The following is a 111,167-nucleotide window of genomic DNA, read 5'->3' as shown; positions in this document are numbered from 1 at the left end:
CATGCCGCGCAGCAAATGGACGAGCAGCCGCAGCTTGCGCCATGCGAGCCACATGATCAGCGGCTCTCGTAAGCGACGTGTCCGCCGACGATCGTCGCCCGCACGCGCGCCGGCAACTCGTAGCCGAGGAACGGCGTATTGCGGCCCTGGCTCTTGAGCTTCTGCGGATCGACGCGCCAGTCGCTCGCGGCATCGAACACGCAGAGATCGGCGAGCGCGCCCGTCGTGATGCGGCCCGCGGGCAGCTTGAGCACGTCGGCGGGCGCGGACGTGATGTGCGCCAGCGCCTTCACGAGCGGCACGTTCGCTTCACGCGCCCACTTCACCGTCAGCGAAAGCAGCAGTTCGAGGCCGGTTGCGCCCGGCGTCGCTTCGGCGAAGGGCAGGAGCTTTTCGTCGTCGTCGAGCGGCGTGTGATCCGAACAGATCGCGTCGATGGTGCCATCGGCGAGACCGGCGCGGATCGCGTCGCGGTCGCGTTGCTGACGCAGCGGCGGATCGAGACGGAACTGCGAATCGAAATAGCCGATGTCGATGTCCGTCAAATGCACATGGTTGACGGTCACGTCGCAGGTCACGGCGAGCCCCTCGGCCTTCGCCGCGCGCACGAGCTCGACGCCCGCCGCCGACGACAGATGCGACAGATGCACGCGCGCGCCCGTCACCCGCATCAGTTCGAAGATGGTATGCAGCGCGATGGTTTCCGCCGCGACCGGCACGCCCGACAGCCCGAGCCGCGACGCCACCGCGCCGCTCGCCGCCACGCCGCCCTTCGACATGTACGCGTCCTGCGGGCGCAGCCACACGGTATAGCCGTAAGTCGTCGCGTATTGCAGCGCGCGCTGCAGCGTGCGCGTATCGACGATCGGGTTATCGGCCTGCGAGAAGCCGACGCAGCCCGCCTCGGTCAGCTCGACCATCTCGGTGATGGCCTCGCCTTTGAGGCCCATCGTGAGCGCGCCCAGCGGATACACATGCGCCAGATGCAGCTTCTGCGCGCGGAACTTGAGCATTTCGACGAGACCGGGCTCGTCGAGCGTCGGATCGGTGTCGGGCGGGCACACGAGGCTCGTCACACCGCCTGCCATCGCCGCGGCCATTTCGGATTCGAGCGTCGCCTTGTGCTCGAAACCCGGCTCGCGCAGCCGCGCCGACAGATCGACGAAACCCGGCGCGATATGCAGCCCGCTCGCGTCGATTACCTTGGCCGCGTGGAAATCCGCCGGCGCCTCGCCGATCCCGACGATACGTCCCGCTGCGATGAACACGTCCTTGCGTGCTTCGGTGCCCGCGGCCGGGTCGATGAGCGTGCCGTTTTGAATTTGAATCTTCATGTTTAGTCGCTATTCCCCGCCACGATGCCCATCACCGCCATACGCACGGCGATGCCGAAAGTCACCTGATTCAAAATGACCGACTGCGGGCCGTCGGCCACTTGCGAGTCGATTTCGACGCCGCGGTTCATCGGTCCGGGGTGCATCACGATGGCGTCGGGCGCGGCGAGCGCGAGGCGCTCGGGCGTGAGACCCCAGCTCTTGAAATACTCCTGCGCGGACGGCAGCAGCGCACCGCTCATGCGCTCGTTCTGCAGGCGCAGCATGATGATCACGTCGACGCCCTTCAGGCCTTCGTCGAGGTTGTGATAGACGTGCACGCCCATCTGATCGAGATTGCCCGGCAAGAGCGTGCGCGGACCGATCGCGCGCACTTCGGGCACGCCGAGCGTGGTGAGCGCGTGAATGTCCGAGCGCGCCACCCGCGAATGCAGGATGTCGCCGACGATCGCCACGCGCAGCTTCGTGAAATCGCGCTTGTAATGGCGGATCGTGTACATGTCGAGAAGGCCCTGCGTCGGATGCGCATGACGGCCATCGCCCGCGTTGATCACGTGCACGTGCGGTGCGCAATGCTCGGCGATCAGATACGGCGCGCCGCTCGACGCGTGACGCACGACGAACATGTCGGCGTGCATCGCGGAGAGATTGTTGATCGTGTCGAGCAGCGATTCGCCCTTGCTCGTCGAGGACGCGTTGATGTTCAGGTTCAGCACGTCCGCCGAGAGGCGCTTCGCCGCGATCTCGAATGTGGTGCGCGTGCGTGTCGAGTTCTCGAAGAAGAGGTTGAACACCGACTTGCCGCGCAAAAGCGGCACCTTTTTCACTTCGCGGTCGGTCACGCTCACGAACTGCTCGGCGGTGTCGAGAATGAGCGTGACGATCGAGCGCGGCAATCCTTCGATGGTGAGCAAATGCTTCAGCTCGCCGTTCTTCGTGAGCTGCGGATTGCCTTTGAGAAAGCCGTACCGGAACTTGTCAGAGGCAGGCGCGCCCGATTCGGCTGCGCCCTGAATAGCAGTGTTCATGATGATCCCGGTGTTTCTGGAAACGCGAAGCGCGCGTCAGTTTGCGCGCGGCTCGGTCGTGAAAGTGAACGTGTTGTCGTCGCGGCGCGCGAGCACGAGATTCGCGCTCGCTGGCACATCGACCGTGCCGCCGGTGAAGCGCGCGAAGATCGGCATTTCGCGCCCGCCGCGATCGGCGAGCACCGCGAGATCGATCGACGCCGGACGGCCATAGTCGTACAGCTCGTTGATCGCCGCGCGCACGGTGCGGCCCGTGGACAGCACGTCGTCGATCAGGACGATGCGCCGGCCGTTCACATCGAAAGGCAGGTCGGTCGGGCGCGCCTGGCTGTGCAAGCCCTTTTTCGCGTAGTCGTCGCGATGCAGCGCGACGTTCACCACGCCGAAGCTCGGCGCGTTCAGGTCTTTTGCGAGCCGTTCGGCAAGCCACACGCCGCCGCTGTAGATGCCGGCGAGCACAGGGCCATCCGGCGCGGCAAGCGATTCACCGAACGCGGCGCGAATCTGGTCGACGAGCGCGCGGTAGAGCGCCTCGGCGTCAATGGAACTCATGATCGTCGGCAAGTCCGTCGAGATATTGTTGAAGGATGACGCGGGCGGCCTCGGCATCGATCTCGTCGAAGCGGCCGCGCGCGTTCGCGCGCACGCCGCGCTCGCGCAGATCGGCCTTGGCGTCGACGGACGAATAGCGCTCGTCCACCCATTGCACCGGCACGTTGAAACGGCCGTTCACCTGATTGCCGAAGCGCTTGGCGAGCGCGCTCATTTCGTGCGGCGTGCCATCGGGATGCATCGGCATGCCGACCACCACGGCGTCGGGCTTCCATTCGTCGAGCAGCTTGCCCACTTCGACGAAGCGATGTTCGCGGTTGAGATTGTGCAACGTGACGAGCGCACGTGCGTTTTTCGTGAGCGTGTTGCCGACGGCGACACCGATGCGTTTCTCGCCGTAATCGAATGCCAGCAGCGTGGCTTCCCGGCTCATGCGTGCCCTGCTTCGCCGGACAACATCGAGCGCGACACGCCGAGCAGCGAGAGCGCGGCTTCGAGACGGTCTTCGGCGGGCACATCGAAAATGATGCGCGGGTCGGCTTCCACGGTGAGCCAGCCGTTCTTCGAGATTTCCTCTTCGAGCTGGCCCGCGCCCCAGCCGGCGTGGCCGAGCGTGAGCAGGAAGCGTTCGGGGCCCTTGCCGCTCGCGACCGCTTCGAGCACGTCCTTCGACGTGGTCATGGCGAGGCCGCCGGGCACGCTCATCGACGAGCTATACGGTTCGCCCTCGCCCGCTTCGTGCAGCACGAAGCCGCGCTCGGTCTGAACGGGGCCGCCGAAATACACGGGCAAATGAACGAGCGGCTCGATCTCGAGCTTCAGATCGATGCGGTTGAAAAGCGACTGGAGATCGATGTCGGTCGGCCTGTTGATGACGAGGCCGAGCGCGCCTTTCTCGGTGTGATCGCAAAGATAGACCACCGTTCCCGAAAACGTCGGATCGACCATGGAAGGCATGGCGATCAGGAACTGATTCGTCAAATTGATGCGATCGGAAGTCTTGGACATAATTCAGAATTTTAACAAAGGCGCTACGAGATGGCGGACTTCGATGTGGGTCTGGTCTGGTTTCGGCGGGATCTGCGCGCAGCAGACAATGCTGCACTCTATCATGCGCTTACACGGTGCCGCCGCGTGCTGTGCGCCTTCGTTTTCGATCGCGAGATTCTCGCGCCGCTCGACAAAAACGATCGCCGCGTGCCGTTCTTTCATGCAAGCGCCGTCGAGCTGGACCGCACGCTGCGCGAGGCGGGCGGCGGGCTGATTGCGCTGCATGGGCATCCGCTTCACGACATTCCTGCGCTTGCGCGCGACTGCGGCGTGAACGCCGTTTTCGCCAACCGCGATTACGAGCCGGCCGCCAAGGAGCGCGACGAAGCGGTTGGGCAAAAGCTCGCGAGCCAGGACATCGCGTTCTTCACCTTCAAGGATCAGGCCGTCTTCGATCATGACGATGTGATGACAGGCACCGGCAAGCCCTACACCGTCTTCACGCCGTACAAGCGCAAATGGCTCCAGACGCTGACGCCGGACGCCCTCAAGCCCTATGCGTCGGAAGATCGTCTGAACGCGCTGGCGAGGCCGCCCGCGACCGCAAGGCATGCGATTCCGTCGCTGCCCGCGCTCGGCTTTTCGGACGCCCACGCGCCCGCGTTTCCCGCCGGCACGAGCGGTGCATTCGAGCTCTTCGACGACTTCCGCGAACGCATGTCCGACTACGGCCGCACGCGGGACTTTCCCGCGCTGAAAGGCCCGAGCTTTCTAGGCGTGCATCTGCGGCACGGCACGGTATCGATCCGCGCGCTCGCCCGCAGCGCGCACGACGCGCAACGCCACGGCGACAAGGGCGCCGAAACATGGCTCGGCGAGCTGATCTGGCGGGAGTTCTATTTCTCCGTGCTGCATCATTTTCCGCACGTCGGCCTGCCCGGCGATCATCGCGCGTTCCGGCCGGAATACGATCGCATCGGCTGGGAGACCGGCGACGCCGCCGATGCGAACTTCGCGGCGTGGTGCGCCGGGCAGACGGGTTATCCGATCGTCGATGCGGCGATGCGGCAAATCAATGCGTCAGGCTATATGCATAATCGCCTGCGCATGGTCGTCGCGAGTTTTCTGACGAAGGATCTCGGCATCGACTGGCGGCGCGGCGAAGCGTATTTCGAAGCGCTTCTGAACGACTTCGAGCTTTCGAACAACAACGGCGGATGGCAATGGGCCGCATCGAGCGGTTGCGACGCGCAACCGTACTTCCGCATTTTCAATCCGGTCACGCAGTCGAAGAAGTTCGACGTCGCGGGCAAGTTCATCCGCCATTACGTGCCGGAGATCGCCGGTTTGTCGGATCGCGACATCCACGCGCCGTGGCTCGCGAAACCCGATGCGATCAAAGCCGCGAAGATCGCACTCGGCGCGGATTATCCGCAGCCGCTCGTCGATCACGGCGCAGCAAGAAACCGCACGCTCGCACGCTACGACGTTGTGCGCGGGCCTGGCGCGAAACAAATCGCACCCGACGAACGGGATGACGATTAACGCGTGATGAGCGCGGGCCGCTCGATCATCGATGTCAGCGCGACGATCGATCCGCGGCCTTCGGACGGCGCGATGCCCGCGGCGGCCTGATGCAGCATCGAGCGCAGCATTTGCGCGGCGCGTTCGGGCACGGTGGCGTCGAGGCCGCGCGTTGCGCCTTCGGCGCCATCCGCATGCGTTTCGCCATGATGCGCGACGCGCCGCCATGCGAGGCCGAGGGTGTCCGCGAGCAGCGCGACGTGCCCAAGCCCGAGCGCGCAGGCCGCCGCGCCCAGCCGGTGCGAAGCGTCCGCCGCGGAAAGCGCCGCCGCTTCGTCCACCGTGCCGGTTTCGCTCGCCTGCGTGCCGCGCTCGACGAGCGCGTCGATCGAGGTTTCCGCGCTCTGCAGGAAGTCCTCGTAGGCGGCGGCGTTGACGCGCAGCACGCCGAGATCGCGCGTCGGGGCGTCGCGGGCGGCTTCCTCGCTCGCCCGCGCCGCGCCCTCTTCCCAGGCCGCTTCCGATGCCTGCGTCGCCGCTACGTGCCACGCCACCGTCAGGCCGTAGTCGCGCAGCACATCGACGTGTTCGGCGTCTTCGGGCGCCGCGCCGTATAGCGCGAAATCGCGCCACAGGAGCGCGAGCGTTGCGCGCACGAGCGAGCGCGGCGCGTACGAAAGCGCATGCGCCTGATCGGCCAGCACGAGGTTGAAGCGCGCGTACAGGCGCTTTGCATCGGCAATATGGTCGAGTTCCGCGCCGTTGCGCTCGGCGCGCTCGCGCAGCGCCCGCACCGTGGAAGACGCGAGCCGCCAGAAATCGTAGGGGTCGGAGCCTCGCAGTTCGTCGAGACAGGCATCGAGGCGCGCAAACGAGTCCGCGGAGGCTTCGGCCGGTCCGCGCAGCAGCTTGAGCAGCGTCTCCTCGTAATGCGCCCGCACGTGCGCGAGCCGCGCCGGCGCGAAGCCGCGCAGCGTCGCCGGGGCGATCGCACGGCCGGCGAGCGCGAGATCGTCGTACGAAACCGGGGCGACGCGCGTGTGCGCCGCGAGCAGCGCATGCAGCCCGCGATAGTGATCGAAAAGCGCCGTCGAACAGGCCAACTCGCGCAGATTGTGGCGCTCGACCGCCGCGCGGAACACCGCGAGCGCCTCGGCAATGCGCGCGCGGCTTCCCTCCGATTCCTCGCCGAGCGGCGCGACGAGCGCGAGCGCCTCGGCGAAGCGCTGCGCGGGCAGCCAGCCCGCCGAATGCAACGCGGCGATGGCGCGTTTCAGCGCGGCGCCGGTCTCGCCCTGACGCTGGAACGCATGCAGCGCGTCGGTGAGCGCCATTTCGGCGAGTCGCACCGATCCGCCGCGCGGATTGGGCAGGGCTTCGAATGCAACGGGCAGATCGGGACGAGAAGTCATAACAAGCGCTCACAAGCCGGTTCACCGGCGCGGCGGTGGATCGCCGTCGCACGCGGTTTGGATTGCACGATCGATAAACGGCGACGTGCGGCGGGCGATCCGCGCGCCGCTCACCGCGCCTGCTTCAAGCGTATGCGCTAACGGGCCGGTGCGGGAATCGAATGCGCTCCGCCGACGCTTTCGCGCCCTCTTTCGCCGCAACGAACTCGCGTTACGCTGCAAAACCAGAAAACCGCGCGAGCCGCACGCGCCTCGCGCCGCCGCAGCGGAACGCGGCCCGCAAAAAACGCGCGCCGCATGACGCGAGTCATGCGGCGCGGCAGAACGACAAGATCAGATCTGAACCATCTCGAAATCTTCCTTGCGGGCTCCGCATTCGGGACAGGTCCAGTTGATTGGAACGTCCTCCCAGCGCGTGCCCGGCGCGATGCCCTCTTCGGGCAATCCCGCCTCCTCGTCGTAGATCCAGCCGCAGATCAGGCACATCCAGCTTCTGTATTCCATACTTATGCCGCGTCGATTGGTCGGTTGAAATTAGGACATGATGGTACCGTGTTGCCGTGTCGATGCCTAGCAAGCTGCCCGCCCGCAATCGCGCGCGGCGTGACATCGGTCGAAACGGCCGTCATGCGGGGTGCCGTGCCAAGGCTAGCGCGCCGGAAAAAAGTGCGCAAAGAAAACAGCCGGGCGGCATTAGGACGCATAATCAGACATGACCGGGCGGGCATCCGCTCACGCGCTTAGGGCGCGGACGGGTCCGCTTTACGCCGATCGTCCAATCAAGCATCCAATACCATAATGTCCGCTTTTGCCATGACCGGCGATTCCCCACCGATCGTACTCACCTTCGGCCTCTCGGACCCCACGGGCGGCTCGGGCCTGCAAGCCGACCTGCTGACGCTCGCCAGCATGGGCTGCCACGGCGCGACCGTGCTCACCGGCTACGCGGTGCGCGACTCCGCGACCTGCGACGAAGTGACGGGCCTCGACCCGGATACCGTCGCGACCCAGGCGCGCATGTTGCTGGAGGACATGCCGATCGCCGCCTTCAAGATCGGCGCGGCGACGCGCGCGGAACTCGTGTCCGCCATCGCCGAAGTCGTTTCCGACTACGACGACGTGCCGCTGATCCTCGCGCCCGATTTCACGCTCGACGACGAACACGTGCTGTCCGCCGACGAGCTGCGCGAATCGCTCGCCGATCTGCTCGTGCCGCAAACCACCATGCTGATTGCCGATCACGCCACGTTACTGCAACTCGCGCAGCCGGACAGCGACGCCGAATCGCCCACGCTGGATTCCGCGATTTCGCACATTCTCGCGCAGGGCTGCGAGTACGTGCTCGCGATGGAAACCGGCACGCACCGGCACGTCAACACGCTCTATAGCGAGGAAGGCCAGGTGCGGCAGGACACGTGGGAGCGCAGCGTGCAACGCATCATGGGCCTGACCGATACGCTCGGCTCGGCGGTCGCCGCGCTGCTCGCCAATGGCCAGGAGCCGGCCGAGGCCGCGCGCGAGGCGCAGGAATACGTCTTCCAGGCAGCACGCGCCGCGTTCCGCCCCGGCATGGGCGCGTACCTGCCGGACCGCTTCTTCTGGGCGCGTTCGAACGACGCGGATGAAGACAGCGACGCGTCCTCGCTGCCCGACGATCCGCCGGGACTGCCCGGAGAAGCGCGCCACTGATTTCGCGTCAAAGATTTCCGTGTCGACGAATTCAATAAGGGAGGCCACGCGAGCGCATGCCATATCGACTGCCCCATCTGCACAAGCCCGGCCCGCAAGGCGCGATTCGCATTGGCTGCGCGGGCTGGGGCCTGTCGAGCGCCGTCTCGGCCAGTTTTCCGCACGAAGGCACGCATCTCGAACGCTACTCGCACGTGCTCACGTGCGTCGAGATCAACACCAGCTTCTACAAGCCGCATCGCGAACAGACCTACGCGCACTGGGCGGAGAGCGTGCCCGATTCGTTCCGCTTTTCCGTCAAGCTGCCGAAGGCGATCACGCACGATGCGCGGCTCGCGAACTCCGAAGCCCTGCTCGACGAATTTCTTCACGCGGCCGGGCAACTCGGCGACAAGCTCGGCTGCTGGCTCGTGCAACTCCCGCCGAGCCTGCCCTTCGATCATGAAATCGCCGAGACGTTTTTCAAGGCGCTGCGCGAGCGCACGAAGCTGCCGGTCGCGTGCGAAGCGCGCGAACAAAGCTGGTTCACCACGCACGCGGCGGCGCTCTTGAAGGCGCATCACATCGCCTACGTGGACGCCGACCCGATTCCCGACGATTGCGAGATCAAGCATCGCGCGGACACGTCGCTCGTGTACGTGCGGTTGCACGGCTCGCCCGAGCTCTACAAGTCTTCCTATAACTACACCTACCTCGACGATCTCGCCCACACGCTGCACGCGCGCGCGAAGAAGACGGCCGAGGTCTGGTGCGTCTTCGACAACACGGCGGAAGGCAACGCGCAGCCCAACGCGCTGCATCTGATGGAGCGCTTGCGGATTCACCACAAGGTCTGACTCTCTGGAGGATTGCCCGATGCGAAAGCCGGCAGAACGTCTTGCACGCCTGATCGGAGCCACGCTGCTCGCCTCACTGCTTGGTTTCAGCGCGCCGGGTCAAGCGCAGAACGCCACGCCCGCGGGCGACGGCACCTTCCTGCTGACGATCTTCCTCAAGCACGACGAATCGAAGACGCTGCCGCAGATCAATCAGCAGTTGAAGGAACAGGGCTACTTCAAGACGTTCCCGCCGCCGGGCATCGAAGTGGTGTCGTGGTACGTGATGATGGGCATCGGGCAAGTCGTGACGCTGCGCGTGCCCGCCGACCGCTTGCGCGAAGTGAACCGGGCGATCGAAACAACCGCGTGGGGCGGCTATCGCACGGAGTTTTATCCGACGTACGACTACAAGGCCGCGGCGCAGAAGTTGCGCGATGAGATGAACAAATGAACTGGGCGAAATGAACTAGGCGAAAAAAAACCCGCATCGCTGCGGGTTTTCTTTCGGCATGACGCGAGCCTCTTTCGAGACCCGCGCCGATGTAATCGGCTTCCGCCTGCTTACATGTCCATGCCCATGCCGCCCATGCCGCCGGGCATGCCGCCAGGCATCGGAGCGTCTTCCTTCGGCAGTTCGGCAACGGCTGCGTCGGTCGTCAGCAGCAGGCCTGCCACCGATGCCGCGTTTTGCAGCGCGGTACGCGTCACCTTCGTCGGATCGACGACGCCGGCTTCAACCAGGTCGCCGTACTCGCCGGTCGCCGCGTTGTAGCCGTAGTTGCCCGAACCCTGAGCAACCGCCGCAACGACCACCGAAGCTTCTTCGCCGCCGTTCGTGACGATCTGGCGCAGCGGCTCTTCCATTGCGCGCAGCACGATCTTGATGCCAGCGTCCTGGTCCGCATTCGCGCCCTTCACGCCTTCGATCGCCTTGCGAGCGCGGATCAGCGCAACGCCGCCGCCAGCCACGATGCCTTCTTCCACCGCTGCGCGCGTTGCGTGCAGTGCGTCTTCGACACGTGCCTTCTTTTCCTTCATTTCGACTTCGGTCGCAGCGCCGACCTTGATCACCGCAACGCCGCCGGCCAGCTTGGCCACGCGCTCTTGCAGCTTTTCACGGTCGTAATCCGACGTTGCTTCTTCGATCTGCGTACGCACTTGCTTCACGCGCGCTTCGATGTTCACGGCTTCGCCAGCGCCGTCGATGATCGTCGTGTTTTCCTTGCCCACTTCGATGCGCTTCGCCTGGCCCAGTTCAGCCAGCGTTGCCTTTTCGAGCGTGAGGCCGGTTTCTTCCGCAACCACTTGACCGCCGGTCAGGATCGCGATGTCTTCCAGCATGGCCTTGCGACGGTCGCCGAAGCCCGGAGCCTTCACGGCAACGGTCTTCAGGATGCCGCGGATGTTGTTGACGACCAGCGTAGCCAGTGCTTCGCCTTCGACGTCTTCAGCGATGATCAGCAGCGGACGGCCAGCCTTTGCGACTTGTTCCAGCACCGGCAGCAGATCGCGGATGTTCGAAACCTTCTTGTCGTGCAGCAGCACGAACGGGTTTTCGAGGACGGCGACTTGCTTGTCCGGGTTGTTGATGAAGTACGGCGACAGGTAGCCGCGGTCGAACTGCATGCCTTCCACGACGTCGAGTTCGTCTTGCAGCGACTTGCCGTCTTCGACGGTGATGACGCCTTCCTTGCCGACCTTGTCCATCGCTTCAGCGATGCGATCGCCGATCGACGTGTCGCTGTTCGCCGAGATCGCGCCGACTTGTGCGATTTCCTTGTTGGTCGTGCAGGGCTTGCTGATCTTGCGCAGTTCTTCGATTGCGGCTGCAACAGCCTTGTCGATGCCGCGCTTCAGGTCCATCGGGTTCATGCCCGATGCGACGTACTTCATGCCTTCGCGGACGATCGATTGCGCGAGCACGGTAGCGGTCGTGGTGCCGTCGCCCGCGTTGTCGCTGGTCTTGGAAGCGACTTCCTTGACCATTTGCGCGCCCATGTTCTGGAGCTTGTCCTTCAGTTCGATTTCCTTCGCGACCGAAACACCGTCCTTCGTGACCGTCGGGCCGCCGAAAGAGCGCTCGAGCACGACGTTGCGGCCCTTCGGACCCAGCGTGACCTTGACCGCGTTGGCCAGGATGTTCACGCCTTCGACCATCTTGGCGCGTGCGGAATCGCCAAAAGTGACTTCTTTAGCTGCCATATCCAAACTCCTTGAGTCTATTCAGTGTGCAGGCTTCGCTGCGGCGCTTGAGAAAGCGAGATCGCGCGAAGCCGAACGTGCAGGAAGGATCTTTACTTGACCAGAACGGCCATGATGTCTTCTTCGCGCATGACGAGCAGTTCCTGCCCGTCGACCTTGACGGTCTGACCGGCGTACTTGCCGAACAGCACGCGGTCGCCGACCTTCACGTCGAGGGCGATTTGCGCGCCCTTGTCATCGCGCTTGCCCGGGCCGATGGCCAGGACTTCGCCTTGATCCGGCTTCTCAGCCGCAGCTTCCGGAATCACGATGCCCGATGCGGTCTTGGTTTCCTGGTCCAGACGCTTGACGATAACGCGATCGTGCAAAGGACGAAGGTTCATACACACTCCTCTCTTGATTGAGACTGAAAACGCGGGAAAACCCGTCCTAGGAGAACATTCTCTTCGGACGGCAATCTTGTTAGCACTCTCGTGCAGTGAGTGCCAATTATATGGACCGAGTTTGACAATTTCAAGGAGGGAGCGAGCGGGGAATCCCGTAGGACAAGGCATCGCGCGCATCGACTTCGATAAAAACAATGAAGACGGCACACCCGATAGACGTGATTAATGCTGATTTGCGAAGGCTGATTTGTTCAGATCAGGGTTTTTACCTAGGACGCTGCGGCCTAGACTGATTCTCAACGACGAAGCAGTGGAGAGACACCTCACCACCCGCAACGTTCCCTAAATCAGCATTCGGAGGTCATCATGTTCAAGTCACTCGTTCCCGCGCTCGCCATCGCTGCCGTGCTCGCCGTGCCCAGTTTCGCCCAGGCGCGCGAAGACGGTCCCGTCACCCGCGCGCAAGTGCGCGCCGAGCTGGTTCAGCTCGAACGCGCCGGCTATAACCCGACTGGCGACCAGACTAACTACCCCGCCGACATCCAGGCCGCCGAGGCGCGCGTCAATGCGCAGCAAGGCGTCGCTGCATCGTCTTTCGGCGGTGCGGAAGAAGGCGCGTCGGCGTCGGGGCATGCGAGCCGACTGAGCTTTATCGATCGCATCGTGCGTCCGTCGGCGGCGAACCCGGTCGACTTCAGCCGTCCGTAATCCATACGATCGCACTCGAAGCGATGAATCGACGAAGTTAGCGCCTTTCATCACGCTGTAAGCGATAGATTCGACGATGTTTTTAGACTGCGCTTTTTCATCGGCCAGTCCGGCGGGTCTACAATTTGTGTCCGTCGTTGACACAAATTCTGGATCCGCCGCCTCTCATGCCCATGCCGTCCCCGCGTCTCGCCCTCGCCTCTCTCGGACTCGTCGCTCTCGCCGCGTGCGGAGGCCGCGGAGCGGTCACGCCGAGCTATCAGCAGGAACTGTTCACCACGGGCGCGAGCCCGTTCGCGCACAACTTCGACGCCACCGTCAACGAAACCTGCGAGGCCGCGCGCCGCGCACTGCTCTCGCAAGGCTTTCTCACGACGATGGGTCAGCCCGACAGCGTCGACGCCACCAAGAATTTCCAGCCGAACGCCGATACGCACGTCGCCGTCTCGTTCCACGTCGTGTGCACGCCCGGCGAGAACGCGACGAACCAGAGCATCGCCTACGTGAACGCCGTGCAGGACGGCTACGCGCTCAAGAAGAGCGATACCTCGGCGAGCGTCGGCCTCTCGGTGCTCGGTTCGCTTTCGCTGCCGATCCGTTCGAACAGCGATGCGATGGTCAAGATTTCGAGCGAGACCGTGCCCGCGGGCAAGTTCTACGACCGCTTCTTCAACCTGATGAGCCATTACCTCAACACGGTGCCGCGCAGTTCGCCCATCGCGTCCGATGAAGTGAAGAGCAAGCCGCTCGCGCCCTCGCTCATCGTCAGTTCGCCCGAACTCACGCCGACGCCGATCGTCGTGCAGACGCCCGAAGCCGCCACGGCCATCCAGGCATCGGATGCCGCGGCCGAAACGAAGCGCCAGGCGCAGGCGGCCGCGTCGGAGGCAGTGGCCGCATCGGCGCCGAACGCGGCGTCCGCACCGGCGCATTGAGCGCCGGTCCGGGACGCCGCGTTCAATTCGGCACGTTCACCGTTCCGCCGCCCACCGTGATCGCGTTCGCGCCCGGATCGCTCGCGATCGGCGGCAGGTTCGACGCCGCGAGCGCGGGCGCCGAACCGGGCGTGCCGCCGCGCGCCACTGCGCGCACCACTTGCGAAGGCGGCAGCGCGGCATTGTTCTTCAGGTGATTCCACATCAGGTTGAGCGCCTGAATATCGTAGTAATGCACCGGAATGAAGCGCGTGTCGAAGCCCGCCACGGACAGGAAAGCGTCGAAATGCTGGCCGTTCGCGATCTCGTAGAGCGAAAGCTGGCTCTTGTTGCCCTCCGCCACGCGATTCGCGCCGAGGTACGGACGCGACGCATGATTGATCGGCACGAGCGCGTCCGCGCGGCCCTGCACGATGATCGCGGGCTTGCCGCGCAGGTTCGCATTCACGCGGATGGCGTTCACGCTGTCGACGATCGTCGCATTGCCGTTCGCCCACAGGCCGCGCAGACACGCCGCGCCGAGATAGCTGGCATCGGGCGTGGCAAAGCGATGATCCGCCGCGCCCGCCGTGCCGGCGTTGTAGACGAGGTTGATGCCGTTGGTCGGCGGAATGCCGTTACCGTTGCCGAAGATCGTCGGCATCGGCGAGACGACCGGCGCCACGCCCGCCGCCCCCGTGACCGCGTTGGTCGTGCCGAAGCTGAAGTTGCACAGGTTGTCGAGCACGCTTGCCTTCATGTACGCATCGACGTAAGTGACGGCCACGGCCGGCACCGCCTGCGAGTCCCACATCGGCGCCTGGAGCGCATCTGAATCGGTCTGATAACCCGCCTGATGAAGCTGGTTCAGCGCGTCGGTGGCCTGCGCGACCGTATTGCCGCCCGAGACAAGCCCGTTCGCGGCGAGCGTCGCGCAGCGCGCCGTGCGGATCGCGTTGGTCGTCGCGACCGGAAGCGTCGTCAGATACGGCGCGCCGGCCGCCGCGGGCGCGAGCGCCGCGCACGGTTGCAGCAGATTGGCGAGCGTCGTGTAGTCCGCGAGCGGCCGCCCGAACGAGCCGACCGGCACGCCGCCCTGCCGCACCGACACCTGCGGTGGCAGATTCAGATTGATCTGCGGCTCGCCGACGACGACCGCCGTGATCCAGCCATCGGTGTCCTGCTCCGCGGCCGCCAGCGCCGCGCCGCCGCCATTGCTCACCGACGACGCGATCGTCGTGATGTCGCCCTTGTTGTAGCGCACCTGATGCGTCGAGCCGCTCACCGGCCCGAACATGTCGTTGAGCGCCCAGTACGCGAACTGAATCGCCTGCAAGGTGTTCTTGCCCCAGCTCGCTTCGGGATTCTGTTGCGAATGCGCGTGTTTGTACGCGTAGCGGTTCGGGAACGCCGAATTGAACGACGAAAGCGACGACGCGCTCACGTTCGCCTTGAAGATGGCCTTGGTCCCGGCGAGCGTGGTGCTGGCGAGCGTGCCGTCGATCATCGTGACGAGACTGGTCGCCAGCTCGTGCGCACCATTGCCGCCGCCCTTGTCGTTGTAGGCGACCGCGCAGCCGCGCTTGAGCCCCCACTCGCCCGCCGCGGAGATCGCGCCGTAGACGCCGCGCGATCCCGACGACGTCGCCGTGACGATGCAAGGCTGATCCGGATTGAAGCTCGCCGGAATCTGCACGAGCAGGCTGACGTTCTGCGTGCCGCTGCCGTCGTCCGCGTAGGCGATGTATTCCTTGCCCGCGATCTTGCCCTCGCCGAGCGTGTCGTTGCCGTTCAGATCGACGTTCGGCCCCCAGAAGCGGCCATAGCCGCCATTCGCCGACATGTCGACGAGCGCGCGATAGTTCGAGTAGATGGCGAGCCGCCGCAGTTCGGCCGCCGTGGGCGCCGCGTTGTTCGCGATCCCCGGCGCGGTCGCCGAAGCCAGGCCCGTCTTGCCCAGACCGGCCGTCAGCAGATCGTCGGAGACGCCGTCGTAAGTCTGTGTGTTGACCGAGCCCGCGACGAAATTCGGCAACGTGTTGGTCGGCGTGCCGCCGCCGTTGTTGTCGTCGCTGCCGCCGTGGCAGGCGGCGAGCGCTAACGCGGCGAGCATCGCGAACGCGCTGATCGACGCCCGGCGCGGCACAGTCTGCAACCTCTGGAAACGCGCGCATCTTTTCATTGTCTGCCTCCGCCTTTCGTTCCGTTCGAGTGGTGCAACCTCATGGGTGCAACGAGCCTGCGAGCATGCGGCCGTCGTTGAAAGTATCGCGTCTAATGAATGACGAGTCGCTGCTGAGTTTCCCTGTCCGCCACGCGCGCCGCCTTGAGCGCGCGCCACGCTGCAAACGACAACGGGCTCCGGCGGGAATGCCGGAGCCCGTTCCTGGACCCGCAAGAGAAGCGGAGAAAGCGGCATCACGCGATGCCGCCCGCCGCCTGCGACCCGGTTATTGCCCGCCGCCTTGCACGCCGAGCGTGATCTTGTTGGACACGGACTTCACGCCCGCCACGCCCTTCGCGATTTCTTCCGCCTGGGCGATCTGGCCGCCTTCCGGCACCGTGCCGGTCAGCGTGACCGCGCCGCTGCGCGCACGCACGTACACCTTCGACACGTCGAAGCCCTGCGCCTTCGACAGCGCGCGGCGCACCGCGTAGCCGAGCTTGCGGTCTTCCTTCTTGACCGTCGATTTCTGGGCCTTGGTCGCCGCCGCCGACTCGGTGCTCGTGGCCGCCGCGTCGCTCGACTGGGCATAGGCGCTCGAAGCCACCGCCACGCACACCACCACGCCCAGCGCCTTCAACAGATCGACTGCTTTCATGATTTCTCCTTTTGTTTCGCTTGTTGACTTCGCACAGATGCAACTCCGCTCGTTTTGCACTTCCAATCCGGGCCGCATTCCCAGCGGCAGGGCTTACGACTGGGTGACTCACCGGGGCCGCGCGCGCCCGTTGCCCGAAGGCGCACGGGCATAGCGGCGGCAAGCCGGCGAATGCGGCTCACGGTGCTGCGAGAGATGGCGAAACGAAACAAACTGCGGCCGTTTGGTCGGGCGGCAAAACCCGTCGGCTCGAATATGTCCTGCCGCATGGCGCATGCTTGGCGCGCCCTTCGCCGGTTCGCGGCGGGTAGCTCGCATGCCCACATAGCGGGCTGCGGCGCGAGAAAGGCCATGTCGTGCGGCGGCGAACGTCAATTTAGCCCAGCGCGGCCATTAGCGCAAAGCATTTAGCGACGCGGCCCTCCGCGCAGCCGCGCCCGCGCAACAGCGCCCGCCGGCCGGGCGCGGGGCTACACACGTCTGTCACACTCGGTGGCGCATGCGGCGGCATCGCCGGGCCGGTTTCCGCGGACGGGGACGCATCGCGATCAGGTAAGCTCAGGGGCACAAAGTTTCGCGATCACCGAGAAGATGACCCACCCTTCAGCACACGATCCGGGCGACGATCCGGACGTCCCGTCGAGACGCAGGCCGCAACCGAAGATCGTCGCGCGCTTCGTCGCCATCTCCTGGCGCGATCTGGCGCTCACCTTCGGCCCGATCCTGCTCGTCTGCGCCGCCGCGCTCTGGCTCGCCGTGCGGCTGATCCAGCCCGCGCCGCCGAGCACGCTGACCATCGCGGCCGGGCCGAAAGGCAGCTCGTTCTGGAACAGCGCGCAGAAATACAAGGCGATCCTCGCGCGCAACCGCGTCACGCTCGACGTGCTGGAAACGCAAGGCTCGCTCGACAACCTGACGCGCCTCGACGACCCGAAATCGAACGTCGATGTCGGATTCGTGCAAGGCGGCCTGACCAAACCCGGCACGACCAACGATCAGCACGGCAATCTGGAATCGCTCGGCAGCGTGTCCTACGTGCCGCTCGCGGTGTTCTACCGGGGCGCGGCGGTGGTCAGCCGCCTGTCGGAACTGAAGGGCAAGCGGCTCGCGATCGGCGCGGAAGGCAGCGGCACGCGCGTTCTGGCGCTCACGCTTCTGAAGGCGAACGGCATCGAGCCGGGCGGCGACACCGAGCTGCTGCCGCTCGCCGGGGACGAAGCCGCGAAGGCGCTGGAGGCCGGCCAGGTCGATGCCGTCTTCCTGACGGGCGACTCTGCCCAGCCGCCGACGATGGCCAAACTCCTGCGCACGACGGGCATCCGCTTCATGGATTTCTCTCAGGCCGATGCCTACGCACGCCGCTTTCCGTATCTCACCGAAATCGAGCTGCCGATGGGCGCGTTCGATTTCGCCCGCAATCTGCCCCCGCGCCCGGTCCACATGATCGCGCCGACCGCCGAGCTGGTCGCGCGCGACAGCCTGCACCCGGCGCTCTCCGACCTGCTGATCGAGGCCGCGCGCGAAGTGCACGGCCGCGCCAATCTGCTGCAGCGCGCGAACGAGTTTCCCGCGCCGCTCGTGCACGAATTCCGCATCAGCGACGACGCCGAGCGCTATTACAAGTCGGGCAAGAGTTTCATCTACCGCACGCTGCCGTTCTGGGTGGCGAGTCTTGCGGATCGCGTGCTCGTCGTGCTGGTGCCGCTGATCGTGGTGCTGATTCCGGGCCTGCGGCTCGTGCCGGGGCTGTACCGGTGGCGCGTGAAATCGCGCATCTACCGGTGGTATGGCGCGCTCATTGCGATCGAGCGGGAAGCGATCAGCGGCCCGGACACCGCGCAGCGCGACGCCCTGCTCGACCGCATCGACGCGATCGAAACGGCCGTGAATCGCATGAAGATGCCGCTCGCGTTCGCGGATCAGTTTTATGTGTTGCGCGAGCACATCGGCTTCGTGCGCACGCGTCTTGCGCACGCACCGGCGGCACAAGGCGCAGAGGACGCCGGGACGCACGCGCGCAACGTGGCGCAAACGAACGCGCCCGCTGTCGTTTCGCGGGCAGACACGGAACAAGGCAGCACGTAATATCTAAAGGAGCACACGGAAGAAGAGATGCGATGCCCGCGCGCGCCGCATCCGGCATGCAGGACACGACCGGAAAACGAACAATAGTTGAGGCTTCAGCCGCCGCCCGCGCCTGAAAGCCACGGAAACTCAGGGAGAAGTGACATGAGTGCCCCGCATTCGATCAGTGGTGGTCAGCCGTACTTTTTCTTCGACTTCATTTCGCCGTTTTCGTACTTGCTGCTGGAGCAGCACGAGAAATGGCCGGACATGCCGTTCGAACTCGTGCCCGTCCAGTTGATGAAGCTGCTCGACCGATGGGGCCAGCCGCACGCCGCGACCATTCCGTCCAAGCGTGTCTTCACCTACCGGCACGCGCTCTTTCGCGCGGAGCAACTGGGCATTCCCTTCAGGATGCCGCCCGCGCATCCGTTCGATCCGAGCAAGGCGCTGCGGCTCGCCGTGCTGGCGGACGGCGAGATCGCCCGCGTGCGCGAGATCTTCCGCTACATCTGGCGCGAGGGACGCGACCCGGCGACGCCCGAAGGTTTTCGCGCGCTGTGCCAGCACGTCGGCATGCCGGAAGCGGAAACGCGCATCGAGGACGAGGACGTCAAGGCGAAACTGCGCGCCAATAACGACCGCGCCGTGGCGATGGGCGTGTTCGGCGTACCGACTTTCCTCGTCAACGATCAGATTTTCTGGGGCGAGGACACGCTGCCGATGGTGCTCTACGTCGCGCGCTCGCCGAACTGGCTGGAGGGCGCGGAAGTGAAGCGCATCAGCGCGCTGCCGACCGCGCCGCGCGACGCCGATTTCGCCTGACTGCCGCGGTCGAGGGCGGCGCGCCTATGCCGTGCATAGCGCGCTCGCTATGGCGTCAAAAAAAGATAAGCGTTTAACTTCGGGTGAGGGGTCGCGAGTTCGCGCCCGCGCATCCTGATCAACCGCTTCGCAGGCCATGAACGACCCCGCCGACTCACTCGACATCTGGCTGATCCGCGTCTTGCGCACGCTTTTGCTGGAGCGCAGCGTGACGCAGACCGCGCAGCGTCTGAACCAGACACAGCCGGCGATCAGCACGGCGTTGCGCCGCTTGCGCGAGATCCTTAACGATCCGATTCTCGTGCGCGGCAAGCAGGGCATGGTGCCGACCGAGTACGGCGAATCGCTGCTCGCGCCCGCGCAGCGCGCCTTGCGCGAAGTCGAATTCGTCGCGACGCCGCATGGCGATTTCGATCCGGCCAGTTCGCGCCGCACGTTCCGCGTCGCCGCGCCCGATTACCTCAACGATTTCTTCATGCCGACGCTCGTCGCCGCCTTTCGCGACGCCGCGCCGCACGCGCGTCTCGAGATCGAGTCGCTCAATCCGATGCGCGATCACGAGCGCATGCTCGACGAAGGTGAAATCGACCTGATGGTCGCTAACTGGACGAAGCCCGAGCCGCGTTTTGCGCGCGAGGATCTGTTCACCGATGTTTTCGTCTGCCTGATGCGCGCAAATCATCCGCTCGCACGCGAGCCGCTGACGGCCGAACGCTACGCGCTCGCCGCGCATCTCGCGCCGACGCCGTACAGCGGCGGCAGGCGTCATCCGATCGATATCGGGCTTGCGCGCGCGGGCATCGAGCGGCGCATCGTGACGACGATTCCGTACTTCGGCCTGGTGCCGCAAGTGCTGCTGCAGTCCGATCTGATCTTCACCGCGCCGCGCCGCTTCGCCCAGCACTATGCGGCGCTGCTGCCGCTCGCGGTGCTCGACTCGCCGGTGCCGTTTCCGCGCATCAAGTGCTATCAATTGACGCTGCCGCAGCCGGATCAGCCGACCGATGTGGCCTGGCTGCGCACGCTGATGTCGAGCGTGTCGGATACGCTCACGCGCAAGAAAACCGTGCCCGCCCCTTCCGGCGACATCGCGGCGGAACTGGGCGAAGTCGCCAAGTAGCGCGTGCACGCGGCGCAGGGACGGGACTTTCGGTACTATCCGGAACGACCTCCTCGGCTGCCCGCTCACATGGACGCTCTCGACAAACTGATCCAGCTTGCGAACCTTTCCGGCGCGCTCGATTTGCGCTGCCTGCTGAGCGGCCCGCTGGAATTGGATCACGCGCCCGCGCCTGCCGGCGAAGCGGTGTATCACGTCGTGCTGGATGGCGAATGCACGGTGTTGCGACGTGGCCAGACGCCGCTCGAACTGAAGGCGGGCGATATCTTCTTCCTGCCGCGCGGCGATGCGCACGTGCTGAGCATCCGGGCATGCGAATCCGGCCCGGCCGCAGGCGCGATGCAGGCGCGCGATAACGGCGCGGTCACGGTGCGAAGCAATTGCGGCGAAGTCGCGCCGGGCGTCGATCTGTTGTGCGGGCGCTTTCTCTACGCGCCGCGCGCGCTATTGATCGACGTGTTGCCGGACGTCGTGTACGTGTCGTTCTCGAACGCCTCCGCGCCGTATCTCGCGCCGCTCGTGCAGACGATGCGCCGCGAGGCCGAGGATTCGCAGCTGGGCGCGCCGTCGATCGTGACGGCCTTGTCCACCGCGCTCTTCACGATGGTGCTGCGCGCGTGGCTCGCCGGCCAGCCGTCGCTTGCGGGCGTGCTCGGCTTGCTGGCGAACCGGCGGCTGGGCGCATCGATCATCGCGATGCTGGAGCGGCCCGCCGAGCCGTGGACCCTCGAAATGCTGGCGAAAGAAGCAGCGATGTCGCGCGCCACGTTCATGCGCGCGTTCTCCGCGCATTCGGACAGCTCGCCGCTGGCGTTGCTGAGCCACGTGCGCATGCAGCTCGCGAGCACGATGCTCACGCACACGAAGAAAAGCATCGCCGATGTCGCGGCGGAGGTCGGGTATCAGTCCGAGGCGGCGTTCAGCAAGCGGTTCAAGGAACTGTATGGCATCGCGCCGGGGAAGTTCCGGACGGAGAACGGCTTGATGTGAAGCGTGTCGTGAAGCGCGAGCGCGCTTACAGGGCGTTCTCCTTCGCCCATGCGGCGAGCGGCGTGCGCTCGATCGGCATGTCGGGCGGCGAGAAGCTGCGCGTGACGGTCTTGCCCGTCGCTTCATTGACGGTTGCGCGGTACATCACGCTGCCCTCTCCCGTCGATGCGCTGATCGCAAAGGCGGCGAGATCGCTGCTGCACGCGTGCTGCTTGCAGCCCGACGCGAAGTAATAGCCGTCCTTCAACTGAACGCCCGCGATATCCGATGCCCCGAACCGCTCGACGATCCGCTTCCACTCATTGGGACGAAGCTCGTTGAACGCCTTGCGGAACCGCTGGTCGCCGACGACCTCCGAGGGCAGCTTGCCGACCATCCACTCGAAGTCCCGCACGGTCGCCGGCGCGGCCGTGCCAGCCGGCGCATAAAGAACCGATGCCACCGCGCTCAGCAGGATCGCGGTCGAAACGATTGCGCTGACGCGCTTGCCAAATCCAGTACTCACTGCTCACCCCATCGTGTTCTCGATTGCGCCGGACACATCCACGGGAGATCGCGCCCGGCGCAACGATGATAGGGGTTCGCATCCACGGCCCGCTGCCGCTGTGACCAAATTTGGCGAAGCGGAGCGTGCGACCGTGCGAGCGTGCTTAACGCACGGCGGAAAGCGCACGCAAACGCTGCCCCGACGGCACGCCCAGCCGAGCCGCCATTTCTCTCACGCGCAGCAACTGCGCCGCGACCGCCAGTGCGATCGATCCCGGCGCTTTATCGACGATGCCTTCCACGCCGATCGGACACGTGATCTCCGGCAAGCGGTCGGCGGCCACGCCCCGCTCCACCAGCCGCCGCTCGAACTTCACGCGCTTGGTCGCCGAGCCGATCAGCCCGAAGTACGCGAAATCGTCACGCCGCATGATGCGTTGCGTCAGCGAGAAATCGAGCGAATGATCGTGCGTCATCACGATGAAATACGCGCCGGCGGGCGCTTCGTCGACGATCGCATCGGGCAGATCGGTGGCTTCGATCTGCACGTTCGCCGGAACTTCATCGGGGAAGAGTTCGTCGCGCGCATCGACCCACTGCACGACGCACGGCAGCGTGCCCAGCACCTTCACGAGCGCATGGCCGACGTGGCCCGCGCCGAACAGGACGACGTGCATCATGACCGTGCGCTCCGCACCGCGTTCACGGCCCTCAGGATTTCCTCCGCGGTGGCGGGCGCGTTCAGCGGCGGGTTGATCTTGTGATCGCCGACCGCGGAAACCGCGTCGCGGATCGCGAAGAACACCGAGAACGGCAACAGGAGCGGCGGCTCGCCGACCGCCTTCGAGCGATGGATGCTGTCCTCCACGTTGCGGTTCTTGAAGAGGTTCACGCGGAAATCGGCGGGCATGTCGTTGGTCGTCGGAATCTTGTAGGTGGACGGCGCGTGCGTCATCAGCTTGCCCTTGTCGTTCCACCACAGTTCTTCGGTCGTGAGCCAGCCCATGCCCTGCACGAACGCACCTTCGACCTGGCCTTTGTCGAGCGCCGGGTTCAGCGATGCGCCCACGTCGTGCAGTGCGTCCGCGCGCAGCACGCGCATTTCGCCGGTGAGCGTGTCGATGACGACTTCGGACACCGCCGCGCCGTACGAGTAGTAGTAGAACGGGCGGCCCTGCATCGTCGCCTGGTCCCAGTAGAGCTTGGGCGTCGCGTAGAAGCCGTCGGACCACAACTGCACGCGCGCGAGATACGCCTTCTGCACCACTTCGCCGAACGGAATCGCATCGCCGCCGACGATCACGTGGTCGTTCGCGAAACGCACCTCGGACGCCGCGACCGTGCCGCCGCCGAACTTCTCCGCCGCGAACTTCGCGAGCCGCTCGCGCAACTGGCGCGCGGCATCCTGCGCGGCCTTGCCGTTCAGATCGGTGCCGGTCGAGGCCGCCGTCGCGGATGTGTTCGCGACCTTGCTCGTATCGGTCGCCGTGACGCGCACGCGCTCGAACTTCACGCCGAGCTCGTGCGCGACGACCTGCGCGACCTTCGTGTTCAGGCCCTGGCCCATTTCGGTGCCGCCGTGGTTCACGAGCATCGAGCCATCGGTATAGATGTGAACCAGCGCGCCCGCCTGGTTGAAGTGCGTGACGTTGAACGCGATGCCGAACTTCACCGGCGTCAGCGCGAGCCCTTTCTTCAGGATCTCGTTGTTCGCGTTGAATTCGTCGATGGCGGCGCGGCGGCGGCGATAGTCGCTCGTCGTTTCGAGCTCGCCGAGCAACGCGTGCAGCACGTTGTCTTCGACCGTCTGACCATACGGCGTCTGGTTGTTCTCGCCCTTGCCGTAGAGATTCGCGAAGCGCACGTCGAGCGAGTCGCGGCCGACCGAACGCGCGACGTTATCCATGATGTATTCGATCGCGAACGCGCCCTGCGGCCCGCCGAAGCCGCGAAACGCGGTGTTCGACTGCGTGTTGGTCTTGCCGCAATAGCCTTCGATCTTCACGTCCGAAAGCCAGTACGCGTTGTCGAAGTGACAGACGGCGCGCGTCATCACCGGGCCCGACAAATCGGCGGAAAAGCCGCAGCGCGATGTCATGTCCACGGCGACGCCATCGATCCGGCCGTCGTCGTCGTAGCCGACTTCGAAGTCGTACACGAAGTCGTGGCGCTTGCCGGTGATCATCATGTCGTCGTCGCGGTCCGGACGCAGCTTCACCGGGCACAGGAGCTTCCACGCGGCGAGCGATGCGCAGCACGCGAAAATGCCCGATTGCGATTCCTTGCCGCCGAAGCCGCCGCCCATGCGGCGGCATTCGACGAGCACGTTATGCGAATGCACGTTGAGCACGTGCGCGACGAGATGCTGCATCTCAGTCGGGTGCTGCGTCGAGCAGTAGACGTGCATGCCGTCGTCGTCCTTCGGCACGGCGTAGGCGATCTGCCCTTCGAGGTAGAACTGCTCCTGACCGCCGAGCTTCATCGCGCCGCGTTCGTGATGCGCGGCCTTCGCCATGCGGCCTGGCGCATCGCCGCGCGAGAGCTTCAGCGGATTGAGCACATACGATTCCGCTTTGCGCGCGTCTTCTGCCGTGAGGATCGGCACGAGGTCTTCGAATTCGATGGTCGCGCGGCGTGCGGCGAGGCGCGCCGTGTCGTGCGAGGTCGCGACGACGATGAACATCGGCTGGCCGATGTACTGCACGATGCCCTGAGCCAGCACCGGATCGTCGTGGATGATCGGACCGCAATCGTTCACGCCGGGAATGTCGTCGGCGGTGAAGACGGCGACCACGCCCGGCGTCGCGCGCACGGCGTCGAAGTTCATCGACAGAATTTTCGCGTGCGCTTTCGGGCTCGTGCCGAGCGCGGCGTGCAGCGTGCCCGCGACGAGCGGAATGTCATCGGTATAGCTGGCGCGTCCGCTCACGTGCAGATGCGCCGATTCGTGCGGACGCGAAACATGCACCTGCTTGAAATCGTCGATGTCGTTCGCGAGCGTCTGGGCTTCGGCGAGAAAGGCTTCTGCTTGCTGATTCATGTTCGTATCCTCTTCTTACTTCGCTTCGACCAGTTCGATTGCACGCACATCGAGTTGCGACTTCGAAAGCGGATTGTGCGAACGCGTTTCCAGCCAGAAGCGATACAGCAGGCTTTTCGCGGTATCGAGCCGGTAGTCGCTGCTCGCGCGCATGTCGGTGAGCGGCTGATAATCCTTGCTCAACGCGAGCATCGCGGCTTGCGCGGTGGCTTCGTTCCAGTGCGCGTCGGTCAAGATGGCTTCCGCATGCGCCGCGCGCTTCGGCGTCGCGGCCATGCCGCCGTAGCAAAGACGCGGCTCGCGGATCGTGTCGCCCTCCGCGATGTACGCGAACGCGGCGTACACGGCGGAAATGTCGGAGTCGAAGCGCTTGCTCAGCTTGTACGCGCGGAACTGCAGCTTCGCGCGTTTGCCGGTGCGCGTCGGCACTTTCAGCATCGCGACGAACTCGTTCTCCGTCATGTCCTTCTTCTGGTACGCGATGTACAAATCTTCGAGCGGCATCTCGCGCGTGCCGTTCACGCTTTGCAACACCACGCGCGCATTCAGCGCGATGAGGCCGGGCATCGAATCGCCAATCGGCGAGCCGTTCGCGACGTTGCCGCCGAGCGTGCCCGCATTGCGGATCGGCAGCGACGCGAAGCGCAGACGCGTTTCTTCGAGCTCGGGATACGTCTTCACGAGCTCGGCATACGCGCGCTCGAGCGTCACGCCCGCGCCGATCTCGATCCAGTCGTCCGTCGTCCCGACATGCCTGAGCGCCTCGATTTGCCCGACATAGGCGATGTCGCCGAGATCGCGCAACTGCTTCGTCACCCATAAGCCGATGTCCGTGCTGCCCGCGAGAATGCGCACGTTCGGGTTCTTGTCCTTCAGCGCGGCGAGCGCCTCGACCGTGCGCGGTGCGTCGAACTGCCGGCCGGCGTGCTCGTAGTGGAACGTATCGTCGCGCTTCAGGCTGTCGAGCGTGCGGGCGAGCGCCGGCACGTTGACGGGCGCGAGCGGCGCGTGATCGAACATCTGCTCGGCGGCGTCGATGATCGGCCGATAACCCGTGCAGCGGCACAGATTGCCCGTGAGCGCGTCGCTGATTTCCTGGCGCGAGGGCGTGGTCTTTGCGCAGGCGTGCTCGCAGCCGGTCGTCGCATGACCGTGCTTTTCGTAGAGCGCGAACATCGACATGGCGAAACCGGGCGTGCAGAACCCGCACTGCGAACCGTGGCAATCGACGAGCGCCTGCTGCACCGGATGCAGCGTGCCGTCCGGCTGGCGCAGGTCTTCAACGGTGAAGAGCGCGCGGCCGTCGAGCGTCGGCAGGAATTGCACGCACGCGTTGACAGCCTTGAACGCGACGCCGCCCTGCCCGTCCGGCTCGCCGACGACGACCGTGCACGCGCCGCAGTCGCCTTCGGCGCAGCCTTCCTTGGTGCCGGTGCAGCGCGCGTCTTCGCGCAGGTATTGCAGCACGGTGCGTGTCGTCGATGCGCCGCTCACTTCCTGGATCGCGTTGCGGTGATAGAAGCGGATCGGCTGATTGGTCGACTCGTTGATCGGCTCGCTCATGGGATGTCTCGGGGCTGTTCGATGCTTTTTTGCTGGTTGCGCGGGATACGCAGCCGGTGGCATTCGCGACTATTCGGAAATGTTCCTGTCGCTTCGATGGTTCGAAAGCTATCACCACCAAAATCCACATCCCATAGGCGGCATTGCATGAACGACATATTCTTCGTCCGATATGTGCGCCGGGCCTTACCGGGTAAGGCTTTCCGCGATGTACTCCGGCCGTCCGGACCGGCAATTTGTCCCACCTGGTTACAAAACGGGCGCGGCGTTGCGTCGCAACATATGTGACAATCATGCCTTCGCGCCGAATTCAACCCCGCAATTTCCCTATGTCCACCGAGTCTCGCACCCAGACGCAGAGCGATTTCGCCGTCACGCTGCGCATTCTGCCCGTCGTCCTGTACACATTTCTCTGTTACCTGACGATCGGCATTCCGCTGGCAGTGCTGCCGGGTTTCGTGCACACGGACTTGGGCTACGGCTCGGTGATGGCGGGTGCGGCGATCAGCGTCCAGTACTTCGCGACCCTCATGTCGCGGCCGCTCGCCGGCCGCACCGCCGACACGCTCGGCCCCAAGAAGACCGTGCTGTACGGTCTCGCGGCGTGCGCGGCGAGCGGCGTGCTCTTGCTCGGTTCGGCGCTCGCCGCGCAATGGCATGCGGTGAGTCTCGCGCTGCTGGTCATCGCGCGGCTCGTGCTCGGTTTCGGCGAGAGCTGGGTCGGCACGGGATCGATTACGTGGGGCATCGGGCGCGTCGGCGTCACGAACAACGCGAAGGTGATTTCGTGGAACGGCATCGCGACCTACGGCGCGCTTGCCATCGGCGCGCCGCTCGGTGTGGCGATCGATCATGCGCTCGGTTTCGCATCGCTCGGGCTGATCGTGATCGCGCTCGGCGGTTTCGGTTACTGGCTCGCGACGCGCATGGCGAGCGTGCCTGTCGTTCATGGCGAGCGGATGTCGTATCGCAGCGTGTTCTTCCGCGTGCTGCCGCATGGTTTGGGGCTCGCGCTCGGATCGGCGGGCTTCGGCTCGATCGCGACGTTCATCACGCTTTACTACGCGGCGCATAACTGGCCGAATGCGGCTTTGTCGCTGACGGTGTTCGGCACGATGTTCATCGGCGCGCGGTTGTTGTTCGCGAACACGATCAAGGCGTATGGCGGTTTTCGCGTGGCGATCGTGTCGTTTGCGTTCGAATGCGCGGGTTTGTTGATGCTGTGGCTTGCCGCGGAGCCGACTTTTGCGCTCGCGGGCGCGGCGTTGACCGGGTTTGGGTTTGCGCTCGTGTTTCCTGCGCTTGGCGTGGAAGCGGTCGGGCTCGTGCCGCCCGCCAGCCGGGGGGCGGCTTTGTCGGCTTATTCCGTGTTTCTCGATCTGTCGCTCGGGCTGACCGGGCCGCTCGCCGGGTATGTTGCCGGGGAGTTGGGGTATGGGTCGGTGTTCCTGTTTGCCGCGCTGGCGGCGGCTGCGGCGGTGGGATTGTCGGTTGCGCTTTATATGCGCGCGGGGCGTGGGGTGGGTGGGGCGGCTACGGCTTGAAGCAAGCCGCCTATGCCAACGGTTTGACAGCGAACGAGGGCGGCGCGGATAGCCCGTCAGGGCAGCGCGATAGCACGCGCGCCCTGACCTGATGCAGGCGAACTAGGAGCGGAAGCATCCTTTGGTCGTCAAGAAGCATCCCGTGCCATCGTTCCCGGCCGGAAAGCCCCACGACGTCAAGGTTTCTTCCGGCGTCCAGACGTGATCCTGCAAGGTCCAGACTGGCACGAAGGCCATCTTCGTCCCTTGGTCGAGCGCGGAAACAACCCATCCCATGAGCGTCACGCCGCCTGAACCGTCATACCACCATACCGGGCCGCCCGAGTCTTCCGCGCTTACGAGAGCGGCTCCTCCGTTGGTTACATAACAGCGATTGGCGGTACGCGGGCAATCCATTGCCAAGGTGCCGCAACGATAAGTGCCCGCGCGTTGCGTATCGACGGAAGTTCCGGAGTAGCAAATCGAGGTGTCCTTCTTCAGAGGCGCATGAGCCACGCCCGTGATCGGCGCATCCTGCCATGCATCGGAGACACGGATCTTTGGTGCGAGCGGCAGCGTGCCAGTCCCGATGAGGCCAATGTCATCGGTGTCCGCTTCGGTGTTGGTTGGGTTGGTCGTATGCGTCACTCGCCCCCAGCCACCCCATCCCGTACCCGATTCAGAGCGCCAATCGGACAATGGACTGTCCACATGGCCCGCACCGGGAATGTAGTAGATGCCTCGATCTACCCATACGCCGCCCCCTGATGTGCCTCCCGGCACGGTCCCCGCGCCTGCCGGATGCGTTGCATTGGTCCAGGTCCATTGTTCCCGCGGCGCTCCGTAGAACTTCTGAACCATCTCGATATCGGTTGGGCTGAGTTTGCCGTCACCGTTCCATTGCGGATTGCAGTAGTTCATGACTGAAGCGAGATCCCAGGTGCCAATCATAATGGCGTCGCCTCTAGGATACCGGGGCTCATTACACCATGCAGGATTATCCGGACGGTCCTGCTCATGAAGAAATCCTAGCGCGTGTCCAAATTCGTGAACCGCTGTCGCACGAACGCAGAATTCCAGGCGACCCTGACAATAGCTTGCACCCCACTTGGCATATGTGAGGTTAAGCATCATGCTCGGGTTAACGGAGATCGAATACGTCCCGTAGTACGAATTAGGGGCTTTTTCGGCATCGTCCTCAACTCCGATGCGAATGCCATTGAAGCTGGAACCATCGGTTATTTTCGAACATTGCCCCCACCCGGCAAACGCCACTTGTGAGTTGGCAACCCATGTCTCTTCAACAGCGGCACGCGTCCAACCACGCGCTTGCGTGGTCTGCGCGAACTCTGCGTCGCTTAGATTCCAGCAGACGTTGATCAGCCTTTGCGGCCAAATCACAGTCGGTAATACGTAACCCTTCGCGGTTGCCGCCGGAACTGAAGCAGGCTGATCGACAGTATTTTTGATCGCTGCATCGGGCGTTGCGTTACTTCCGCCATCTCCGCATCCCGATACAAAAATCGCTGCCAAACACCATATAATGAATAATCTTATTTTCTTAATCAAAATACCCTCATATTTAATTTTCTCAAGCATACAAAATGGTAAGTCCAGTATAAATCTTACCGTTGTAGGAAATTGAAAGAACATCACGCTTTATTACATCAAATTGAGCACCACGGTATTTATATGGCTTCACACAGCAAATTAGCTGACGGGGAAATCGAATATTAATTGACCAGCGTCCGCGTAACGATTCACAAATTCAATCGACTGGCCCATTTCACTGCCGACGACCACGAGATGATTGCCCATCAAATCGCCATGCCGAATAACGCGCCCGGCTTGAATTAGATTTTTTTCGAACGCGGAAACTCGATGCTCCGCCAAGAACCGATGCCACGCCCGTTTTCCAGCACGGCGAGCCTCGCCAGGATAGGGAATCACGCGCCCCTTGATCATCGATGTTTGTCTTAAAATCCCCGCTTGGCCCACCAGCGTCCGCTTTATGAACCCGACCTCGGAAGACCGCTGGCGCGACTTGCGCCCGGACCCGGACAGCGACACTCCGCTCTATCTTCAACTCGCCCGCAAGCTTGCCACCGCGATCCACGACAATCGCTGGAACGCCGGGGAAGCGCTGCCGTCCGAGCGTGTGCTGTCGGAAGCGCTCGGCGTGTCGCGGATCACGTCGAGAAAGGCGATCGCGCTGCTCGTCGAGCAAGGGCTGATCCGCCGCGAGCAAGGCGCGGGCAGCTTCATCACGCCGCGCTATGAAGATCCGCTGTCGCGCCTGTCGAGCTTCTCCGAAATGCTCAGGCGACGCGGCTTCAAGCCCAGTTCGAAGTGGCTCTCGCGCACCATCGAGCCCGCCAATCGCGATGAAGTCATCCAGCTCGGCCTCTCGCCCGCCGCCACCGTCACGCGGCTCAAACGCCTGCGCCTCGCCGACGATATCGTGATGGCCGTCGAAAACTCGACCTTTCCGGCCTCGTGCATCCCCGATCCGCAAGCCATCGGCGATTCGCTGTACAGCTATCTCGACGGGCGCGGGCTTTCCATCGTGCGCGCGCTCCAGCATTTCCGCGCGGTGAACGCCAGTCCGGAGATCGCCGGGCAAATGGGCATCGCGCCGCACGACGCGCTTTTGCTCATCACGCGTGTCGGCTATACGGCGGATCAGCGCGCGATCGAACTCACCGATACGTACTGCCGCAACGACTACTACGACTTCGTCGCCGAACTACGCAAATAAGCGCCCACATGACCGAAACGACCGCCGCCGCACCGTCCGATCGCGCATTGAGCATCATGCTGTGGCTCGTCGCCACGGGCTTCTTCATGCAGACGCTCGACTCGACGATCGTCAACACCGCGCTCCCCGCCATGGCCCGCAGCCTGGGCGTCGCGCCGCTGCGCATGCAGGGCGTCGTGATCGCCTATTCGCTCACGATGGCCATGATGATTCCCGTCTCCGGCTGGCTCGCCGACAAGCTCGGCACGCGGCGCGTGTTCTTCAGCGCGATTCTGGTGTTCACGATCGGCTCGCTGTTGTGCGCGAACGCGCAGTCGCTGACGGCGCTCGTCGCGTACCGCGTCGTGCAGGGCGTGGGCGGCGCGATGCTGCTGCCGGTCGGACGCCTCGCCGTGCTGCGCGTGTTTCCGGCGGAGCGCTATCTTTCGGCGTTGGCGTTCGTCGCGATTCCGGGGCTGATCGGTCCGCTCATCGGTCCGACGCTGGGCGGCTGGCTCGTGCAGATCGCATCGTGGCACTGGATCTTTCTCATCAACGTGCCGGTGGGCGTGATCGGCTGCATCGCGACGAAACTGTACATGCCCGACAGCCGCAACCCGGCGACCGCGCGCTTCGATCTCGCGGGCTATCTGCTGCTCGCCGTCGGCATGGTTGCGCTGACGATCTCGCTCGACGGCCTCGCCGATCTCGGCCTCGCGCACGCGATCGTCATCGTGTTACTCGTGCTGTCGTTCGGCTGCTTCGTCGCGTACGGTCTGCACGCGACGCGCGCCGCCCAGCCGATCTTCTCGCTCGATCTCTTCAAGATCCACACGTTCAGCGTCGGACTGCTCGGCAATCTGTTCGCGCGCATCGGCAGCGGCGCGATGCCCTATCTCATTCCGCTGCTGCTGCAGGTGAGCCTCGGCTACACGGCGTTTCAGGCCGGCATGATGATGCTTCCCGTCGCGGCCGCGGGCATGGCGTCCAAGCGGCTCGTCACGCGGCTGATCGAAAAGCATGGTTATCGGCGCGTGCTAGTGGTGAACACCGTGCTCGTCGGACTGATGATGGCGAGTTTCTCGCTCGCGAGCGCGCATCAACCGCTGTGGCTGCGGCTCGTGCAACTGGCGATCTTCGGCGCCGTCAATTCGATGCAGTTCACCGCGATGAACACGCTCACGCTGAAGGATCTCGGCACCGGCGGCGCGAGCAGCGGCAACAGCCTGTTCTCGCTCGTGCAGATGCTGTCGATGAGTCTCGGCGTGACCGTCGCCGGCGCGATTCTCTCGACCTTCACCGGGATTCTGCCGCACGTGACGCCGCAGAACTCGCTGCCCGCGTTCCACGCGACGTTTCTGTGCGTGGGCGTCATCACGGCGGCGACGGCGTGGATCTTCGGCCAGCTCGCCCCGGAAGTGCGTGCGGCGCACCGAAAGCCCGATCCGTCGGAAGCAAACTGAACGGCGCGCGAGTGACGACGCACCGCGCCGGTGCTTCCCGCACGCTTGCGCGGCGCGCGTTCCCAAGCCTGCGGCACGACGCGCTCAATCCGCACACGAATACGCGCGCCGGATGCGCGGAAACCCCGCGCGCGCCGCTTGAATATTGAATTTGCACGCTTTTTGCTCTGACGCTCGGGTGCCGATCCGGTAAACTATCTCGATAAAGTCACTCGCTCCAAGCATCGACACCATGAGCATGGTTGATCTCGACCCGCCCCGCTTTCAGCCGCCCCGCCCCATCGCAGGCGACGATGGCTCGCGTCGCACCGTGCTGTACGGCGAGTACACGGTTTTCAGCGTGTTCCAGCCGGTTTTCTCGGTGTCGCATCGCCGCGCGATCGGCTATCACGCGTCGTTGCGCGCCCGCGACGACACGCATCGCCATGTTCCGTCGCACGAAGTGTTCACGCAGGCCGCGCGGCGCGGCGATTTGCTCGAACTCGGCCGGCTCGCTGAATCGCTGCATCTTGGCAATTTCAATGCGTTCGACAGTCACGACGAATGGCTCTTCCTGAGCCTGCATCCGGCCGCGCTGATGGACACGAGCTACGGCGATGCGCTGCTCGCGTCGCTGAAGGACATCGGTCTTCCGCCGCAGCGCGTCGTGCTCGAAGTGCCCGAGCAGGCCGGCGGCGAGACGACGCGCTTTGCCGCGATCGTCGATTCGCTGCGCAAGTCGGGCTTTCTGATCGCGCTGGACGGCTTCGGCGTGAAGCATTCGAATATCGATCGCGTGTGGCATCTGCGGCCCGATATCGTGACGCTTGACCGCTGCATCCTGCAGCAGGCGACGGAGCATTCGCATATCGAACGCGTGCTGCCTCGTCTCGTGTCGCTGCTGCATGAATCGGGGCAACTCGTTCTGATGGGCGGCCTGGCGACCGAGCGCGACGCGCTGATCGCGCTCGAATGCAACGTCGATTTCGTGCAGGGCGCGTATTTCGCGCAGCCGAGCGTGGAGGCGGTGCACAGCGAAGTCGCGACCGGCGTGATGGACGCGTTGTCGGCGGCGTCGCGCGAACGCGTCGCGGCGCGCGAGCGGGCGCAAGGCGCGCGGCTGGAGCCGTACGTGAGCGGTCTCGAGCGCGCGGCGGTCAAGCTGATGGAAGGCGAAACGCTCGTCGCCGCGACGAGCGAACTGCTGCAACTCGCCGAAACCGCGCGCTGCTTTCTGCTCGATCAGTCCGGGCGGCAGATCGGCGACAACGTCGTGCCGGTGGTGCGCACCTCGCAACGGGCCAAGCGCTTCAGTCCGCTATTGCATTCGGAAGGCGCAAGCTGGGAACGCCGGCCGTATTTCATCGAGGCGTTGCGCGCGCCGGGCCGCGTGCATCTGACGGCGCCGTATCTCTCGATCAACGAGGCGCACCTGTGCGTGACGGCGTCGATCGCCGCGCAAACGCCGTATGGCCTGCAAGTGCTGTGCGTCGACATCAACTGGGAAGCGGCGAAGCGCCGATAAGTCTCACGAACCCTGGTTGGAATCCGGCCGCAACAGATCGAAACCCGCGAGCGCGATGACGCCGGACAGCGCGATGAGCGCGGCGGAATGGCGGCCGAAAAAGAGCAATGCCGCGGCTGACCAGGCCGTGAGGCAGAGAAAGGCGAAGCGCTTCATGATGGACTTTCCGATGCAGAGCCTTGCGGCAAGGAGGTATTTTAGGCTCGTGGCTTGAATGGCGCAGCGGCGGGCGGGCGATTGGAGTGTCTGAATCTTCTGACAAGAAATGCGAACGGATCGAGATGCGGTAGATCCGCAATCTGATCTACGTTTAGCAATCCGAATGATCTGTATCGCAGCGAAAGATCATTGATATCAGATTCAAGGGTCTATCAACCCGCTTCACACACGCGACTTTCTCCGAACCTCTCCAAGAAAAAAGCCGCATCGGCCAAGGCCGATGCGGCTTTCGCTACTTCACACGAAGGTCGTCAAAACCCTCGCATCGAGCGCTATTACGCGCCGAAATTCTTCGCGGCGAAGTCCCAGTTGGCGATGTTCCAGTAAGCCTCGATGAACTTCGGACGCGCATTGCGATAGTCGATGTAATACGCATGCTCCCACACGTCGATGGTCAACAGCGCCTTCGCGTCGGTGGTGAGCGGCGTTGCGGCATTGCTCGTCGACACGATATCCACCGTGCCGTCGGTCTTCTTCACGAGCCACGTCCAGCCCGAACCGAACGTGCCGGTCGCGACCTTCGCGAATTCTTCCTTGAACTTGTCGAAGGAGCCGTACTTGGCGTTGATGGCGTCGGCCAGCGCGCCGGTCGGTGCACCGCCGCCCTTCGGCGACAGGCTGTTCCAGAAGAACGTGTGATTCCAGACCTGCGCGGAGTTGTTGAACACGCCGCCCGAGGACTTCTTCACGATCTCTTCGAGAGACAGGTTCTCGAATTCGGTGCCCGGGATCAGCTTGTTGAGGTTGGTCACATAGGTCTGGTGATGCTTACCATAGTGATACTCGAGCGTTTCTTCCGACATGTGCGGAGCGAGCGCGTTCTTGTCGAACGGCAGCGGCGGGAGCGTATGTTCCATGATGCGAGCTTCCTTTCTATGTGGTTTGTGGGGGACTGTGAGGAATGATGCAGTGGAGCATGGATTGTAGGCGAGTTGGGATAACCCGGCAAACCGTGTGCCTTTATGAGGAAGATCGCTTTCTATTCGCTTTGGGCGGCGTAAAAAGTGCTCCCGCGCGCAATTTCGCACGCGTCAAATGTACGCTGCATCGAACGCTCAGAATTCGTCTGACAGGCGTGGCTGCACGTCGGCGAGCAGCACATCGGCCGATCCTTCCGCAAGGTGGACCGTCAGCAGCCGCTTCGGCTTGAGCGCAGCCGGCGCACGCAATGCGCGGCCCGTCTGCGCGTCGATGAGGGCCGCGTAACCGCGTTCGAGCGTGCGCTGCGGGCTCAGCACCTGCAAGCGCGCCGCCAGTTCCGACACGCACGCCTTCTCGCGTTCCGCACGACGCTCGTGCGCACTTCCGATGCGCTGGGCAAGCCGCAACAGGTGCTCGCGCTCTGCTGCGACGTCCGGGCGCCGGCGCTGCCAGCGGAACTGCACCAGCGCGAAGCGCGCGCGCGCATCGCGCACGGGCCGCGCACCCGCCGCGACCAGGCGGCCCGCCAGTTGACGCAGATGCGTCCGCTGCCGCGCGAGCCGCTCGGCGGGGCTTACAAGCCTGCGCGCGAGCCAGTCGAGCTGCTGCGCGCGGCGCTCCATCATCCGGCCGAAACCGCGCGCGAGCGCCGCATGCCGATGATCCAGCTCGCGCAGGAGCAGCACGCGCTGCGGGCTCACGAGCTCGGCGGCGGCGGTCGGCGTCGGCGCGCGCACGTCGGCGGCGAAATCGGCAATGGTGAAATCCGTCTCGTGTCCGACGCCGCTCACCACCGGCAAGCCGCTCGCCGCGATGGCGCGCGCAAGCACTTCCTCGTTGAACGCCCACAAATCTTCGATGGAGCCGCCGCCCCGGCACACGATGAGCACGTCGAGCGCATCGACCTCGCGGCGCGCGTTCGCCGCTTCGACCATCGCCGCGAGCTTCTCGCCGACGCCCGCGCCCTGCACCGGCGCCGGATACACGACGACGGGCACGTGCGGCGCGCGGCGCGCGAGCGTCGTGAGCACATCGCGCAGCGCCGCCGCCTGCAACGACGTCACGATGCCGATGCCGCGCGGATGTGCCGGCAATGCACGCTTGCGCTCGGGCGCGAACAGCCCTTCGCTCTCGAGTTGCGCCTTCAGGCGCAGGAACGCTTCGAAGAGCCTGCCCTGCCCCGTGCGGCGCACCGCTTCCACGTTCAGCTGCAACTCGCCGCGCGGCTCGTACATCGTGACGAGCGCGCGCACCTCGATCTTGTCGCCTTCGCGCGGCATGAATTCCGCATACTGTGCGCGGCCGCGGAACATCACGCAGCGCATTTGCGCGCCCGCATCCTTGATCGAAAAGTACCAGTGGCCGCTCGCCGCCCGCGTGAAGTTCGACACCTCGCCCGACACCCAGACGAGCGGAAACGAGCGTTCGAGCATCGAGCTGATCGCCCGATTGAGCGCGGAAACGGGGATGACGGCATCGCCGTTTTGGGATGGCAGAGAGTCGGGAGTCATGGCGGGAACGGAAAAAACCTGGCGCTGCGGCCGCCTGTCCGATGGACAAACGTCGCTCGACGCGGTACGCAAGTGTAGCAAGTGTCCACACAGAAAGACTTACCGCCGCACGTGCAGCAGCGTCGCGGGAGGCCCGATACTCCGTTTCAACTCATTGATTTTTAATAATAAAATATCCTTCAACAGTGTAAGCGCCGGAGCAACTCTTTCCTGACGGGACTTCGCAGCCGCGCGAGCGTGAGTTCTTCACAGAGTTATCCACAGGCGTTCGGATTGCGCCGTCCATGTTCGCCGCACGCGCCGCCGACTGGCGCACACGGCGCTCGCGCGCTAGAGTGCCGGGTTCGAGCAGCGGCCCGCGCGTTCCGTCAGCCGCGTATCGCCGCGAATCCGTTCAACGCCAACCGACATCACGAGGAGCTGCCGTTGCACGTCACGCCACGTCCGACTTCCTTCCCGACAGCGTCCCGCGCAAGGGCGGTCCATGTCTGATCTCAAGTCGCCGATCGAGAATTTCCTCGCCCGCGAATGGCGCAAGCGCGGCCCCGTCGCGTGGGCGCTGACGCCGTTCGCCTGCATTTTCGGCGCCGTCGCCGCGACGCGCCGCGCCTTCTTCGACCTCGGCTGGATCAAGCGCGTCGATGTCGGCGTGCCGGTGGTCGTCGTGGGCAATGTGACCGTCGGCGGGACCGGCAAGACGCCGACCGTCATCGCGCTCGTCGAAGCGCTGCGCGCCGCCGGGTTCCAGCCGGGCGTCGTCTCGCGCGGCTACGGCGCGAAGGTCGCCAAGCCGTCGAGCGTCACGCCGACGAGCAGCGCCGCGCAGGTGGGCGACGAGCCCCTTTTGATCGCGCGCCGCACGCACGCGCCGGTGTTCGTCTGCCCGGATCGCGTAGCGGCGGCGAAGGCGTTGCTCCAGGCGCATCCGAATGTCGATGTCCTAGTCTCCGACGACGGCCTGCAGCACTATCGCCTTGCGCGCGCGTTCGAACTCGTCGTGTTCGACGACCGCCTCGGCGGCAACGGCTTTCTGCTGCCCGCGGGTCCGCTGCGCGAGCCGATGTCGCGCCGCCGCGACGCCACGCTCGTCAACAGTCCGTACGAGCGCACGCTGCCGCCGTGGCCGAACACCTTCGCCCTCGAACTCGAAACCGGCGACGCGTGGCTGCTCGACGATCCTTCGGCGCGCCGTCCGCTTGGCGAATTCGCGGGCGAGAAAGTGGTCGCCGCGGCGGGCATCGGCTCGCCGGAGCGTTTCTTCGCGACGCTGCGCGCGGCGGGCATCGCGCCCGCGACCCGCGCGTTCCCCGATCACTACGCGTATCGCGAGAATCCGTTCGCCGGCGTCGAAGCCGATGCGATCCTGATCACCGAAAAGGATGCAGTAAAATTGGGTGCCTGGCGCGACGCACGCATCTGGGTCGTTCCGGTGCAAGCCGTGCTGCGGCCGCGCCTCATCGCTCTTGTTGTGGAGAAACTCCGTGGACGCACGTCTGCTTGAAATCCTCGTTTGCCCGATCTGCAAAGGCCCGCTTACTTACGATCGCGCGGCGCAGGAACTCGTCTGCAGCGCCGACAAACTGGCTTATCCGATTCGCGACGGCATCCCCGTGATGCTCGTCGACGAAGCACGCCAGACCGTCGAAGGCACGCCCGTCGAGCCACTCAAACCGGCCGGCGACGCCTGAGCCGCAGACACACCATGTCTGTTCCGTTCATCGCGGTCATTCCCGCGCGCCTCGCTTCCACGCGCTTGCCGAACAAGCCGCTCGCCGATATCGGCGGCAAGCCGATGGTCGTGCGCGTTGCCGAGCGCGCGCGTGAATCCGGCGCATCGCACGTGCTGGTTGCGACCGACTCCGACCGCGTGGTCGAGGCCGCACGCGATCACGGCATCGAAGTGATGCTGACGCGCTCCGATCATCCCACCGGCACGGACCGCCTCGCCGAAGTCGCGACCCGCCTCAACTGGGACGACGACGCCATCGTCGTCAACGTGCAGGGCGACGAGCCGCTCATCGATCCGCAACTGGTGCGCGACGTCGCCTCGCACCTTGCGGCGCATCGCGAATGCGCGATCGCCACGGCCGCGCATCCGATCCACGATCCGGCGGACGTGTTCAATCCGAACGTCGTGAAGGTCGTGCTCGATGCGAAGAGCGTCGCGCTTTACTTTTCGCGCGCGCCGATTCCCTGGACGCGCGATCTCTGGCAGCCGCACTGGCCGGACGTCGCCGCGCTCGGGCAACTGCCCGTCGTGCCGGAAAACGTCTTGCGGCATATCGGCCTCTACGCCTATCGCGCGAAGTTCCTGCGCGGCTTCCCGAATCTCGCGCAAGCGCCTATCGAGGCCGCCGAAGCGCTGGAGCAACTGCGCGCGCTGTGGCACGGCGAGCGCATCGTGGTGCGCGTGACCCAGGATGCGCCGCCGCCGGGCGTCGATACGCCCGCCGATCTCGCGCGCGTCCAGGCGCTCTTCCCTCAAGCCGACTGAAAGCCGCGGCACAACCCGTGTAAACCCCGCCAGACGCCCCATCCGACGGGGTTTCGGGCGGTTTCTATGCGCGTTATTACGGTCGCGATCGTAAAGAGCCGTGGCATAATCAAGCGATTGCGCGAGCCTTCCGGTCAGCGCCACGCTCAACGTTGCGCCGCTGTCCGCAGGTGCCCGCCGTCTCCTTTCGGCTGCGCGCCCAGTCGTCGACGCCGCACGAGCCTGGCTGACCGGATGTCAAATCAGCCTCGCGGCTTGAAGCGGTTTATAGACGATTCGGAGAGATCACCATGCGTTTGATCCTGTTGGGCGCACCCGGTGCGGGCAAGGGCACCCAGGCAAACTTCATCAAGGAGAAATTCGGCATTCCGCAGATTTCGACCGGCGACATGCTGCGCGCGGCCGTCAAGGCAGGCTCGCCGCTCGGCGTCGAGGCGAAGCGCTACATGGACGCGGGCGAGCTCGTGCCGGATTCGCTCATCATCAATCTCGTGAAGGAACGCCTGCTTCTCGACGATTGCAAGAACGGCTATCTCTTCGACGGCTTTCCGCGCACGCTGCCGCAAGCCGAGGCGATGAAAGACGCGGGCGTCGCGATCGACTACGTGCTCGAAATCGACGTGCCTTTCGACGAAATCATCACGCGCATGAGCGGGCGTCGCGTGCATGCGGCTTCGGGCCGCACGTACCACGTCAAGTTCAATCCGCCGAAAGTCGAGATGACCGACGACGCCACCGGCGAGCCGCTGATCCAGCGCGACGACGACAAGGAAGAGACCGTGAAGAAGCGTCTCGACGTGTATGTCGCGCAGACCAAGCCGCTGATCGCCTACTACAACGACTGGGCGCAGAACGGCGCATCGAACGGTCTCAAGGCGCCGGAGTATCGCAAGATCTCGGGTCTCGGCACCGTCGATGAAATCCGCGCGCGCGTGTTCGACGCGCTGAAGTAAAGCTGCTCGCGTTCGTTCGCGTTCGATGAAAACCCGCTCTTCGTGAGCGGTTTTTTTTGTGCCCGTGCATCCGTGTAAGCGCGCATGATCGTCGTGCGATTTTGCAGCAGGCGGCTTCGCTACAATCGACGCGTTTCCCACAAGGACGACTATCGGCGCGGGCGGCGCTCATCCCTGCCCTCGCGCGCGAATCACATCAAGGAGAAGAAACATGGAGATGCAGGACAACGTCTTTCTGATCACCGGCGGCGCATCCGGTCTGGGCGCGGCGACGGCGCGGCTCGTCGCGGCGAACGGCGGCAAGGTCGTGCTCGCCGACATGAACGACGCAGCGGGCGAAGCGCTCGCACAGGAACTGTCGGGCGCGTTCGTCAAATGCGACGTCAGCCAGGAAAGCGACGGCCAGCGCGCCATCGACGCCGCGCTGAAGCTCGGCACGCTGCGCGGCCTCGTGAACTGCGCGGGCATCGCGCCGGCGGCAAAGACAGTCGGGCGCGACGGTCCGCACGCGCTCGATCTCTTCTCGAAAGTGATCGCCGTGAATCTCATCGGCACGTTCAACATGATCCGGCTCGCGGCGAACGCGATGTCGAAGAACGAGGCGAACGATGCGGGCGAGCGCGGCGTGATCGTGAACACGGCGTCGGTCGCCGCCTATGACGGCCAGATGGGACAGGCGGCTTATGCGGCGTCGAAGAGCGGCGTCGCGGGCATGACGCTGCCGATTGCGCGCGATCTGAGCAAGAGCGGCATCCGCGTGATGACCATCGCTCCGGGTCTCTTCGAAACGCCGATGCTGCTCGGCATGCCCAAAGATGTACAGGACGCGCTCGGCGCGATGGTGCCGTTCCCGCCGCGTCTGGGCAAGCCCGACGAATATGCGATGCTCGTGAAGCAGATCTTCGACAACCCGATGCTCAACGGCGAAGTGATCCGCCTCGACGGCGCGATCCGCATGCAGCCGAAGTGAGTGCGCGCGGCGGCGCTCAGTCGCCGTGCTGCGTGCGTTGCCGCAACTCGTGCAGTTCGGTTTCGACGACCGTCGCGTCTTCGGCGTCGGGCCGAATCTCGATGTAGCGCTGCAAATCCTCCAGCGCCGGGCGCAAATAATCGAGCCGCGCATACGCGAAGCCGCGATCGCGCACTTCCTCGATGCTGTGCGGCAACGCGATCACGAGCCGCTGCTGGACCGCGAGCAGGCGCTGCCAGCGTTCCGTCTGCAAGTAGATGCCCTTCAGGTTGCGCAGCATGCGCGCGATGATTTCGCGACGCGTCGCGGGCTGCAGCAGCACGCGCAGCGCACTGCCGATCGATTCGCCCGCACGCTGCACATACGGCTCCAGCATCTCGACCATCTGCGCTTCGGAAAGCGTCTGACCGGTCGTGGGATCGAGCATCAGATCCTGCCCGGGCGTCGCGACGCGCAGCAGGAAATGCCCAGGAAACGACACGCCGCGCGCGGGCACGCCGAGCTGCTCGGCCATTTCCAGATAGACCACGGCAAGCGATATCGGAATGCCGCGACGGCGCCGCAGCACCACATTCAGATGGCTGTTGTCGGGATCGTAGTAATCGTTGAGATTGCTGGAGAAACCCAGCTCTCGGAAGAAGTAACGATTGAGCGCATCGACTTTCTGCTTCACGTCCGCGTCGTCGGGCATCCGGCGGCGCGCACGCACCACGAGTTCGTCGATCTCGGCGAGCACCGTCTGCATGTCGAGGTCGGGATACGCGTCCTGCGCGAGCGACAAGGCCGCTTCCGTGAGCGGAAGCGTGTCGTCGTCCGCCATCAGCGAAGAGAAGTAGTCGAGGATACGCGTCGTCGTCATCAAAGCGTGCGTCTCTTGAAATAGGCGTACTTGAAGCCCATTGCGGACAGAATACCGAAATATAGCGCGGCAAACACGACAAGACTCGCCCCGAGCAGCGCGATGCGCATGAACGGCGTCGCGCGCATGCCGATCCAGTCGAAGTTGATCGCCACCCAATGCATCGTGCCCGCAAGAATCAGGCACGCGCCGACCAGCTGCGCGAAAAAGCGCAGCCAGCCCGGCGACGGGCGATAGATCTTGCGATGGCGCAGACCCAGGAACAACAGACCGGCATTGGCGAGCGCGCCGAGGCCGATGGAAAGCGTCAGGCCCGCGTGGGAAAAGATCGGCACGAAGACGTAGTTGCTGACCTGCGTCATCACGAGGACGAAGACGGCGATCTTCACCGGCGTCTTGATGTCCTGCTTCGCATAGAAGCCGGGCGCGAGAATCTTGATGAGGATGAGGCCGATCAGCCCGATGCCATACGCCGACAACGCGCGGCCGACCATCACGACGGAATGGTTGTCGAACTTGCCGTAGTGAAAGAGCGTGGCGGTAAGCGGCTCGGCGAAGAAGAACAGCGCGACAGCGCTCGGCGCGGCCAGCAGGAAGGTGATGCGCAGGCCCCAGTCCAGCAGCGCGGAATATTCGACGTTGTCGGCATCGACGTGCGCCTTCGAGAGGCTCGGCAGGAGAATCGTGCCGAGCGCGGCGCCTAGGAGCGCGGTGGGGAACTCCATCAGCCGGTCGGCATAGTTGATCCACGACACCGCGCCCGCCCCGATATTCGACGCGATGTTCGTGTTGATGATGAGGCTCAGCTGCCCGACCGACACCGCGAAGGTCGCGGGCACCATTTTCAGCAGCACGCGCTTCACGCCCGGATGCGCGAGCGCGCGCGGAAAGCTCAGGCCGATGCGCGGCACCATGTCGATCTTCTTCAGCCCCGGAATCTGCACGAGCAATTGCAGAATGCCGCCCACGATCACCGCGTAGGCGAGCGCGTACACCGGCATCTTCAGATGAGGCGCCACGAATACCGCCGCGAAGATGAACGACACGTTGAGCAGCACCGGCGCGAACGCGGGCAGCGAGAACTGCTTGTAGGTGTTGAGCACGCCGGACGCGAGCGTCGTCATCGAGATGAAGACGATGTACGGGAACATGATGCGCGTCATGTCGACCGCGAGTGCGTACGCGGTGCCTTCGTGTTCGAGACCCGATGCGACCGCGAACACGACCCAGGCCGCGCCCGCCATGCCGACGATCGACAGCGCAATGAGGGCCCACGTCAGCACGGTCGACATCGCGTCGACGAGCGCCTTGGTCGGATCGTGGCCCTTGCTGTTCTTGAACTCGGCGAGGATCGGCACGAACGCCTGCGCGAACGCGCCTTCCGCGGACAGCCGCCGCAGCAGGTTCGGAATGCGGAACGCGACATAAAACGCGTCGGTATAGAGACTGGCGCCGAAAGCTCGGGCGATCAGCGTTTCGCGGATCAGGCCGGTCACGCGCGACAGCAGCGTGAAGCCGCTGACCGTCAGGAGGGCTCGAAATAGATTCATGGGGCGCTTATTATACGGAACGCCCGCGACGCGCCCACCAGACTAGACTTATTGCTGGCGGCCAACAGCGCACGATTGACCGATCGCAACAATGCGACGCCGCCCGGGGTGTTCCGACGCCGCGCTTGTCACGTCTCATATTCCCTTGCTATAATCGCGGGTTTCGAAGCTCCGCTTTGCGTGGCCTCTCGTCTTTTCCGGCCCTGGCCGGCGGTGTTTTAAGGTTCTCGGGCAATCGTTCCCGGGATTTCAGATCGAAGGCAGCACGCTCGAACAGCCCGTCTCTCAGGCTCTTCAAGGCCCTCGCCGGCCGCGCGCTCCGCCAAGGTAACAGCAGAAACAGCTGAAACAGGAAAAAGGAAACCGTCATGGCAAATTCCGCACAAGCTCGCAAGCGCGCCCGTCAGGCCGCCAAAGCCAACTCGCACAACTCGGCGCTGCGCTCGAAGTTCCGCACGGCCATCAAGGCAGTTCGCAAGGCTATCGAAGCCGGCGATCAGGCCAAGGCCGCCGAAGTGTTCCAGTCGTCGGTCAAGACGATGGACATCATCGCGGACAAGAAGATCGTCCACAAGAACAAGGCCGCTCGTCACAAGAGCCGCCTGGCTGCAGCCATCAAGGGCCTGCAAGCCCCCGCTGCCCAGTAATTCCGGCTCGCTTCCGGCGCGCGCCTCGGTCTTCGGGCCGGCGTTCGCCGAAGCAGCTTCCTGTTTCCGCTGCGCAGTAACGAAAAAGCCCGCTTCGGCGGGCTTTTTTGCGTCTGCGCTTGTCTGCGCTTCAGGTGTTCTGCTGCGTCTGCGTGCCGTGGTGCGGCGGCAGCTCGCACGCCTCGGTCACGACGAGATCGTTGTCCTTCGCGAAGTTGAGCACGAAGTCGAAGGCCATCGGCTCGATGTCGCGCAGGCGCGAATCGACGATCACGACCTTGATGTCGCCGATCATCGTCGGGCGAACGTAGATGGAATATTGCAGGCGCGCATTCGGACCTTTAGCTTTGGGCCCGAAGCCGGACATCACGCCCGCGAGACGCTCGGACCAGTCGCTCGGCCGAAACTTCCTCCCGCTCTTGGTGATGCCTTGTATGAAGTATTCGGTAGGGGATGATTCAGCCATGTAGCAATACCTTTTGACGGCCGGTGGCGCGCACCGGAACGCACATGCCTGACGCGGGAAACCAAAAGAGCCGGCGCGGCGATGGCGCCCGGCGGTCCGCGCGAGCCGGTTCCGTGAGAACCGTACGCGCCCGCGACAGGAATGGCGGACTCGACAGCACTGGGCAAACCACCGCGGAATCGGAAACGCACACCGTCACGCCGACCGGATTCTTGCGAATCCTTCGCCGCTGATGCGCGTGAAACGGTGCTGAGTGTTGCAGAACTGTTGAAACGAGCGAGCGTAATTATACAGCAGCGGCCTCTATTCCGCAGCGCACACAGACATCGCGCTCAGGCGAGAGACGCCGCGAAGGCGGCGGCGGCCCGCGCCATCAGCCTCGTCAAACATCGCAAAATCCTTTATGCTCAAAAGTGATACCCACTCCCGACGGCGGCGCCGTCCGGCCCGCGCGGATGAGCGAAGCGGCCGGTTCGAAGCCGCCGCTTGCGTTTCATGACCGCCAAGAAAATTCGCCACTATCTTCAGTTCAAGGATTTTTCGCTCGACGACTACGAGTACGTGCTCGAACGCGCGCGCATCCTGAAGCGCAAGTTCAAGAACTACGAAACGTATCATCCCCTGCACGACCGCACGCTCGCGATGATCTTCGAGAAGAGCTCGACGCGCACGCGTCTCTCGTTCGAGGCGGGCATCTTCCAGCTCGGCGGCCACGCGGTGTTCATGAACACGCGCGACACGCAGCTCGGCCGCGGCGAGCCGATCGAGGATTCGGCGCAGGTCATTTCGCGCATGGTCGACATCATCATGATCCGCACGTTCGGTCAGGACATCATCCGGCGCTTTGCGGAAAGCTCGCGCGTGCCGGTCATCAACGGGCTGACCAACGAATATCACCCGTGTCAGGTGCTGGCCGACATCTTCACGTTCTACGAGCATCGCGGGCCGATTCACGACAAAACCGTGGCATGGGTCGGCGACGCGAACAACATGCTTTACACGTGGATCGAGGCCGCGCAGATTCTCGGGTTCAAGCTGCGCCTCTCCACGCCGCTGGGATACAAGCTCGATCCCGCGCTGGTCTCCGAGGACAGCAAGCCGTTCTTCGAGGAATTCGACGATCCGAACGACGCCTGCGCCGGCGCGGATCTCGTCACCACGGACGTCTGGACCAGCATGGGCTACGAAGCCGAGAACGAAGCGCGCATGAAGGCGTTCGCCGATTATTGCGTCGACGCCGAGATGATGGCGCGCGCCAACGCGGACGCGCTCTTCATGCACTGCCTGCCCGCGCACCGCGGCGAAGAAGTGAGCGCGGATGTCATCGACGGTCCGCAGAGCGTCGTCTGGGACGAGGCGGAGAACCGCCTGCACGTGCAAAAGGCGCTGATGGAATATCTCCTGCTCGGCAAGCTGAATCACTAAGCCGGCGGACCGGATATAGCCGCGCATCCCAAATTTACGGAAGCGCGGCTTTTTAATGTCAAAATAGTGTTTTTTCCGCGCACTTCATGCCCGTCGCGCGCGGCGGACGCGAAGCGGCGCACAACCGCCGCACCGGCTTTTCCGCACACGAGTTCACCATGAGCGATATCAAGAAAGTCGTGCTCGCCTATTCGGGCGGTCTCGACACCTCCGTCATCCTGAAATGGTTGCAGGACAACTACGACGCCGAAGTCGTCACCTTCACGGCCGATATCGGCCAGGGCGAGGAACTGGAGCCTGCACGCAAGAAGGCGATCCAGCTCGGCATCAAGCCTGAAAACATCTTCATCGACGATCTGCGCGAAGAATTCGTCCGCGATTTCGTGTTCCCGATGTTCCGCGCGAACACCATCTACGAAGGCGAGTATCTGCTCGGCACGTCGATCGCGCGTCCGCTGATCGCCAAGCGCCAGATCGAGATCGCGCGCGCGACCGGCGCGCAGGCCGTGTCGCACGGCGCGACCGGCAAGGGCAACGATCAGGTGCGCTTCGAGCTCGGCTACTACGCGCTGGAGCCGGGCATCAAGGTGATCGCGCCGTGGCGTGAATGGGATCTGCTCTCGCGCGAAAAGCTGCTCGCGTATGCGGAAAAGGCCGGTATTCCGATCGAAATGAAGCACAAGCAAGGCGGCGCGCCCTACTCGATGGACGCGAACCTGCTGCACATCTCGTTCGAAGGCCGCCATCTGGAAGACCCGAAGGCCGAGGCCGAAGCCGACATGTGGCGCTGGACGGTGTCGCCGGAAGAGGCGCCGGATCAGCCGGAGTATCTGGACATCGAATACGAGCACGGCGACCCGGTCGCGCTGAACGGCAAGCGCCTGTCGCCGGCCGACATGCTCACCGAGTTGAACCGCCTCGGCGGCAAGCACGGCATCGGCCGTCTGGATCTGGTCGAAAACCGTTACGTCGGCATGAAGTCGCGCGGCTGCTATGAAACGCCGGGCGGCACGATCATGCTGAAGGCGCACCGCGGCATCGAGTCGATCACGCTCGACCGCGAAGTGGCGCACCTGAAGGACGATCTGATGGCGCGCTACGCATCGCTGATCTACAACGGCTACTGGTGGAGCCCGGAGCGCCGCGCGATCCAGGTGCTGATCGATCACACGCAGGAAAAGGTCAACGGCTGGGTGCGCGTGAAGCTCTACAAGGGCAGCGTGTCGGTCGTCGCGCGCGATTCGAAGGAAACGCTCTTCGACAAGACCATCGCAACCTTCGACGATGACGGCGGCGCCTACAACCAGGCCGACGCCGGCGGCTTCATCAAGTTGAACGCGCTGCGCATGCGGATTGCCGAGAATGCGCGCCGTCAGCGCGGGGACTGATTCCTTCCCGCATGACGCTTGACGAAAAAACCCGCCGCGGCGGGTTTTTTCTTTAGACGCGAACCGGCTCCATCTCCAGTTCCACGTCGAAACGCGCGAGCACATCGCGCTGGATGGCTTCGGCCAGTTCGAGGACTTGCGCGCCCGTCGCGCCGCCGCGATTCACGAGCACGAGCGCCTGCCGGTCGTGTACCGCCGCGCCGCCGATGCCGCGCCCTTTCCAGCCGCATTGATCGATCAGCCAGCCCGCCGCGAGCTTCGCCTGCCCGTCCGCCTGCGCGTACGAGACGACGCCCGGCTCGCGCGCCTTGAGCGCTGCGAACGCCTGCGCGCTCACGACCGGATTCTTGAAGAAACTGCCCGCGTTGCCGAGCACGGTCCAGTCGGGCAGCTTGGCGCGCCGCACCGCGACGACCGCGTCGAAAATGGCTTGCGCGTCGCGCGTCGAAGCGCCTTCGAGCGCGCGCGCGACATCGGCGTAATCCGCGCGCGGCGTCCACGCTTTCGGCAAGCGGAACACCACCGACGTGATCATGAAGCGCCCGCGCCCTGCCCGCTTGAAGAAGCTGTCGCGATAACCGAACGCGCATGCGGCGCGGTCGAAGTCCACGCGTTCGCCCGTCGCGAGCTCGACGGCGCTCAGGCGCTCGAAGCACTCGCCCATTTCGAGCCCGTAAGCGCCGATGTTCTGAATGGGCGCCGCGCCGACCGTGCCGGGAATCAGCGCGAGGTTTTCGAGGCCCGGCATGCCCTGTGCGAGCGTCCAGGCGACGAACGCGTGCCAGTTTTCGCCCGCGCCGGCTTCGATGAGCCACGCGTCGGCGTCTTCGGCGATCACGCGCTTGCCCGCGATGCCGACGATCAGCGCGACGCCGTCGAAATCGCGCGTCAGCACGACATTGCTGCCGCCGCCCAGCACGAGTTGCGGGATGCCGGCGATACGTTCATCGCGCGCGAGCGCAACCGCCGCATCGACGGAATCGATGCGCATGGCGTGACGCGCACGCACGTCGAAGCCGAACGTGTTGTGCGCAAGGAGCGGGAAATCGGTGAGAAGCTGAAGCGACATGAAGGAAGCGCGTCGGTAGAATGACGTCAGGTTCGTGATTATAGCGATTGCGCGAGACGCGCCCTTTCAGCGCGCTCGCCTCAATGAAGGAGAAACGGCAATGCCATCGTTTGACGTCGTCAGCGAAGCAAACATGATCGAAGTGAAGAACGCCATCGAGCAATCGAACAAGGAAATCTCGACGCGCTTCGACTTCAAGGGTTCGGACTCGCGCGTCGAGCAGAAGGAGCGCGAACTCACGCTCTACGCCGACGACGATTTTAAGCTCGGTCAGGTGAAGGACGTCCTGCTGAACAAACTCGCCAAGCGCAGCGTCGACGTGCGTTTTCTCGACTACGGCAAGCAGGAGAAGATCGGCGGCGACAAGCTCAAGCAGGTCGTCACGGTCAAGAAAGGCGTGTCGGGCGATCTGGCGAAGAAGATCGTCAAGATCGTGAAGGACAGCAAGATCAAGGTGCAGGCGAGCATTCAGGGCGACGCGGTGCGCGTGCAAGGCACGAAGCGCGACGATCTGCAAAGCGCCATCGCGCTCTTGAAGAAGGAAGTCACGGATACGCCGCTCGACTTCAACAACTTCCGCGACTGAGCTTTTACGCTTCGAAAGAGCCGTTCCGACCCGCATCGGAACGGCTCTTTTTTATTCGACCGCCTTTTTCTTCTCGCCGATGCGGCTTTCCTTGCCCGCGAGCAGCTTCGAGATGTTCGCCCGATGCCGCCAGATGAGCAGCGCGCTCATGGCCAGCACGGCGAGCGAGACGCGGCTCGGCCCGAAGAGGAAGACCTGAAAGAACGGTGCGAACACGGCCGCGACGAGCGCCGCCAACGACGAATAGCGGAAAAAGAACGCGATGATGAGCCAGGTGAGCAGCGTCGCGACCCCGAGCACCGGATGAATCGCGAGCAGCACGCCCGCCGCCGTCGCGACGCCCTTGCCGCCCTGGAACTTGAAAAACACGGGGTACAGATGCCCGAGGAACACGGCGATGGCCGCGAGCGCCGTCGCCGTATTGATGCCCGCGGCGTCCAGTCCGAAGCTCGCGCCGAAATGCGCGACGATCCACACGGGCAGCCAGCCCTTGAACGCATCGCCGATGAGCGTGAGAATCGCGGCCTTCTTGTTGCCGGTGCGCAGCACGTTGGTCGCGCCGGGGTTGCCCGAGCCGTACGAGCGGGGATCGGCGAGGCCCATCGCATGACTCACGACGACGGCGAATGAAATCGAGCCGATCAGATAGGACGCGACGGCGACGATCAGAAAAATCATGGTGTCTTGTAGGTTGTGGCGAGAGCGGAAGGCATTCTAATCGACGCTCGCGCACTGCACGGGCGTAGCACCGAGCAGTTCGGTGAGCACGGATGGCTTCAGGCTGACGAGATAACCGCGCCGCCCGCCGTTCAGATAGATCACATCGAGATCGAGAATGCTCGATTCGACGTACACGGGCATGGCCTTCTTCGTGCCGAACGGCGACGTTCCGCCGACGAGAAAGCCCGAGTGCCGGTTCGCGACTTCCGGCTTGCAGGGCTCGATGCGCTTGGCGCCCGTCTGCCGCGCGAGGTTCTTCGTGGACACGGTGCGATCGCCATGCATCAGTACGATGAGCGGCTTGGCGTTCTCGTCTTCCATCACCAGCGTCTTGACGACACGATGCTCTTCCACGCCGAGTTGCCGCGCGGATTCCTCCGTGCCGCCATGCTCGACATATTCGTAAGGATGTTCGCCGAATGCGACCTTGTGACGGCGCAGGAACTGCGTCGCGGGCGTTTCGGACACGTGTTTGCTTTTCGACATGGACGCATTGTAGCGGCGCGTTCCCCGGCTCACCATCGGCCATTCGGCCGAGTGGGCGAACGCGCGTCGATGTGGCACGATCGTTCGCGTAAGGAAGCTACCCGCGCGGATGATGCTCGCGATGCAACTTGTGCAGGCGCTCGCGCGCCACGTGCGTATAGATCTGTGTCGTCGAGATGTCGGAGTGGCCGAGCAGCAATTGCACGACGCGCAGGTCCGCGCCGTGATTGAGCAGATGCGTCGCGAACGCATGACGCAGCGTGTGCGGCGACAGCGGCGCATGCACGCCGCCGTTGAACGCGTGGCGCTTGATGATGTTCCAGAACTGCTGGCGCGTCATGCCTTCGCCGCGCGAAGTGACGAAGAGCGCATCGGCGGCACGCGCGCCGAGCAGCGCAGGACGCGATTCGCGCAAATAGCGTTCGAGCCAGTCGTGCGCCGTCTCGCCGAACGGAATCAGGCGCTCTTTCGAGCCCTTGCCCATCACACGGACGACGCCTTCGTTAAGGCCGAGCTCGACTGTCTTCAGCGTGACGAGTTCGGTCACGCGCAGGCCGCTCGCGTACATCAGTTCGAGCATCGTGCGGTCGCGCAGCCCGAGCGGCGTGTCGATGTCCGGCGCGCCGAGCAGCGCTTCGACTTGCGCTTCGTTGAGCGTCGAGGGAAAGCGCGGCGCCTGCTTGGCGGACCGCAGCTTGAGCGTCGGGTCGGTGGCGACGCGATGCTCGCGCAACCCCCACGCGTAATAGCGGCGAAAAACGGACAGCCGCCGGTTCGCGGAGGTCGCCTTGTCGCCGCTTCTCAACGCTGCGTACGCCGTCAGATCGACTTCCGTCGCCGTATCGAGCGATGCGCCGCGCGTCTTGCCGAGCCATTCCGCGAAGAGCTTCAGGTCGCGCCGGTATGCTTCGAGCGAGTTCTTGGCGAGCCCGTGTTCGAGCCAGAGCGCGTCGCAAAACTGATCGATCGCGTCATGGCTCGCGGCGAATCCCGGCGTTTGGTTGTCTTCGGTCGTTGCGCTCGTCATGCGATCGATACACCTTCATGCGCCAGCAACCAGCGCTTCACGTTGCGATAAAACCCTTCGCCGGGATGATGCGCGAAACCGCCGATGCCGCCCGACGCGACTACCCGGTGGCACGGTATCACGATCGGCAGCGGATTGGACCCGCAGGCCTGCCCGACCGCGCGCGGCACGCTGCCGATTTCGCGCGCGAGCTGGCCGTAGGTCCACACCTGCCCCGCCTCGATGCCGGCGATACCGCGCCATACGCGCTGCTGAAACGCGGTGCCGCGGATCGCGAGCGGCAGGTCGAAACGCATCGACGGCGCAGCGAAATAGGCGCGGATCTGCGCGACGGCTTCGAGCGCGAGCGGCTTGCGCGGCGCAATGCTCTCGATATCGCCCGGAAGATAGACGATCTCGCGCACCGAAACGTCGTCGGCGCGAATGCCGACTTTGCCGAAGGGCGCGTCGATGACGGCATCGAACGGATTCATCATTGGCTCCCTTGCGCAAGCGCCCAATGCACATGCTCGCGCACCAGCGCGGACGGATCGTCCGCGCGGGCTTCCAATGCGTCGGTGATCGCCCTGCGTTCGCCCGCATCGAGCGAAGCGGCGCTCAACGCGTTGCCCATCGCCACCGCGATATTGCGCAGCCAGCGCTCGTGGCCGATGCGCCGGATCGCGCTGCCCTGCATGCGCGTGTCGAAGTCGGCGGCGCTCCATGCGAAAAGCTCGACGAGCGTCGCGCGATCGAGCCCGTGCCGCACGTCGAAATCCGCGACGGGCGCGGCCTGCGCGAACTTGTTCCACGGACAGATGAGCTGGCAGTCGTCGCAGCCATACACGCGATTGCCGATGAGCGGCCGCATCGCTTCGGGGATGCTGCCGTGCAGTTCGATCGTCAGATACGAGATGCAGCGCCGCGCATCGACGCGATACGGCCCGACGATCGCGCCCGTCGGGCACGCGCCGATGCAGCGCGTGCACTGACCGCAATGCGCGCCGTCTTGCTCGGGATGCGGATCGGCGGGCAGCGGCACATCGACGTAAATCTCGCCCAGGAAGAAGAGCGAACCGGCGTCGCGATCGAGCAGCAGCGTGTGTTTGCCGCGCCAGCCGTTGCCCGCCTTCTGCGCGAGCGCGACTTCAAGCACCGGCGCGGAATCGGTGAATGCGCGATGCCCGAACGGTCCGATCTCGCGCTCGATGCGCTCGGCCAGTTGCTGCAGACGATTGCGCATGACCTTGTGATAATCGCGGCCGCGGGCGTAGATCGAGACCACCGCTTCCGATGGCTTCGACAAGCGCGTCCATTCGATCGCGCGCCAGTCGTTCTTCTGAGCATCGGCTGTCGCGACACTTTCATCGCCTGTTTTCGCGAGCGTTTCGGCAGGCAGATAGGCCATGCGCGCGGTGATGACGCGTCGCGTTCCGGCCACAAGCTCGGCCGGTCTTGCGCGTTTCATCCCATGTTTGGCCATATAATCCATTTCGCCGTGATAGCCTGCTTCGAGCCAGCTAGCGAGGCCCTCCTCGGCATCCGACAGGTCGATATCGCTGATACCGACCGCACCGAATCCCAGCTCGCGCCCCCACTCCTTGATGCGTTGCGCGAGCGCCGCCAGCGCGTGTTCATCGAGATCGAATACGCGAGGCTCTGAGGCGGACTCAGCGGCGGCGTCGCTGGACGCGGTCGTGACTTCAACGGAATGTTCCGGCAATCGGTTCATCACGACATTTTACGAGCAATGCCCGAAAGCCCTTCACGAACGACGCAAGACTTATCCGCCGCGCTGCTCGAACGACGCTTCGAACTGCGCGACGAAGCCGCGACGCTCGCGTTCGGCGAACGCTTCGCGCGCGCCATCGACGCCACGCGCAAGCACAGTTCGACTGCTTCATCTGAACGTTTTCATGGCTTGCAAGTCCAGTTGATCGGGGACCTGGGCGCGGGCAAGACCACGCTCGTGCGCGCCACGCTGCGCGCGCTCGGTCATGCCGGCCGCGTGAAAAGCCCCACTTACACGCTCGTCGAGCCGTATTCGCTCGTCATCGAAAGCGGTCCGCTCGACGTGTATCACTTCGATCTCTATCGCTTTGCCGATCCGGCCGAATGGGCCGATGCCGGCTTCCGCGAATATTTCGATGCGGGCGCGCTGTGCCTCGTCGAGTGGCCGCAGCAGGCGGGCGGGCTGCTCGGCGTGCCGGACCTCGTATTTGCGCTGTCTCTGCCAGACGAAGGAATGTCGAACGAAGAAGGCCGCGTGCTGACCGCGCGGGCGTTTAGCGAAACAGGAAAGTCATGTCTCGAAAGATGTTGATCAAGCCGTTTGCGTCGATCGAAGCCGCCGCCCTTGCGCCGCATAGCTGGCGCCGCCGCCAGGTGTTGCGCGCGGGCGCATCGACGCTCGTGCTTGCGCTCGCCGGACCGAAGCTCGCGCATGCGAGCAGCGTGCTCGGCGTGCGCGTGTGGCCCGCGCGCGATTACACGCGCGTGACGATCGAATCGGATCAGCCGCTGCAGAACGCCAACCAGTTGCTGCAGGGACCGGACCGGCTCGTCGTCGATCTTTCCGGCATCGATCTCGATCAGGCGCTGCGCGATCTCGTCTCGAAGATCGCGCCGAACGATCCGCAGATTCAATCGGTGCGCATCGGGCAGTATCAGCCGCATGTCGTGCGCATGGTGTTCGACCTGAAAGGCTCGGTGAAACCGCAGGTGTTCACGCTGGGGCCAATTGGCAGCTACAAGTACCGGCTCGTGTTCGACCTGTATCCGGCCGTCGCGCCCGATCCGCTCATGGACCTGCTCGCGCAGACCGAGCGCAAGCAGGAAGCGCTCGACCGCGCGAACCCCAATCCGGCGGTGCCGCCGCCCGCCACGCTCTCCGGGCCGGCGACTGCGCAAAAGCCCGGCACGCCCGATTCCACCGACGAGTTTTTCCAGAAGTACGCGCAAGGCGATGCGCCTGCCGAGACCGCGCCGAAGCCCTCGGTGAAACCGCAGCGCGCGCCGACGCCGCCGCCCGTCATCGCGAAGAAGGACGACGACGACCAGTACACCTTCTCCGCGCCGAAGCAGGCCGGCACGACGCGCCTCCTGACGGTCGCGATCGATCCGGGACACGGCGGCGAAGATCCCGGCGCGATCGGCGGCCAGGGCACCTACGAGAAGCACATCGCGCTCGACATCGCGAAAAAACTGCGCGCGAAGATCGACGCCCAGCCGAACATGCGCGCGATGATGACCCGCGACGCCGACTTCTTCGTGCCGCTCAACGTGCGCGTGCAGAAGGCGCAGCGCGTGTCGGCGGACCTGTTCGTGTCGATTCACGCGGATGCCTTCACGTCGCCCGATGCGCGCGGTTCGTCCGTGTTCGCGCTGTCGGAACATGGCGCGTCGAGCGCAGCCGCACGCTGGATGGCGGCCAAGGAGAATGCGTCGGATCAGGTCGGCGGCATCAACGTGAAGTCGCAGGATGCGAGCGTGAACCGCGCGCTCTTCGATATGTCCACGACCGCGCAGATCCGCGATTCGATGCGCTACGGCAGCTTCGTGCTGAACGAGATCGGCGGCATCAACAAGCTGCACAAGGGCTCGGTCGAGCAGGCCGGCTTTGCCGTGCTGAAGGCGCCGGACATTCCGTCGATCCTCGTGGAAACCGCGTTCATCAGCAACCCGGACGAGGAAGCCCGCCTGAACGACGACGCCTATCGCGACAAGATGGCCAACGCCATCATGAAAGGCATCAAGCGCTACTTCGCGGCGAACCCGCCGCTCGCGAAGAGCCGCATGACGTAAGACTCGGGAACGGCGCGCTCAGCGCGTCGCCGGCAGGATGCGCTGCATGAGCCGCGCGCCGAAGACGTTCACCACGAGTCCCGCCATCACGAGCGCCGCGCCCGCCACCTGCGCGGCGCTCAAGGCCTCGCCGAGAAACACCGCCGCCGAGGCGAGCCCGATCACCGGGACGAGCAGCGAGAACGGCGCGACGCTGCCCGCCGGATAGCGCGCGAGCAGCTTTCCCCACAAGCTATAGCCGACGATCGTCGCGACGAACGCGAGATAGAGAATCGCCAGCACCGACACGAGCGGAATGCGCGCGAGACTCGCTTCGATGCGCGCCGGGCCTTCGAAGATCAGCGAGAGCGCGAGAAACGGCAGCGGCGGAATCAGGCTGCCCCACACGACGAGCGAAAGCAGATCGACCTTGCCCATGCGCTTGGTCACGACATTGCCGAGCGCCCACATCGACGCCGCCGCGAGCGTGAAGAGAAAGCCGGTGACGGTCATCGCCTGCCCGCCGCGCATGCCGATGAGCGCGAGCCCCGCCGCCGCGATCAGCAGCCCGGCCACATTCACCGCGCGAATGCGCTCGCCGAGGAACATCGCCGCGAACACGAGCGTGAAGAACGCCTGCGCCTGCAGCACGAGCGATGCGAGTCCCGCCGGCATGCCCACGTACATGCCGTAAAACAGCAGCGCGAACTGGCCGAGGGAAATGGTGAGGCTGTAGGCAAACAGCCAGCGCAGCGGAATCTGCGGGCGCTTGACGAAGAACACCGGCACGGCGGCGAGCGCGAAGCGCAATGCACCGAGCAGCATCGGCGGCACGCCGTGCAGGCCCAGCTTGATGACGACGAAATTCACGCCCCACGCCAGAATGACCACGCTTGCGATCAGCAAATCCTTTGGCGACATCGCCCTTCCCCTCGTTTCATGCACGTCGTTGACGAGTCGGAAAGTGTAACGGAGGGCGGCGCGGCAGGCTTGTCGAATGCTGCACTTCCACGCGCGAACGCAAAAAGGCGCTCACGCCGCTCGAACGGCGTGAGCGCCTCCTCATGCGAAAGCCGTGCTTACTTGCTCTGCCCGCCCTCCCCCGCCGCGTTGTTGCCCGTGCTCGCATCGGGCGTCTTCTTGCCCGCGGACGGATGCGCGCTGTGCTTGCGCGGCTTCTTGTGCTTGGTCGTGGACGAGCCGGACATGTCGCCCTGCGTCGTGGCGGAGGTGTCGCCGCCCGCCGACGAATTGCCCGACGAGGTCTGCGCGAACGCGCCCGTCGCTGCGGTGGCGGTGAAAAGGCCCGCGGTAATGGCGATCAACAGCTTGTTCTTGCTCATGTCTTCAATCTCCCATCAGGGTTGCAAAGGTTGCGCGACGCTGCACGCATGCCGAAAAGCGCGGCGACGTAAAAAACGAAGGCCTCGGTGACGGGTCTGCGCCGCGCGGCATCGGCCGGTAGAATCGACGGAATCCCGCGCGCCATTCCGGCGCCCGATCTTTCCTTCGGAACCCGCCATGCCCTCGACGATCCGCGCACTGCTCAAGCCTCACCAACACGACGTCGGCGGCCTCATGGTGCGGCGGGTGTTGCCCGCACTCGCGGCGCGCACCGTCGGACCCTTCATCTTTTTCGACCACATCGGTCCCGCAACGCTCATGCCCGGCAAGGGGCTCGACGTGCGTCCGCATCCGCATATCGGGCTCGCGACCGTCACCTATCTGTTCGACGGCGCGATCATGCATCGCGACAGCGTCGGCTCGGTGCAGAAGATCGTGCCCGGCGACGTCAACTGGATGACCGCGGGCCGTGGCATCGTCCATTCGGAACGCACGCCCGACGAGGAGCGCGCATCCGGCCAGAGCATGCACGGCATTCAGACGTGGGTCGCCATGCCGGCCGCGAGCGAGGATATCGAGTCGGCGTTCGAGCATCACGCCGCGGCCGCCTTGCCGCAGATCGAGCGCGACGGCGTGACGCTGCGCGTGATCGCGGGCACGGCGTTCGGCGCGAAAGCCCCCACGCGCACCTTCTCGCCGACGCTCTACGTCGCCGCGCAGTTCACGGCCGGCAGCGCGATATCGCTCGATAGCGAGCACGAGGAACGTGGCGTCTATCTCGTGAGCGGCGATCTCTCCATCGACGGTGAGCCGCTGCCCGAACAGCAGATGGCGGTACTCGCGCCGGGCGGGCACGCGAAGCTGCAAAGCGCGGGCGGCGCGGTCGCGATGCTGCTCGGCGGCGCGCCGCTCGACGGGCCGCGCTTCATCGAATGGAATTTCGTGTCGAGTTCGCGCGAGAAGATCGACGCCGCGAAGATCGCCTGGAGCGAACAGCGCATGGGCCACGTGCCCGGCGAAACCGAGTTCATCCCGCTGCCGCCGCAGCGCCGGGAGAATCGCGCGCCCGACGCGTGAGATGCGCGCCCGCGCTTGAGACTTACACGGATCGTCCCTATCTCAATGGGATAGACCGCAAGAATTAGGAGAAAACGCATGGATACGACCCTCGCCACCTTCGAGAACGACGTCATCAACGCGTCGATGCTCGCACCCGTTCTGGTCGATTTCTGGGCGCCCTGGTGCGGCCCCTGCAAGACGCTCGGTCCGATGCTGGAACGGCTCGAAGCCGAAGCCGCGGGCGCATGGAAGCTCGTGAAGGTGAACGTCGATGAAAACCAGGAGCTCGCCGCGCATTTCCAGGTGCGCAGCATTCCCCATGTGGTCGCGTTCGCGGATGGCAGGCCGGTCGATCAGTTCATCGGCGTGTTGCCCGAAGGCCAGTTGCGCGAGTTTCTCGACCGGCTCGTGCCCGCTGGCGCCGACGTCGAGCGCCGCACCGCGCAGACGGCGTGGGCGGCGGGCGACCGCAAGAAGGCCATCGACACGATCAAGGCCGCGCTCGCGCTCGATCCCGGCTGGGACGATGCGCGTCTGGACCTGATCGAATGGCTGATCGCGGAGCGGCGCATCGACGAAGCAAAGGAAGAGGACAAGCTGCTCTCGCCGAAGACGACGCAGGGCATCGACGCCCGCTACAACGCGCTGAAAACCGAACTCGACGCCGCCGATGCCGCAGCCGACCTGCCGCCCGCCGACGCGCTGATCGACGCCGTCAATGCGAAGCCGGACGATCTGGATGCGCGCTTCGCGCTCGCCAACCGCCTGATCGCGGGACGCGATTACGACGGCGCGCTGGAGCATCTGCTTGCCATCGTCGTGCGCGACCGCGCCTTCATGGACGACGTGGGCCGCAAGACGATGCTTTCCGTGTTCGACCTCGCCGCGAATCAGCCGGATCTCGTTTCGAAGTGGCGGCGCAGGCTGAGCGCGGCAATGAACTGATTTCGCGTTGCCTTTCAAATCAAAACGGTCAGCTTTCGAAAGCTGGCCGTTTTGCTTTCAGGCGGCGCGTTTCGCCAGTTCGCGCAGCACATGCGCGGCGGCCGCGAAACCGAAGCTTGCCGTCACGCACACGCTCGACCCGAAGCCCGCGCAATTGAGCCCGACCGGCCCGGTATGGCCCGCGCCCGTTTCGAGATGTTCCGCGCCCTCGCTGATATCGCACGCGGCCGCTTCGGGATAGATCAGCGGTTCGTCCGAATACACGGCGCTCACCTTGAAACGCGCCTTCGGCCCGCGCGGAAAGCCGTGCAGCTTGCGCAACTGGCCGCGCACTTTCGACAACAGCGGGTCCTGGATCGTGAGCGCCAGATCGTCGATGCGAATGCGCGTCGGGTCCAGTTGACCGCCCGCGCCGCCCACCGTGATGAGCGCCTGCTTGCGCGCCACGCACCACGCGATCAGCGCGGTTTTGGTGCGCACGCTGTCGATCGCATCGATCACGTAATCGAAGCCGCCGCCGAGCGTCGCGTCGAAGTTGCCGGGCTCGACGAAGTCTTCGATCTGCCGCACTTCGCAGGCCGGATCGATCAGCCGGATGCGCTCGGCCATCGCGGTGACTTTCGCTTTGCCGTAGTTGCCGTCGAGCGCGTGAATCTGCCGGTTGGTGTTGCTCTCCGCGACATTGTCGAGGTCGATCAGCGTCAGCTTGCCGATGGCGCTGCGCGCGAGCGCTTCGGCGACCCACGAGCCCACGCCGCCGATGCCGATCACCGCGACATGCGCCCTCTCGAACGCGGCGAGCGCGGGCGCGCCATACAGACGCGCGATGCCGCCGAAGCGGCGCTCGCGATCGGCGGCGACTTCGGCGGAAAGCGGTAGAGCGGTTTCGGATGAAGCGTTCATGTCGTGCGAGCGAAAAAACGGTGCGTTGAAAGCAAATTAAAAGCCAGAAAAAGGCGACGTCCGTTGTGCGGCGTCAATCAAGGCTTACAGGCGGCTGTCGGGCGTGGAAACTTACGTGCCCGATCATGCAAAATTCGAACGAATTGCGTATTCTGCCTTATCGAAACCATGAACGTGATAGCCGCGAACGTCGCACTCCCCGGCGCTTCGCGTTCAGGGTAATCAGGGCAAGATCGTTTCTCCTTGGCTATACTGACGCGACTGTAGCGCTTGCATAAAAATGACGACTCTCGCAGATCTTCGTAAGAACTATTCGCGCGGCGCGCTCGATGCCGCCGATGTCAATCCGGACCCGGTGCAGCAGTTTCATACCTGGTTCGCGCAGGCGCTCGATGCGAAGCTGCCCGAACCGAATGCCATGACGCTCGCCACCGTCGACGGAGAAGGGCGTCCGTCCGCGCGCATCGTGCTTATCAAGGGCGTCGACGAGCGCGGATTCGTTTTCTTCACCAATTACGAAAGCCGCAAGGGCCGCGAACTGGCCGCGAATTCCGCCGCGAGCCTGCTGTTCCACTGGATCGAACTCGAACGCCAGGTGCGTATCGAGGGCCGCGTCGAAAAGACCAGCGACGAGGAAAGCGACGCGTATTACGCCTCGCGCCCGCTCGGTTCGCGTATCGGCGCATGGGCGTCGGATCAGAGCCAGCCGCTCGACAGCCGCGAGACCCTGGAGGCGCGCGAGCGCGAGATGATCGCCAAGTATGGCGACGCGCCGCCGCGCCCGCCGCACTGGGGCGGTTATCGCGTCGTGCCGGACACCATCGAGTTCTGGCAGGGCCGCCCGTCGCGCCTGCACGACCGGATCGTCTATACGCGTGACGGCGCGGGCGCTCCGTGGCAAATCATAAGACTTGCGCCGTAACCTGAAGCGAGCGCGAGCACTGCAGTAACCGAGATCGCAACGGCAACGAACATGAAGGCGCGAGCCTTCCCTTGATTTTCTTTAGCGCGGAGAAACAAGCATGTTCTGGGAGAAGAAGCTGACGCAGTGGGTGCAGGAAGTGCGAGACCGGGCCGACCTGCCCGCGCGGCTCGTGCTGTGGGATGGCCAGCAGCACGATTTCGGCCAGTTCGCCGCGCCTCAGGTGACGCTGCACGTGAAGAGCGCGACCGCGCTGCCCTATCTGCTCGAACCGAGCCTCGACAATCTCGGCGAAGCGTATGTGAAGGGCAAGATCGATATCGAAGGCAAGCTCTCCGACATCATCAACATCAGCTATGGGCTCGCGAAAAGTACGGTGACGAGCGCAAGCAAGCTCGCCCGCGTGCGGCGTTACTTCAATCACTCGAAGTCGTCGGACAAGAAAGCCATTCAGTACCACTACGATGTGTCGAACGAGTTCTACAAGCTCTGGCTCGACAAGAACATGGTGTACTCCTGCGCGTATTTCGAGAACGGCGACGAAGATATCGACACCGCGCAGCTCAAGAAGATCGATCACATCCTCACGAAGATCCAGGTGCAGCCGGGGCAGCGTCTTCTCGATATCGGCTGCGGCTGGGGCGCGCTCGTCATCCGCGCGGCGCAGAAGTTCGGCGCGCAATGCGTGGGCGTCACGCTCTCGGAAAACCAGTTCAAGCTCGCGACCGAACGCGTGAAAGCGGCCGGACTCGAAGACAGGATCGAGATCCGGCTGCAGGACTATCGCGACATTCCGGGGCAGTTCGACCGCATCACGAGCGTCGGCATGTTCGAGCATGTCGGGCGCAAGAATCTGCCGGATTACTTCGCGAAGATCCGCGATCTGCTCGTCGATGACGGCATCGCGATGAATCACGGCATTACGTCTTCCGATGCCGACAGCGGCGAAACCTCGCTCGGCGGCGGCGAGTTCATCGACAAATACGTGTTCCCCGATGGCGAGTTGCCGCACATCGGCCTCGCGCTCGAAAGCATGCAGCGCGGCGGGCTGGAGGCGGTCGATGTCGAAAGCCTGCGGCGGCACTACGCGCATACGCTCAATGTCTGGGCCGAGCGGTTCGAAGCGCACGCGGACGAAGCGAGGAAGCTCGTCGACGATGAGCATTTCCGCATCTGGCGCGTGTATCTGGCGGGCTGCGCGTACGCGTTCGAAAACGACGACGTGTCGATCTATCAGGTGGTCTGCCGCAAGGCGGGACGGAGCGCCACGACGCTGCCGTGGTCGCGGCGGTATATCTACGAGAAGGCGCTCTGATTCTTCCGTCCATGCAGCCCGAGCCGGCCGAACAGAGCGATCTGTTCGGCGCGCCGGCGCCTTCCGAAGCTGCGAAGCCGATCCCGTCCGCCAAGCCGCCCAGGCCGCGCGGCGTCCTTCCCGCGTCTTTGCAGCCCGAACTCGAAACGCTCGCGAAGCGCCTGCCCGCCACGATCCATCTCGGCACCTCGACATGGTCGTTTCCCGGCTGGCGCGGCATTGTCTACAGCGACGAGTATTCGAACGCGAAGCTCTCGCGCGATGGTCTCACCGCTTACGGCGCGCATCCGCTGCTCAAGGGCGTATCGATCGACCGCTCGTTCTACGCGCCGCTCTCGCTCGCGCAATACGCGCGTTATGCGTCTCAGGTGCCCGAGCATTTTCGTTTCATCGTGAAAGCGCCGGCCTCCGTCACCGATGCCTTCGTGCGCGGCGAGCGCGGCACGCCGGACGCGGAAAACCCCGCGTTTCTGAACGCGCAGATCGCCATCGACGAATTCGTGACGCCGTGCGTCGCCGGCCTCGGCGCGAAAGCGGGCGCGCTCGTGTTCCAGTTCTCACCGCTGCCCGACGCGATGATCGTCGATCCGGCGCGCTTCATCGACCGGCTGTCGGCGTTCCTCAATGCGCTGCCGCCGCTCGAAGGCGAGACCTGCTACGCCGTCGAGATTCGCGATGCGGTGATGCTCACGCCGCGCTTTGTCCGCGCATTGCGCGAGGCGAACGTGCGTTATTGCATCGGCGTGCACGCGCGCATGCCGGACGTGCGCCGTCAGGCGAAGGCGCTGGCGCTGCTCGATGAAGAAAAGATGGGCCCGCTGATCGTGCGCTGGAGTCTGCACGGCGGCTTTCGCTATGAACAGGCGAAGGCGAAGTACGAGCCGTTCGACAAGCTCGTCGATGAAGACATCGATACCCGCGAGGCGCTCGCCGAACTGGCCGCGCGCTACGCGATCGCGGGCCAGCCGGTCGTGATCGCGGCAAACAACAAGGCGGAAGGCTCCGCGCCGCTCACATGCTTCGAACTCGCGCGCGGCATCGCGGAACATTGCGAGCGCGCGCGAGCCGTTTAGACACGCATCACGCCTTCAGCCGATGCGCGAACTTCTTGCGGAACTTCGCGACCTTCGGCCCGACGACCGCCGCGCAATAGCCCTGATTCGGATGCTGCGCGAAGTAGTTCTGGTGATACGCCTCGGCGGGATAGTAGTCGTCGTCGAGCGGCACGACTTGCGTGACGATCTTGCCGCCGTAGATATCCTCGCGCTGCAATTCGTCGATCACTTCGAGCGCCGTCTTGCGCTGCTCGTCCGAATGCGTGAATACGGCCGAACGATACTGCGTGCCGACATCGTTGCCTTGCCGGTTGAGTTGCGTCGGATCGTGCGTCGCGAAGAAGATTTCGAGCACTTCGCGGTAGCCGATGACGGACGGATCGAACACGACCTTCACCACTTCGGCGTGACCGGTGTCGCCGTTGCACACCTGCTCGTAGGACGGATTCACCACCTTGCCGCCCGCATAGCCCGATTCGACCGACTCCACGCCCTGCACCGCCAGAAACACGGCTTCGGTGCACCAGAAACATCCGCCGCCGAGCGTTGCGGTTTCACTCTTCCCTTGGGTCATGCGCCAACTCCTCATCAAGTGCTTGCGGACACGCCGCGGATCATGCATATGGATGCGCGCATCGATTTCTTCAACTTCCGTGACACGAACGCGATGAATTCGAGCTTACTGGGTTTGGCCCACTCGCGCCGAAGCCCTCCCGATTGCTGGCAAATGGCGGCTACCGGCAGCCGATTCCGATAGAATCGAAACAAATCTCCCGCTTTTACATGACTTCTGAAAAGGTCCTTCCGACTGTAGCGCGACGCGCGGCCGGCTCGGTAGCACACTCTGCCCAATGACACGCGCCAAAACCCCGAACTTCGATCCCACCGCGTTTCGCGCCGCGCTCGGCCAGTTTGCGACCGGCGTCACGGTGATCACGACGCGCACCGATTCCGGGCAGCTCATCGGCATCACCGCGAGTTCGTTCAACTCCGTGTCGCTGAATCCGCCGCTCGTGCTGTGGAGTCTCGCGACGAAATCGGCGTCGATGCCGGTTTTTCGTGCGAACAGTCATTACGTGGTGAACGTGCTGGCGTCGTCGCAACTGGATTTGTGCAAGCGTTTCGCGACCGTCAAGGGCGACCGCTTTGCGGGCGTCTCGCACGCCGCGGGCGACACCGGCATGCCCGTGCTTGACGGCGCGCTCGCGTGGTTCGAATGCCACAACCGCAGCCGCTACGATGAAGGCGACCACGTGATCTTCGTCGGTGAAGTGGAACGCTGCGGCTTGCGCGAAGACGCGAGCGACGTCGCGCCGCTCGTCTTCCAGGCGGGCGCGTTTCACACGCTCGGACCGCTCGACTAATTCACACCGCGTGGCCGCGTCCCGGCTGCTCGATCAGCGCGACGGGCACGCCGGCATCGTCTTTCATCGTCTGGAGCACGATGTTCGAGCGGATGTCGATCACGCCAGGCGCCTTGTACAGCTTCGAGAGAATGAAATCCGAATAGTGCTTGAGGTTGTGCGCGAGCACCCGCAGCACGTAATGCGTGTCGCCCGTGACGACGAACGCGCCGACGACTTCCGGCCATTCGCGCACGGCAGCGGCGAACTTCTCGTGCCAGTTTTCCTGGTCGTTGCGCATCGAAACGTGGACGAACGCCTCCAGTTCGATGCCGAGCCGCTCGCGGTCGAGGCACGCGCGATAGCTCGCGATCACCCCTTCCTCTTCGAGCAACCTCATCCGGCGCAAGCACGCCGAAGGCGAAAGCGAGATGCGCTCCGCCAGGTCCAGGTTACTGATCCGTCCATCTTCCTGCAGTACCGCCAGAATTCGGCAATCTGTTGCATCGAGCGTGAAGCCGGTCATTTTTGAGTCCCCTAGCCCGTTTCATCGAATTATGTTCTAAGCGCGACACTTTTGGGTGGTTATTTCGCAAGCACTTTTCGAGATGACACGACTATGATTTGACGCATCTCCACGCTTTCTGCTAGGGCGCGTCATGACGCTTCTGGACATTTCCCCACCGATCGATACCGCGACACCCGTCTGGCCCGGCGACACGGCGGTCGGCATCGAGCGCGTGTGGCGCATGGAGGCGGGCTCGCCCGTCAACGTCGCGCGGCTCACGCTCTCGCCACATACCGGCGCCCACGCCGACGCGCCGCTGCACTACGACGAGCACGGCGCGCCGATCGGCGAAGTCGCGCTCGATACGTACGTCGGCGCGTGCCGGGTCGTGCATTGCATCGGGGCGTCGCCGCTCGTGACGCCTGCGCACATCGCCGATTTTCTCGGCGACGTGCCTGCGCGCATCCTGCTGCGCACTTACACGAACGCGCCGCTCGACGCGTGGGACAGCGCTTTCACCGCGGTCGCGCCCGAAACCATCGACTTGCTGGCGGAAAAAGGCGTGAAGCTCATCGGCATCGATACGCCGTCGCTCGATCCGCAAGACTCGAAGACGATGGATGCGCACAAGCGCATCCGCGCGCACGGCATGGCGATTCTCGAAGGCCTCGTGCTCGATGCCGTCGCACCCGGCGATTACGAACTGATCGCGCTGCCGCTCAAATTCTCGACGCTCGATGCAAGCCCGGTTCGCGCCGTCCTGCGTCCGCTTCCCTGATGATCTCCAACTATATGGACTTTTCGATGAAACATCGTGACGAAGCCGCGGCACTCGACCGCGACGATGCGCTTTTCGCGCTGCGCGACCAGTTCGCGCTCGCCGATGGCGTGATCTATCTCGACGGCAATTCGCTCGGCGTGCCGCCCAAGGCCGCCGCCGCACGCGCCGCCGACGTCATCCGCGCCGAATGGGGCGAAGGCCTGATCCGAAGCTGGAACACGGCCGGCTGGTTTGCGCTGCCCAAGCGCCTCGGCAACAAGCTCGGATCGCTGATCGGCGCGGGTGAGGACGAAGTCGTCGTCACCGACACGATTTCCGCGAATCTCTTCAAGATTCTGTCGGCGGCGCTGAAGCTCGCCAACGAGCGCGATCCGAAGCGGCGCGTGATCGTTTCCGAACGTTCGAACTTTCCGACCGATCTGTACATCGCGCAGGGTTTGATCGAGCAACTGGATCGCGGCTATGAGCTGCGTCTGGTCGACGATCCGTCCGAGTTGCAGACCGCCATCGACGAAAACACCGCGATCGCGATGATTACGCACGTCAACTATCGCACCGGCTACATGCACGACATGGCCGCGCTCACGCAGACGATTCATCGCGCGGGCGCACTCGCCGTCTGGGATCTCGCGCATTCGGCGGGCGCGGTGCTGGTCGATCTGAACGGCGTCGGCGCGGATTACGCGGTCGGCTGCACGTACAAGTATCTGAACGGCGGTCCGGGCTCGCCCGCGTTCGTCTGGGTGCCGAAACGTCATCAGAACGCGTTCTCGCAGCCGCTTTCCGGCTGGTGGGGCCACAAAAAGCCGTTCGAGATGAATCCGGTGTATCGGCCGGACGACGGCATCGGGCGCTTTCTCTGCGGCACGCAGCCGATCGTGTCGATGTCGCTCGTCGAATGCGGCCTCGATGTGTTCCTGCAAACCGAGATGCAGGCGCTCAGAAAGAAGTCGCTCGCGCTGGGCGATCTGTTCATCAGGCTCGTCGAGGAACGCTGCGGCGAATTTCCGCTGTCACTCGCGACGCCGCGCGAGCACGGGAAACGCGGCTCGCAGGTCAGCTTCGAGCATCCGCACGGTTATGAAGTGATGCAGGCGCTGATCGCCCGCGGCGTGATCGGCGATTATCGCGAACCGCGCATTCTGCGCTTCGGCTTCACGCCGCTCTATACGCGTTTCGTCGATGTGTGGGACGCCGTCGAAACCCTGCGCGACGTGCTCGCGACCGAAAGCTGGCGTTCGCCGGAATTCGCCGAACGCGCCTCGGTGACCTGAAAGGAATGTCGACCATGAGCAATACGCAAGGCTGCCCTTTCGGCCACGGCACGCAAAACGCGACGCAAGAAAAGGACTGGCACGGCGCCAAGCTCGATTTCTCCGATTCGATGAGCTATGGCGATTATCTCGGTCTCGATGCAATTCTGAACGCGCAGCATCCGCTCTCGCCGGATCACAACGAGATGCTCTTCATCGTGCAGCATCAGACGAGCGAACTGTGGATGAAGCTCGCGCTCTACGAACTGCGCGCGGCGCTCGCGGCGGTGCATCGCGATGAATTGCCGCCCGCGTTCAAGATGCTCGCACGCGTGTCGCGCATCTTCGAGCAGCTCGTGCAGGCGTGGAACGTCCTCGCGACGATGACGCCTTCCGAATACACCGCGATGCGGCCGTATCTCGGGCAATCGTCGGGGTTTCAGTCGCATCAGTACCGGCAGATCGAATTCATGCTCGGCAACAAGAACGAGCAGATGCTAAAGCCGCATGCGCATCGGCCGGAGGTTCTCGCGCAAGTGACCGAGACACTCGCCGCGCCCTCGTTCTACGATGAAGTGATTCGCCTGCTCGCGCGGCGTGGTTTCGACATCGACCCGGCGCGCCTGAACCGCGACTGGACGCAGCCGACGACGCACGATGCTTCCGTCGAAGCGGCGTGGCTCGCGGTGTACCGCGATCCGTCGCAACACTGGGATCTGTACGAGATGGCCGAAGAGCTCGTCGATCTGGAAGACGCGTTCCGTCAATGGCGCTTCCGGCATGTGACTACGGTGGAGCGCATCATCGGCTTCAAGGGCGGCACGGGCGGCACGGCGGGCGCGTCGTACCTGCGCAAGATGCTCGATGTCGTGCTGTTTCCGGAGCTCTGGCACGTCCGGACCGTGCTCTGACGTTTTACGCGAGACGCGCGGCCAAGGCCTTCAGCTTCGGTCCGATGGTTTCGCGGAAAAACGCCTCGCCCATCGACGACGCCGGCCCGCTGCTCGACAGCACGAGCCAGCGTCCGTTGCGCAGGTCGCGAAACGGCGCGGCGATCGCGTTCACGTCGTCGTGCCAGTCGCGAAACGAGTAGCAGCAACCGTCTCTTTCGAAGTCTTCGATCGCGCGGCGGGCGGCTTCCACCTGCGCCGCGCCTTCGGTTTTGCCGAGTTCGTCGAAGAGCGCCTCGCGCGCCGCCGGATCCTGCACGGCGAGATAGGCGCGGCCCATCGAGCTCGTGAGCATCGACAGGCGCGAGCCGGGCGCAAGGCCGAGTGTCAGCGCCGTCTCGCTGCGGATGGTTTCGAGATAGATCATGTCGAGCCCGTCGCGGCAGCCGAGCGACACGGCCGCGCCGATCTCGCGCGCAAGCGAACGCATATGCGGACGCGCGAGCTCCAGCGTGTCCGCGCCCGCCAGCAGCGTGAAGCCGAGCGACAGCACGCCGGTGTCGAGCGCGTATTTCCCCGCCGGTTCGTCGAAGCGCAGATAGCCGAGCGTAGTCAGCGTGTAGGCGAGACGATTGACGGTAGCCTTGGCGAGGCCCGTGCGCTCGACGAAATCGCGATTGCCGAGCAGCGTTTCCCCCGGACGGAACGCGCGCAGCAAATCGAGCCCGCGCGCGAGCGCGACGACGAACTTGCGCTCGTCGATATCCTCCGACATCACATGGCGCGCGGAATTTCGATTGGAATCTGTCGACATCGAATGATAAACTCGGATTTGATTTGCAAAACATTGTTTCGCTTAGCGGAACTCATGTCAAGCGCCCACGGCACGCGGCGCTTCACGGAAATCAGGAGATAGCACATGGCCGACGCCGCCCGATTCAACTGGGAAGATCCGCTTTTGCTGGATCAGCAACTCACGGAAGACGAACGCATGGTGCGCGACGCCGCGCATGCCTACGCGCAAGACAAGCTGCAACCGCGCGTGATGCAGGCGTTTCGCGAGGAAAAGACCGATCCGGCGATCTTCCGCGAGATGGGCGAACTGGGCCTGCTCGGCCCCACGATCCCCGAGCAATATGGCGGTCCGGGCCTGAACTACGTGTGCTATGGGCTGATCGCGCGCGAGGTCGAGCGCGTGGACTCCGGCTATCGCTCGATGATGTCGGTGCAGTCGTCGCTGGTGATGGTGCCGATCAACACGTTCGGCAGCGCCGCGCAGAAGGAGAAGTACCTGCCGAAGCTCGCACGCGGCGAGTGGATCGGCTGCTTCGGCCTGACCGAGCCGAACGCCGGCTCCGATCCGGCCGGCATGACGACGCGCGCGAAGAAAGTGCAGAACGGCTTTTCGCTGTCCGGCACGAAGATGTGGATTTCGAACTCGCCGATCGCGGACGTTTTCGTCGTCTGGGCGAAGCTGGAAGAAGACGGTAAGGACGAGATTCGCGGCTTCATCCTCGAAAAAGGCTGGAAGGGACTTTCCGCGCCCGCGATTCACGGCAAGGTCGGCTTGCGCGCGTCGATCACCGGCGAAATCGTCATGGACGAGGTGTTCGTGCCCGAAGAGAACATCCTTCCCGACGTGCGCGGCCTCAAAGGTCCGTTCACCTGCCTCAACTCGGCGCGCTACGGCATTTCGTGGGGCGCGCTCGGGGCCGCCGAAGCGTGCTGGCATACGGCGCGGCAATACACGCTGGATCGCAAGCAATTCGGCCGGCCGCTCGCCGCCAATCAGTTGATCCAGAAAAAGCTCGCCGACATGCAAACGGAAATCACGCTCGGTCTGCAAGGCGTCCTGCGGCTCGGCCGTATGAAGGACGAAGGCACCGCGGCCGTCGAGATCACGTCGATCATGAAGCGCAATTCGTGCGGCAAGGCGCTCGATATCGCCCGGCTTGCGCGCGACATGCTCGGCGGCAACGGCATCTCCGACGAATTCGGCGTTGCGCGTCATCTGGTGAATCTCGAAGTCGTGAATACGTACGAAGGCACGCACGATATTCACGCGCTGATTCTCGGCCGCGCGCAAACCGGCATTCAGGCGTTTTTCTAAACAGGCTCCATTCAAACGGAAGGGCCGGCACGGTGTGCCGGCCCTTTGTCTTTGTAACTTTCGATACGGGTCTGAAACTTTTACGGGTCAGATCGCATCAATCCGATACGATGTCGACGTATTGACGAGGCATCGCACACGCGCGCGATACGTAAGAGACTGGAACGGAATCTGCGTCAGTTCGCGCTGCATGACCTAAGCTTCCTCGTCAGCGATCCCATCTTTGGTTACGATTCACGTAGCCTTACCGATTGGAGCCTTTAATGTCAGAAATCAATAAGGAGCGATTCATGTCGGATATCAAAACCGTTCTCGCTGACGCCGAAGACCTTCTGAAGCAAGCGGCCACCGCCACGGGCGAACGCGCTTCCGAATTGCGCGAATCGGCGCTCACGCGTCTGAAGCAGGCGAAGGAAAAGGCAGCGGACGCGCAGGTCGTCGTGATCGAGCGCGGCAAGAAAGCGGCACGCGCCACCGACGATTACGTGCACGAACATCCGTGGGCGTCCATCGGCATCGCGGCCGGGATCGGCATGGTCATCGGCCTGTTGATCAACCGCAAGTAATCGTCCGCCTCTCAATCGATGGCCCGCAGATTGCTAAGCTGAATGCTGTCGCGGTCCCCGTTGGACTGAACCGCGAGCGCCTGGCCCGGGCGCGCGGATCGACACTCGCACCGGCCGGCTGCCTCGCGCGCCGACCGGAATCATAAAAAGCGTCACCAACGCGCCCTCGCATTCAAGCCATGACGACAGAACGGCCATTGCAGCAATCGTCTCCCGGACCGTTGCGACGAATTCTGAGCTCCGCCTTCGCCATCTTCGAGACGCGCCTTGAACTCATCGGCATCGAGCTTCAGGAGGAGAAAGAGCGGCTCATCGGCGTGCTATTCCTCGGGCTCGCCGCCATGATGCTCGCCATGATGGCGCTCATCTCGCTCACCGTACTCATCGCGATTTTCTTCTGGGACACGTATCGCTGGCAGGCGCTCGGCGGCATCACGCTGCTCTATGCGCTGATCGCCATCGGCTGCGGACTGCGCGCGCGCAGCAACCTGCGCGACGCGCCGAACATGTTCGACGAGACGCTCGAAGAATTCCGCAAAGACCGCGATACCTTCCGTTAATCCCCGCGCGCACCCAGCCATGAGCCAACACGACGATACTTTCAGAACGCCCAGGCGCGACAAGACGCAGAGGCTTCGCACGCCGCACATGCGCGCGCTGCGCAAGGAACTGCTGATCGCGCGTGCGGATGTCGAGCGCATGGAACTGCGCCAGGCGACTTACGATCTGCGCGCGTCCGTCACGCATTTCAGCTTTCTGCGCTTTCTCATGCCGGGCGGCGGATCGCGCCGCTGGGGCAAGCGCCGCGCATCGCCGGGCGGCATCGGCGCGATATTCGGCTCGCTGCTCGGTTCCGGAAACATCGGTCTGCTGCTCAAGCAATATCCGATCATCGGCTCGGTCGCTTCGCTCGTGCTCACCAAGCCGGTGCGAACGAAGCTGCTGCGCAGCGCGAAGCCGGTGCTCAAGTGGGGCGGCCTCGCGCTCGCCGGATGGGAAGGCTGGCGCATCTATCAGCAAATGAAGTCGGCCGCGCCCGAAACCTCCAACGACGCCGTCGATCCGACGGTGTTCTGACGCGGAACTTCAACCCTTCCCCGCCCAGCAGGCCGCCGATTGCGCCGCATCGAGCGGCGTGGTGGAGCCTGCGGGATGATTCCAGCGCAGGCCGGTCGCGTCGATGACGAACGCGCCGCACGCGTCGCCTTCCATCGCGCCGGGCAGGACGGGCGTCGCGGCGATCGAATATCCGCCGTTCGTCGGCGATTCCGGCAGCATCGCGACGCGATACACCGCTGCGCCATTCGAAGGCGCCTGATCCAGACCGGCGCCCAGCGTGACGCCCTCCGCGCTTTCCGATGTCTGAGCGAGGCGCGCCGTTTCGACGAACTGAACCGCGCGCATCAGCGCAGACGCCGCATCGAGCCGATGTGCCTTCGCGACGTGCGTTCGATACGTCGGCATGGCGAATGTCGCGATGATGGCCGCGACGCCGAGCGCGATCATCAACTCCAGCAGGCTGAAGGCGCGTTGCTTGTTCCGCTCGTTCATGCCGATTCCTCAAAATGGTTTGGCGACGACGCGCCGCCAGTGTTGCGTGACGATCCCGTCGTTCACGTCGATGCGAAGCTGGAGCCACGCTTCGGTGTCCGCCGACGCGCCGAAGCCTCGCGCGGTGACGAGATACGACGCCCCCGCCCACGCTTCGATCAGGCATTGCGGCGGACGGCGCGCATAGGGCCACGCGGCGAATGGCGCGATCGCCGAAGCGGACGATCCTTCGAACGATGTCTTCATGCGCCAGCGCGACGGCTCGTCGTTCGCCGATTGCGTGGCCGCCGGCAACGCGAGCGAGAGCATCCGGGCACAGCGGATGAGTGCGCTGTCCGCCGCATGAAACGCCTGCACGCGTTCGCGCGCGGCGACCGTCGCGCGCGCCACCACGAGCGATGTCTGCAGCCATGCGCTCGCGGTGATCAGCATCGTCGCGGCGAGAATCAGCACGATCGGCAACGTGACGCCGCGGGAACGGGAACGCCGCTTCATTGCACGCCTCCGGACACCGCCGCCGGTGCATTGCGTATCGCGACGCGCCGCCAGAAAGTCTGTCGGGCGCGGCCATCGTCGGCATAGGCGGGCGCGCCGGTGCAATCGATGTACGTCGTTCTTCGCTTCGCCTGCTGCGCGAAGCCGCGCACGAGCACGCAAATGTCAGTGGCGTACGCATCGCGCCAACGATCGCGTGCGACTGCCGAAGCGTCCAGCGGCGACGCCGAACCCGTCACCCAGACCATCAACCGAATGCGTTCGATGCCTTCGACCACCGGTTGCGCCTGCTTCCCGCCGCCCTCGCAATAGAGCTCCGGCTCGCCGGTCGATGTGCTGGCCTTCGCATAGAAGCGATTCGTGACGATCGGATCGGATACCGCCTGGCCGATGCAATCCGTCGGCACGCTTGCGCTAGACGGCCACGTGGACACGGCGTCGGCGGCATATCGCAGTTGCACGCCGTCGGACCGGCTGCTGAGCGACTCGCACGTTGCGGCCGCTTCCGTGCCGACCACCCGGCCTTGCGCGCAGCCGAAAATCGGCGCTTCGACGCTCGCCGCCCTGTCGTGCCCGGACGCGAAACCCGCCATCTGGATCTGCTGGCCGAGCATGTCGAGCGCGATCGAACCGGCGTCGTGGATGCGCGCGGCATCGGCGGCACGTTCGAACGCCGCGCGTTGCGCGCGATAAAGCGAGAGCGACGCCGTCACGATCAACAGGCCGAGCGCGAGCGCGATCGTCATTTCCAGCAGCGTGTGACCGCGCGATGAGAAGGGCCGTGAAGTCATCGTGCGAACGCCACCGCGATGCATGAAGTGAGCGGCTTCGATTGCGGCTCGGGGCACGCATCGGACCGGTCTTCCGCGCGCCAGCTCACGATTGCTACGTGAATGCCATCGCTGCGATCGGCTATCCCGACGTCGCCCGCCGGAAGCATCGACGCCGCCCGCGCCTGCCATTGCGACACGAGCGCCGCGCGATCCGCATCGCCGCGCACGCCTTCCGCGACCGAGTCCGCAACTTGCGCCGCGCGTTCTCGCAGCAAGGCCGCCCGTTCGCCGCGGGCGAGCGCCCCTTGCAGGCCGACGACGCCGAGCGCGGTAACGGCCGTGAGCGAGAGCGCGATCATCACTTCTATCAGCGAATCGCCGCGTTGCGCGTACCTGCAAGTCCGCTTCATGCCGACGCTCCGCACGCGCCCTGCGACATGCGCGCCCGCCCGCCTGACGCGAGCCGGACGCAGCGGCGCGACGCCGGATTCGCGGCGGCATCGGCGCTGCGCGGCGCGAAATCGAAACTGCGGAATCCACCGATCACCTGGCCGGACGGCGGCGTGAACGAAAGCTCCGTCGATGTTCCCGCGATGGAGATCGACGTCATCGACGGCTGCATGCGCAGGAGCGTCGAAACGCCATCGCGATCGACGAACAGCGCCCAACCGCACGACCAGTCGGCGACGCCGTTCTCGCAGCTTTTCCCCGACGCGAGGCAATGACGCGACGCGTCGATCCGGCACAGCGTGACGCGCGCGCCCCGCCGCACGGCTTCGGCGCGGCCGAGCGAAAGCGTGGAGAACAGCGCGCGAGCGCGCGCATCGACCTGATCGCGGGTCTGACACACGAAAAACGACGGCGCGGCGAAGGTCGCGAGAATCGCCATGACGGCGAGCACCACGCAGAGTTCGACGAGCGTAAAACCCTGATTTGAAGCGCGGATCATCTGCATGCCTTATCGATTGAGTCGAGCCGAAAAACTCAATCTAGCGCGAAGGCATGCGCGCCGCCATTAGCCGAACGGACGAGTGTTCAGCGCGCCCGAGGCCCGGCACACTGCGCGAGCGAACGGATGGTTTCAGCCAGGGAGGGAAACGATGCGAAAAAAATCAGCGCTTGCGCGAACTCGATTTCTTCGGCGCGGCACGCCGGAATTCATCGATCACGTCTTCGAATTCGGAAACGTCTTCGAAGCGCTTGTAGACGGATGCGAAACGCACATAGGCGATGGTGTCGAGCTGCCGCAACTCGTTCATCACGAGTTCGCCGAGGCGTTCGCTCTGCACTTCGCGCTCGCCGCTGCCGAGCAACTGATACTCGATGCGGGACGCGGCGGCGTCGATGGCGTCGGCGGCGACCGGCCGCTTTCTCAGCGCGAGCTTCATGCTCGCGACGATCTTGCGGCGGTCGAATTCGGTGCGGCTGCCGTCCTTCTTGACGACGCTCGGCAGCGCCAGTTCGACGCGTTCATAGGTGGTGAAACGCTTGTCGCACGCGGGACAGCGCCGCCGCCGCCGAATGGCCGCGCCATCCTCCGACACGCGAGAATCCACGACCTGGGTATCTTCGTGTCGGCAGAATGGGCAGCGCATCGGCGTTCGGCTCGCGAATTAACGATAGACCGGGAAGCGCTTGGTCAGATCGGCCACTTGCGCGCGCACGCGTTCGAGGTTCGCCTGGTCTTCAGGATTGTCGAGCACGTCGGCGATCAGATTGCCGACGATCTCCGCTTCCTTCGTGCCGAAGCCGCGCGTGGTCATCGCGGGCGAGCCGAGACGCACGCCGCTCGTGACGAACGGCTTTTCCGGATCATTCGGAATCGCGTTCTTGTTGACCGTGATGTGCGCGGCGCCGAGCGCGGCTTCCGCAGCCTTGCCGGTGATTTTCTTCGCGCGCAGGTCGACGAGCATCACATGGCTTTCCGTGCGGCCCGACACGATGCGCAAGCCGCGCTTCACCAGTGTTTCGGCGAGCACGCGCGCGTTGTCAATCACGCCCTGCTGATACGTCTTGAACTCGGGCGACAGCGCTTCCTTGAACGCGACGGCCTTCGCGGCGATCACGTGCATGAGCGGGCCGCCCTGAATGCCCGGGAAGATGGCCGAGTTGATCTGCTTCTCGAACTCCGCCTTCATAAGAATGACGCCGCCGCGCGGACCGCGCAGGCTCTTGTGCGTCGTCGTGGTGACGAAGTCGGCGTGCGGGACCGGGTTCGGATAGACGCCCGCCGCGATCAGACCGGCATAGTGCGCCATGTCCACCATGAAATACGCGCCGACGCTCTTCGCGATCTTCGACAGGCGCTCGAAGTCGATCTTCAGCGCAAACGCCGACGCGCCCGCGACGATCAGCTTCGGCTTGTGTTCCTTGGCGAGCGCTTCGGTCTTGTCGTAGTCGATGTCTTCGGCGTCGTTCAGGCCGTAGCTCACGACGTTGAACCACTTGCCCGACATATTCACCGGCGAGCCGTGCGTCAGGTGGCCGCCTTCGGCGAGGCTCATGCCCATGATCGTGTCGCCCGGCTTGAGCACGGCGAAGAACACGCCCTGGTTGGCCTGCGAGCCGGAGTTCGGCTGGACGTTCGCGGCTTCGGCGCCGAAAAGCTGCTTCACGCGGTCGATGGCGAGCTGCTCGACGATATCGACGTACTCGCAACCGCCGTAGTAGCGCTTGCCGGGATAGCCTTCGGCGTACTTGTTCGTGAGTTGGGAACCTTGCGCCGCCATCACGGCCGGCGAGGTGTAGTTTTCCGACGCGATCAGCTCGATGTGATCTTCCTGGCGGCGGTTTTCCTGCTCGATCGCCTTGAGCAATTCGGGATCGACATTGGCGAGGGTGCTTTCGGCTCTGTCAAACATACGTTTTCCGTGAGATCAAAACAGGTTGACCGGATCGCGCGTGCGCCGCGTTCGAAGCAGACGCAAAAAACGCTGGAAACCGAAGGAGTCCAGGCGCGACGGATGAAGGATGAATCCGGTTTCGCAGAACGGACAGCCACCGGCAACGCAGCAACGGCGTGCGGATCTCAGCTGCCCAGGCGAACGGCAAAACGACGCTCCGCGCTTCCTGGTGGGTCGCTCCACCTTGAATCCGAAGATTCTATCGCCAGTCACGCGGGGTTTGAGCGTTGTAGTTTAATGGGCTGCCATGCTTTAGGCAACCGGCTTTCCGGGCCGCGCGCAGCCGCTGCGCGCACGCTCGAAGCACGATCGTTCGCACCCGCGATTGCTTGCCGCGCCGCATCAATGGAAGTACCCTTTGCGCCGTTGCCGGATGCGCGCCTGTGCGCGTTTCGGCCTTGCTCATCGCATCTCATTCGGAGTCCGCTCATGATCGTTTTCGTCACCGGCGCGTCTGCCGGATTCGGCGCCGCCATCGCCCGCACCTTCGTGAAAGGCGGGCACCGCGTGATCGCGGCCGCGCGCCGCAAGGAGCGCCTTGTCGCGCTGTCGAACGAACTCGGCGACGCGCTTCTGCCCGTCGAGCTCGACGTGCGCGACGAGAACGCCGTCAAAAACGCAATCGCCTCGCTGCCCGCCGCGTTCGCGCAAATCGACGTGCTCGTGAACAACGCCGGCCTCGCGCTCGGCCTCGAACCCGCCCAGCGCGCGAACCTGAAAGACTGGAAAGACATGATCGACACCAACTGCACGGGCCTCGTGAACGTCACGCATGCGGTCCTGCCGGGCATGGTCGAGCGCAATCGCGGGCACGTGTTCAACCTCGGCTCGGTAGCGGGCACGTACCCGTACGCCGGCGGCAACGTGTACGGCGCGACCAAGGCCTTCGTGCGGCAGTTCAGCCTGAACCTTCGCGCGGACGTCGCCGGCACGGCGCTGCGCGTGACCGACATCGAGCCGGGCCTCGTGGGCGGCACCGAGTTCTCCAACGTGCGCTTCAAGGGCGACGACGCGAAAGCCGGGACCGTCTACGAGAACGTGCAGGCGCTCACGCCCGACGACATCGCCGACGCGATCTACTGGATCGCCACGCGCCCGGCCCACGTGAACATCAACGCGATCGAGATGATGCCGGTCGCGCAGACGTTCGCACCGTTGCAAATTCACCGCGGATGATTTCGCAATCTGCCTAAGGATTTGGCAGTGGTGCTGCCGGTTCCGGTAAAATGCCGCCGATGAATATTTGTCAAAATGCGAGCAGGAACGCGCTTCTGCGGTTCCGCGCGAGCGGAGCGGCGCAAAGGTGAGTGATCCGTTGATTTTCGAGTGGCCGATTCGGGTGTACTACGAGGACACCGACGCCGGCGGCATCGTCTTCTACGCGAACTACCTGAAGTTCTTCGAGCGGGCGCGCACCGAATGGCTGCGCGCGTGCGGCATCGACCAGCAGCGTCTCGCGGATGCGAACGGCATCGTGTTCGTCGTGCGGCGCACGTCGGTCGACTACACTTCGCCGGCGCGTCTGGATGACGTCATTCGTGTCGCGAGCCGTATCGAGCGGCTGGGGCGCGCATCGGTGGATTTTCATCAGGAAGCGTGGCGCGACGGCGTGCTCCTCGCGAGCGGCGACATTCGCGTCGCCTCCGTGGATCGCGCGTCGATGCGCCCTGCCCCCATTCCCGACGCGGTGCTCGACGGACTGAAACGCGGCCCGCATGCCGCGCTCGCCACGGCGTCGAGCGGCGCAAACCAGGACCGGACCTGACCGATGAACGCATCGCATCCCGAAACGAACACGCGTCGGGAACAGAGGAAGCATTAACGAGCATGAGCCGGTCATGGCGCGGCTTTCGTTTATTTCACAGCCGTTTCACGAAAGCCTGTCTCTTTGGCCGGACGCCCCTTTCGGGACGTAACAGCGGACCTTTATGAACAATACACAAGACCTGTCGATCGTTTCTCTCGTCGTTCACGCGAGCTTGCTCGCACAGGCGGTGATGGCGCTGCTGCTGCTGCTGTCGCTCCTGTCCTGGACCGTCATCTTCCGCAAGTGGTTCGCGATTCGTCGCGCGCGCGCGCAAACCGAGCGTTTCGAGCGCGATTTCTGGTCGGGCGGCGATTTGCAGGCGCTTTACCAGAGCGCGGCGAACAATCGCCACACCATCGGCGCGCTGGAGCGTATCTTCGAATCCGGCATGCGCGAATTTCTGAAGGGCAAGGAGCGCCGCATCACCGATCCGGGCGCGATCCTCGACGGCTCGCGCCGTGCGATGCGAGCCGCGTTCCAGCGCGAGATGGACGTGCTCGAAGCGAACCTCGCTTTCCTCGCGTCGGTCGGCTCGGTGAGTCCGTATATCGGTCTTTTCGGCACGGTGTGGGGCATCATGAATTCGTTCCGCGGCTTGGCCAACGTGCAGCAGGCGACGCTCGCGAACGTGGCGCCGGGCATTGCCGAGGCGCTCGTCGCGACCGCCATCGGCCTGTTCGCCGCGATTCCGGCCGTGGTCGCCTATAACCGTTACGCGCACGACATCGATCGCCTGGCGATCCGCTTCGAGACCTTCATCGAAGAGTTCTTGAACATCCTGCAGCGTCAGGCGCATTAAGAAGGAGTTCGCGATGGCAGGCCCCACTCGTTCCAGCATGCGCGGCAGCTCGCGCCGCGCGATGTCCGACATCAACGTCGTGCCGTACATCGACGTGATGCTTGTGCTGCTCGTCATCTTCATGGTGACGGCGCCGCTCGTTTCGCCGTCCATCATCAATCTGCCGACCGTCGGCAATGCGCAGCCGCAGGAGCAGCAACCGCCGCTCGTCATCAACATCAAGGCGGACGGCAGCATGAACGTCCGCTACAAGGAAGAAGGCGGCTCGACGCAAGAGCAGAAAATGACGATGAACGACCTGAACAGCTTCGTGCTCAATCGTCAGGAATCGCACCCCGATCAGCCCGTCGTGATCGCGGCGGACAAGACCGTGAAGTACGAAGTCGTGATGAACGTGATGTCCGATATGAAGGCGCGCGGCGTCAAGCGCGTTGGCTTGCTCGTCAAATCGCAATGACCCTTTTGCACAGGCAGACACGCGCTTCGTCCGCGCGACCGATCCGCCCGCCGCGCGAGCGCGGCACGGGCCGTGCGTTCGCGCTCGCGGCGTTGATGCACCTGCTGCTCGGCTGGTTTCTCTATCACGGCATCAACTGGCAGAACAACACGCCGGCGGGATCGGAAGCGGAAATCTGGACCGAGATTCCCGACACGCCCGCGCCGACGCCCCGCCCCGCCCCACCGCCGCCCGCGCCGGTGAAAGTGCAGCCCGCGCCGCCGCCCGCGAAGGACGAGGATGCGGACATCGCCCTGCAGGAAAAAAAGCGCAAGCAGCAGGAAGCCGCCGCGCGGGAAGCGCAGTTGGCCGAGCAACGCCGTCAGCAGGAAGAGGCGAAGCAGGAAGCAGAAGCCAAGCGCCAGCAGCAACTCGCCGCGCAAGCCGCGCAGCAGAAGGCCATGCAGGACAAGCAGAAGCAGATCGAGCAGCAGCGTCAGGCCGACCTGCAGAAGCAGCAGCAACAGAAGGCGCAGCAGGACAAGCAGCGCCAGCAACAGCAACAGCAACAGCAAGCCGAAGCGCAGAAGCAGGAACAGCTCAAGGAACAAAAGGAGCAGCAGGAAGCCAAGGCGAAGGCCGACGCGCAAGCCAAGGCCAAGGCTGAATCCGACGCCAAGGCAAAGGCCGCGGCGCAGGCGAAAGCCAAGGCCGATGCCGAAGCGAAGGCGAAGCTCGACGCCGAACGCAAGTCTCGCCTCGCGCAATTGCAAGGGCAATTGGGCGGCGGCTCGGCCGGCAGCGGCGAAGGGCTCGCGAAGAGCGGCACTGGCAAGGGCGCGGGCGGCAATGCGACCTCGCCGGGCTACGCCGAGAAGGTGCAGCGCCGCGTGCGGCCGAACATCGTGTGGGCGGGAGAAACCGCCGGGCTCGAAACCGTGGTGTCGGTCCGCTGCTCGTCGTCCGGCACGCTGCTTTCGGCCACGATCACCCGTTCGAGCGGCAACGAGCAGTGGGATCAGGCCGCGTTGCGCGCGGTGCAGCGCTCCGATCCGATGCCAGTCGATATCGACGGCAAGGCGCCGGATCGTTTCACGATCACGCTGCGTCCGGCCGGAGGCTGACCCGCACCGAGCAAGCCGCTTCAGGCGGGAACGATTTGTGCGAGCGCGGGTCTGTTCTGCAGCCCGCGGACACTTGAAACGCTTTTATCTGGAACCTATACAGCATGAGTTTGATGACGAAGCTTGGCCTCAAAACGCTGGTCGCGTCCTGCCTGATCGCAGCCGGCACTGCCGCACACGCCCAGTTGAACGTGCTCGTGACCGGCGTCGGTTCGACCCAGTTTCCGATCGCGACGGCCAATTTCGCCAACGAAGCGAATTCGCCGCAGCAGGTCAGCGCGATCATTCGCCAGGATCTGCAGAGAAGCGGCAAGTTCACGAACATCGACGCGGGCGGCACGCCCGTTGCGGAATCCGATTCCGTCGATCTCGGCGCCTGGAAGGCGAAAGGCGCGGATGCATTCGTGTCGGGCAGCGTGAACAAGCTGCCGAACGGCCAATACGAAGTGCGCTTCCGTCTGTACGACACGGTCAAGCAGCAGAACCTCGGCGGCCTGTCGCTTGTGTCCGCCGAAAGCGGGCTGCGCATGAGCGCGCACAAGATCGCCGACTACATCTACGCGAAGCTGCTCGGCGGCCGCGGCGTGTTCGCGACGCGTCTGTCCTATGTCATTCAGACGGGCGGACGTTACCAGCTGCAGATTTCCGACTCGGACGGCCAGGACGCGAAGATCGCGCTGTCCAGCCCCGAGCCGATCATCTCCCCGGCGTGGTCGCCGGACGGCACGAAGGTCGCCTACGTCTCCTTCGAGAAGAAGAAGCCGGTGGTCTACATCCACGATCTGCCCACGGGCCGTCGCGTGGTCGTGTCGAACCAGAAGGGCAACAACAGCGCGCCGGCGTGGTCGCCTGACGGCCGCAAGCTCGCGGTCGCGCTCTCGCGCACCGGCAACACGCAGATTTTCGAAGTCAACGCGGACGGCTCGGGCCTGCGCCGTCTCACACAGGGCAGTTCCATCGATACCGAGCCGGCCTACTCGCCCGATGGCAGCTCCATCTACTTCACGAGCGATCGCGGCGGCCAACCGCAGATCTACAAGATGCCGGCGGCGGGGGAAAGCGCCGGCACGGCCCAGCGGGTCACGTTTGCGGGGAGCTACAACACGAGCCCGCGCGTGAGTCCGGACGGCAAGCAACTCGCGTACATTTCGCGCACTGGCGGCGGCTTCAAGCTGTATCTGCAGGACCTTTCGTCCGGCACGGCGACGGGGCTGACCGACACGACGCATGACGAATCGCCGAGTTTCGCGGCGAATGGTCAGTACATCCTCTACGCCACCCAAGTGAACGGACGTGGCGTGTTGGCAGCCGTTTCGACCGACGGTCGCACGCGGCAAGTCTTGTCAGTTCAGGGCGGTGCGGTGCGCGAGCCGTCCTGGGGTCCGTTCATGCAATAAGTCCAGCAATAACGTTTCAAATACAACGTTCAGCTACAACACAAGGAGAGGTACCATGATGTCGAAACTTCGTATCGGCCTGGCAGTTGCGATGGTCGGCGCATTGGCGGCTTGTCACTCGGGCGTGAAGCTCGACGAAGGTCAGAACAAGGGTGCGGTCGGCACGCAGCCGAACCCGACGGATGTGAAGCAGGTCAATATCGACCCGCTGAACGATCCGAACAGCCCGCTCGCCAAGCGCAGCATCTATTTCGACTTCGACAGCTATGCCGTGAAGGACGACTATCAGCCGCTGCTGCAACAACACTCGTCGTACCTGAAGAGCCATCCGGAGCGTCACGTCCTGATCCAGGGCAACACCGACGAGCGCGGCACGAGCGAATACAATCTGGCGCTCGGTCAGAAGCGTGCGGAAGCCGTGCGTCGCGCGATGTCGCTGATGGGCGTTGCGGATTCGCAGATGGAAGCCGTGAGCCTCGGCAAGGAAAAGCCGATGGCGACGGGTCACGACGAATCGTCGTGGGCGCAGAACCGCCGTGCCGACCTCGTCTATCAACAGTAACGTAACCAGATACGGGTGAGTCGCCCTATGTTGTATCGCTTTCCCTTGCTGCGCCTGGCCGCAGCCGCGTGTGTAGCCGGTTCGACGATGCTGAGCGCGCCCGCGCACGCCGGCGTCTTCGACGACAACGAAGCGCGTAAAGCCGTGCTCGACCTGCGCACGAAGACTGATAGCCTGACCAATCAGTTGCAGGCTGCGCAGCGCACGATCCTCGATCAATCGAACCGTATCGACCAGCTCAACCAGCAGGTCGCCACGGTTCGCGGCCAGAACGAGGATCTGGCCAATCAGGTCGCAACGCTGCAGAAGCAGCAAAAGGACTATTACGCCGATCTCGACACGCGCTTGAAGAAGTTCGAGCCGCAGCAAGAGACCGTCGACGGCGTGACTGGTTCGGTGCAGCCCGGCGAGACGGAAGCGTTCAACGCAGCGTCGACTCAGTTCCGTAACGGCGACTACAAGAACGCCGCGGCGTCGTTCAAGACGTTCGTGGCGAAGTATCCGCAGAGCCCGTATCAGCCAACGGCGCGTTACTGGCTCGGCAATGCGCTCTACGCGCAGCGCGACTACAAGGGATCGACGGCGATCTGGCAAGACCTGGTGAAGATGTATCCGACGCATCCGAGGGCGCCCGAGGCGCTCCTTGCGATCGCGAACAATCAGATCGAGCAAGGTCAGAAGGCGGCGGCGAAGCAGACGCTGCAGCAGATCATCTCGCAGTACGCCGGTACCGAAGTCGCGCAGACCGCGCAGAGCAAGATGGCGCAGGTGAAGTAGGCGAAGCTTTGCCTCGCGCTTGATGTGGTTGTTTGGTCGAGGGTATTGACATGAAACAACTACGCGGAATATAATTTTGCCTCTTTCGGGTCGTTAGCTCAGCTGGTAGAGCAGCGGACTTTTAATCCGTTGGTCACAGGTTCGAATCCCGTACGGCCTACCAAAGAAATCAAGCAGATAGCCCAGTCATTGCGACTGGGCTTTTTGTTTTGTGCGGTCGTGTAGGCACTGTGTAGGCAAAATCGAACGAATGCTGTTTGGTCTTGCGCGTGTCCTAAGCAGTGCTTCACGACTTGTTGAGTGCAAAACTAAATGAACAAATTTTGACGCTCCCATAGAATCAGCGTTGCGGGGCTGTGCCGTATTCTATGAAGTCCGACGCGTGGTTGCGTCGGGACAGGCTTGGCGGCCTGTAGACGTATTCAACCCGCGACGCTCGCGCAATGCGAGCGAAGCGTTAGACCCCGCCCGCCGTTAGACCAACGGCGCGTGGTGCCAATGCTCGCCTATGGGCGGGACGTGGCAGGGAACCCGCAAGGGTTGCCGGTAATGGTTTTACGTCCCGGTCCGCCAACCTTGTCACTGTTCCCGCCCGCCCCTTCCGTCGAAGGGCGCGGCTCCGGGCTTCACACAGGAGCAGACAGCATGAAAGAAAGGAAGCGAACAAGAGCGGCCACCAACGAGGCAACCCGCGACCAAGCAAACCCAGTCCCAGCAAAGGCACACAAACGGGAGCGTGAGGGGTGGATGTCGATATTTGGAGACGGCGGCAAACCCGGTTATAGCGGACGGCATCATATGACATTGCCAAATGTCGACGGTCAGACACGCGCAATCTTCGCTCTTACCGGACTCGTCACGCTTCTGCGCCTGCTATCGGACGAAGAACAAGCCACAGAAGCCATATACAGAATTCTGGATCACAGGGAGCTATCCGCGCTCTTTTGCACGCTCGAATGGATGGCTCGGGATGCGCTTGTGGCGGTTGAAGAGTTGTAACGCATTGCCGCGCCGCGCGCGGGGCTTTTTGTGGTTGCGAGCGCGCCGCCCATCGCGTGATTTGCCGTATTTCTACCCTATTTACGGCGTTTCCCGCCGCTCGCGCGGGCAATGAAACGCAGTTCATTCGTCCCACCCCAGACGCGCCCGACACTCGCGCAGCAGCGCATTCAGGCGGCGCGCTTCGTCTCGCCACTGCGCCGAACGCATTCCGTGCGTGCGGGCGTTGCGCGAAGCGATCTGCTTCCCCGATTCACTGCGAGGCCCCGTCGAGCTTTTCCACGGGCGCCAACGCCGAATCGCTTCGGCCTGCCGCGCCCGCTGTTCCGCCGTCCACCGCCTGCCCATCATGATCCGCCTATGCCAACTTTCGCCGCCGCGCTGGCGGCGGATGCATTCGCGGTTATCCGGTACCAAATCTTATTGTTGTAGACTCAACTCGTACCGATTCGTTCGTTGATGGTCAATCGGTCTCGAACCTTTGGGAAGGCAGTCTTGCCTCGCCTCCACCGCTTGAACGATGAAGAGTTGTTCAAAGCTTCCGCAAGGGATGTATGCATTTCATACGTGGTGGCGTCGCAGCCGGCGTTATGTTGCGCTATCAAGAAAACTTCTTTGTATCCGATGCTCGCCACTTGGCGACCAGGGTCCAGTGCGTGCGGATGGGAAAGCGTCGGATGATCGAACGCAGCCTTGCAGCCTTTTACATTGCTTGAATGAAAACCACGGCATGCTGATGGTCGAATTTCATACGCGGCGCAGCGTCCGTTCTCCAGCAACGCGCATTGAATGTTTGTTCGGATGTATTCAGCCGAGCTAAGCGGAGCGACGTGCATCGCAGTGCTGTTCACACGATCCGTCAGGCGTTTGCGGCGTTCGATCGGCAACGCATTAATGTAATCCGCGAGGGCGAGCACTTCGGCGCCAGTAACCATGACGTGGTAGTAGCAGCAATAGTCGCATCCGGGACCACAATCGACCTTGCCGCCCGACCCGCTGAGTTCTTCGTCCATGCGCCTATATACCCGTACGACTTCCGAGCGAATTGTACGGTTCGTTGCCTCTGCAAATGCCGTGGTACAACCGCTTATTTCGCTCGCAATCAACGCGCGCACGCGCGTTCTTACTTCGTTCTCGTCCATTGTTTTGCTTTCTTTGTGGGTCAAGTCGATGAGAGGGGCACTTCCGCCGTCAGCGTGTCAACATGGCGACACTCACGCAACCCGAAAACTCCCAATTAGAAAATCGAAACTGGAGATGAGTGTTAGCGCTCACTGCGCTGGCCAAACGCATGATGCGAGGTTGATGGTTCCAATCTCTCGCGTGACAAGGTAGCTTCGTCCGTTAATAGTCCGTTCGTCGTCTCGCCATTTTTCCCGCGCGCGCGAGCGTCGGGCGGCGCGCTGCCGTCCGTTGCGTTGTTCACTTGCTGCGGCCCGTGGGCGATGTTCGCCTGCCTCACGAACGCGACCTGGCGCGGGTTCTTGATTTCGGCCAGCGCTTCGAGCGTCACACGGCTTTGAGCCTGCGCCTTCAGCGCCAGCGAAAGGTGCGCCTGAAACTGGCTCAGGTATTCGACATTTGCCGCCTTGCGCGCCAGTTGATTGAAGATCATGTCCAGCGTATTCGCTTGCGTCAGCAGCATCGTTTCGATGCCGGACATATCGCCCGCCAATACCGCGCTGGCTTGCTTGTGCAGTTCCGCTAGATATGTCGTCACATCCACATCGTCTCCGAACATCGGCAGCGCGTACTTCTGCCCCGTTGCCGCTCCGCGTGTCACCGGGTTCGACGCGAGCAGCGCGCTACGTTTGATAGGATCGCTGTAGATTCTGCCCAGCAATTCGAGCGCATGCGGGTTGTGCTCACCCGACTGGACCTTCGCCGCCTTCGATTTCGTCGTCATCGTTTCGCCTCCCTTGCCTGCGCTGGACCTGAGCATTTCTGAGCCTCGTTACGGAAGACCGCCACACGCGGGGCTGTGGCGGTCTTCCACTTTTTTCGCATCTTCGAACGCCTTCGATCGCCCGCAAAGCCCCGTGGTTATTGAAGACCGCCACCTAGATTCAAGACCGCCACGCTAATCCGCTTGGCGGTCTTCGGCGTCCGGTTGGCGGTCTTCGGATGGCAGCGCCCAGACCCACTTTTGCCCGATCTTGCGCGCCTCGATATCCATGTCGCGCTTTGCCCGTTCGATGGTGCGCCACGCATGACCAGCTCCGCGCGCGTCGGATTCGATCTGCTTTGCCGCCAAGGGACCGTCCGACAGCAGAGAGCGCAGAAACGCTGCGGCTTCATCGCGCTCCGTGAATTCTCCGCCCATGTCGGGATCGCGCTCGACCTCGTTCAAAATCTCACGCGCGCTGCCTTCGATGCGCTCGCCCCATTCGACGCAGTTCGACACGATGCCCGGAAGCGCTTCGCGGCGTTCCAGCCTGTAGGCGAACCCGCCATCGTCGGGCGCTACGTTTGACTTCGCGCGCGCCAGAATGCGCCGTTCAGCGCCTTCGTCCTTCGCCGTGACCAACACCATTCGCGCGAGCGCGCCGAACGCCTGAGAACCCAAGACGCGTTCGACAGGCGTTCTTCCTTGCGTGCCCTTCGAGAAATGCGAAATGCCGATGACCGCGCAACCGTGCGCCGCCGCGAGATCCACAAGCGGCTGAAGGTTGCGGCGAACGTCGTTGGCGCGATGTGCATCCCCGCTGACCGCGCTCAATACAGGATCGACAAGCAGCAGCCGCGCGCCGCCGATTTCGGCGATTTGCTCGCTCAACAGTGGCATGTCGCGCGCCGGATCGAACGGCATGAGTTCCCCGTCTGCGCTTTTGACATTGCACACGAAATGAACGCGGTTCAAGTCGGCTCCGGCCAGTATCAGGCGCGGCACGAGCGTATCCGACACGTCGTCTTCGCTTGACCATACGAGCACGTTTCCACCGTCGGCGCACGCGCTGCCGTCCGGCCAGCGCCCACCACGCGAGACCACCGCAGCAAAAGCTAGCGCGAGCGTCGTTTTTCCCCTGCCCGCCGCGCCCGCGAGAATCGTCAGCTTCCCGGCTGGCAACCAGTCCGGCCAGAGCCAGCGAATCGGCTGCGGCTGCACGTCGGCGGCGCGCTGCAGGATGACGCGCGCCGCGTTGGTCGTATGCGCGCGCTTGCTTTCTGAATTTGCCTTCGCAGCATCCGGTTTGGCGGCGCGCAGCGTTGCGGCGTCGATATGCTGGCGGCGCATGTCGTTGAACTCGATCAGTGCCGCGCAGCGCGTTAAGTCGTCGGCGTTGCGCATGGCTTCCTCTCGATGAGAAGTTCACCGCGCGCGGCGCGGCGTTCGAGTGCTTCCCACAGACAGCAGCGCGCGTGGTCCTCGATCCAGTCGCAGTGTGCGCGCCATTCCTCCGGCGTCATGCCTTGCTCGCAGCGGTTCAGTTCGCGCTCGATGCAGCGCTCAAACCACGTCTGTAGCGATTCGGCAGCGCGGCGGCACGCGCCGGTTGGTTCAGACTGTTGCGTGCGTTGATGGGGAGTTCTGCAAGATGAAGCGTACGGAAGAGGTATCCTCGCGGATGCGCGGCGCGTATCGGCGCGATGCGTTGAGGCTGCCCGCCAACGCGCCCAGAATTCAGCACGCGCCGCCGCGAGCGCTTCGGCGTCGTCAGGGCTGTCGGCGGAGATCATCGCGGCGTATCGCAGCGTTGCTGAAGTGGGCGTCATTCCGCGCCCCCGTTCAACAAGCGTTGAATGTCGGACGCACGCCATGCAAGCCGTCCGCAGATACGCACAGGGCGAATCGGGCCACATTCGAGACACGCCCACTTGCGCAAGGTCTGCGGCTTGCGGTTCAGCGCGGCGGCAGCTTGCTCCGTGGTAAGGCTCGGTTCAATACCGCGAGCAATCAGCACAGCGATTGTTTCGCGTGAAAAGCAGTCCAGCGCATCGTCGCGTGTCAGGCTGCTTGTGTCTGCAATTTTCGTCATCGAATTCCCCAACGCTCATCGAGCGCTATCGGCAATGACGACATTAAATGTTGCTGAGATGTCCAATGAAAGCGTCGTACGACGCATAGAAGCTGACTCGCGCCGCACAGAACATGCTTTGCGCCGCAAAGCTATTAATCGGTCGTCGCCTTGGATGCTCTTCGTCGTTTCCAGTGTGGCACCTGAAGATTCATCGCGTCGATGCGCCTCGCTATGGCTCCAAAATCATTGAGGCCGAATCGTTCTGATTGGTCGGCAATGTCACGAATTAATGCAGCCTTTGATCGGTAGAGCGGTCTTCCGTCGACCATTCTCGCCGCCTGCTCGCGACAGTGCGCTTCGAGATCACGCCGTTTCCGCTCCGTCGCCTCGCTATGGTGCCGACCGTGCGCGCCGATGCGCCCGCGTTCAGTGGAATCAGCGGCGTACTCGGCCACCAATCTCTTTTCCAATTCGCTCTCGGATAGCTCGCGCTCCTTACTGATAAGCGCGATAAGCGTCCAAGCGTCAATAGGCTCGGCAGTCAGGCGTTCCTGTAAGGATGACAGGCCCTCAGTTTCCGAGTGAATCAGTTTGGATAACTCCTCGGCGCGTCGATCTTTCGCCTGCAAGACCGCGAAGCCTTTGACGATGGGAGCGAGAGTCTGCGACGCCGTGACAAGCAGTCTTCCCACGTCAGCGGCAAACGCGGCGAACGCCTGTTCGAACTGTGGATAATGAACGAGAAACGTCGAGAAGAATTGGCTTAGCTGAACGCTGGTACTGGTTTCGCCCTCCGCGCCATCCGGCGCAGAAGCTGACATGTCGCGGCTCGACATTTGCGCCCCTCCAACGCGCCCTTCAGGAAGGCCCCGTCAGACCGGCGAAGGGAACCGGCTTTTTGCTCCGTCGAGCTAGGCGGGGTACCGCGATTATGCTCCGGCTATTGCACAGCGCGCAGCCCGGTTTGCGCTTGCGTGCCGTCAAACTCGATGCCCGCCTGTTCCAGCATCCACACTTCAACCTTGTTGTGCCACATGCGCAGCAGGTCCAGCGGTCGGCGGCGGTAATGCTTCTCGGCGATCGCGCTTGGCTTGTGCCCTTGAATCTGCGCCACCACACCGACCGGCACCTCACACCATTCGGACAGCGTGCCGAACGACCGGCGCAGACCATGCAGCGAGATATGCGGCAGACCGGCGGCGCGTAGTGCCTTTCTATGTGCGATACGCGGTTCGGCCAGCCTTCCATCTTCGGATAGCGGGCTACTGAAAACCCATTCGTTGCGACGCGGCAGCGTCGCCAGCAACGACGCCACATAGGGCGTCAACGGTATTACGCGCCCCTCGCTTTCCACCTTATCGCTCAACGACAGACTGCCCCAACGAAAATCAACGTCCGTCCAGCGAAGCGCGGCCAGTTCTTCGCGGCGCGGCCCGGTCAGCAGTAGAGTTTGCAGGTAGGCGGAGATCACCGGGTTTCCGATTTGACGCACGCCCGAGAACCACGCGCTAAGCTGCTCGCGCTGCAGACAATCTCCGTCCTTCGCTTTCGGACGTGAAACCGCGTCTTTCACGGCACGCGCCTTATACACGTCGCCCGGAATGATTCCGCGATACCGGGCCGCCGCCTGTGCATGGCCTTCGTCGTTGTCGCTGTCGTCGCACCAGCGAATGAACGCGCGGAGCAGGCGAAACGCCAATGCTGCCATTGTCGGACGGTCCACGCGATGCCCGTCGAGCCATTGCGCGATGCGCTGGCTTGTGAGTTCGGACAGGCGCAAGGGCATCAGCTCGGCAAGCGGCCCCGGTCGCGTCAGTTCTTTCGCGCGCGCCCTTTGCATGCCGCCCGTTGCGGCAAGGCGCTTATGGTCGTCCATGTGACGCATGCCCCAAGCCTTGTCAACGCCGCGCCGTTGGCGCTCGGATTGATAGTCGAGATATGCAGCCCATGCTTCGCCGACTGTCGCCTCTTTCCGTTTTGCGGCGTCGCGTTTCGCTTCGTCGGCGGCGCGATCCTTCGCTTCTTGCTCTCGCGGATCAATGCCTTTGTCGAGCAACACGCGAAACTCCGCCGCGCGCTCACGGGCGTCTTCGAGTTTCCAATTGCTCGGATCGCCAATCGTCAGCCGCACCGTGCGACCGTGCAGACGGCTTTCAAGGATGTAGGAACGCCCGCCCGCCGCCGTCACGCGCAAACCGAAACCGCGCGTCTTCGCATCGAAGATGATCGTCTGCTTCTTACCCGGCTCGCATTGCAGCGACGCCACGCGCGCCGCCGTGAGATTCGTTTTTGCCATTCGTTTGCCTATTCGCCTATCCCGTGTAGGCACTGTGTAGGCAAATTCTAGGGCAACGAAGGAATTTCGATCAACATCGAAATCCGTGGGTTTGACGAAAGTCCATTGTTTTAATTGAAATTTTCTCGCCTACACAACGGCAATCAATAACAATAAACATGAGAACACGAGGACTTTTAATCCGTTGGTCACAGGTTCGAATCCCGTACGGCCTACCAAAGAAATCAAGCAGATAGCCCAGTCCTCGTGACTGGGCTTTTTGTTTTGTGGCCGGCGGCAAAAATTCGATTGATTAGGAGTCTGCAGCAAATCGTCTATTGTGACCCGAGTTGGACGTGCGAAAAACACACGCCCGATTTGACGGTATCAAGCCGTTAGCACATCCAGGTCCTAAGATATAGATAGGACGCACCCTTGAAAAAGTATCGGACCGTCAGATACATCGATCTCTATGCGCAGTTCCTGAATGACGGTGTTGACGGTGAGCTTTACCGAATGGTCGTTATGCCAGATCGTCGGTTTCGATGTGACTAGTCCGAGCACGTCGATCTCATACAACTTTCCGCCGTTCACGAAGATGTGCATTCGACCTCTCTTCTCCGGTGCGCCGAACAAGAGTGTTATTTCCGAAACGAATTCCGTTTCAGCTTCGTAGGTCCAGCGCGGATTGCACGACGAGAGAATCACTGCCACGGGTTGCCAGAACAGCGGCGGACGATCGAACTTAGCCCAATTTGGCCAGTGCGGCGAAATAAATTTTTTTATTTGATAATTTCGATACGGCCGCCTCTTCTCCATTATGAAGTCGAGCCATCGTCTGCTAAATACGAACGCATTTACATTTTGCACATTCGCATCGAGATATCCGAAAAGCTGGAACTGTTGATAGTCGAAAGGCTCAATATTAAGCATCTCGACGTCAAAACCATCGGCAAGGAACGCGCAGCCACTCTCGGGGTCTCTCAGGAAATCTGAAAAATCATGATAGCTGACGCCTCGTCCGGCTCTAGCGAGTCTGACATGAGCATCAGGTTCATGCCACGGGATCAGCATTTTCTTTATTTGAGGATCTTGAGCCTCTGCACGCGCCAACTCGTTTGCAGGTTCATCCGGAAGCCAATTGAAAAAATGCCCCTGAAATGTATGTGAATCGAAGGGGATCAGCCGATTTGGCGCTTCCATCACTAATACTTGACCACCTGATTGCATCACTTTGTCAGCTATTTCCAGAACTGTCGTACGCTCCTGCAGCGTGAGATGCTCCAGGACAGCGTAAAGTATCAGGACGTCGATTTTTTGCGGGATACCATGCGCGTCTGCGTTTTCGAGGATATCAGTGGCATTACCGCAGATAAAATCGACGCTCCCCGTTCCAAATTCTCTGTTGCGCTCTTCTGCCTGGCGCAAATCAAGCTGATTTATTTCAATGCCAATATATCTTTCGAAGAGGTCGGCCAAGGCAATCGACTTCATGCCTTTTCCACTACCGATTTCCAATGCAACCTTATTTTTTCCCGTCACTCCCTTTCTTTTTAGCAGCGATCTCAAATAAAAAATCGCCGAGGAAATCCGGTCGAGTTCGTACGAATTGGTTCCACTATTTCTCATTCCACCGAAATAGCGAAAGAACAACTCTTTAGTGGACAGCAGAAACTCATCATCGAGAAAGCAACTATCTCCAAGACAAAGTGCTCTTGGATCAAGGCCACTGATTTTCGAATCGTCCATACGAGCCCTCAAAAGTTGCTCTCTCATTCTGAGCCGACGCGAAGTACTGGACGAGGTAGGCCGAGGAGATTCGTCTCTCGACCGCCACTCTTTGTCCGCGACGTCCACCCAAACGATACGACACTCGTCACGCATTCACGTGCGTGACTATTTTCCTGTGATGTCAGCGCCATCCCGTGTGAAGCGTCGTAGCACAGCGGCGATGATGCGATGCTTACCCGCGAACTCGCGTAGGCGACGGGTTGCTCGCCACGTTGTGCTTCGCTCAATCTGACTCAATCTCTCGATTTCCCTGTGTAGCGCGGGAATCTCCTGAGCAGCAATCTCGGCGGGCAACAGCCTGTCGATTTCCTGTCGGCATTGCGTGATTTCGGAGGAAAAGTGTGCGACATCGGCGGACCATTGCTTGGTTAGCCTTTCGATCTCATGAGAGAGTTTTCCCGTCTCCAGAGAGAGATTCTTGACCTGCCATTGCAGCGATAAACGCTCCGTAACAAACTTCCAATCCGGGGTCGTTATGGCTCGAGCCAGACCGTATTTCTGATTAGGCGGGATGCCGGGGACAGCGTTAGCGATTCGCAACCATCCATTGAACTTGGGGTAAGAGCGCAACATCGATGTCGGCCTGACCCGATACAAAATCATCTCTTTCGGGATTACCCAAATCTGCTTTCCATGTGTGGCAAGCTTAAGGAATAACTGCCAGTCCTCCCATAGCGCTTTTGACGTTTGATCCCAGCCGCCGATCTCACGGACAGCATCCACACGATACACAGCCATTGCGTCGCCGAATGTGTTGTCTTTCAAGCCAAGACCTACGTCCGCTCCAATCGGGCGATATCTGTAGTTGAGCGTGGTAGTACTGCCCGCCTGCCACTGGTCTCCGTCATTGAAGGCGACCGTCCATGAAGTCACCGCGGCGACTTCAGGGTTCTCGTCTAATACGCGCGTAGCAATATCCAGGAATCGATTGAGCAGAATGTTGTCGTTGTCGTGGGCGCAAACATAGGGCGTTGTCACGCGCGACAGACCTACGTTTCGCGTTCCAGCCAGGCCGAGGTTTTTATCGTTGCGGATCACCTCCGTGGCAATCCCTTCGATGTGCTCGCCGTGCTTCTTCAACAATGCGAAGTTATCTTCCGTCGACGCATCATCAACGAAGATTGCTACACGCGGTTTCCTGAATGAATTGCGTATTCCAACAATCGCATCATCGAGTAATGCGGCCGTTCCATTGAAGTTCGGAACAATCAAGCTGACCTCGCCGCCGCCAGTTACGTCAGGAGTCGGCTGGTACTGCTTGAACGACTCAATGAGTCTTGAATAACTTTGACCGTGATTATCGTAGTGCCACCTGATAGAAGCCTTCGTGCGACGAATAAGGTCGCATCTCTCCCAAAACGGTAGCGCGATGCAGCGATCCATTGCGGCGGCCAGCGCCTCTGTGTTGGGTTCCGAAAGCAGAAGGTCATGAAGTTCCGCCGGAATCTGTTCTGGAATGCCTCCTGCCTTATAGGCAAGCAGTTGACACTGCGTATCGACCACCTCGAATATCGACAACGGATGGTTATCACCCTTGTACGGAAGAACGACCAAGGCTTCCGACGCAAGATTCGCGAGCAACTCCACGACGCGATTGCGCGGATAAAAGCCGCATTCAACGACGACACCAGGAATCTCACTCAACCGAGAATCCGGCTCAGTCGACCCCAGTACGACGATTCGCTTGATTTGCTTAGCCGTTGCGCGGTATGACGGATTTTTGAAAAGCTCAACGACCGCATCACAAAAATCGAAGTAGCCCTTCTGTTCAGTGTGTTTCCCGTAGAAAACGATCGTCGTTACCTTGCCAAAATCTGTTTCAACAAGATCGGAGTCAGTGATCTTTATCGGGTATGGCTGAAGTACATGACGACGTGGCTGGAAGCCGCCTACGTTGAGGTAAAGGTCCCTGAGAAAAGCGGAAGGAAATACAGCACAGTCGGCCAGTTCGATGCTCAGGCGTTCCCGCGCGTCGACAGCGAGCTCGCGCTCTTGCGAGATCGTACCCGCAGCGTGGTCGAGATAAAGGTGATTGCCGTGTGCGTATGCCAAAACAAAGACGCTCGACGGAAGCATGCGAGCCCGCTTCGCCTGCGCGACATGAATGCCGATGCCGCGATAGTCCTGATACTCGATGAGCTTGATGTCATCGTAGATAAAGACGGTCCAAAGGGTGGCGCTCAGTACCTCGTGATGGTTCACATCAGCGATCTGCTGAAGGCTGTCGTTCGAGCGACCGCATATAGCAGAACAGTGTAGCCATCTGGATGTCTCGGCGAAGCGCGCCCACTCTTCCGGTAAGCCGCCGCCGCCGCAGTAAAGAAAAATTCTTTTCTTTCCGGAATGCTCCTCGGCCATCTGGTAATAGGTACCAATGCCTCCTGTCGACAATGCATTCGAATGCTCTGTCGTTATGACGAGGTGGTCCGAGCTTGGGGGAAGGTTGTTTTTTCGAAGAAATTCGGCATAAAAATCTGCGTCACACGACACCTCAGCGATAATAGTCCGAAGCGATTTGTCGGACTTGTTGTCAGGTCCGAGCTTGATACTATCCACACGAAACCCAGACGACTCGAGCATGGAAGAGAATTCCACGATCGTCCATTGACGGATATGAGTCGGATTATCAGGAATGGAGTTTGATCTCAGGCCATCGACTCGTTCGCGATCCGGCGTCGATATCACCAGACGGTTTCCGGTATGTACCTTTAGCGCGGCGCGAAGCGTCCTCAGGAGCAGGCGTGGATCATCCAAATGCTCGATTACATCAGACAGGATGATCAGCGTCGTCTTATCACTGCTGAGTTCGAGAAACAGCCGATCGAGATCCGGACCGTCCTCCAGATTGGCTCGAAAGAACCTGGGCAGGTTCAAATCTGTCCTTTCTCTGTTATCGGCCCAATCAACCTGCAAAAGCTCGGCGTCGAAACCGTCGAATTTTCGAGCTAATTTCTGCCCTCCCCCTACACCCAGGTCAACGATTTTTTTGGCGCCAATGCGCTCCGCAATCACTCTCGCTTCATCGTAGACCGCCTCTTGCCATACGACTGTTTCATCAGAGTAGGCGCGTGTGATATCGGCGAGACGGCGCGCTTCACCACCCGCTCCAAAATTTCGTTCTGGCAACAGAGAAAACGGGTCAGGTTGCTGCACGTGTAAGCGCTCCATGAAGATCCTTGGTAACTGCCGGACAGGGCCGTCGCTAGTAACTTATTTAGGCGGCAATTACATCTGCCAATCGTTTGCGTGCATCGTGAATGTCATAAACTGCCACGTCCGTATTATGCAGCACTGCGACGCCGCAGAGGGTAAACCCGATATCTGGTAGAGCAGGCTCAAACTCATCCGGGTTTCTCCGTCGCAAATGGTAGGCTTGGTCACTTCGTCGACCGTGCCGTTTTGCCCTGGGCAGAAGCCGACGAGACGGTCATGTAGCATCATCGCAGCAGCGATTCATTAAACAATCATTACGCGAGGTGTCAATGCATCAATTTGTTTATTGTGAGTTGAAATCCGAGCGAGTCCGCGCCGATGCCCGACTGTTCGCGAACAGGTACGACCTCGTGTCATCGATGACCGAACTACGGGGTGGGGTCATCGCTGAAGTCGGCGTCGCGAACGGAGAGTTCTCGAACTTCATTCTCCGAACGCTGGAGCCGAGCAAGTTCGTCGCTTTCGATACTTTCGGCATGCATCAATACCCGTCTTGCTGGGGGATTCCGACGGAGGTCATGTTCAAGGGAATGACGCACCTCGACTTTTATAAGGATCGCTTCGGCGCGTATGGCGATCGTGTGGTGGCCGAACAAGGGCTGAGCTACGACACGGTTCCCCGGTATCCTGACCACTTCTTTGACATGATGTACATCGATGCCGGGCACGATTATGAAGACGTGGCTCGAGACGCGAGTATTGCCATCAGGAAAACGAAACCGAACGGTACGATCGTGTTCAATGACTACATCATGTACAGCCATCTGTCGAATGAGCCATACGGGGTCATTCGAGCGGTGAACGAGTTACTCGTCGAACACGATTGGCAAATCGTTGGCTTCGCACTACACCGCGATATGTATTGCGACGTCGCGGTGAAACGCAGAGTTTGATCGGTCATTCCTGTCATCAGGAAGTGCTGCCACTCGGGGACGAGCTTCCCTGAAGCGCCTCGAACGCCCCTCGATCGAAGCCCAGTCTTTGTGACTGGGCTTCGTGCTTTTTCATCTGAATCGCTTCGCCACAAGGTGTAGTTCGAATTGAGCGAACGAGCCGGCAGGCTATCCACCCAATTCAATTGAGACATGATATGTCTCGAAACTGCCTATAATCGAGGTCAACTCTTCCCCCGCTCCCCATGACCTCCAGCCTCGACGAAGCCATCCTCCGCGTGCTGCCCACTGAGCGTGACGCAACCGCCTGGCTTTCGACGCCCGAAATACGCAAGCGGCTCGAAGAGCGCGGCCATCGCGTCGGCTATACGAAGAAAGTGCAGCGCCATCTGACCGCGCTCGAAGCCGACGCGCGCGTCGTGTCGATGCTCAACGGACGCGAACTCCTCTGGCAGCGCAAGCCGTGGCTGCATGGCTTGCAGGAAGGCGTCAGCGGCCTGATGAGCGCGTCGGAGGCCGTCGCGTTTCACATCCTTCAGCGCTTCGCGGGCAACAAGCTCCCCAACGCGGTCACGCGCGACATCGATCCGCTCTTCAAGGCGGCCGAGTCGCGGCTGTCGCAGGAAAAAGCGGACAGCCGCATCTATCGCGCGTGGGCGGACAAGATCGATTCCGTCGATGGCGCCTTCACGCTGATCCGCCCGAAGCTACGCCCCGAAATATTTCAGACGGTGGCGACCGCCACGTTCTTCGAGCGCGAACTGCTCGTGCAGTACCGCGCCGCATACAAGAACGACAGCGGCGATTCCCAGAAAACGCGCAAGCTCTGGCCGCTCGCGCTCGTCGAATCCGCCGGCGTGATGTACATGGTCGCGCAAGATCCGAATCGCGCGCCGCGTCCGGAGAAAGGCGAAACGGAGTGGATGCGCACGCTCTACCGGCTCGATCGCATCCGCTCGGTCACGGAGTCGGGCGAATCCTTCACGTACCCCGAGGACTTCAAGCTGCGCAAGTACATCGAGACGCAGCAGGTGTTCGACTTTCTGCCCGAACCGCCCGTGCTGCTCGAACTCGCCTTCGAAGGCAACGCGGGCAATCAGTTGCGCGAATCGCCGATGTCGAAGGATCAGCACATCGACACGCTGCCCGATGGCCGCATGAAAGTCACCGGCACCGTGACGCCAAGCCTGAAACTGCGCTGGTGGCTGCGCGCGCTCGGCGCGGGCGTCGAAATCCTCGCGCCGAAAGGCTTGCGCGACGAATTCGCCGATGACTATCGCAAGCTCGCGAGCCGCTACGGTCAGACGCACGCGTAACGCACGCCGCCGCTCGTCAGCGCATGTAGCGCACGTTGACCCGCGGCCCGAACACCTCACGAACGATCTCGACCAGATGATCGTGGTGGCTCAGAAAGATTACCTGCGTGCGTTTCGCGATCTGCGCGAGCACGGCGAGGCCGGCGCGCGCGCGGCCATCGTCGAAATTGATGAAGAGATCGTCGGCGACGAACGGCAGCGCCGGGGCCTTCTCGCCATGCTCTTCCAGCGCCGCGAGCCGTAGCGCGAGGTACAACTGGTCGCGCGTGCCTTCGCTCATCCCGGAAATATCGACGTGCTCGCCGCTCGCCCGGATCGCGGACAGCGCCATCGGCTGCCGGTCGTAATCGACGATGAGCCGCGAGAACGTGCCGAGCGTGAGCGTCGAGAAAATCGTGCTCGCGCGCGACAGCATCGGACCCTGCCGGCGCTCGCGATAGCGATCGATGGCCCATTTGAGCAGCGTCGATGCCGTCTCGACCTTCACGAAACGCTCGGCGGCATCGGACATCGCGGCGAGCGCTTCCTGGCGCTTCGCTTCGGCGCGCGCAGCGTTCGCTTCGCCCGAAATGGCATCGAGTTCGCGACGCGCGGCATCGAGCGCGGTGGCCGTCTCGGTCGCGATGCGCACCGACTCTGACAACGCCGCGCCGATGCGCGAAAGCTCCGCCTGCACGTTCACCATGTCCGCGCCCTCCACTTCGGCGACGAGCTCGTCGAGCGTCAGACCGTCGCCGCCCTTGATGAGCGCGGCGCGGGCATCGTCCGCGGCGGCGCTCAGATCGCGCTTTCTCTGCGATTGCGCGATCAACGCCTGAAGCACGTCGGGCGCATCGACGCCGGCCAGATCGTAGAGCGGACGTAGCGTTGCCTTCGCCTCTTCCACGTCGGCGCCGGCTCGCTTCACCTGCTCGCTCGCGGCCGCGTGCGCCTTCCTCAAGCGCTCGCGTTCGGCATGCGCCGCGCATGCGCGTTCGAGGCGCGCCGAGAGCGCCGTCGCCGTCGCTTCGGCATCGAGCGTGGCGAGCGAATCGTCGAGTTCGCGCGCAAGCTGCGACGCATCGGCGGCGAGTGCGTCGAGCGCCGCGCGCATCGCGGCGATCTGGCCGGCGCGCATCGTATCGATCTGCGTCAACTGCTCGCCGATCCGCTTCACGATGTCGATGGCCGCTTCCGCCGCCGACTGCGAATCCGCCGCGTTCGCGAGGCCCGCCTTCGCGATCGCCGCTGACCACTCGCGCTGCCAGCGCTTGAATGCGTCGCGCGCCGCTTTGGCCCCGCTTCGGCGCGCGATGTGTTCGGCTTGCGCTTCGTCGAGTTGCGCGGAAACGTTGCGGTGCGTGACCGCGGCTTCGTCGATCGCGGCGATATGCGCCTCGGCCATGCCGCACAGCGTGTCGAGATCGGCGCGCGCATCGGCGTCTTGCAGATGCCGCGCGAGTTCGTCGCGCCGCGCGGCGGCATCGGCGGAATCGCGCAAGCATTCCTCGGTGCGTGCATCGAGCGCTTGCGCGGCGGTCAGCACTTTCTCGCGCGCTGCGATCCACGACGGCGCATCGTCGAGTGAAATCCCTGCGATCTGCGATTGCTCCGCGAGCGCGCGCCACGCTTCATCGAACTTTTGCAACGCCGATTCGGCTTCGCGCACCGCCTGCTCGCGCCGAACGAGCATCGCATCCTCACTCGCGATGCGCCGCTTCAGCGCGGCGAGCTGGGTCGCGTGTCCGACCGAGCCGAGCTGACGATCGGCGAGGCCATCCGCCGCGTTCATCGCCGTTTCGAAGCCGGGCGCGCTCTGATCGAGCGCAATATCGCCGGATCGGATCGCGCGCCATGCGGCATCGCGCGTCGTGCGTGCATCGCGAACCTGATCGGCGGTGACGACATCGTGCGTTTCGACGAGATCGTCGAGTTCGGTGCGCGTCGCGTGCAGCGTGTCCTGCGCCTCCTGGGCGCGATCGGCGGCGAGCGACAGCCGCGACACGAGTTCCTGACGTTCCGCGCGCAATGCCGCGATGCGCTCCGCCGCAGGCAGCGTCATCGACTTCAATTCGTCGATCGGGCGCGACCATCGTCCGAGCGATGCGAGACCTGCGTCGAGCGTGTGCTGCGCGTCGCGCCTCGCGTCTTCGAGACGCTGCAGCGCCGCGCCCGCGTCGCGATACTTCTGCGCGGCACGCCACGCCGCACGCAGTCCCGGCGGCACTTCGCCGCTCGCGATCGACGCGAGTCTCGCCTTCAGCATGTCGATCTGCGTCGCGCAGTCATCGGCGGCCTGCTGAGCATTGCGCGCGGCGAGTTCGAGTTCGCCGCGTTCGAGCATCAGGCTCGTGACCGTCTGAAGCGCGAGCGCGCCGGGCATCGCGCGGCGTGCGCCCGCTTCGTCCGGCTGCCAGCCAAGCTGCGCGGCGTCGTGCGCAATGTGCCGCACACCCATCTCGACTTCCAGTTCGAGCCGCGCGATATCACTCGCGTGATTCGCGCAGCGCTGCCGCGCGGCGTCGAGCGCACGAACGCGCGATTGCGCGGCCAGGAGGTCTTGCTCGATGTGCACCGCGTTCAGGTCCGCCTGCAACTGGTCCGCCGTTCGGGCATGCAGGTCCAGTGCGGTTTGCGCGGCCGCGAGGCGCGTGAGCGCGCTGTGCAGCGTCGCCTCGGCGTTCGCGGGCAGATCGACGACATCGCCGAGTTCACGCAAATCCGCCGCCTTCTCGCGCCACACGTTCAGATACGGCGCCACACGCCTCACGCGTTCTAGCTTGCCGCGCTGCGCTTCGAGTTCTGCACGGCGAGCGTCCTGCTCGCGGCTCCGCTCCTCGGCCTCCTCGACGGCAACATGCGCGCGACGCCATTGCGCCGTTCTCACGCTCGCCGCCTTGAGTTCGGCGGTGGCTTCGTCGTACTGCTTCAAACCGACGTAATACGCGCGATCGCTCGACTTGCGCTTTGCCCAAAGACGATCGGCTTCGTCCGCGAGACGCTGGCGCACTTCGCCGAGACTGGCAATGCCTGCCGCCGACTGAAACAGCACCTGCCCGACATCGCTCGACGCATCGAGAATCGCCTCTCCGCCACGGCGCAGCGCGTCGTGATCGAGGCAGTACATCTGCTCGAAAAAACCCTTGTCGGCGGCGCCGAGAAAAGCCGCGAGCGCGTCCGCGGGCAACGCGTCGCCGTTGGCCATGGCAAGCGGCGCCTTGCGGCTTTTCGAGCGATGAAACGCCAGGGTCTCGCCGCCCGTTTCGATCGACGCGCCGAGCCGCAAGTCGCTTTGCGGATGCACGAACGCGAGCGGCGAGCTGTGCGGCATGCCGAAAAGCAATTCGGAGATCGCATTGCGGATGGTCGATTTGCCGGCCTCGTTCGGCCCGACGACGAAATGAAAGTCGTGTTCCGCCGCCGGAAACTCGACAGCGTGGTCGGTGAACTTGCCATAGCGGATGAGTTCGAGCGTGCCGATGCGCATTGCCTTACTCCGCGTCCGCAAGCTGCGCGATCAGGCCGGAACGCACGTCGCCCACGAGTTTCGCGAGTTCGCCGTTGCGCACGTGCTCCAGTTCGGGCACGAACTTCTGCAATTCACTCGGCGCCTGCGACGCCAGCGCGATGAGTTTGTCCTTCAGCATGCTCAGGAATTCCGGGTCCGACTCGGCTTCGATCAGCAGGCCGTGCAGATCGGCGAGCGCATCGGCGCGGCCGGTGGCCGGTTCGCCGTGAACGAGCGGCACGGTCGCGATCTTCACTTTTTCCAGCCACAGCCGGTCGTGGCTGATCGCCGCGATCTGCGCGAGCACTTCCGCGCGCAGTTGCGCTTCGAGACCGAAAAGCTCGCCATGCGCGCCGGTCGCGCCGGTGATCGTCACGCGCACGGCATGCGGCACAAGCGACGCCGACGATTCGACCAGCGCTTCGAGCGCACGCCCGACCGCGCGCGCGACGTCGTCGAGCGTGTTCGCCTGCGACGCATCGACGGTGACGGACTCCCAGCGCAGCACATCGATGAAAAGCCGCTCGACACTGACCGTTTCCGCCTCCGACACGGTGACGATCACCGCGCCGCGTCGGCCGGTCTCGCGGATGTTGCGGCCCTGCAGATTGCCCGGAAACACGATCGTCGATGCGTCCTGCCAGATCGCGTAATCGTGCACGTGGCCGAGCGCCCAGTAGTGATATTCCTTTGCGTGGAGTTCGGCGACGGAGCACGGCGCGTAGCTCGCGTGCATCGAGCCGCCTTCGAGCGCGGTATGCAGCACGCCGATATTGAAATAGCCCGCCACGGGCGGCGGATACGCGGTCACGAGATTCGTGGTGACCGCTTTCTCCTTGAAGCTGTGGCCGTGCAGCGCGACCTTCAGCGCGTCGATGCGAAACGTCTGCGGCTTTCTCGTCGAAAACGTGTGGACGTTGTCGGGCAACTGAAGCTGGCTCGTCATTTCGCTTTCGGCGTCGTGATTGCCGAACAGCACGTAGACCGGAATGCCCGCGCGGCGCAGGCGTCCCATCTCGCGGCAGAAGAAGATGCCCGTGTTGTGATCGCGCCAGGTGCCGTCGTAGAGATCGCCGGCGATCACCATGAAATCGACGCGTTCGTCCACCGCCACCGACACGAGCTTCGAGAACGCCTCGCGCGTGGCCTGGCGCAGCATGTCGGCGGGTGCATCCGCGTAGGCGGAAAGGCCGTGCAGCGGGCTGTCGAGATGAATGTCCGCCGCGTGTATGAAGCGCATGCACTGCCTCCCTTTGTGGATGTCTTCGCGCCCCGCATCGATGGGGACGATGATCATATCAGCCGATTCGGACACATCGCGTCCCGGTTTCGGACGACGCTTCGAGACGCGATATGTCCCGCCTCGCCCGCAGAATCCATCGCTCGGAATCAACGCGACACGAGGCCATCACGATGAATGCAACACTCGAACGACCACGGGAACCCGCGGCCACGATCACGAGCCCGTACACGCCGCGGAATGTCGATGCCGCGATCTGGCATCTGGAGCGCGTGCTCTCGGCGGAAGGCGCCAACTCGCTGTTCGGCCAGACTTACTGGCGCACGCGCGTGCGGCAGGTGAGCGCGACGCGCGGCTTGCAGCGCGAGCAGCGCGCGCGACTGGAAAGGCTGATGAAACTGCTCTCGGATGCCGGCTGCGGTCAGGCCTTCGAGCGCTGAATGGCCTGCGCGAGCGCGACGAATTCGGCAACCGGCACTTCCTCGGCGCGGCGCGCGAGATCGAAGCCGAGGGCGTCGAAATCGATCGTGTCGCGGTACGCACTCAGGTTGTTGCGCAAGACCTTGCGGCGTTGCGCGAACGCGGCCTTCACCACGTCGCTGAGCGCGGTTTCATCGACTTCCGGCAACTCGTGCGGCGCAAACGGAATCATGCGCACGATCGCGGAATTCACCTTCGGCGGCGGATTGAACGACTCGGGCGGCACGTCGATCAGCTTGTCCATCACATAGCGGTATTGCAGCATCACCGAAAGACGCCCGTAGTCCTTGCTCGCGGGCTCCGCGATCATGCGCTCGACCACTTCGTCCTGGAGCATGAAATGCTGATCGACGACCTTGTGCGCGAACGTCGTCAGATGGAAAAGCAGCGGGCTCGAAATGTTGTACGGCAGATTGCCGACGATACGCAGCGTCGGCTTGTCGCCGTCGAGCGCGAGCGTGGCGAAGTCGAAATCGAGCGCGTCCGCCGAATGCACGACGAGCCTGTCGCCGAAACGCTTCTGCAGCCGGCCGATCAGGTCGCGGTCCAACTCCACCGCATGCAGCGGCGATTCGGGCGTCGCGAGCCGCTCGATCAGCGGCTCGGTGAGCGCCGCGAGCCCCGGCCCGATTTCCACCATGCGCTCGCCTCGCCGGGGCGCGATGGCATCGACGATGGATTCGATCACGCCTTGATCGACGAGAAAGTTCTGCCCGAAGCGCTTGCGAGCGAAATGGCCTTGGTGTTTGGTCGACATACTGGTTCGGATGAATGCGCGCGCGTTCAGGCGCTGCGCTTGTGGCGCGCCATCGTGACGGCGGCGTCGATCGCGGCGATCATGCTGCCCGGATCGGCGCGGCCCGTGCCCGCGAGATCGAGCGCGGTGCCGTGATCCACCGACGTGCGGATGATCGGCAAACCGAGCGTCACGTTGATGCCTTCGCCGAACGTCGCGTACTTCAGCACGGGCAAGCCCTGATCGTGAAACATCGCGAGTACGCAGTCGGCGTCTTTGAGATAGCGCGGCTGGAACAGCGTATCGGCCGGATACGGACCGGGTGCGTCGATGCCGCGCGCGCGGGCGCGTTCGAGCGCGGGCGTGATGACGTCGATTTCCTCGCGGCCCAGATAGCCGTTTTCGCCCGCGTGCGGATTGAGGCCGGTCACGAGGATGCGCGGCGCCGCAAGACCGAAATGCGCGCGCAGAGCGTGATCGACGATGGTCAGCGTTTCGACGAGCCCGTCGATGCTGAGCGCCGACGACACGTCCTTCAGCGGCAAATGCGTGGTCGCGAGCGCGACGCGCAACGGACGCTCGCCCGTGCCCGCCAGCATCATGACGACGCGCGGGGTGTTCGTGCGCTCGGCGAGATATTCGGTGTGGCCGGTGAAAGGCACGCCGGCATCGTTGATCGTGCTTTTTTGGAGCGGCGCGGTGACGATGGCGTCGAAGCGGCCCGATACCGCGCCGTCGATGGCGGCATCGAGCAGGCCGAGCACATAGCGCCCGTTCGCCGCATTCAGCTTGCCGGCTTGCGCGGGTACGGCGAGCGCGTGATGTTCGATCTCGATTGCCGCGGGCCACGCGCCGCCCGCGCGCGCGGTCAGTAACTCGCGATCGCCGAGCACCGTGAAGTGCGCCGACGGCCAGCGCTCGCGCGCCGCTGCGAGCGCGGCCGCCGTGAGTTCCGGACCGACGCCGCCCGGCTCGCCAGTCGTGATCGCGATGGCGAGCGGTCGGTCGGAAGCGGAACCGGCGGCGGCGCTCATGGTGTTACTGCTGTTGGGCAGCGATGCCCTTGTACTGCACGTAGGCGGTATCGCGCAGTTCGCGCAGCCAGTCCGAATACGCCTGCTCGGCCTTGCGCTGGCCGATCGCCTGACGCGCGATATCCAGTTGCTGCGACGCCGAGCCTTCGGCATCGCGGCGGCCGAGCACCTGAATCAGGTGATAGCCGTACTCGCTGCGCACCGGATCGCTGACGGCGCCGTCCTGGAGATTGTTCATGGCGCGCTCGAATTCGGGCACGGTTTCGCCCGGGCTGATCCAGCCGAGATCGCCGCCCTGCGAGGCCGAACCGTCCTGCGAATACGTGCGCGCGAAGTTGGCGAAGTCGCCGCCGTTCGCGACTTGCTGCTTGATGTCGAGCAGTTTCTGGCGCGCAGACTGTTCCGACATGCCGTCCGACACGCGCAGCAGAATGTGACGCACGTGCGTCTGCACGAGCTTCGGCGCATCGCCCGGCGTGCCCTGGCTCGCGCGGCGATCCACCAGCTTGACGATCTCGAAGCCGCCGTCGGTGCGCAAAAGCGTGGGCACGACCTGGCCTGGCCGCAGCGGCGTGACGGCCGTCACGATGCCCGCCGGCAGCGTGCCCGGCGCGCGGAAGCCGAGATCGCCGCCCTTGCTGGCGTCGGTGTCCTGCGAATTGTCCTTCGCGAGCTTCGCGAAATCGGCGCCGCCTTGCGCCTGCTTCAGCACCGCGTCGGCCTTCGCCTGGACGGCCTGAACCTGGGCTTCGGGGGCGTCGGACGGGAGCTTGAACATGATGTGCTGCAAACGCAGATCGCTCGCATTGCGCGCGCCCGGACCACGCTGGCTCGCAATGTAGTTCGCCACTTCGCCGTCGGACACGGTGACCTTGCTGTCCACTTCCTTCTCGCGCAGCTTGGAGAGCGTGAGTTCCGTGCGCGCGTCGCGCACGAAGGTCGACCAGGGCACGCCCTGTGCCTCGATGCGCGACCGGTAGACGTCGAGCGTCATCTGGTTTTGTTGCGCGAGACGCGAGAGCGTACGGTTGACGGTGGCGTCGTCGATGACGATGCCGTCTTCCTTCGCGCGCTGCAACTGGATGCGTTCGAGCACCATCTGATCGAGCACCTGACGCTGCAACTGGTCCGCGGGCGGCACCGGCGCGTTCTGCTGCTGCAGACGCTTGGCGATGAGCGCCGTGCGCTCTTGCAGTTCGCGCTGCGTGATGACGCCGTCGTTCACGACCGCGACGACGGAATCGGCGAGCTGCGCATTGCGGTTCGACAACGCCTGCGCACCGGCCGGCGAATTCAGGACCAGCGCGGCAGCGAGTGCGCCCGCTGCAATTGCCATCGATCGAAACTTATTCACGTTTGCCACAGATACTCCATCAAATACGGGCTGCACCCGTTCGTGTCCTGCTTGTGTGTGCCGCCGCGCGGCCACCGGCGCGGCGCTCTGCCGCCCCGCGCTGCCTGCCGTGCGCGAACGCCCGGCCCGGCCTCACTCGTAATCGCTGTACCGGGAGAGCGGCGGCGCCGCCGGCGGTGGCGGCTGATAACCCTGCACGCTCGCGCGGAATGCGCTGACGAGCCCGTTATCGACGTTCGACAGGCCCTTGAACGTCAACTGCGCGAGCACGCGCGTGCCCGATGCAGGCTGGCCGGAGGTATTCACGCCGTTCGCGTAACGCTGCATGCCGAAGCCGAACGCCCAGCAGTCGGCATCGTACTGGAAGCCCACGAGCCCGTCGACGAGACGATGGCTCGCGAGATCATAATTTACGCGGCCAACGGCATAGAGGCGATTCGTGAGCGGCCACTCGCCGGACAACAGAATCTGGTTGATCGGCTCGTTTGCGAGCGTGGTCTGGTTCGAACGCGTGTAGCGATAGCCGACGTTGACGACCCTGCGCTCGCCGGGGCTGAACGCGAAACCGATGCTCGAACGCACGAGCTGGTTGTTGTCCACATTATATTGGAACGCAGTTTCCGAAGCGAAACCAGCGCCCAGCTTGATGGCCGCGCCCGCGATCAGGTCCGAGTGCTTCGCCTGGCCCGGCTCCTGGCCCGGCGTAATCGTGACGCGCTGGCTCTGGAAATAATACTGTTGCGCAATGACGAAACGCGCGCGCTCGTCGCCCGTCGCCGGGTTGATAAAGCGCGTCGTCAGGCCGGCGGTGAGGCGGTTCGCGTCGGCGATCCGGTCGTTGCCGACGAACGTGTTCGGCGTGTAGATCTCGGCCAGACCGAAGTCGGCTTCGGCCGTATCGAAGATCGGTGCGAAGTCCTGATTGTGATACGGCGTGTAGACGTAATAGAGCCGCGGCTCCAGCGTCTGGATGTAATCCTGACCGAAAAGCCGCACCGAGCGGTCGAACACGAGCCCCGTATCGAAGCTGATGGTCGGAATCGACTCGGTGAAATTCTTCGGCTGCCCCGTCACCGGCGGCGACGAGCCCGCGACCTGGCTCGTCGCGATGTGGCTCAGGTCGTACGACGCGAAATGCCACTGCACCTTCGGCGTGACGAAATAGCCCGGCGCATTGACTCCGTAGCTCAGGTACGGATTGAAGTACAGCCGGTTGCCGTCGGTCGCGCCTTCGGTGGTGATCGTGAAGCGCGTGGCGTCCGCCTCGAAGCCGTAGTCGAAGCCGCCGACGTTGTACTTGTTGTACTGAACGTTCACCTGCGGCTCGCGCGCGTACGGCGGCGTCGAGGGCTGAAGCGTCTGCCAGCGCTGCTCGCGCGCGAGCACGGACCACGGGCCGTTGTTGTACGTGAGCCCCGCTTCCTGCTGATACAGCAGCTGCGTGCCGTTCAGGAACTGATTCGACGCGTTGCCCAGGTCTTCCGGATATTGATCGTCCGAGACCTTGTTGTAATTGACGTAGCCGCCGAAGCCGCCGCCGAAATTCTGCCGGTGCTGCCAGAAGATCGCATAGCGGTTCGTATGCGTCTCACGGTCGTTCGGCAGATAGTTGACGTCGAGCGAGCCCGAATACGTCGGCGACAGATAGCGGTAATTGCCCTCCATGAGCACGCCGCGGCGCGTCATGATGCGCGGCGTGATGGTCAGATCGCGATTCGGCGCGATATTGAAATAGTACGGGACCGTCAGTTCGACGCCCGTCGTGGAACTGACCGAGAAGGTCGGCGGCAGGAGGCCGCTGCGACGGCCGCTCGTGAGCGGAAACGACAGCCACGGGCTCGCGAACACCGGCACGCCCTGGAAGAACAGCACGCCGTTGTGCGCGATGCCGTCATCGGCGCCGGTATCGAAGTCGAAGGACGTGCCCTTGATGTACCACGCCGGATCGGATTCGCACTGGCACGCGGTGTACGTGCCGTGATCGACGCGCGTGCGCTCGTTGTCGATCATGTCGATGCGCTCGGCGCTGCCCGAGCCGCCCGTCAGGTTGAAGTGGTACTTCGGGTTCGTCATGAACCCTTCGTTGGCCTCGACCTTCAGATGCGCTTCGGGACCGATGAACGATACGCCGTTGTTGATCAGCCTGACATTGCCGAAAGCATCGGCCATGTCCGTATCCTGATCGTAATGCAGCGCGTCGCCCTTGATGACCGTCACCGTGCGCCGGATTTCCGCCGCGCCTTTCGCCGCCATGTCTTCGTCGGACGTGCCCGTGGCCTTGTCGCTCAGCAGGAAGGTCGATGGCTGCTGGCCGCCTTGCAGCGGGCGCTCTTCGAGTTGCGGCGCGAGGCGCAGGCTGCCGGGGCCGTCGAGCGGCTGGGGATACGCGGCGTCGCCCGCGAGCTGGGCATGCGCGAGAGCGGGCATCAGACCCGGAACGGACAGAAGCGCGGCAACGAGCCGCCGCCTGCGTGGCTTGTCGTCGCCTTGGATTTTCGATACGGGAAACTGTCGTGGCGGCATGTATGGGTGGCGGTTCGATCCCGTTCGCGTCCCACGCGCTCGATGTCGCGGAGCAGACAGCCGCGCTCCTGCGCAGCCGAACTTGACGGTCCGTTGCTTAAGCGGTGACGCTCGCAGTCGTCGGGAGCCTGGCGCCAGGCGTGAAACGGATCGCTTAAAAAAGTCGTGGGGTATTATATGGCAAGATGTTTTGCCTCTCGAATTTATGACGCACATTCCTTCCGACGCCCGTTTCGATCAACTCCGCTCGTGGCTTGAAAACATCGCCGGACCGTACCGGCTGAACCTCGCGAGTCTCGCGCCCGCCTCGGCGGACGCCAGCTTTCGCCGCTATTTCCGGCTCGAAAGCGACTCGGAGCATGGCAAGACGCTCATCGCCGTCGATGCGCCGCCGCCGGAAAAATGCCGCGAGTTCGTGCAGGTCGCAGGCTTGCTGGACGCGGCGGGCGTTCATGTGCCGGCAATCCTCGAAGTCGATTTCGAAGCCGGCTTCATGCTCGTGACCGATCTCGGCACGACGACCTACATTTCCGTGCTCGACGAGAAGAACGCGCGCCCGCTGATGCGCGCCGCGATCGACACGCTGATCCGCTTCCAGCAAACCGCGCGCGAAGGCGTGCTGCCGCCGTTCGACGAAGCGTTCCTGCGCCGCGAGATGGAGCTGATGCCCGAGTGGTTCATCGGGCGGCATCTCGGCCGCGACGTCACCGCCGAAGAACGCAAGACGCTCGACGACACGTTCACGCTGCTCGTCGGCAGCGCGCTGAATCAGCCGCAGACGTTCATGCTGCGCGACTTCATGCCCCGCAATCTGATGGTCTGCGAGCCCAATCCGGGCGTGCTGGACTTTCAGGACGCCGTCTACGGCCCGATCACCTACGACATGGCCTCGCTGTTGCGCGACGCGTTCATCAGCTGGGACGAGGAGTTTCAGCTCGACTGCTTCGCGTATTACTGGGAGCGCGCGCGCAAGGCCGGCTTGCCCGTCGATGCGGATTTCGGCGAGTTCTACCGCCAGCTCGAATGGATGGGCCTGCAGCGGCACATCAAAGTGCTGGGACTGTTCGCGCGCATCCACTACCGAGACGGCAAGCCGCGCTATCTCTCCGACTTGCCGCGCTTCATCGGCTATGCGCGCAAGGTCGCAGAGCGCTACGCGCCGCTGTGGCCGTTCGTGCGCCTGCTCGATTCGCTCGAAGGCCGCGCGATCGAAGTCGGCTACACGTTCTGACGGCGCATGAATCAATCGATCAAGACGGCGATGATCTTCGCCGCCGGACGCGGCGAACGCATGCGCCCGCTCACCGATACCTGTCCGAAGCCCCTGCTCCAAGCCGGCGGAAAGCCGCTAATCGTCTGGCAGATCGAGCGGCTGGCGGCGGCGGGCGTCGAGACGATCGTCGTCAATCATGCGTGGCTCGGGGCGCAGATCGAATCCACGCTCGGCGATGGTTCGCGCTGGGGCGTCGCATTGCGCTATTCGCCGGAGTCCGAGGCGCTGGAAACGGCGGGCGGCATCGCGAAGGCGCTGCATCTGATCGGCGATGGCGTGTTCATCGCGGTGAGCGGCGACGTGTTTTGCGATTTCGATTACTCCGCGCTTCGCGACCGCGCGGCCGCCCTGTCGGCGCTCGATGAACCCGGCATGCATCTCGTGATGGTGCCGAACCCGCCATTTCACGCCAAAGGCGACTTCGCCCTGCGCGACGACGGCTCGCTCGCGCTCGATGGCGAGCCGCGCTTCACCTTCGGCAACATCGGTCTTTACGACACGCGCATGTTCCGCGATCTCGCGCCCGGCACGCGCCGCGCGCTCACGCCCTACTATCGCGAAACCATCGCGACCGGGCGTGCGAGCGGCGAACTCTACGGGGGCCGCTGGGAAAACGTCGGCACGCCCGCGCAATTGCAGGCGCTGGACGACGAACTGCGAAGCCGCTGAGCGTCGGGGATTGGGACGCATCCGATGGTAAAATGCGCGGTTCTCCCGTCTTTTCCTTCCGGCTGCGCCTCAATCATGTCCGATATCCGTCCCGATACCCTCTTTGCGCTCACCGCGCTCTCGCCGCTCGACGGCCGCTACGCCGCCAAGACCGAAGCGCTGCGCGACTGGCTTTCCGAAGCAGCGTTCATGCGTCATCGCGTGACGGTCGAGATCCACTGGCTGATCGCGTTGTCGCGCGCGGGCTTCGACGAAGTGCCGCGCTTCTCCGATGCGTCGGAAAAATTCCTGCTCGATCTGGCCGAACGTTTCACCGCGCACGACGCCGCGCGCATCAAGGACATCGAGCGCGTCACCAATCACGACGTCAAGGCCGTCGAATACTGGCTCAAGGAATCGGTCAAGGGCCAGCCGGAACTGGAACGCGCGAGCGAGTTCATCCACTTCGCGTGCACGTCGGAAGACATCAACAACACGTCGCACGGACTGATGCTCGCCGGCGCGCGCGAACGCGTGATCCTGCCCGCGCTGCGCTCGGTGCATGAGCGTCTCGTGAAGCTCGCGCACATGCACGCGGAACAGCCGATGCTCTCGCGCACGCATGGCCAGCCCGCCAGCCCGACGACGCTCGGCAAGGAAATCGCGAACGTGGCGGCGCGTCTGTCGCGCGCGATCGAGCGTGTCGCCAGTGTGCCGCTGCTCGGCAAGATGAACGGCGCGGTCGGCAACTACAACGCACATCTGTCGGCGTATCCGGAGTTCGACTGGGAAGCGTTTTCGAAGGATGTCGTCGAAAATCGCCTGAAGCTGACGTTCAATCCATACACGATCCAGATCGAGCCGCACGATTACATGGCCGAACTGTTCGATGCCGTCGCGCGCGCGAACACCATTCTTCTCGACCTCGACCGCGACGTCTGGGGCTACATCTCGCTCGGCTACTTCAAGCAGAGGACGAAGGCCGGCGAAATCGGCTCGTCGACGATGCCGCACAAGGTCAACCCGATCGACTTCGAAAACTCGGAAGGCAATCTCGGTCTCGCGAACGCGACGCTGCGCCATCTCGCCGACAAGCTGCCGATCTCGCGCTGGCAGCGCGACCTGACGGACTCGACGGTGCTGCGCAATATCGGCGTGGCGTTCGGCTATTCGCTGCTTGCGTACGACGCGCTGATCCGCGGTCTGGACAAGCTCGAAGTGAACGCGGCGCGTCTGAACGAAGACCTCGACAATACGTGGGAAGTGCTCGCCGAGCCGGTGCAGACCGTGATGCGCCGTTACGGCATCGAGAATCCGTACGAGCAGTTGAAGGAACTGACGCGCGGCAAGGGCATCACGCGTGAGGCACTGCAGACGTTCATCGGCGGACTGGCGATTCCCGCCGAGGCGAAGAAACTGCTGCTGGAGATGACGCCGGCGTCGTATATCGGCAAGGCGGTCGAGCTGGCGAAACGCATCGCCTAAGTTGAAAAGCCCCGGAAATCTGAACTGACCCCGCAAAGTTGGACAGTTTTGGGCTAGGCCGCTAAGGGCTGAGTTCTGTACATCACAGGACTCAGC

At 63.6% G+C, this 111,167-nt stretch carries 111 protein-coding genes, 1 tRNA gene and 1 riboswitch (1 of these 113 running past the window's edge); of the genes, 54 read left to right on the top strand and 58 right to left on the bottom strand.

Annotated elements, in window-relative coordinates; all coding sequences use genetic code 11:
* The 6 genes in view from AWB70_RS31785 to AWB70_RS31760 are tightly spaced (at most 36 nt apart) and all read right to left on the bottom strand, a layout consistent with a single transcriptional unit that may run on beyond the window.
* A protein-coding gene (locus AWB70_RS31785; RefSeq protein ID WP_053568678.1) for a lysophospholipid acyltransferase family protein crosses the window boundary here: on the bottom strand, positions 1–54 show its 5' end (the start). It extends 747 nt beyond the left edge of the window; the window shows 54 of its 801 coding nt (coding positions 1–54); its start codon is at positions 52–54; the stop codon falls past the left edge of the window.
* A gap of 2 nt (positions 55–56) precedes the next feature.
* Positions 57–1,334, bottom strand: a complete 1,278-nt coding sequence (locus AWB70_RS31780) for a dihydroorotase (RefSeq protein ID WP_053568679.1) — start codon at positions 1,332–1,334, stop codon at positions 57–59.
* Positions 1,335–1,336: 2 nt separating this feature from the next.
* The gene (locus AWB70_RS31775; RefSeq protein WP_053568680.1) at positions 1,337–2,362 is read right to left on the bottom strand and encodes an aspartate carbamoyltransferase catalytic subunit; all 1,026 of its coding nucleotides are present in this window, start codon (positions 2,360–2,362) and stop codon (positions 1,337–1,339) included.
* 36 nt (positions 2,363–2,398) lie between these two features.
* Positions 2,399–2,914 (bottom strand): bifunctional pyr operon transcriptional regulator/uracil phosphoribosyltransferase PyrR, encoded by a 516-nt coding sequence (gene pyrR / locus AWB70_RS31770; RefSeq protein ID WP_053568681.1) that lies wholly within the window; start codon positions 2,912–2,914, stop codon positions 2,399–2,401.
* A complete protein-coding gene (gene ruvX / locus AWB70_RS31765; protein WP_053568682.1) occupies positions 2,901–3,347 on the bottom strand; it encodes a Holliday junction resolvase RuvX in 447 nt (148 codons plus the stop codon). The genes pyrR and ruvX overlap by 14 nt, the downstream gene beginning before the upstream one ends.
* On the bottom strand, positions 3,344–3,922 hold the full coding sequence (locus AWB70_RS31760) for a YqgE/AlgH family protein (RefSeq protein WP_014192146.1): 579 nt from the start codon (positions 3,920–3,922) through the stop codon (positions 3,344–3,346). Before AWB70_RS31760 ends, ruvX begins: the two co-directional genes overlap by 4 nt.
* Before the next feature lie 30 nt (positions 3,923–3,952).
* Between AWB70_RS31760 and AWB70_RS31755 the strand changes: the two genes are divergently transcribed.
* The gene (locus AWB70_RS31755) at positions 3,953–5,449 is read left to right on the top strand and encodes a cryptochrome/photolyase family protein (RefSeq protein ID WP_053568683.1); all 1,497 of its coding nucleotides are present in this window, start codon (positions 3,953–3,955) and stop codon (positions 5,447–5,449) included.
* Here the strand turns inward: AWB70_RS31755 and AWB70_RS31750 are convergent.
* Both AWB70_RS31750 and AWB70_RS31745 read right to left on the bottom strand, forming a co-directional pair.
* Positions 5,446–6,840: a hypothetical protein gene (locus AWB70_RS31750; protein ID WP_053568684.1), complete on the bottom strand. Its 1,395-nt coding sequence runs from the start codon at positions 6,838–6,840 to the stop codon at positions 5,446–5,448. The two genes, AWB70_RS31755 and AWB70_RS31750, sit on opposite strands and share 4 nt — an antisense overlap.
* Positions 6,841–7,173: 333 nt before the next feature.
* A complete protein-coding gene (locus AWB70_RS31745; RefSeq protein ID WP_025527884.1) occupies positions 7,174–7,344 on the bottom strand; it encodes a rubredoxin in 171 nt (56 codons plus the stop codon).
* Between the two features lie 309 nt (positions 7,345–7,653).
* On the opposite strand from AWB70_RS31745, the gene thiD reads away from it, so the two are divergent.
* The 3 genes from thiD to AWB70_RS31730 are packed head-to-tail and all read left to right on the top strand — an operon-like array spanning position 7,654 to position 9,798.
* Positions 7,654–8,529, top strand: coding sequence for a bifunctional hydroxymethylpyrimidine kinase/phosphomethylpyrimidine kinase (gene thiD, locus AWB70_RS31740; protein WP_053568741.1), 876 nt, complete (start codon positions 7,654–7,656; stop codon positions 8,527–8,529).
* A 56-nt stretch (positions 8,530–8,585) separates the two neighbouring features.
* Positions 8,586–9,365, top strand: a complete 780-nt coding sequence (locus tag AWB70_RS31735; RefSeq protein ID WP_053568685.1) for a DUF72 domain-containing protein — start codon at positions 8,586–8,588, stop codon at positions 9,363–9,365.
* A 19-nt stretch (positions 9,366–9,384) separates the two neighbouring features.
* Positions 9,385–9,798, top strand: coding sequence for a hypothetical protein (locus tag AWB70_RS31730; protein ID WP_014192152.1), 414 nt, complete (start codon positions 9,385–9,387; stop codon positions 9,796–9,798).
* Between the two features lie 110 nt (positions 9,799–9,908).
* On the opposite strand, the gene groL is transcribed toward AWB70_RS31730, so the two are convergent.
* Positions 9,909–11,549, bottom strand: a complete 1,641-nt coding sequence (gene groL / locus AWB70_RS31725) for a chaperonin GroEL (protein ID WP_014192153.1) — start codon at positions 11,547–11,549, stop codon at positions 9,909–9,911.
* Between the two features lie 92 nt (positions 11,550–11,641).
* On the bottom strand, positions 11,642–11,932 hold the full coding sequence (locus AWB70_RS31720; RefSeq protein WP_006999126.1) for a co-chaperone GroES: 291 nt from the start codon (positions 11,930–11,932) through the stop codon (positions 11,642–11,644).
* Positions 11,933–12,301: 369 nt separating this feature from the next.
* On the opposite strand from AWB70_RS31720, the gene AWB70_RS31715 reads away from it, so the two are divergent.
* Complete coding sequence (locus AWB70_RS31715; protein ID WP_041730595.1) at positions 12,302–12,643, top strand: DUF4148 domain-containing protein; 342 nt, start codon at positions 12,302–12,304, stop codon at positions 12,641–12,643.
* Between the two features lie 167 nt (positions 12,644–12,810).
* Entirely contained in the window at positions 12,811–13,578 is a 768-nt protein-coding gene (locus AWB70_RS31710) for a DUF2242 domain-containing protein (protein WP_014192155.1), read from the top strand.
* A gap of 22 nt (positions 13,579–13,600) precedes the next feature.
* Here AWB70_RS31710 and AWB70_RS31705 read toward each other — a convergent pair whose 3' ends face one another.
* Both AWB70_RS31705 and AWB70_RS31700 read right to left on the bottom strand, forming a co-directional pair.
* Positions 13,601–15,670: a 3-hydroxybutyrate oligomer hydrolase family protein gene (locus AWB70_RS31705; RefSeq protein WP_374730267.1), complete on the bottom strand. Its 2,070-nt coding sequence runs from the start codon at positions 15,668–15,670 to the stop codon at positions 13,601–13,603.
* A 337-nt stretch (positions 15,671–16,007) separates the two neighbouring features.
* Entirely contained in the window at positions 16,008–16,379 is a 372-nt protein-coding gene (locus AWB70_RS31700) for a BON domain-containing protein (protein WP_045450973.1), read from the bottom strand.
* 591 nt (positions 16,380–16,970) lie between these two features.
* On the opposite strand from AWB70_RS31700, the gene AWB70_RS31695 reads away from it, so the two are divergent.
* The 4 genes from AWB70_RS31695 (at position 16,971) to AWB70_RS31680 (ending at position 21,378) form a co-directional block, all read left to right on the top strand.
* Positions 16,971–18,464 (top strand): TAXI family TRAP transporter solute-binding subunit, encoded by a 1,494-nt coding sequence (locus AWB70_RS31695; protein ID WP_053568687.1) that lies wholly within the window; start codon positions 16,971–16,973, stop codon positions 18,462–18,464.
* Positions 18,465–18,608: 144 nt separating this feature from the next.
* Entirely contained in the window at positions 18,609–19,268 is a 660-nt protein-coding gene (locus tag AWB70_RS31690) for a 2-hydroxychromene-2-carboxylate isomerase (protein WP_014192159.1), read from the top strand.
* Positions 19,269–19,404: 136 nt separating this feature from the next.
* Positions 19,405–20,388: a LysR family transcriptional regulator gene (locus AWB70_RS31685; RefSeq protein WP_053568688.1), complete on the top strand. Its 984-nt coding sequence runs from the start codon at positions 19,405–19,407 to the stop codon at positions 20,386–20,388.
* Between the two features lie 69 nt (positions 20,389–20,457).
* Entirely contained in the window at positions 20,458–21,378 is a 921-nt protein-coding gene (locus tag AWB70_RS31680; RefSeq protein ID WP_053568689.1) for an AraC family transcriptional regulator, read from the top strand.
* 25 nt (positions 21,379–21,403) lie between these two features.
* On the opposite strand, the gene AWB70_RS31675 is transcribed toward AWB70_RS31680, so the two are convergent.
* The 4 genes from AWB70_RS31675 to xdhA all read right to left on the bottom strand — a co-directional run bounded on the left by AWB70_RS31675 (position 21,404) and on the right by xdhA (position 26,467).
* The gene (locus AWB70_RS31675; protein WP_053568690.1) at positions 21,404–21,883 is read right to left on the bottom strand and encodes an Ivy family c-type lysozyme inhibitor; all 480 of its coding nucleotides are present in this window, start codon (positions 21,881–21,883) and stop codon (positions 21,404–21,406) included.
* Positions 21,884–22,028: 145 nt separating this feature from the next.
* Entirely contained in the window at positions 22,029–22,544 is a 516-nt protein-coding gene (gene xdhC, locus AWB70_RS31670) for a xanthine dehydrogenase accessory protein XdhC (protein WP_014192163.1), read from the bottom strand.
* Positions 22,541–24,904 (bottom strand): xanthine dehydrogenase molybdopterin binding subunit, encoded by a 2,364-nt coding sequence (gene xdhB, locus AWB70_RS31665; RefSeq protein ID WP_053568691.1) that lies wholly within the window; start codon positions 24,902–24,904, stop codon positions 22,541–22,543. The genes xdhC and xdhB overlap by 4 nt, the downstream gene beginning before the upstream one ends.
* Positions 24,905–24,919: 15 nt before the next feature.
* Positions 24,920–26,467 (bottom strand): xanthine dehydrogenase small subunit, encoded by a 1,548-nt coding sequence (gene xdhA / locus AWB70_RS31660; protein WP_053568692.1) that lies wholly within the window; start codon positions 26,465–26,467, stop codon positions 24,920–24,922.
* A gap of 329 nt (positions 26,468–26,796) precedes the next feature.
* On the opposite strand from xdhA, the gene AWB70_RS31655 reads away from it, so the two are divergent.
* Positions 26,797–28,011, top strand: coding sequence for an MFS transporter (locus AWB70_RS31655; RefSeq protein ID WP_045450980.1), 1,215 nt, complete (start codon positions 26,797–26,799; stop codon positions 28,009–28,011).
* A 102-nt stretch (positions 28,012–28,113) separates the two neighbouring features.
* Here AWB70_RS31655 and AWB70_RS38550 read toward each other — a convergent pair whose 3' ends face one another.
* Positions 28,114–29,589 (bottom strand): M12 family metallopeptidase, encoded by a 1,476-nt coding sequence (locus tag AWB70_RS38550; protein WP_159680353.1) that lies wholly within the window; start codon positions 29,587–29,589, stop codon positions 28,114–28,116.
* Positions 29,590–29,700: 111 nt separating this feature from the next.
* Entirely contained in the window at positions 29,701–29,955 is a 255-nt protein-coding gene (locus AWB70_RS31645; protein ID WP_060854242.1) for a hypothetical protein, read from the bottom strand.
* A 46-nt stretch (positions 29,956–30,001) separates the two neighbouring features.
* On the opposite strand from AWB70_RS31645, the gene AWB70_RS31640 reads away from it, so the two are divergent.
* The 3 genes from AWB70_RS31640 (at position 30,002) to AWB70_RS31630 (ending at position 33,694) form a co-directional block, all read left to right on the top strand.
* Positions 30,002–30,748, top strand: a complete 747-nt coding sequence (locus AWB70_RS31640; RefSeq protein ID WP_053568693.1) for a GntR family transcriptional regulator — start codon at positions 30,002–30,004, stop codon at positions 30,746–30,748.
* Positions 30,749–30,756: 8 nt separating this feature from the next.
* Positions 30,757–32,190 (top strand): multidrug transporter subunit MdtD, encoded by a 1,434-nt coding sequence (gene mdtD / locus AWB70_RS31635; protein WP_014192169.1) that lies wholly within the window; start codon positions 30,757–30,759, stop codon positions 32,188–32,190.
* 232 nt (positions 32,191–32,422) lie between these two features.
* Positions 32,423–33,694: an EAL domain-containing protein gene (locus AWB70_RS31630; RefSeq protein WP_014192170.1), complete on the top strand. Its 1,272-nt coding sequence runs from the start codon at positions 32,423–32,425 to the stop codon at positions 33,692–33,694.
* 3 nt (positions 33,695–33,697) lie between these two features.
* On the opposite strand, the gene AWB70_RS39140 is transcribed toward AWB70_RS31630, so the two are convergent.
* From AWB70_RS39140 to xseA, 3 genes are all read right to left on the bottom strand, one after another.
* Entirely contained in the window at positions 33,698–33,850 is a 153-nt protein-coding gene (locus AWB70_RS39140; RefSeq protein ID WP_014192171.1) for a hypothetical protein, read from the bottom strand.
* Positions 33,851–34,188: 338 nt separating this feature from the next.
* Positions 34,189–34,770, bottom strand: coding sequence for a superoxide dismutase [Fe] (gene sodB / locus AWB70_RS31625; RefSeq protein ID WP_014192172.1), 582 nt, complete (start codon positions 34,768–34,770; stop codon positions 34,189–34,191).
* A gap of 198 nt (positions 34,771–34,968) precedes the next feature.
* Positions 34,969–36,345: an exodeoxyribonuclease VII large subunit gene (gene xseA / locus AWB70_RS31620; RefSeq protein WP_053568694.1), complete on the bottom strand. Its 1,377-nt coding sequence runs from the start codon at positions 36,343–36,345 to the stop codon at positions 34,969–34,971.
* A 484-nt stretch (positions 36,346–36,829) separates the two neighbouring features.
* Here xseA and lpxK point away from each other — a divergent pair, with 484 nt between their 5' ends.
* From lpxK to AWB70_RS31595, 5 genes are all read left to right on the top strand, one after another.
* Complete coding sequence (gene lpxK, locus AWB70_RS31615; RefSeq protein WP_053568695.1) at positions 36,830–37,846, top strand: tetraacyldisaccharide 4'-kinase; 1,017 nt, start codon at positions 36,830–36,832, stop codon at positions 37,844–37,846.
* Positions 37,827–38,033 (top strand): Trm112 family protein, encoded by a 207-nt coding sequence (locus tag AWB70_RS31610; RefSeq protein WP_014192175.1) that lies wholly within the window; start codon positions 37,827–37,829, stop codon positions 38,031–38,033. Before lpxK ends, AWB70_RS31610 begins: the two co-directional genes overlap by 20 nt.
* A 14-nt stretch (positions 38,034–38,047) precedes the next feature.
* A complete protein-coding gene (kdsB, locus tag AWB70_RS31605; RefSeq protein ID WP_053568696.1) occupies positions 38,048–38,839 on the top strand; it encodes a 3-deoxy-manno-octulosonate cytidylyltransferase in 792 nt (263 codons plus the stop codon).
* 290 nt (positions 38,840–39,129) lie between these two features.
* Positions 39,130–39,792, top strand: coding sequence for an adenylate kinase (adk, locus tag AWB70_RS31600; RefSeq protein ID WP_014192177.1), 663 nt, complete (start codon positions 39,130–39,132; stop codon positions 39,790–39,792).
* Between the two features lie 211 nt (positions 39,793–40,003).
* Positions 40,004–40,762 (top strand): 3-hydroxyacyl-CoA dehydrogenase, encoded by a 759-nt coding sequence (locus AWB70_RS31595; protein WP_053568697.1) that lies wholly within the window; start codon positions 40,004–40,006, stop codon positions 40,760–40,762.
* Between the two features lie 16 nt (positions 40,763–40,778).
* On the opposite strand, the gene AWB70_RS31590 is transcribed toward AWB70_RS31595, so the two are convergent.
* The gene (locus tag AWB70_RS31590) at positions 40,779–41,621 is read right to left on the bottom strand and encodes a SirB1 family protein (protein WP_045450987.1); all 843 of its coding nucleotides are present in this window, start codon (positions 41,619–41,621) and stop codon (positions 40,779–40,781) included.
* Positions 41,621–43,171 (bottom strand): murein biosynthesis integral membrane protein MurJ, encoded by a 1,551-nt coding sequence (gene murJ / locus AWB70_RS31585; protein ID WP_053568698.1) that lies wholly within the window; start codon positions 43,169–43,171, stop codon positions 41,621–41,623. The genes AWB70_RS31590 and murJ overlap by 1 nt, the downstream gene beginning before the upstream one ends.
* Positions 43,172–43,539: 368 nt before the next feature.
* Here murJ and rpsT point away from each other — a divergent pair, with 368 nt between their 5' ends.
* On the top strand, positions 43,540–43,818 hold the full coding sequence (gene rpsT / locus AWB70_RS31580; protein ID WP_014192181.1) for a 30S ribosomal protein S20: 279 nt from the start codon (positions 43,540–43,542) through the stop codon (positions 43,816–43,818).
* 130 nt (positions 43,819–43,948) lie between these two features.
* Here rpsT and AWB70_RS31575 read toward each other — a convergent pair whose 3' ends face one another.
* Entirely contained in the window at positions 43,949–44,284 is a 336-nt protein-coding gene (locus AWB70_RS31575; protein WP_014192185.1) for a DUF3579 domain-containing protein, read from the bottom strand.
* 495 nt (positions 44,285–44,779) lie between these two features.
* Between AWB70_RS31575 and argF the strand changes: the two genes are divergently transcribed.
* Both argF and AWB70_RS31565 read left to right on the top strand, forming a co-directional pair.
* Positions 44,780–45,709, top strand: a complete 930-nt coding sequence (gene argF, locus AWB70_RS31570; protein ID WP_053568742.1) for an ornithine carbamoyltransferase — start codon at positions 44,780–44,782, stop codon at positions 45,707–45,709.
* 158 nt (positions 45,710–45,867) lie between these two features.
* Positions 45,868–47,097, top strand: coding sequence for an argininosuccinate synthase (locus tag AWB70_RS31565; RefSeq protein WP_053568743.1), 1,230 nt, complete (start codon positions 45,868–45,870; stop codon positions 47,095–47,097).
* Between the two features lie 52 nt (positions 47,098–47,149).
* On the opposite strand, the gene murB is transcribed toward AWB70_RS31565, so the two are convergent.
* The gene (murB, locus tag AWB70_RS31560) at positions 47,150–48,166 is read right to left on the bottom strand and encodes a UDP-N-acetylmuramate dehydrogenase (protein ID WP_053568699.1); all 1,017 of its coding nucleotides are present in this window, start codon (positions 48,164–48,166) and stop codon (positions 47,150–47,152) included.
* Positions 48,167–48,266: 100 nt separating this feature from the next.
* Between murB and AWB70_RS31555 the strand changes: the two genes are divergently transcribed.
* Positions 48,267–48,752, top strand: coding sequence for a YajQ family cyclic di-GMP-binding protein (locus AWB70_RS31555; protein ID WP_014192189.1), 486 nt, complete (start codon positions 48,267–48,269; stop codon positions 48,750–48,752).
* A 51-nt stretch (positions 48,753–48,803) separates the two neighbouring features.
* Here the strand turns inward: AWB70_RS31555 and plsY are convergent, their stop codons facing one another.
* The 5 genes from plsY to queG form a co-directional block, all read right to left on the bottom strand.
* Complete coding sequence (gene plsY / locus AWB70_RS31550; protein WP_053568700.1) at positions 48,804–49,430, bottom strand: glycerol-3-phosphate 1-O-acyltransferase PlsY; 627 nt, start codon at positions 49,428–49,430, stop codon at positions 48,804–48,806.
* Between the two features lie 36 nt (positions 49,431–49,466).
* Positions 49,467–49,958: a Cys-tRNA(Pro) deacylase gene (gene ybaK, locus AWB70_RS31545; RefSeq protein ID WP_053568744.1), complete on the bottom strand. Its 492-nt coding sequence runs from the start codon at positions 49,956–49,958 to the stop codon at positions 49,467–49,469.
* A 97-nt stretch (positions 49,959–50,055) separates the two neighbouring features.
* Positions 50,056–50,985 (bottom strand): site-specific tyrosine recombinase XerD, encoded by a 930-nt coding sequence (gene xerD, locus AWB70_RS31540; RefSeq protein ID WP_053568701.1) that lies wholly within the window; start codon positions 50,983–50,985, stop codon positions 50,056–50,058.
* Entirely contained in the window at positions 50,982–51,458 is a 477-nt protein-coding gene (locus tag AWB70_RS31535; protein ID WP_053568702.1) for a methylated-DNA--[protein]-cysteine S-methyltransferase, read from the bottom strand. The genes xerD and AWB70_RS31535 overlap by 4 nt, the downstream gene beginning before the upstream one ends.
* Positions 51,458–52,696 carry a tRNA epoxyqueuosine(34) reductase QueG gene (gene queG, locus AWB70_RS31530; protein WP_053568703.1) on the bottom strand — a complete coding sequence of 413 codons (1,239 nt, stop codon included), beginning with the start codon at positions 52,694–52,696 and terminating at the stop codon, positions 51,458–51,460. Before queG ends, AWB70_RS31535 begins: the two co-directional genes overlap by 1 nt.
* An 18-nt stretch (positions 52,697–52,714) precedes the next feature.
* On the opposite strand from queG, the gene tsaE reads away from it, so the two are divergent.
* Together tsaE and AWB70_RS31520 are read left to right on the top strand one after the other, a co-directional pair.
* Positions 52,715–53,287 (top strand): tRNA (adenosine(37)-N6)-threonylcarbamoyltransferase complex ATPase subunit type 1 TsaE, encoded by a 573-nt coding sequence (tsaE, locus tag AWB70_RS31525; protein ID WP_053568704.1) that lies wholly within the window; start codon positions 52,715–52,717, stop codon positions 53,285–53,287.
* A complete protein-coding gene (locus AWB70_RS31520) occupies positions 53,269–54,768 on the top strand; it encodes an N-acetylmuramoyl-L-alanine amidase (RefSeq protein ID WP_053568705.1) in 1,500 nt (499 codons plus the stop codon). The genes tsaE and AWB70_RS31520 overlap by 19 nt, the downstream gene beginning before the upstream one ends.
* Positions 54,769–54,786: 18 nt before the next feature.
* Here the strand turns inward: AWB70_RS31520 and AWB70_RS31515 are convergent, their stop codons facing one another.
* Together AWB70_RS31515 and AWB70_RS31510 are read right to left on the bottom strand one after the other, a co-directional pair.
* Positions 54,787–55,668, bottom strand: a complete 882-nt coding sequence (locus AWB70_RS31515; RefSeq protein ID WP_053568706.1) for an EamA family transporter — start codon at positions 55,666–55,668, stop codon at positions 54,787–54,789.
* A gap of 158 nt (positions 55,669–55,826) precedes the next feature.
* Positions 55,827–56,090 carry a hypothetical protein gene (locus tag AWB70_RS31510; RefSeq protein ID WP_053568707.1) on the bottom strand — a complete coding sequence of 88 codons (264 nt, stop codon included), beginning with the start codon at positions 56,088–56,090 and terminating at the stop codon, positions 55,827–55,829.
* Between the two features lie 178 nt (positions 56,091–56,268).
* Here AWB70_RS31510 and AWB70_RS31505 point away from each other — a divergent pair, with 178 nt between their 5' ends.
* A complete protein-coding gene (locus AWB70_RS31505; protein ID WP_053568708.1) occupies positions 56,269–57,168 on the top strand; it encodes a pirin family protein in 900 nt (299 codons plus the stop codon).
* 78 nt (positions 57,169–57,246) lie between these two features.
* Complete coding sequence (gene trxA, locus AWB70_RS31500; RefSeq protein ID WP_014192199.1) at positions 57,247–58,095, top strand: thioredoxin; 849 nt, start codon at positions 57,247–57,249, stop codon at positions 58,093–58,095.
* A gap of 57 nt (positions 58,096–58,152) precedes the next feature.
* Here the strand turns inward: trxA and AWB70_RS31495 are convergent, their stop codons facing one another.
* The gene (locus tag AWB70_RS31495) at positions 58,153–58,998 is read right to left on the bottom strand and encodes a tRNA threonylcarbamoyladenosine dehydratase (RefSeq protein ID WP_053568709.1); all 846 of its coding nucleotides are present in this window, start codon (positions 58,996–58,998) and stop codon (positions 58,153–58,155) included.
* 280 nt (positions 58,999–59,278) lie between these two features.
* On the opposite strand from AWB70_RS31495, the gene pdxH reads away from it, so the two are divergent.
* The 3 genes from pdxH to AWB70_RS31480 all read left to right on the top strand — a co-directional run bounded on the left by pdxH (position 59,279) and on the right by AWB70_RS31480 (position 62,308).
* Complete coding sequence (gene pdxH, locus AWB70_RS31490) at positions 59,279–59,920, top strand: pyridoxamine 5'-phosphate oxidase (RefSeq protein WP_053568710.1); 642 nt, start codon at positions 59,279–59,281, stop codon at positions 59,918–59,920.
* Positions 59,921–60,020: 100 nt separating this feature from the next.
* Positions 60,021–61,235, top strand: a complete 1,215-nt coding sequence (locus AWB70_RS31485) for a class I SAM-dependent methyltransferase (RefSeq protein WP_053568711.1) — start codon at positions 60,021–60,023, stop codon at positions 61,233–61,235.
* 11 nt (positions 61,236–61,246) lie between these two features.
* On the top strand, positions 61,247–62,308 hold the full coding sequence (locus tag AWB70_RS31480; protein WP_235024399.1) for a DUF72 domain-containing protein: 1,062 nt from the start codon (positions 61,247–61,249) through the stop codon (positions 62,306–62,308).
* A 7-nt stretch (positions 62,309–62,315) separates the two neighbouring features.
* On the opposite strand, the gene msrA is transcribed toward AWB70_RS31480, so the two are convergent.
* On the bottom strand, positions 62,316–62,864 hold the full coding sequence (gene msrA, locus AWB70_RS31475; protein ID WP_053568712.1) for a peptide-methionine (S)-S-oxide reductase MsrA: 549 nt from the start codon (positions 62,862–62,864) through the stop codon (positions 62,316–62,318).
* 277 nt (positions 62,865–63,141) lie between these two features.
* On the opposite strand from msrA, the gene AWB70_RS31470 reads away from it, so the two are divergent.
* A complete protein-coding gene (locus AWB70_RS31470) occupies positions 63,142–63,654 on the top strand; it encodes a flavin reductase family protein (protein ID WP_014192205.1) in 513 nt (170 codons plus the stop codon).
* 1 nt (position 63,655) lies between these two features.
* Here the strand turns inward: AWB70_RS31470 and AWB70_RS31465 are convergent, their stop codons facing one another.
* Positions 63,656–64,159, bottom strand: a complete 504-nt coding sequence (locus AWB70_RS31465; protein ID WP_014192206.1) for an Lrp/AsnC family transcriptional regulator — start codon at positions 64,157–64,159, stop codon at positions 63,656–63,658.
* Positions 64,160–64,292: 133 nt separating this feature from the next.
* On the opposite strand from AWB70_RS31465, the gene kynB reads away from it, so the two are divergent.
* From kynB to kynA, 3 genes are read left to right on the top strand one after another with little or no spacing between them, the layout of a single operon-like run.
* A complete protein-coding gene (kynB, locus tag AWB70_RS31460; RefSeq protein ID WP_053568713.1) occupies positions 64,293–64,919 on the top strand; it encodes an arylformamidase in 627 nt (208 codons plus the stop codon).
* Between the two features lie 26 nt (positions 64,920–64,945).
* Positions 64,946–66,196, top strand: coding sequence for a kynureninase (kynU, locus tag AWB70_RS31455; RefSeq protein WP_053568746.1), 1,251 nt, complete (start codon positions 64,946–64,948; stop codon positions 66,194–66,196).
* A gap of 14 nt (positions 66,197–66,210) precedes the next feature.
* A complete protein-coding gene (kynA, locus tag AWB70_RS31450; RefSeq protein ID WP_053568747.1) occupies positions 66,211–67,086 on the top strand; it encodes a tryptophan 2,3-dioxygenase in 876 nt (291 codons plus the stop codon).
* 4 nt (positions 67,087–67,090) lie between these two features.
* Here kynA and AWB70_RS31445 read toward each other — a convergent pair whose 3' ends face one another.
* Positions 67,091–67,879, bottom strand: a complete 789-nt coding sequence (locus AWB70_RS31445) for an IclR family transcriptional regulator (RefSeq protein WP_014192210.1) — start codon at positions 67,877–67,879, stop codon at positions 67,091–67,093.
* 105 nt (positions 67,880–67,984) lie between these two features.
* Between AWB70_RS31445 and AWB70_RS31440 the strand changes: the two genes are divergently transcribed.
* The 4 genes from AWB70_RS31440 to AWB70_RS31425 all read left to right on the top strand — a co-directional run bounded on the left by AWB70_RS31440 (position 67,985) and on the right by AWB70_RS31425 (position 70,818).
* Positions 67,985–69,175: an acyl-CoA dehydrogenase gene (locus AWB70_RS31440; RefSeq protein ID WP_014192211.1), complete on the top strand. Its 1,191-nt coding sequence runs from the start codon at positions 67,985–67,987 to the stop codon at positions 69,173–69,175.
* A 263-nt stretch (positions 69,176–69,438) separates the two neighbouring features.
* The gene (locus AWB70_RS31435) at positions 69,439–69,741 is read left to right on the top strand and encodes an ElaB/YgaM/YqjD family protein (protein ID WP_014192212.1); all 303 of its coding nucleotides are present in this window, start codon (positions 69,439–69,441) and stop codon (positions 69,739–69,741) included.
* 179 nt (positions 69,742–69,920) lie between these two features.
* Entirely contained in the window at positions 69,921–70,301 is a 381-nt protein-coding gene (locus AWB70_RS31430; protein ID WP_014192213.1) for a phage holin family protein, read from the top strand.
* A 19-nt stretch (positions 70,302–70,320) separates the two neighbouring features.
* Positions 70,321–70,818 (top strand): DUF3318 domain-containing protein, encoded by a 498-nt coding sequence (locus tag AWB70_RS31425; protein ID WP_053568714.1) that lies wholly within the window; start codon positions 70,321–70,323, stop codon positions 70,816–70,818.
* 9 nt (positions 70,819–70,827) lie between these two features.
* Here AWB70_RS31425 and AWB70_RS31420 read toward each other — a convergent pair whose 3' ends face one another.
* From AWB70_RS31420 to glyA, 7 genes are all read right to left on the bottom strand, one after another.
* Entirely contained in the window at positions 70,828–71,292 is a 465-nt protein-coding gene (locus AWB70_RS31420; RefSeq protein WP_053568715.1) for a type IV pilin protein, read from the bottom strand.
* Positions 71,293–71,301: 9 nt separating this feature from the next.
* A complete protein-coding gene (locus tag AWB70_RS31415; RefSeq protein WP_053568716.1) occupies positions 71,302–71,787 on the bottom strand; it encodes a pilus assembly PilX family protein in 486 nt (161 codons plus the stop codon).
* Complete coding sequence (locus tag AWB70_RS31410; RefSeq protein ID WP_053568748.1) at positions 71,784–72,578, bottom strand: PilW family protein; 795 nt, start codon at positions 72,576–72,578, stop codon at positions 71,784–71,786. The genes AWB70_RS31415 and AWB70_RS31410 overlap by 4 nt, the downstream gene beginning before the upstream one ends.
* Positions 72,575–72,970 (bottom strand): type IV pilus modification PilV family protein, encoded by a 396-nt coding sequence (locus tag AWB70_RS31405; protein ID WP_053568717.1) that lies wholly within the window; start codon positions 72,968–72,970, stop codon positions 72,575–72,577. The genes AWB70_RS31410 and AWB70_RS31405 overlap by 4 nt, the downstream gene beginning before the upstream one ends.
* Positions 72,967–73,515 (bottom strand): GspH/FimT family pseudopilin, encoded by a 549-nt coding sequence (locus tag AWB70_RS31400; protein ID WP_053568718.1) that lies wholly within the window; start codon positions 73,513–73,515, stop codon positions 72,967–72,969. Before AWB70_RS31400 ends, AWB70_RS31405 begins: the two co-directional genes overlap by 4 nt.
* 157 nt (positions 73,516–73,672) lie before the next feature.
* A complete protein-coding gene (nrdR, locus tag AWB70_RS31395; protein WP_014192220.1) occupies positions 73,673–74,155 on the bottom strand; it encodes a transcriptional regulator NrdR in 483 nt (160 codons plus the stop codon).
* Between the two features lie 18 nt (positions 74,156–74,173).
* Positions 74,174–75,421 carry a serine hydroxymethyltransferase gene (gene glyA / locus AWB70_RS31390; protein WP_014192221.1) on the bottom strand — a complete coding sequence of 416 codons (1,248 nt, stop codon included), beginning with the start codon at positions 75,419–75,421 and terminating at the stop codon, positions 74,174–74,176.
* A gap of 166 nt (positions 75,422–75,587) precedes the next feature.
* A riboswitch (ZMP/ZTP riboswitch) is annotated at positions 75,588–75,686 on the bottom strand.
* A 206-nt stretch (positions 75,687–75,892) separates the two neighbouring features.
* Between glyA and ydfG the strand changes: the two genes are divergently transcribed.
* From ydfG to AWB70_RS38545, 10 genes are all read left to right on the top strand, one after another.
* Positions 75,893–76,639, top strand: coding sequence for a bifunctional NADP-dependent 3-hydroxy acid dehydrogenase/3-hydroxypropionate dehydrogenase YdfG (gene ydfG / locus AWB70_RS31385; RefSeq protein WP_053568719.1), 747 nt, complete (start codon positions 75,893–75,895; stop codon positions 76,637–76,639).
* 127 nt (positions 76,640–76,766) lie between these two features.
* Positions 76,767–77,228, top strand: coding sequence for a tol-pal system-associated acyl-CoA thioesterase (ybgC, locus tag AWB70_RS31380; RefSeq protein ID WP_014192223.1), 462 nt, complete (start codon positions 76,767–76,769; stop codon positions 77,226–77,228).
* A 163-nt stretch (positions 77,229–77,391) separates the two neighbouring features.
* Positions 77,392–78,069, top strand: a complete 678-nt coding sequence (gene tolQ, locus AWB70_RS31375) for a protein TolQ (RefSeq protein ID WP_014192224.1) — start codon at positions 77,392–77,394, stop codon at positions 78,067–78,069.
* A 13-nt stretch (positions 78,070–78,082) separates the two neighbouring features.
* A complete protein-coding gene (gene tolR / locus AWB70_RS31370; protein ID WP_014192225.1) occupies positions 78,083–78,526 on the top strand; it encodes a protein TolR in 444 nt (147 codons plus the stop codon).
* A complete protein-coding gene (tolA, locus tag AWB70_RS31365; RefSeq protein ID WP_053568720.1) occupies positions 78,523–79,629 on the top strand; it encodes a cell envelope integrity protein TolA in 1,107 nt (368 codons plus the stop codon). The genes tolR and tolA overlap by 4 nt, the downstream gene beginning before the upstream one ends.
* Before the next feature lie 104 nt (positions 79,630–79,733).
* Positions 79,734–81,026 (top strand): Tol-Pal system beta propeller repeat protein TolB, encoded by a 1,293-nt coding sequence (gene tolB, locus AWB70_RS31360; RefSeq protein ID WP_053568721.1) that lies wholly within the window; start codon positions 79,734–79,736, stop codon positions 81,024–81,026.
* A gap of 55 nt (positions 81,027–81,081) precedes the next feature.
* A complete protein-coding gene (gene pal, locus AWB70_RS31355; RefSeq protein ID WP_014192228.1) occupies positions 81,082–81,588 on the top strand; it encodes a peptidoglycan-associated lipoprotein Pal in 507 nt (168 codons plus the stop codon).
* A gap of 27 nt (positions 81,589–81,615) precedes the next feature.
* On the top strand, positions 81,616–82,365 hold the full coding sequence (gene ybgF, locus AWB70_RS31350) for a tol-pal system protein YbgF (protein ID WP_045451016.1): 750 nt from the start codon (positions 81,616–81,618) through the stop codon (positions 82,363–82,365).
* 87 nt (positions 82,366–82,452) lie between these two features.
* Positions 82,453–82,528 (top strand) — tRNA-Lys (locus AWB70_RS31345).
* Between the two features lie 482 nt (positions 82,529–83,010).
* Positions 83,011–83,364 carry a hypothetical protein gene (locus tag AWB70_RS38545; RefSeq protein WP_143281728.1) on the top strand — a complete coding sequence of 118 codons (354 nt, stop codon included), beginning with the start codon at positions 83,011–83,013 and terminating at the stop codon, positions 83,362–83,364.
* A 434-nt stretch (positions 83,365–83,798) separates the two neighbouring features.
* Here AWB70_RS38545 and AWB70_RS31330 read toward each other — a convergent pair whose 3' ends face one another.
* The 9 genes from AWB70_RS31330 to AWB70_RS31295 all read right to left on the bottom strand — a co-directional run bounded on the left by AWB70_RS31330 (position 83,799) and on the right by AWB70_RS31295 (position 94,542).
* Complete coding sequence (locus tag AWB70_RS31330) at positions 83,799–84,506, bottom strand: YkgJ family cysteine cluster protein (RefSeq protein WP_082378073.1); 708 nt, start codon at positions 84,504–84,506, stop codon at positions 83,799–83,801.
* A 122-nt stretch (positions 84,507–84,628) separates the two neighbouring features.
* Entirely contained in the window at positions 84,629–85,270 is a 642-nt protein-coding gene (locus tag AWB70_RS31325; protein WP_235024398.1) for a hypothetical protein, read from the bottom strand.
* Positions 85,271–85,444: 174 nt separating this feature from the next.
* Positions 85,445–86,653, bottom strand: a complete 1,209-nt coding sequence (locus AWB70_RS31320; protein ID WP_053568724.1) for an AAA family ATPase — start codon at positions 86,651–86,653, stop codon at positions 85,445–85,447.
* The gene (locus tag AWB70_RS38540) at positions 86,632–87,042 is read right to left on the bottom strand and encodes a hypothetical protein (protein ID WP_143281727.1); all 411 of its coding nucleotides are present in this window, start codon (positions 87,040–87,042) and stop codon (positions 86,632–86,634) included. The genes AWB70_RS31320 and AWB70_RS38540 overlap by 22 nt, the downstream gene beginning before the upstream one ends.
* 32 nt (positions 87,043–87,074) lie before the next feature.
* Positions 87,075–87,341 carry a helix-turn-helix domain-containing protein gene (locus tag AWB70_RS31315; RefSeq protein WP_159680350.1) on the bottom strand — a complete coding sequence of 89 codons (267 nt, stop codon included), beginning with the start codon at positions 87,339–87,341 and terminating at the stop codon, positions 87,075–87,077.
* A 134-nt stretch (positions 87,342–87,475) separates the two neighbouring features.
* Positions 87,476–88,159, bottom strand: a complete 684-nt coding sequence (locus tag AWB70_RS31310; RefSeq protein WP_053568725.1) for a hypothetical protein — start codon at positions 88,157–88,159, stop codon at positions 87,476–87,478.
* Positions 88,160–88,263: 104 nt separating this feature from the next.
* Complete coding sequence (locus tag AWB70_RS31305) at positions 88,264–89,619, bottom strand: tyrosine-type recombinase/integrase (protein ID WP_053568726.1); 1,356 nt, start codon at positions 89,617–89,619, stop codon at positions 88,264–88,266.
* A 390-nt stretch (positions 89,620–90,009) separates the two neighbouring features.
* A complete protein-coding gene (locus tag AWB70_RS31300) occupies positions 90,010–91,347 on the bottom strand; it encodes a class I SAM-dependent methyltransferase (protein ID WP_075644236.1) in 1,338 nt (445 codons plus the stop codon).
* A gap of 147 nt (positions 91,348–91,494) precedes the next feature.
* Positions 91,495–94,542, bottom strand: coding sequence for a glycosyltransferase (locus tag AWB70_RS31295; protein WP_159680347.1), 3,048 nt, complete (start codon positions 94,540–94,542; stop codon positions 91,495–91,497).
* A 329-nt stretch (positions 94,543–94,871) separates the two neighbouring features.
* On the opposite strand from AWB70_RS31295, the gene AWB70_RS31285 reads away from it, so the two are divergent.
* Together AWB70_RS31285 and AWB70_RS31280 are read left to right on the top strand one after the other, a co-directional pair.
* Positions 94,872–95,495, top strand: a complete 624-nt coding sequence (locus AWB70_RS31285) for a class I SAM-dependent methyltransferase (protein WP_053568730.1) — start codon at positions 94,872–94,874, stop codon at positions 95,493–95,495.
* Between the two features lie 245 nt (positions 95,496–95,740).
* The gene (locus AWB70_RS31280) at positions 95,741–96,811 is read left to right on the top strand and encodes a helix-turn-helix transcriptional regulator (RefSeq protein ID WP_053568731.1); all 1,071 of its coding nucleotides are present in this window, start codon (positions 95,741–95,743) and stop codon (positions 96,809–96,811) included.
* A 16-nt stretch (positions 96,812–96,827) separates the two neighbouring features.
* Here AWB70_RS31280 and AWB70_RS31275 read toward each other — a convergent pair whose 3' ends face one another.
* Positions 96,828–100,277, bottom strand: a complete 3,450-nt coding sequence (locus tag AWB70_RS31275) for an ATP-binding protein (RefSeq protein ID WP_053568732.1) — start codon at positions 100,275–100,277, stop codon at positions 96,828–96,830.
* Between the two features lie 4 nt (positions 100,278–100,281).
* Positions 100,282–101,538 carry a metallophosphoesterase family protein gene (locus AWB70_RS31270; RefSeq protein ID WP_053568749.1) on the bottom strand — a complete coding sequence of 419 codons (1,257 nt, stop codon included), beginning with the start codon at positions 101,536–101,538 and terminating at the stop codon, positions 100,282–100,284.
* Positions 101,539–101,711: 173 nt separating this feature from the next.
* On the opposite strand from AWB70_RS31270, the gene AWB70_RS31265 reads away from it, so the two are divergent.
* Positions 101,712–101,978, top strand: a complete 267-nt coding sequence (locus AWB70_RS31265; protein ID WP_053568733.1) for a hypothetical protein — start codon at positions 101,712–101,714, stop codon at positions 101,976–101,978.
* On the opposite strand, the gene rsmA is transcribed toward AWB70_RS31265, so the two are convergent.
* From rsmA to AWB70_RS31245, 4 genes are all read right to left on the bottom strand, one after another.
* Entirely contained in the window at positions 101,960–102,775 is an 816-nt protein-coding gene (rsmA, locus tag AWB70_RS31260) for a 16S rRNA (adenine(1518)-N(6)/adenine(1519)-N(6))-dimethyltransferase RsmA (RefSeq protein ID WP_053568734.1), read from the bottom strand. The genes AWB70_RS31265 and rsmA overlap by 19 nt on opposite strands.
* 26 nt (positions 102,776–102,801) lie before the next feature.
* On the bottom strand, positions 102,802–103,788 hold the full coding sequence (pdxA, locus tag AWB70_RS31255) for a 4-hydroxythreonine-4-phosphate dehydrogenase PdxA (RefSeq protein ID WP_053568735.1): 987 nt from the start codon (positions 103,786–103,788) through the stop codon (positions 102,802–102,804).
* A gap of 4 nt (positions 103,789–103,792) precedes the next feature.
* Positions 103,793–105,124: a peptidylprolyl isomerase gene (locus tag AWB70_RS31250; RefSeq protein WP_053568736.1), complete on the bottom strand. Its 1,332-nt coding sequence runs from the start codon at positions 105,122–105,124 to the stop codon at positions 103,793–103,795.
* Between the two features lie 150 nt (positions 105,125–105,274).
* The gene (locus AWB70_RS31245) at positions 105,275–107,665 is read right to left on the bottom strand and encodes an LPS-assembly protein LptD (protein WP_053568737.1); all 2,391 of its coding nucleotides are present in this window, start codon (positions 107,663–107,665) and stop codon (positions 105,275–105,277) included.
* Between the two features lie 205 nt (positions 107,666–107,870).
* Here AWB70_RS31245 and AWB70_RS31240 point away from each other — a divergent pair, with 205 nt between their 5' ends.
* The 3 genes from AWB70_RS31240 (at position 107,871) to purB (ending at position 111,071) form a co-directional block, all read left to right on the top strand.
* On the top strand, positions 107,871–108,896 hold the full coding sequence (locus AWB70_RS31240; protein WP_053568738.1) for an aminoglycoside phosphotransferase family protein: 1,026 nt from the start codon (positions 107,871–107,873) through the stop codon (positions 108,894–108,896).
* 6 nt (positions 108,897–108,902) lie between these two features.
* Entirely contained in the window at positions 108,903–109,607 is a 705-nt protein-coding gene (gene murU / locus AWB70_RS31235) for an N-acetylmuramate alpha-1-phosphate uridylyltransferase MurU (RefSeq protein ID WP_053568739.1), read from the top strand.
* Positions 109,608–109,682: 75 nt separating this feature from the next.
* Entirely contained in the window at positions 109,683–111,071 is a 1,389-nt protein-coding gene (gene purB, locus AWB70_RS31230) for an adenylosuccinate lyase (protein ID WP_053568740.1), read from the top strand.
* Positions 111,072–111,167: the final 96 nt, after the last annotated feature.

Origin of the sequence: Caballeronia cordobensis (assembly GCF_001544575.2) — a bacterium.
In the GTDB taxonomy this organism is placed as follows: Bacteria; Pseudomonadota; Gammaproteobacteria; order Burkholderiales; family Burkholderiaceae; genus Caballeronia; species Caballeronia cordobensis.
The sequence above is the reverse complement of the archived record's forward strand: the minus strand, read 5'-3'. Positions and strand labels throughout refer to the sequence as shown.

Bases quoted from the DNA above. Each gene is read 5' to 3' on its own strand.
- AWB70_RS31780 (WP_053568679.1), bottom strand. From the start codon at position 1,334: ATGAAGATTCAAATTCAAAACGGCACGCTCATCGACCCGGCCGCGGGC.
- AWB70_RS31775 (WP_053568680.1), bottom strand. From the start codon at position 2,362: ATGAACACTGCTATTCAGGGCGCAGCCGAATCGGGCGCGCCTGCCTCT.
- pyrR (WP_053568681.1), bottom strand. From the start codon at position 2,914: ATGAGTTCCATTGACGCCGAGGCGCTCTACCGCGCGCTCGTCGACCAG.
- ruvX (WP_053568682.1), bottom strand. From the start codon at position 3,347: ATGAGCCGGGAAGCCACGCTGCTGGCATTCGATTACGGCGAGAAACGC.
- AWB70_RS31760 (WP_014192146.1), bottom strand. From the start codon at position 3,922: ATGTCCAAGACTTCCGATCGCATCAATTTGACGAATCAGTTCCTGATC.
- AWB70_RS31755 (WP_053568683.1), top strand. From the start codon at position 3,953: ATGGCGGACTTCGATGTGGGTCTGGTCTGGTTTCGGCGGGATCTGCGC.
- AWB70_RS31750 (WP_053568684.1), bottom strand. From the start codon at position 6,840: ATGACTTCTCGTCCCGATCTGCCCGTTGCATTCGAAGCCCTGCCCAAT.
- AWB70_RS31745 (WP_025527884.1), bottom strand. From the start codon at position 7,344: ATGGAATACAGAAGCTGGATGTGCCTGATCTGCGGCTGGATCTACGAC.
- thiD (WP_053568741.1), top strand. From the start codon at position 7,654: ATGACCGGCGATTCCCCACCGATCGTACTCACCTTCGGCCTCTCGGAC.
- AWB70_RS31735 (WP_053568685.1), top strand. From the start codon at position 8,586: ATGCCATATCGACTGCCCCATCTGCACAAGCCCGGCCCGCAAGGCGCG.
- AWB70_RS31730 (WP_014192152.1), top strand. From the start codon at position 9,385: ATGCGAAAGCCGGCAGAACGTCTTGCACGCCTGATCGGAGCCACGCTG.
- groL (WP_014192153.1), bottom strand. From the start codon at position 11,549: ATGGCAGCTAAAGAAGTCACTTTTGGCGATTCCGCACGCGCCAAGATG.
- AWB70_RS31720 (WP_006999126.1), bottom strand. From the start codon at position 11,932: ATGAACCTTCGTCCTTTGCACGATCGCGTTATCGTCAAGCGTCTGGAC.
- AWB70_RS31715 (WP_041730595.1), top strand. From the start codon at position 12,302: ATGTTCAAGTCACTCGTTCCCGCGCTCGCCATCGCTGCCGTGCTCGCC.
- AWB70_RS31710 (WP_014192155.1), top strand. From the start codon at position 12,811: ATGCCCATGCCGTCCCCGCGTCTCGCCCTCGCCTCTCTCGGACTCGTC.
- AWB70_RS31705 (WP_374730267.1), bottom strand. From the start codon at position 15,670: ATGCTCGCCGCGTTAGCGCTCGCCGCCTGCCACGGCGGCAGCGACGAC.
- AWB70_RS31700 (WP_045450973.1), bottom strand. From the start codon at position 16,379: ATGAAAGCAGTCGATCTGTTGAAGGCGCTGGGCGTGGTGGTGTGCGTG.
- AWB70_RS31695 (WP_053568687.1), top strand. From the start codon at position 16,971: ATGACCCACCCTTCAGCACACGATCCGGGCGACGATCCGGACGTCCCG.
- AWB70_RS31690 (WP_014192159.1), top strand. From the start codon at position 18,609: ATGAGTGCCCCGCATTCGATCAGTGGTGGTCAGCCGTACTTTTTCTTC.
- AWB70_RS31685 (WP_053568688.1), top strand. From the start codon at position 19,405: ATGAACGACCCCGCCGACTCACTCGACATCTGGCTGATCCGCGTCTTG.
- AWB70_RS31680 (WP_053568689.1), top strand. From the start codon at position 20,458: ATGGACGCTCTCGACAAACTGATCCAGCTTGCGAACCTTTCCGGCGCG.
- xdhC (WP_014192163.1), bottom strand. From the start codon at position 22,544: ATGATGCACGTCGTCCTGTTCGGCGCGGGCCACGTCGGCCATGCGCTC.
- xdhB (WP_053568691.1), bottom strand. From the start codon at position 24,904: ATGAATCAGCAAGCAGAAGCCTTTCTCGCCGAAGCCCAGACGCTCGCG.
- xdhA (WP_053568692.1), bottom strand. From the start codon at position 26,467: ATGAGCGAGCCGATCAACGAGTCGACCAATCAGCCGATCCGCTTCTAT.
- AWB70_RS31655 (WP_045450980.1), top strand. From the start codon at position 26,797: ATGTCCACCGAGTCTCGCACCCAGACGCAGAGCGATTTCGCCGTCACG.
- AWB70_RS38550 (WP_159680353.1), bottom strand. From the start codon at position 29,589: ATGCTTGAGAAAATTAAATATGAGGGTATTTTGATTAAGAAAATAAGA.
- AWB70_RS31645 (WP_060854242.1), bottom strand. From the start codon at position 29,955: ATGATCAAGGGGCGCGTGATTCCCTATCCTGGCGAGGCTCGCCGTGCT.
- AWB70_RS31640 (WP_053568693.1), top strand. From the start codon at position 30,002: ATGAACCCGACCTCGGAAGACCGCTGGCGCGACTTGCGCCCGGACCCG.
- mdtD (WP_014192169.1), top strand. From the start codon at position 30,757: ATGACCGAAACGACCGCCGCCGCACCGTCCGATCGCGCATTGAGCATC.
- AWB70_RS31630 (WP_014192170.1), top strand. From the start codon at position 32,423: ATGAGCATGGTTGATCTCGACCCGCCCCGCTTTCAGCCGCCCCGCCCC.
- AWB70_RS39140 (WP_014192171.1), bottom strand. From the start codon at position 33,850: ATGAAGCGCTTCGCCTTTCTCTGCCTCACGGCCTGGTCAGCCGCGGCA.
- sodB (WP_014192172.1), bottom strand. From the start codon at position 34,770: ATGGAACATACGCTCCCGCCGCTGCCGTTCGACAAGAACGCGCTCGCT.
- xseA (WP_053568694.1), bottom strand. From the start codon at position 36,345: ATGACTCCCGACTCTCTGCCATCCCAAAACGGCGATGCCGTCATCCCC.
- lpxK (WP_053568695.1), top strand. From the start codon at position 36,830: ATGTCTGATCTCAAGTCGCCGATCGAGAATTTCCTCGCCCGCGAATGG.
- kdsB (WP_053568696.1), top strand. From the start codon at position 38,048: ATGTCTGTTCCGTTCATCGCGGTCATTCCCGCGCGCCTCGCTTCCACG.
- adk (WP_014192177.1), top strand. From the start codon at position 39,130: ATGCGTTTGATCCTGTTGGGCGCACCCGGTGCGGGCAAGGGCACCCAG.
- AWB70_RS31595 (WP_053568697.1), top strand. From the start codon at position 40,004: ATGGAGATGCAGGACAACGTCTTTCTGATCACCGGCGGCGCATCCGGT.
- AWB70_RS31590 (WP_045450987.1), bottom strand. From the start codon at position 41,621: ATGACGACGACGCGTATCCTCGACTACTTCTCTTCGCTGATGGCGGAC.
- murJ (WP_053568698.1), bottom strand. From the start codon at position 43,171: ATGAATCTATTTCGAGCCCTCCTGACGGTCAGCGGCTTCACGCTGCTG.
- rpsT (WP_014192181.1), top strand. From the start codon at position 43,540: ATGGCAAATTCCGCACAAGCTCGCAAGCGCGCCCGTCAGGCCGCCAAA.
- AWB70_RS31575 (WP_014192185.1), bottom strand. From the start codon at position 44,284: ATGGCTGAATCATCCCCTACCGAATACTTCATACAAGGCATCACCAAG.
- argF (WP_053568742.1), top strand. From the start codon at position 44,780: ATGACCGCCAAGAAAATTCGCCACTATCTTCAGTTCAAGGATTTTTCG.
- AWB70_RS31565 (WP_053568743.1), top strand. From the start codon at position 45,868: ATGAGCGATATCAAGAAAGTCGTGCTCGCCTATTCGGGCGGTCTCGAC.
- murB (WP_053568699.1), bottom strand. From the start codon at position 48,166: ATGTCGCTTCAGCTTCTCACCGATTTCCCGCTCCTTGCGCACAACACG.
- AWB70_RS31555 (WP_014192189.1), top strand. From the start codon at position 48,267: ATGCCATCGTTTGACGTCGTCAGCGAAGCAAACATGATCGAAGTGAAG.
- plsY (WP_053568700.1), bottom strand. From the start codon at position 49,430: ATGATTTTTCTGATCGTCGCCGTCGCGTCCTATCTGATCGGCTCGATT.
- ybaK (WP_053568744.1), bottom strand. From the start codon at position 49,958: ATGTCGAAAAGCAAACACGTGTCCGAAACGCCCGCGACGCAGTTCCTG.
- xerD (WP_053568701.1), bottom strand. From the start codon at position 50,985: ATGACGAGCGCAACGACCGAAGACAACCAAACGCCGGGATTCGCCGCG.
- AWB70_RS31535 (WP_053568702.1), bottom strand. From the start codon at position 51,458: ATGAATCCGTTCGATGCCGTCATCGACGCGCCCTTCGGCAAAGTCGGC.
- queG (WP_053568703.1), bottom strand. From the start codon at position 52,696: ATGAACCGATTGCCGGAACATTCCGTTGAAGTCACGACCGCGTCCAGC.
- tsaE (WP_053568704.1), top strand. From the start codon at position 52,715: ATGCCCGAAAGCCCTTCACGAACGACGCAAGACTTATCCGCCGCGCTG.
- AWB70_RS31520 (WP_053568705.1), top strand. From the start codon at position 53,269: ATGTCTCGAAAGATGTTGATCAAGCCGTTTGCGTCGATCGAAGCCGCC.
- AWB70_RS31515 (WP_053568706.1), bottom strand. From the start codon at position 55,668: ATGTCGCCAAAGGATTTGCTGATCGCAAGCGTGGTCATTCTGGCGTGG.
- AWB70_RS31510 (WP_053568707.1), bottom strand. From the start codon at position 56,090: ATGAGCAAGAACAAGCTGTTGATCGCCATTACCGCGGGCCTTTTCACC.
- AWB70_RS31505 (WP_053568708.1), top strand. From the start codon at position 56,269: ATGCCCTCGACGATCCGCGCACTGCTCAAGCCTCACCAACACGACGTC.
- trxA (WP_014192199.1), top strand. From the start codon at position 57,247: ATGGATACGACCCTCGCCACCTTCGAGAACGACGTCATCAACGCGTCG.
- AWB70_RS31495 (WP_053568709.1), bottom strand. From the start codon at position 58,998: ATGAACGCTTCATCCGAAACCGCTCTACCGCTTTCCGCCGAAGTCGCC.
- pdxH (WP_053568710.1), top strand. From the start codon at position 59,279: ATGACGACTCTCGCAGATCTTCGTAAGAACTATTCGCGCGGCGCGCTC.
- AWB70_RS31485 (WP_053568711.1), top strand. From the start codon at position 60,021: ATGTTCTGGGAGAAGAAGCTGACGCAGTGGGTGCAGGAAGTGCGAGAC.
- AWB70_RS31480 (WP_235024399.1), top strand. From the start codon at position 61,247: ATGCAGCCCGAGCCGGCCGAACAGAGCGATCTGTTCGGCGCGCCGGCG.
- msrA (WP_053568712.1), bottom strand. From the start codon at position 62,864: ATGACCCAAGGGAAGAGTGAAACCGCAACGCTCGGCGGCGGATGTTTC.
- AWB70_RS31470 (WP_014192205.1), top strand. From the start codon at position 63,142: ATGACACGCGCCAAAACCCCGAACTTCGATCCCACCGCGTTTCGCGCC.
- AWB70_RS31465 (WP_014192206.1), bottom strand. From the start codon at position 64,159: ATGACCGGCTTCACGCTCGATGCAACAGATTGCCGAATTCTGGCGGTA.
- kynB (WP_053568713.1), top strand. From the start codon at position 64,293: ATGACGCTTCTGGACATTTCCCCACCGATCGATACCGCGACACCCGTC.
- kynU (WP_053568746.1), top strand. From the start codon at position 64,946: ATGAAACATCGTGACGAAGCCGCGGCACTCGACCGCGACGATGCGCTT.
- kynA (WP_053568747.1), top strand. From the start codon at position 66,211: ATGAGCAATACGCAAGGCTGCCCTTTCGGCCACGGCACGCAAAACGCG.
- AWB70_RS31445 (WP_014192210.1), bottom strand. From the start codon at position 67,879: ATGTCGACAGATTCCAATCGAAATTCCGCGCGCCATGTGATGTCGGAG.
- AWB70_RS31440 (WP_014192211.1), top strand. From the start codon at position 67,985: ATGGCCGACGCCGCCCGATTCAACTGGGAAGATCCGCTTTTGCTGGAT.
- AWB70_RS31435 (WP_014192212.1), top strand. From the start codon at position 69,439: ATGTCAGAAATCAATAAGGAGCGATTCATGTCGGATATCAAAACCGTT.
- AWB70_RS31430 (WP_014192213.1), top strand. From the start codon at position 69,921: ATGACGACAGAACGGCCATTGCAGCAATCGTCTCCCGGACCGTTGCGA.
- AWB70_RS31425 (WP_053568714.1), top strand. From the start codon at position 70,321: ATGAGCCAACACGACGATACTTTCAGAACGCCCAGGCGCGACAAGACG.
- AWB70_RS31420 (WP_053568715.1), bottom strand. From the start codon at position 71,292: ATGAACGAGCGGAACAAGCAACGCGCCTTCAGCCTGCTGGAGTTGATG.
- AWB70_RS31415 (WP_053568716.1), bottom strand. From the start codon at position 71,787: ATGAAGCGGCGTTCCCGTTCCCGCGGCGTCACGTTGCCGATCGTGCTG.
- AWB70_RS31410 (WP_053568748.1), bottom strand. From the start codon at position 72,578: ATGACTTCACGGCCCTTCTCATCGCGCGGTCACACGCTGCTGGAAATG.
- AWB70_RS31405 (WP_053568717.1), bottom strand. From the start codon at position 72,970: ATGAAGCGGACTTGCAGGTACGCGCAACGCGGCGATTCGCTGATAGAA.
- AWB70_RS31400 (WP_053568718.1), bottom strand. From the start codon at position 73,515: ATGCAGATGATCCGCGCTTCAAATCAGGGTTTTACGCTCGTCGAACTC.
- nrdR (WP_014192220.1), bottom strand. From the start codon at position 74,155: ATGCGCTGCCCATTCTGCCGACACGAAGATACCCAGGTCGTGGATTCT.
- glyA (WP_014192221.1), bottom strand. From the start codon at position 75,421: ATGTTTGACAGAGCCGAAAGCACCCTCGCCAATGTCGATCCCGAATTG.
- ydfG (WP_053568719.1), top strand. From the start codon at position 75,893: ATGATCGTTTTCGTCACCGGCGCGTCTGCCGGATTCGGCGCCGCCATC.
- tolQ (WP_014192224.1), top strand. From the start codon at position 77,392: ATGAACAATACACAAGACCTGTCGATCGTTTCTCTCGTCGTTCACGCG.
- tolR (WP_014192225.1), top strand. From the start codon at position 78,083: ATGGCAGGCCCCACTCGTTCCAGCATGCGCGGCAGCTCGCGCCGCGCG.
- tolA (WP_053568720.1), top strand. From the start codon at position 78,523: ATGACCCTTTTGCACAGGCAGACACGCGCTTCGTCCGCGCGACCGATC.
- tolB (WP_053568721.1), top strand. From the start codon at position 79,734: ATGAGTTTGATGACGAAGCTTGGCCTCAAAACGCTGGTCGCGTCCTGC.
- pal (WP_014192228.1), top strand. From the start codon at position 81,082: ATGATGTCGAAACTTCGTATCGGCCTGGCAGTTGCGATGGTCGGCGCA.
- ybgF (WP_045451016.1), top strand. From the start codon at position 81,616: ATGTTGTATCGCTTTCCCTTGCTGCGCCTGGCCGCAGCCGCGTGTGTA.
- AWB70_RS38545 (WP_143281728.1), top strand. From the start codon at position 83,011: ATGAAAGAAAGGAAGCGAACAAGAGCGGCCACCAACGAGGCAACCCGC.
- AWB70_RS31330 (WP_082378073.1), bottom strand. From the start codon at position 84,506: ATGGACGAGAACGAAGTAAGAACGCGCGTGCGCGCGTTGATTGCGAGC.
- AWB70_RS31325 (WP_235024398.1), bottom strand. From the start codon at position 85,270: ATGACGACGAAATCGAAGGCGGCGAAGGTCCAGTCGGGTGAGCACAAC.
- AWB70_RS31320 (WP_053568724.1), bottom strand. From the start codon at position 86,653: ATGCGCAACGCCGACGACTTAACGCGCTGCGCGGCACTGATCGAGTTC.
- AWB70_RS38540 (WP_143281727.1), bottom strand. From the start codon at position 87,042: ATGATCTCCGCCGACAGCCCTGACGACGCCGAAGCGCTCGCGGCGGCG.
- AWB70_RS31315 (WP_159680350.1), bottom strand. From the start codon at position 87,341: ATGACGAAAATTGCAGACACAAGCAGCCTGACACGCGACGATGCGCTG.
- AWB70_RS31310 (WP_053568725.1), bottom strand. From the start codon at position 88,159: ATGTCGAGCCGCGACATGTCAGCTTCTGCGCCGGATGGCGCGGAGGGC.
- AWB70_RS31305 (WP_053568726.1), bottom strand. From the start codon at position 89,619: ATGGCAAAAACGAATCTCACGGCGGCGCGCGTGGCGTCGCTGCAATGC.
- AWB70_RS31300 (WP_075644236.1), bottom strand. From the start codon at position 91,347: ATGGACGATTCGAAAATCAGTGGCCTTGATCCAAGAGCACTTTGTCTT.
- AWB70_RS31285 (WP_053568730.1), top strand. From the start codon at position 94,872: ATGCATCAATTTGTTTATTGTGAGTTGAAATCCGAGCGAGTCCGCGCC.
- AWB70_RS31280 (WP_053568731.1), top strand. From the start codon at position 95,741: ATGACCTCCAGCCTCGACGAAGCCATCCTCCGCGTGCTGCCCACTGAG.
- AWB70_RS31275 (WP_053568732.1), bottom strand. From the start codon at position 100,277: ATGCGCATCGGCACGCTCGAACTCATCCGCTATGGCAAGTTCACCGAC.
- AWB70_RS31270 (WP_053568749.1), bottom strand. From the start codon at position 101,538: ATGCGCTTCATACACGCGGCGGACATTCATCTCGACAGCCCGCTGCAC.
- AWB70_RS31265 (WP_053568733.1), top strand. From the start codon at position 101,712: ATGAATGCAACACTCGAACGACCACGGGAACCCGCGGCCACGATCACG.
- rsmA (WP_053568734.1), bottom strand. From the start codon at position 102,775: ATGTCGACCAAACACCAAGGCCATTTCGCTCGCAAGCGCTTCGGGCAG.
- pdxA (WP_053568735.1), bottom strand. From the start codon at position 103,788: ATGAGCGCCGCCGCCGGTTCCGCTTCCGACCGACCGCTCGCCATCGCG.
- AWB70_RS31250 (WP_053568736.1), bottom strand. From the start codon at position 105,124: ATGGCAATTGCAGCGGGCGCACTCGCTGCCGCGCTGGTCCTGAATTCG.
- AWB70_RS31245 (WP_053568737.1), bottom strand. From the start codon at position 107,665: ATGCCGCCACGACAGTTTCCCGTATCGAAAATCCAAGGCGACGACAAG.
- AWB70_RS31240 (WP_053568738.1), top strand. From the start codon at position 107,871: ATGACGCACATTCCTTCCGACGCCCGTTTCGATCAACTCCGCTCGTGG.
- murU (WP_053568739.1), top strand. From the start codon at position 108,903: ATGAATCAATCGATCAAGACGGCGATGATCTTCGCCGCCGGACGCGGC.
- purB (WP_053568740.1), top strand. From the start codon at position 109,683: ATGTCCGATATCCGTCCCGATACCCTCTTTGCGCTCACCGCGCTCTCG.